The organism is Rhodococcus sp. ACPA1 (genome assembly GCF_002300195.1).
In the GTDB taxonomy this organism is placed as follows: Bacteria; Actinomycetota; Actinomycetes; order Mycobacteriales; family Mycobacteriaceae; genus Rhodococcus_F; species Rhodococcus_F opacus.
Map to the genome: position 1 here is coordinate 230,687 of NZ_NSDX01000004.1, position 112,348 is coordinate 343,034.

110 protein-coding genes, 5 tRNA genes, 1 other RNA gene and 2 pseudogenes (2 of these 118 cut by a window edge) are annotated in these 112,348 nt (G+C 68.1%); 62 read left to right on the top strand and 56 right to left on the bottom strand.

The window, feature by feature from the left end:
* Together CJ177_RS18900 and CJ177_RS18905 are read right to left on the bottom strand one after the other, a co-directional pair.
* Positions 1-191 carry the 5' portion of a YbaB/EbfC family nucleoid-associated protein gene (locus tag CJ177_RS18900; RefSeq protein ID WP_005248645.1) on the bottom strand. The gene continues 151 nt to the left of window position 1, outside the view, so 191 of the gene's 342 nt are visible here — the first part of the coding sequence; its start codon is at positions 189-191; its stop codon lies beyond the left edge, outside the window.
* Positions 192-308: 117 nt separating this feature from the next.
* Positions 309-743 (bottom strand): SRPBCC family protein, encoded by a 435-nt coding sequence (locus CJ177_RS18905; protein WP_005248646.1) that lies wholly within the window; start codon positions 741-743, stop codon positions 309-311.
* A 248-nt stretch (positions 744-991) separates the two neighbouring features.
* Between CJ177_RS18905 and CJ177_RS18910 the strand changes: the two genes are divergently transcribed.
* A complete protein-coding gene (locus tag CJ177_RS18910) occupies positions 992-2,443 on the top strand; it encodes an FAD-binding oxidoreductase (RefSeq protein WP_005248648.1) in 1,452 nt (483 codons plus the stop codon).
* On the top strand, positions 2,440-3,741 hold the full coding sequence (locus CJ177_RS18915) for a class I SAM-dependent methyltransferase (protein ID WP_005248649.1): 1,302 nt from the start codon (positions 2,440-2,442) through the stop codon (positions 3,739-3,741). Before CJ177_RS18910 ends, CJ177_RS18915 begins: the two co-directional genes overlap by 4 nt.
* A 23-nt stretch (positions 3,742-3,764) precedes the next feature.
* Here the strand turns inward: CJ177_RS18915 and CJ177_RS18920 are convergent.
* From CJ177_RS18920 to CJ177_RS18930, 3 genes and pseudogenes are all read right to left on the bottom strand, one after another.
* A pseudogene (locus tag CJ177_RS18920) lies at positions 3,765-4,815 on the bottom strand (type IV toxin-antitoxin system AbiEi family antitoxin domain-containing protein).
* 157 nt (positions 4,816-4,972) lie between these two features.
* Entirely contained in the window at positions 4,973-7,111 is a 2,139-nt protein-coding gene (locus CJ177_RS18925; protein WP_061041142.1) for a 3-hydroxyacyl-CoA dehydrogenase NAD-binding domain-containing protein, read from the bottom strand.
* Positions 7,112-7,140: 29 nt separating this feature from the next.
* Positions 7,141-8,355: an acetyl-CoA C-acetyltransferase gene (locus tag CJ177_RS18930; RefSeq protein WP_025431690.1), complete on the bottom strand. Its 1,215-nt coding sequence runs from the start codon at positions 8,353-8,355 to the stop codon at positions 7,141-7,143.
* Positions 8,356-8,590: 235 nt separating this feature from the next.
* On the opposite strand from CJ177_RS18930, the pseudogene CJ177_RS18935 reads away from it, so the two are divergent.
* Positions 8,591-10,237, top strand: a pseudogene (locus tag CJ177_RS18935) (amidase).
* Between the two features lie 10 nt (positions 10,238-10,247).
* Here the strand turns inward: CJ177_RS18935 and CJ177_RS18940 are convergent.
* From CJ177_RS18940 to CJ177_RS18955, 4 genes are all read right to left on the bottom strand, one after another.
* Positions 10,248-10,922: a response regulator transcription factor gene (locus tag CJ177_RS18940; protein ID WP_095868352.1), complete on the bottom strand. Its 675-nt coding sequence runs from the start codon at positions 10,920-10,922 to the stop codon at positions 10,248-10,250.
* Positions 10,919-12,862 (bottom strand): sensor histidine kinase, encoded by a 1,944-nt coding sequence (locus CJ177_RS18945; protein ID WP_095868804.1) that lies wholly within the window; start codon positions 12,860-12,862, stop codon positions 10,919-10,921. Before CJ177_RS18945 ends, CJ177_RS18940 begins: the two co-directional genes overlap by 4 nt.
* A gap of 44 nt (positions 12,863-12,906) precedes the next feature.
* A complete protein-coding gene (locus tag CJ177_RS18950; protein WP_179443254.1) occupies positions 12,907-13,605 on the bottom strand; it encodes a hypothetical protein in 699 nt (232 codons plus the stop codon).
* An 85-nt stretch (positions 13,606-13,690) separates the two neighbouring features.
* Complete coding sequence (locus CJ177_RS18955) at positions 13,691-15,967, bottom strand: DNA polymerase III subunit gamma and tau (RefSeq protein ID WP_095868354.1); 2,277 nt, start codon at positions 15,965-15,967, stop codon at positions 13,691-13,693.
* A 210-nt stretch (positions 15,968-16,177) separates the two neighbouring features.
* On the opposite strand from CJ177_RS18955, the gene CJ177_RS18960 reads away from it, so the two are divergent.
* Positions 16,178-17,524, top strand: coding sequence for an ammonium transporter (locus CJ177_RS18960; RefSeq protein ID WP_005248686.1), 1,347 nt, complete (start codon positions 16,178-16,180; stop codon positions 17,522-17,524).
* Between the two features lie 3 nt (positions 17,525-17,527).
* Here CJ177_RS18960 and CJ177_RS18965 read toward each other — a convergent pair whose 3' ends face one another.
* Positions 17,528-18,121, bottom strand: coding sequence for an HhH-GPD-type base excision DNA repair protein (locus tag CJ177_RS18965; protein WP_025431689.1), 594 nt, complete (start codon positions 18,119-18,121; stop codon positions 17,528-17,530).
* 86 nt (positions 18,122-18,207) lie between these two features.
* Positions 18,208-19,431: an enterochelin esterase gene (gene fes / locus CJ177_RS18970; RefSeq protein WP_095868805.1), complete on the bottom strand. Its 1,224-nt coding sequence runs from the start codon at positions 19,429-19,431 to the stop codon at positions 18,208-18,210.
* A gap of 73 nt (positions 19,432-19,504) precedes the next feature.
* On the opposite strand from fes, the gene fepB reads away from it, so the two are divergent.
* Both fepB and CJ177_RS18980 read left to right on the top strand, forming a co-directional pair.
* Positions 19,505-20,512, top strand: coding sequence for a Fe2+-enterobactin ABC transporter substrate-binding protein (gene fepB / locus CJ177_RS18975; RefSeq protein WP_095868355.1), 1,008 nt, complete (start codon positions 19,505-19,507; stop codon positions 20,510-20,512).
* A gap of 86 nt (positions 20,513-20,598) precedes the next feature.
* Positions 20,599-21,435 (top strand): DUF1206 domain-containing protein, encoded by an 837-nt coding sequence (locus CJ177_RS18980; protein ID WP_095868356.1) that lies wholly within the window; start codon positions 20,599-20,601, stop codon positions 21,433-21,435.
* A 51-nt stretch (positions 21,436-21,486) separates the two neighbouring features.
* On the opposite strand, the gene CJ177_RS18985 is transcribed toward CJ177_RS18980, so the two are convergent.
* Positions 21,487-22,785, bottom strand: coding sequence for an aminotransferase class I/II-fold pyridoxal phosphate-dependent enzyme (locus tag CJ177_RS18985; protein ID WP_095868357.1), 1,299 nt, complete (start codon positions 22,783-22,785; stop codon positions 21,487-21,489).
* Positions 22,786-22,828: 43 nt separating this feature from the next.
* Positions 22,829-22,923: signal recognition particle sRNA small type (ffs, locus tag CJ177_RS18990), an RNA gene on the bottom strand.
* A 125-nt stretch (positions 22,924-23,048) separates the two neighbouring features.
* On the opposite strand from ffs, the gene CJ177_RS18995 reads away from it, so the two are divergent.
* From CJ177_RS18995 to CJ177_RS19010, 4 genes are all read left to right on the top strand, one after another.
* Positions 23,049-23,543: a DUF3558 family protein gene (locus CJ177_RS18995; protein WP_005248694.1), complete on the top strand. Its 495-nt coding sequence runs from the start codon at positions 23,049-23,051 to the stop codon at positions 23,541-23,543.
* A gap of 59 nt (positions 23,544-23,602) precedes the next feature.
* A tRNA-Ser gene (locus CJ177_RS19000) sits at positions 23,603-23,690 on the top strand.
* Positions 23,691-23,879: 189 nt separating this feature from the next.
* Entirely contained in the window at positions 23,880-24,839 is a 960-nt protein-coding gene (locus tag CJ177_RS19005; RefSeq protein ID WP_061699954.1) for an alpha/beta hydrolase family protein, read from the top strand.
* Between the two features lie 84 nt (positions 24,840-24,923).
* Positions 24,924-25,607, top strand: coding sequence for a YoaK family protein (locus CJ177_RS19010; RefSeq protein WP_061041132.1), 684 nt, complete (start codon positions 24,924-24,926; stop codon positions 25,605-25,607).
* On the opposite strand, the gene CJ177_RS19015 is transcribed toward CJ177_RS19010, so the two are convergent.
* Positions 25,582-26,097: a hypothetical protein gene (locus CJ177_RS19015; RefSeq protein ID WP_005248698.1), complete on the bottom strand. Its 516-nt coding sequence runs from the start codon at positions 26,095-26,097 to the stop codon at positions 25,582-25,584. The genes CJ177_RS19010 and CJ177_RS19015 overlap by 26 nt on opposite strands.
* Before the next feature lie 155 nt (positions 26,098-26,252).
* Here CJ177_RS19015 and CJ177_RS19020 point away from each other — a divergent pair, with 155 nt between their 5' ends.
* Genes CJ177_RS19020 through CJ177_RS19030 form a run of 3 tightly spaced genes read left to right on the top strand, consistent with a single transcriptional unit; the run spans position 26,253 to position 29,196 of the window.
* Positions 26,253-27,062, top strand: a complete 810-nt coding sequence (locus CJ177_RS19020; RefSeq protein WP_025431685.1) for a helix-turn-helix domain-containing protein — start codon at positions 26,253-26,255, stop codon at positions 27,060-27,062.
* Entirely contained in the window at positions 27,059-27,619 is a 561-nt protein-coding gene (locus tag CJ177_RS19025; RefSeq protein ID WP_061041131.1) for a TIGR03086 family metal-binding protein, read from the top strand. Before CJ177_RS19020 ends, CJ177_RS19025 begins: the two co-directional genes overlap by 4 nt.
* Before the next feature lie 38 nt (positions 27,620-27,657).
* Positions 27,658-29,196 (top strand): metallophosphoesterase, encoded by a 1,539-nt coding sequence (locus CJ177_RS19030; protein ID WP_095868358.1) that lies wholly within the window; start codon positions 27,658-27,660, stop codon positions 29,194-29,196.
* On the opposite strand, the gene CJ177_RS19035 is transcribed toward CJ177_RS19030, so the two are convergent.
* Positions 29,186-29,767 (bottom strand): TetR/AcrR family transcriptional regulator, encoded by a 582-nt coding sequence (locus CJ177_RS19035; protein WP_095868359.1) that lies wholly within the window; start codon positions 29,765-29,767, stop codon positions 29,186-29,188. The genes CJ177_RS19030 and CJ177_RS19035 overlap by 11 nt on opposite strands.
* A gap of 53 nt (positions 29,768-29,820) precedes the next feature.
* On the opposite strand from CJ177_RS19035, the gene CJ177_RS19040 reads away from it, so the two are divergent.
* Positions 29,821-30,489, top strand: coding sequence for a 1-acyl-sn-glycerol-3-phosphate acyltransferase (locus CJ177_RS19040; protein ID WP_095868360.1), 669 nt, complete (start codon positions 29,821-29,823; stop codon positions 30,487-30,489).
* Here the strand turns inward: CJ177_RS19040 and CJ177_RS19045 are convergent.
* Entirely contained in the window at positions 30,431-31,054 is a 624-nt protein-coding gene (locus CJ177_RS19045; RefSeq protein WP_095868361.1) for a TetR/AcrR family transcriptional regulator, read from the bottom strand. The two genes, CJ177_RS19040 and CJ177_RS19045, sit on opposite strands and share 59 nt — an antisense overlap.
* Before the next feature lie 84 nt (positions 31,055-31,138).
* Between CJ177_RS19045 and CJ177_RS19050 the strand changes: the two genes are divergently transcribed.
* The 3 genes from CJ177_RS19050 (at position 31,139) to gluQRS (ending at position 33,376) form a co-directional block, all read left to right on the top strand.
* Positions 31,139-31,717 carry a dihydrofolate reductase family protein gene (locus CJ177_RS19050; RefSeq protein WP_005248710.1) on the top strand — a complete coding sequence of 193 codons (579 nt, stop codon included), beginning with the start codon at positions 31,139-31,141 and terminating at the stop codon, positions 31,715-31,717.
* Positions 31,718-31,796: 79 nt separating this feature from the next.
* Positions 31,797-32,408, top strand: coding sequence for a TetR/AcrR family transcriptional regulator (locus CJ177_RS19055; protein WP_005248711.1), 612 nt, complete (start codon positions 31,797-31,799; stop codon positions 32,406-32,408).
* Between the two features lie 11 nt (positions 32,409-32,419).
* Entirely contained in the window at positions 32,420-33,376 is a 957-nt protein-coding gene (gene gluQRS / locus CJ177_RS19060; protein ID WP_095868362.1) for a tRNA glutamyl-Q(34) synthetase GluQRS, read from the top strand.
* Here gluQRS and CJ177_RS19065 read toward each other — a convergent pair.
* Positions 33,345-33,914: a DUF4190 domain-containing protein gene (locus tag CJ177_RS19065; protein ID WP_095868363.1), complete on the bottom strand. Its 570-nt coding sequence runs from the start codon at positions 33,912-33,914 to the stop codon at positions 33,345-33,347. The genes gluQRS and CJ177_RS19065 overlap by 32 nt on opposite strands.
* Before the next feature lie 207 nt (positions 33,915-34,121).
* Here CJ177_RS19065 and CJ177_RS19070 point away from each other — a divergent pair, with 207 nt between their 5' ends.
* From CJ177_RS19070 to CJ177_RS19080, 3 genes are all read left to right on the top strand, one after another.
* A complete protein-coding gene (locus CJ177_RS19070; protein ID WP_231914259.1) occupies positions 34,122-35,117 on the top strand; it encodes a hypothetical protein in 996 nt (331 codons plus the stop codon).
* A 159-nt stretch (positions 35,118-35,276) separates the two neighbouring features.
* Entirely contained in the window at positions 35,277-35,912 is a 636-nt protein-coding gene (locus CJ177_RS19075; protein ID WP_061041124.1) for an RDD family protein, read from the top strand.
* A gap of 118 nt (positions 35,913-36,030) precedes the next feature.
* Positions 36,031-36,759, top strand: coding sequence for a queuosine precursor transporter (locus tag CJ177_RS19080; protein WP_005248717.1), 729 nt, complete (start codon positions 36,031-36,033; stop codon positions 36,757-36,759).
* A gap of 43 nt (positions 36,760-36,802) precedes the next feature.
* Here CJ177_RS19080 and tgt read toward each other — a convergent pair whose 3' ends face one another.
* Positions 36,803-38,047 (bottom strand): tRNA guanosine(34) transglycosylase Tgt, encoded by a 1,245-nt coding sequence (gene tgt, locus CJ177_RS19085; protein ID WP_061699959.1) that lies wholly within the window; start codon positions 38,045-38,047, stop codon positions 36,803-36,805.
* A gap of 106 nt (positions 38,048-38,153) precedes the next feature.
* Between tgt and CJ177_RS19090 the strand changes: the two genes are divergently transcribed.
* Both CJ177_RS19090 and CJ177_RS19095 read left to right on the top strand, forming a co-directional pair.
* Entirely contained in the window at positions 38,154-40,037 is a 1,884-nt protein-coding gene (locus tag CJ177_RS19090) for a sulfatase-like hydrolase/transferase (protein ID WP_061699960.1), read from the top strand.
* 5 nt (positions 40,038-40,042) lie between these two features.
* The gene (locus CJ177_RS19095; RefSeq protein ID WP_095868364.1) at positions 40,043-41,284 is read left to right on the top strand and encodes a hypothetical protein; all 1,242 of its coding nucleotides are present in this window, start codon (positions 40,043-40,045) and stop codon (positions 41,282-41,284) included.
* Positions 41,285-41,326: 42 nt separating this feature from the next.
* On the opposite strand, the gene CJ177_RS19100 is transcribed toward CJ177_RS19095, so the two are convergent.
* The 4 genes from CJ177_RS19100 to CJ177_RS19115 all read right to left on the bottom strand — a co-directional run bounded on the left by CJ177_RS19100 (position 41,327) and on the right by CJ177_RS19115 (position 48,181).
* Positions 41,327-43,303, bottom strand: a complete 1,977-nt coding sequence (locus CJ177_RS19100) for an ABC transporter ATP-binding protein (RefSeq protein WP_095868365.1) — start codon at positions 43,301-43,303, stop codon at positions 41,327-41,329.
* Positions 43,300-45,033 (bottom strand): ABC transporter ATP-binding protein, encoded by a 1,734-nt coding sequence (locus CJ177_RS19105; protein ID WP_005248728.1) that lies wholly within the window; start codon positions 45,031-45,033, stop codon positions 43,300-43,302. Before CJ177_RS19105 ends, CJ177_RS19100 begins: the two co-directional genes overlap by 4 nt.
* A 146-nt stretch (positions 45,034-45,179) precedes the next feature.
* Positions 45,180-47,528, bottom strand: a complete 2,349-nt coding sequence (locus tag CJ177_RS19110) for an MMPL family transporter (RefSeq protein ID WP_095868366.1) — start codon at positions 47,526-47,528, stop codon at positions 45,180-45,182.
* Positions 47,529-47,578: 50 nt separating this feature from the next.
* A complete protein-coding gene (locus tag CJ177_RS19115; RefSeq protein ID WP_005253325.1) occupies positions 47,579-48,181 on the bottom strand; it encodes a TetR/AcrR family transcriptional regulator in 603 nt (200 codons plus the stop codon).
* Positions 48,182-48,302: 121 nt separating this feature from the next.
* On the opposite strand from CJ177_RS19115, the gene CJ177_RS19120 reads away from it, so the two are divergent.
* The 5 genes from CJ177_RS19120 to CJ177_RS19140 all read left to right on the top strand — a co-directional run bounded on the left by CJ177_RS19120 (position 48,303) and on the right by CJ177_RS19140 (position 52,306).
* Positions 48,303-49,118: a class I SAM-dependent methyltransferase gene (locus CJ177_RS19120; protein WP_095868367.1), complete on the top strand. Its 816-nt coding sequence runs from the start codon at positions 48,303-48,305 to the stop codon at positions 49,116-49,118.
* A gap of 136 nt (positions 49,119-49,254) precedes the next feature.
* On the top strand, positions 49,255-50,328 hold the full coding sequence (locus tag CJ177_RS19125) for an aromatic ring-hydroxylating dioxygenase subunit alpha (RefSeq protein ID WP_095868368.1): 1,074 nt from the start codon (positions 49,255-49,257) through the stop codon (positions 50,326-50,328).
* Between the two features lie 18 nt (positions 50,329-50,346).
* Complete coding sequence (locus CJ177_RS19130; protein ID WP_061041118.1) at positions 50,347-50,562, top strand: hypothetical protein; 216 nt, start codon at positions 50,347-50,349, stop codon at positions 50,560-50,562.
* Positions 50,563-50,578: 16 nt separating this feature from the next.
* Positions 50,579-51,538, top strand: a complete 960-nt coding sequence (locus tag CJ177_RS19135) for a PDR/VanB family oxidoreductase (protein WP_095868369.1) — start codon at positions 50,579-50,581, stop codon at positions 51,536-51,538.
* A gap of 15 nt (positions 51,539-51,553) precedes the next feature.
* Positions 51,554-52,306 carry an IclR family transcriptional regulator gene (locus CJ177_RS19140; protein ID WP_005248741.1) on the top strand — a complete coding sequence of 251 codons (753 nt, stop codon included), beginning with the start codon at positions 51,554-51,556 and terminating at the stop codon, positions 52,304-52,306.
* Here the strand turns inward: CJ177_RS19140 and CJ177_RS19145 are convergent.
* Together CJ177_RS19145 and CJ177_RS19150 are read right to left on the bottom strand one after the other, a co-directional pair.
* Positions 52,272-52,769: an Rrf2 family transcriptional regulator gene (locus tag CJ177_RS19145; protein ID WP_005248742.1), complete on the bottom strand. Its 498-nt coding sequence runs from the start codon at positions 52,767-52,769 to the stop codon at positions 52,272-52,274. The two genes, CJ177_RS19140 and CJ177_RS19145, sit on opposite strands and share 35 nt — an antisense overlap.
* Positions 52,770-52,806: 37 nt before the next feature.
* The gene (locus CJ177_RS19150) at positions 52,807-53,223 is read right to left on the bottom strand and encodes a VOC family protein (RefSeq protein WP_005248743.1); all 417 of its coding nucleotides are present in this window, start codon (positions 53,221-53,223) and stop codon (positions 52,807-52,809) included.
* Between the two features lie 165 nt (positions 53,224-53,388).
* On the opposite strand from CJ177_RS19150, the gene CJ177_RS19155 reads away from it, so the two are divergent.
* Positions 53,389-54,357 carry a sterol desaturase family protein gene (locus CJ177_RS19155; protein WP_061041116.1) on the top strand — a complete coding sequence of 323 codons (969 nt, stop codon included), beginning with the start codon at positions 53,389-53,391 and terminating at the stop codon, positions 54,355-54,357.
* Here the strand turns inward: CJ177_RS19155 and CJ177_RS19160 are convergent.
* The 6 genes from CJ177_RS19160 to CJ177_RS19185 form a co-directional block, all read right to left on the bottom strand.
* Positions 54,289-54,972: a YceI family protein gene (locus CJ177_RS19160; RefSeq protein WP_005248745.1), complete on the bottom strand. Its 684-nt coding sequence runs from the start codon at positions 54,970-54,972 to the stop codon at positions 54,289-54,291. The two genes, CJ177_RS19155 and CJ177_RS19160, sit on opposite strands and share 69 nt — an antisense overlap.
* Positions 54,973-55,041: 69 nt before the next feature.
* Positions 55,042-55,836 (bottom strand): SDR family NAD(P)-dependent oxidoreductase, encoded by a 795-nt coding sequence (locus CJ177_RS19165; RefSeq protein ID WP_061041115.1) that lies wholly within the window; start codon positions 55,834-55,836, stop codon positions 55,042-55,044.
* Between the two features lie 94 nt (positions 55,837-55,930).
* Positions 55,931-56,021: transfer RNA gene (locus tag CJ177_RS19170), tRNA-Ser, on the bottom strand.
* 55 nt (positions 56,022-56,076) lie between these two features.
* Positions 56,077-56,268 (bottom strand): CsbD family protein, encoded by a 192-nt coding sequence (locus tag CJ177_RS19175; RefSeq protein ID WP_005561211.1) that lies wholly within the window; start codon positions 56,266-56,268, stop codon positions 56,077-56,079.
* Between the two features lie 138 nt (positions 56,269-56,406).
* Complete coding sequence (locus CJ177_RS19180) at positions 56,407-56,865, bottom strand: nucleoside deaminase (RefSeq protein WP_005561213.1); 459 nt, start codon at positions 56,863-56,865, stop codon at positions 56,407-56,409.
* Positions 56,866-56,876: 11 nt separating this feature from the next.
* Positions 56,877-57,416, bottom strand: a complete 540-nt coding sequence (locus tag CJ177_RS19185; RefSeq protein WP_005248749.1) for a tRNA adenosine deaminase-associated protein — start codon at positions 57,414-57,416, stop codon at positions 56,877-56,879.
* A 49-nt stretch (positions 57,417-57,465) separates the two neighbouring features.
* Here CJ177_RS19185 and CJ177_RS19190 point away from each other — a divergent pair, with 49 nt between their 5' ends.
* Positions 57,466-58,434: a prephenate dehydrogenase gene (locus CJ177_RS19190; RefSeq protein WP_095868370.1), complete on the top strand. Its 969-nt coding sequence runs from the start codon at positions 57,466-57,468 to the stop codon at positions 58,432-58,434.
* 49 nt (positions 58,435-58,483) lie between these two features.
* Here the strand turns inward: CJ177_RS19190 and CJ177_RS19195 are convergent, their stop codons facing one another.
* From CJ177_RS19195 to CJ177_RS19205, 3 genes are read right to left on the bottom strand one after another with little or no spacing between them, the layout of a single operon-like run.
* The gene (locus tag CJ177_RS19195; protein WP_005248751.1) at positions 58,484-59,071 is read right to left on the bottom strand and encodes a putative glycolipid-binding domain-containing protein; all 588 of its coding nucleotides are present in this window, start codon (positions 59,069-59,071) and stop codon (positions 58,484-58,486) included.
* Entirely contained in the window at positions 59,068-60,165 is a 1,098-nt protein-coding gene (locus CJ177_RS19200; protein ID WP_025431679.1) for a hypothetical protein, read from the bottom strand. The genes CJ177_RS19195 and CJ177_RS19200 overlap by 4 nt, the downstream gene beginning before the upstream one ends.
* A gap of 41 nt (positions 60,166-60,206) precedes the next feature.
* Complete coding sequence (locus CJ177_RS19205; RefSeq protein WP_025431678.1) at positions 60,207-61,787, bottom strand: sodium:proton antiporter; 1,581 nt, start codon at positions 61,785-61,787, stop codon at positions 60,207-60,209.
* A 210-nt stretch (positions 61,788-61,997) separates the two neighbouring features.
* On the opposite strand from CJ177_RS19205, the gene CJ177_RS19210 reads away from it, so the two are divergent.
* The 5 genes from CJ177_RS19210 to CJ177_RS19230 all read left to right on the top strand — a co-directional run bounded on the left by CJ177_RS19210 (position 61,998) and on the right by CJ177_RS19230 (position 65,160).
* Positions 61,998-63,143, top strand: a complete 1,146-nt coding sequence (locus CJ177_RS19210) for a DNA cytosine methyltransferase (protein ID WP_061699966.1) — start codon at positions 61,998-62,000, stop codon at positions 63,141-63,143.
* Positions 63,144-63,157: 14 nt separating this feature from the next.
* Complete coding sequence (locus CJ177_RS19215; RefSeq protein WP_095868371.1) at positions 63,158-63,562, top strand: very short patch repair endonuclease; 405 nt, start codon at positions 63,158-63,160, stop codon at positions 63,560-63,562.
* 125 nt (positions 63,563-63,687) lie between these two features.
* Positions 63,688-63,957, top strand: coding sequence for a hypothetical protein (locus tag CJ177_RS19220; protein ID WP_005248756.1), 270 nt, complete (start codon positions 63,688-63,690; stop codon positions 63,955-63,957).
* Positions 63,958-64,018: 61 nt separating this feature from the next.
* Positions 64,019-64,675: a bifunctional 2-polyprenyl-6-hydroxyphenol methylase/3-demethylubiquinol 3-O-methyltransferase UbiG gene (locus tag CJ177_RS19225; RefSeq protein WP_095868372.1), complete on the top strand. Its 657-nt coding sequence runs from the start codon at positions 64,019-64,021 to the stop codon at positions 64,673-64,675.
* 53 nt (positions 64,676-64,728) lie between these two features.
* Entirely contained in the window at positions 64,729-65,160 is a 432-nt protein-coding gene (locus CJ177_RS19230) for a nitroreductase family deazaflavin-dependent oxidoreductase (protein ID WP_095868806.1), read from the top strand.
* Positions 65,161-65,177: 17 nt separating this feature from the next.
* On the opposite strand, the gene CJ177_RS19235 is transcribed toward CJ177_RS19230, so the two are convergent.
* From CJ177_RS19235 to CJ177_RS19255, 5 genes are all read right to left on the bottom strand, one after another.
* Positions 65,178-65,981 carry an NAD(P)H-binding protein gene (locus tag CJ177_RS19235; RefSeq protein WP_061041111.1) on the bottom strand — a complete coding sequence of 268 codons (804 nt, stop codon included), beginning with the start codon at positions 65,979-65,981 and terminating at the stop codon, positions 65,178-65,180.
* Positions 65,982-66,057: 76 nt separating this feature from the next.
* Positions 66,058-67,371 carry a serine hydrolase gene (locus CJ177_RS19240; RefSeq protein WP_005248760.1) on the bottom strand — a complete coding sequence of 438 codons (1,314 nt, stop codon included), beginning with the start codon at positions 67,369-67,371 and terminating at the stop codon, positions 66,058-66,060.
* Positions 67,372-67,474: 103 nt separating this feature from the next.
* Complete coding sequence (locus CJ177_RS19245) at positions 67,475-69,043, bottom strand: MFS transporter (protein ID WP_095868373.1); 1,569 nt, start codon at positions 69,041-69,043, stop codon at positions 67,475-67,477.
* A complete protein-coding gene (locus CJ177_RS19250) occupies positions 69,040-70,278 on the bottom strand; it encodes a cation:proton antiporter (RefSeq protein ID WP_095868374.1) in 1,239 nt (412 codons plus the stop codon). The genes CJ177_RS19245 and CJ177_RS19250 overlap by 4 nt, the downstream gene beginning before the upstream one ends.
* Before the next feature lie 126 nt (positions 70,279-70,404).
* Positions 70,405-71,478 carry a D-2-hydroxyacid dehydrogenase gene (locus CJ177_RS19255; protein ID WP_061699973.1) on the bottom strand — a complete coding sequence of 358 codons (1,074 nt, stop codon included), beginning with the start codon at positions 71,476-71,478 and terminating at the stop codon, positions 70,405-70,407.
* 207 nt (positions 71,479-71,685) lie between these two features.
* On the opposite strand from CJ177_RS19255, the gene CJ177_RS19260 reads away from it, so the two are divergent.
* From CJ177_RS19260 to CJ177_RS19270, 3 genes are read left to right on the top strand one after another with little or no spacing between them, the layout of a single operon-like run.
* Positions 71,686-73,134, top strand: a complete 1,449-nt coding sequence (locus tag CJ177_RS19260; RefSeq protein ID WP_373560053.1) for an MFS transporter — start codon at positions 71,686-71,688, stop codon at positions 73,132-73,134.
* Entirely contained in the window at positions 73,131-73,871 is a 741-nt protein-coding gene (locus CJ177_RS19265) for a fumarylacetoacetate hydrolase family protein (RefSeq protein WP_095868376.1), read from the top strand. Before CJ177_RS19260 ends, CJ177_RS19265 begins: the two co-directional genes overlap by 4 nt.
* Positions 73,868-74,635, top strand: coding sequence for an SDR family oxidoreductase (locus CJ177_RS19270; RefSeq protein WP_005248766.1), 768 nt, complete (start codon positions 73,868-73,870; stop codon positions 74,633-74,635). Before CJ177_RS19265 ends, CJ177_RS19270 begins: the two co-directional genes overlap by 4 nt.
* A gap of 4 nt (positions 74,636-74,639) precedes the next feature.
* Here CJ177_RS19270 and CJ177_RS19275 read toward each other — a convergent pair whose 3' ends face one another.
* Positions 74,640-75,548 carry a LysR family transcriptional regulator gene (locus CJ177_RS19275; protein ID WP_095868377.1) on the bottom strand — a complete coding sequence of 303 codons (909 nt, stop codon included), beginning with the start codon at positions 75,546-75,548 and terminating at the stop codon, positions 74,640-74,642.
* A 101-nt stretch (positions 75,549-75,649) separates the two neighbouring features.
* Here CJ177_RS19275 and CJ177_RS19280 point away from each other — a divergent pair, with 101 nt between their 5' ends.
* Together CJ177_RS19280 and CJ177_RS19285 are read left to right on the top strand one after the other, a co-directional pair.
* Positions 75,650-76,015: a nuclear transport factor 2 family protein gene (locus tag CJ177_RS19280; RefSeq protein WP_095868378.1), complete on the top strand. Its 366-nt coding sequence runs from the start codon at positions 75,650-75,652 to the stop codon at positions 76,013-76,015.
* 86 nt (positions 76,016-76,101) lie between these two features.
* Complete coding sequence (locus tag CJ177_RS19285) at positions 76,102-76,575, top strand: hypothetical protein (protein ID WP_005248769.1); 474 nt, start codon at positions 76,102-76,104, stop codon at positions 76,573-76,575.
* A 16-nt stretch (positions 76,576-76,591) separates the two neighbouring features.
* Here CJ177_RS19285 and CJ177_RS19290 read toward each other — a convergent pair whose 3' ends face one another.
* Entirely contained in the window at positions 76,592-76,951 is a 360-nt protein-coding gene (locus CJ177_RS19290; protein WP_095868379.1) for an Rv2640c family ArsR-like transcriptional regulator, read from the bottom strand.
* Between the two features lie 93 nt (positions 76,952-77,044).
* Here CJ177_RS19290 and CJ177_RS19295 point away from each other — a divergent pair, with 93 nt between their 5' ends.
* Positions 77,045-77,518 carry an ArsI/CadI family heavy metal resistance metalloenzyme gene (locus tag CJ177_RS19295; protein WP_095868380.1) on the top strand — a complete coding sequence of 158 codons (474 nt, stop codon included), beginning with the start codon at positions 77,045-77,047 and terminating at the stop codon, positions 77,516-77,518.
* A gap of 59 nt (positions 77,519-77,577) precedes the next feature.
* Here the strand turns inward: CJ177_RS19295 and CJ177_RS19300 are convergent.
* From CJ177_RS19300 to CJ177_RS19310, 3 genes are all read right to left on the bottom strand, one after another.
* A tRNA-Arg gene (locus CJ177_RS19300) sits at positions 77,578-77,650 on the bottom strand.
* A gap of 45 nt (positions 77,651-77,695) precedes the next feature.
* A tRNA-Ser gene (locus CJ177_RS19305) sits at positions 77,696-77,787 on the bottom strand.
* Positions 77,788-77,886: 99 nt separating this feature from the next.
* Entirely contained in the window at positions 77,887-78,612 is a 726-nt protein-coding gene (locus CJ177_RS19310) for a dienelactone hydrolase family protein (RefSeq protein WP_005248772.1), read from the bottom strand.
* 61 nt (positions 78,613-78,673) lie between these two features.
* Here CJ177_RS19310 and hisC point away from each other — a divergent pair, with 61 nt between their 5' ends.
* Both hisC and CJ177_RS19320 read left to right on the top strand, forming a co-directional pair.
* A complete protein-coding gene (gene hisC / locus CJ177_RS19315) occupies positions 78,674-79,750 on the top strand; it encodes a histidinol-phosphate transaminase (protein WP_025431674.1) in 1,077 nt (358 codons plus the stop codon).
* Between the two features lie 88 nt (positions 79,751-79,838).
* Positions 79,839-81,539, top strand: coding sequence for a bifunctional UDP-sugar hydrolase/5'-nucleotidase (locus CJ177_RS19320; protein WP_095868382.1), 1,701 nt, complete (start codon positions 79,839-79,841; stop codon positions 81,537-81,539).
* Positions 81,540-81,548: 9 nt separating this feature from the next.
* Here the strand turns inward: CJ177_RS19320 and CJ177_RS19325 are convergent, their stop codons facing one another.
* Positions 81,549-82,550, bottom strand: coding sequence for an alpha/beta hydrolase family protein (locus tag CJ177_RS19325; RefSeq protein ID WP_061041046.1), 1,002 nt, complete (start codon positions 82,548-82,550; stop codon positions 81,549-81,551).
* 309 nt (positions 82,551-82,859) lie between these two features.
* Positions 82,860-83,492 carry a maleylpyruvate isomerase family mycothiol-dependent enzyme gene (locus CJ177_RS19330; protein ID WP_095868383.1) on the bottom strand — a complete coding sequence of 211 codons (633 nt, stop codon included), beginning with the start codon at positions 83,490-83,492 and terminating at the stop codon, positions 82,860-82,862.
* A 142-nt stretch (positions 83,493-83,634) separates the two neighbouring features.
* Here CJ177_RS19330 and CJ177_RS19335 point away from each other — a divergent pair, with 142 nt between their 5' ends.
* Genes CJ177_RS19335 through CJ177_RS19350 form a run of 4 tightly spaced genes read left to right on the top strand, consistent with a single transcriptional unit; the run spans position 83,635 to position 86,066 of the window.
* A complete protein-coding gene (locus CJ177_RS19335) occupies positions 83,635-83,901 on the top strand; it encodes a helix-turn-helix transcriptional regulator (RefSeq protein ID WP_231914261.1) in 267 nt (88 codons plus the stop codon).
* Complete coding sequence (locus CJ177_RS19340; protein WP_095868384.1) at positions 83,901-84,884, top strand: TIGR03086 family metal-binding protein; 984 nt, start codon at positions 83,901-83,903, stop codon at positions 84,882-84,884. The genes CJ177_RS19335 and CJ177_RS19340 overlap by 1 nt, the downstream gene beginning before the upstream one ends.
* Positions 84,885-84,908: 24 nt before the next feature.
* Positions 84,909-85,700 (top strand): VOC family protein, encoded by a 792-nt coding sequence (locus CJ177_RS19345; RefSeq protein ID WP_005253264.1) that lies wholly within the window; start codon positions 84,909-84,911, stop codon positions 85,698-85,700.
* 3 nt (positions 85,701-85,703) lie between these two features.
* A complete protein-coding gene (locus tag CJ177_RS19350) occupies positions 85,704-86,066 on the top strand; it encodes a TfoX/Sxy family protein (RefSeq protein ID WP_095868385.1) in 363 nt (120 codons plus the stop codon).
* 54 nt (positions 86,067-86,120) lie between these two features.
* On the opposite strand, the gene CJ177_RS19355 is transcribed toward CJ177_RS19350, so the two are convergent.
* A tRNA-Ser gene (locus CJ177_RS19355) sits at positions 86,121-86,208 on the bottom strand.
* Between the two features lie 42 nt (positions 86,209-86,250).
* Positions 86,251-86,733, bottom strand: a complete 483-nt coding sequence (locus CJ177_RS19360; protein ID WP_005248780.1) for a MarR family winged helix-turn-helix transcriptional regulator — start codon at positions 86,731-86,733, stop codon at positions 86,251-86,253.
* A 122-nt stretch (positions 86,734-86,855) separates the two neighbouring features.
* On the opposite strand from CJ177_RS19360, the gene CJ177_RS19365 reads away from it, so the two are divergent.
* Entirely contained in the window at positions 86,856-87,851 is a 996-nt protein-coding gene (locus tag CJ177_RS19365; RefSeq protein ID WP_095868386.1) for an NAD(P)H-quinone oxidoreductase, read from the top strand.
* Between the two features lie 101 nt (positions 87,852-87,952).
* Here CJ177_RS19365 and CJ177_RS19370 read toward each other — a convergent pair whose 3' ends face one another.
* Complete coding sequence (locus tag CJ177_RS19370) at positions 87,953-89,155, bottom strand: cysteine desulfurase-like protein (RefSeq protein WP_025431672.1); 1,203 nt, start codon at positions 89,153-89,155, stop codon at positions 87,953-87,955.
* Positions 89,156-89,288: 133 nt separating this feature from the next.
* On the opposite strand from CJ177_RS19370, the gene CJ177_RS19375 reads away from it, so the two are divergent.
* From CJ177_RS19375 to CJ177_RS19400, 6 genes are all read left to right on the top strand, one after another.
* On the top strand, positions 89,289-89,873 hold the full coding sequence (locus CJ177_RS19375) for a bacterial proteasome activator family protein (protein WP_005248783.1): 585 nt from the start codon (positions 89,289-89,291) through the stop codon (positions 89,871-89,873).
* 48 nt (positions 89,874-89,921) lie between these two features.
* Positions 89,922-90,794: an ABC transporter permease gene (locus CJ177_RS19380; protein WP_012691162.1), complete on the top strand. Its 873-nt coding sequence runs from the start codon at positions 89,922-89,924 to the stop codon at positions 90,792-90,794.
* A 12-nt stretch (positions 90,795-90,806) separates the two neighbouring features.
* Positions 90,807-91,703 carry an ABC transporter ATP-binding protein gene (locus tag CJ177_RS19385; RefSeq protein ID WP_011596606.1) on the top strand — a complete coding sequence of 299 codons (897 nt, stop codon included), beginning with the start codon at positions 90,807-90,809 and terminating at the stop codon, positions 91,701-91,703.
* Positions 91,700-92,611, top strand: a complete 912-nt coding sequence (locus tag CJ177_RS19390) for a glycosyltransferase (RefSeq protein ID WP_095868387.1) — start codon at positions 91,700-91,702, stop codon at positions 92,609-92,611. The genes CJ177_RS19385 and CJ177_RS19390 overlap by 4 nt, the downstream gene beginning before the upstream one ends.
* Positions 92,612-92,768: 157 nt before the next feature.
* A complete protein-coding gene (rsgA, locus tag CJ177_RS19395) occupies positions 92,769-93,851 on the top strand; it encodes a ribosome small subunit-dependent GTPase A (protein WP_095868388.1) in 1,083 nt (360 codons plus the stop codon).
* A gap of 66 nt (positions 93,852-93,917) precedes the next feature.
* The gene (locus tag CJ177_RS19400; RefSeq protein WP_095868389.1) at positions 93,918-94,793 is read left to right on the top strand and encodes a class I SAM-dependent methyltransferase; all 876 of its coding nucleotides are present in this window, start codon (positions 93,918-93,920) and stop codon (positions 94,791-94,793) included.
* On the opposite strand, the gene CJ177_RS19405 is transcribed toward CJ177_RS19400, so the two are convergent.
* From CJ177_RS19405 to CJ177_RS19415, 3 genes are all read right to left on the bottom strand, one after another.
* Positions 94,765-96,288: a glycosyltransferase family 39 protein gene (locus tag CJ177_RS19405; RefSeq protein WP_095868390.1), complete on the bottom strand. Its 1,524-nt coding sequence runs from the start codon at positions 96,286-96,288 to the stop codon at positions 94,765-94,767. The genes CJ177_RS19400 and CJ177_RS19405 overlap by 29 nt on opposite strands.
* Positions 96,285-98,174 (bottom strand): glycosyltransferase, encoded by a 1,890-nt coding sequence (locus tag CJ177_RS19410; protein WP_061699982.1) that lies wholly within the window; start codon positions 98,172-98,174, stop codon positions 96,285-96,287. The genes CJ177_RS19405 and CJ177_RS19410 overlap by 4 nt, the downstream gene beginning before the upstream one ends.
* A gap of 81 nt (positions 98,175-98,255) precedes the next feature.
* On the bottom strand, positions 98,256-99,059 hold the full coding sequence (locus tag CJ177_RS19415; protein ID WP_061699983.1) for a glycosyltransferase: 804 nt from the start codon (positions 99,057-99,059) through the stop codon (positions 98,256-98,258).
* Positions 99,060-99,141: 82 nt separating this feature from the next.
* Here CJ177_RS19415 and CJ177_RS19420 point away from each other — a divergent pair, with 82 nt between their 5' ends.
* Positions 99,142-101,325 (top strand): hypothetical protein, encoded by a 2,184-nt coding sequence (locus tag CJ177_RS19420; RefSeq protein WP_095868391.1) that lies wholly within the window; start codon positions 99,142-99,144, stop codon positions 101,323-101,325.
* Here CJ177_RS19420 and CJ177_RS19425 read toward each other — a convergent pair.
* Complete coding sequence (locus tag CJ177_RS19425; protein WP_095868392.1) at positions 101,297-102,154, bottom strand: SGNH/GDSL hydrolase family protein; 858 nt, start codon at positions 102,152-102,154, stop codon at positions 101,297-101,299. The two genes, CJ177_RS19420 and CJ177_RS19425, sit on opposite strands and share 29 nt — an antisense overlap.
* 61 nt (positions 102,155-102,215) lie before the next feature.
* Positions 102,216-102,839 (bottom strand): helix-turn-helix domain-containing protein, encoded by a 624-nt coding sequence (locus CJ177_RS19430; RefSeq protein WP_061699986.1) that lies wholly within the window; start codon positions 102,837-102,839, stop codon positions 102,216-102,218.
* Positions 102,840-102,925: 86 nt separating this feature from the next.
* Here CJ177_RS19430 and CJ177_RS19435 point away from each other — a divergent pair, with 86 nt between their 5' ends.
* Positions 102,926-103,882, top strand: a complete 957-nt coding sequence (locus CJ177_RS19435; RefSeq protein ID WP_095868393.1) for an NAD(P)/FAD-dependent oxidoreductase — start codon at positions 102,926-102,928, stop codon at positions 103,880-103,882.
* Here the strand turns inward: CJ177_RS19435 and CJ177_RS19440 are convergent.
* Both CJ177_RS19440 and CJ177_RS19445 read right to left on the bottom strand, forming a co-directional pair.
* On the bottom strand, positions 103,872-104,837 hold the full coding sequence (locus CJ177_RS19440) for a Gfo/Idh/MocA family protein (protein WP_095868394.1): 966 nt from the start codon (positions 104,835-104,837) through the stop codon (positions 103,872-103,874). The genes CJ177_RS19435 and CJ177_RS19440 overlap by 11 nt on opposite strands.
* Positions 104,837-105,937: a DegT/DnrJ/EryC1/StrS aminotransferase family protein gene (locus CJ177_RS19445; protein WP_061699988.1), complete on the bottom strand. Its 1,101-nt coding sequence runs from the start codon at positions 105,935-105,937 to the stop codon at positions 104,837-104,839. The genes CJ177_RS19440 and CJ177_RS19445 overlap by 1 nt, the downstream gene beginning before the upstream one ends.
* Before the next feature lie 104 nt (positions 105,938-106,041).
* On the opposite strand from CJ177_RS19445, the gene CJ177_RS19450 reads away from it, so the two are divergent.
* The 3 genes from CJ177_RS19450 to CJ177_RS19460 all read left to right on the top strand — a co-directional run bounded on the left by CJ177_RS19450 (position 106,042) and on the right by CJ177_RS19460 (position 108,625).
* Positions 106,042-106,761: a DapH/DapD/GlmU-related protein gene (locus tag CJ177_RS19450; RefSeq protein ID WP_025431667.1), complete on the top strand. Its 720-nt coding sequence runs from the start codon at positions 106,042-106,044 to the stop codon at positions 106,759-106,761.
* A gap of 69 nt (positions 106,762-106,830) precedes the next feature.
* Positions 106,831-107,823: a lysylphosphatidylglycerol synthase transmembrane domain-containing protein gene (locus CJ177_RS19455; RefSeq protein ID WP_061041974.1), complete on the top strand. Its 993-nt coding sequence runs from the start codon at positions 106,831-106,833 to the stop codon at positions 107,821-107,823.
* Positions 107,824-107,833: 10 nt separating this feature from the next.
* Positions 107,834-108,625 carry a class I SAM-dependent methyltransferase gene (locus CJ177_RS19460; RefSeq protein ID WP_061041973.1) on the top strand — a complete coding sequence of 264 codons (792 nt, stop codon included), beginning with the start codon at positions 107,834-107,836 and terminating at the stop codon, positions 108,623-108,625.
* Here the strand turns inward: CJ177_RS19460 and rfbB are convergent.
* Positions 108,615-109,619: a dTDP-glucose 4,6-dehydratase gene (rfbB, locus tag CJ177_RS19465; RefSeq protein ID WP_061041972.1), complete on the bottom strand. Its 1,005-nt coding sequence runs from the start codon at positions 109,617-109,619 to the stop codon at positions 108,615-108,617. The two genes, CJ177_RS19460 and rfbB, sit on opposite strands and share 11 nt — an antisense overlap.
* A gap of 63 nt (positions 109,620-109,682) precedes the next feature.
* On the opposite strand from rfbB, the gene rfbA reads away from it, so the two are divergent.
* The 4 genes in view from rfbA to CJ177_RS19485 are tightly spaced (at most 57 nt apart) and all read left to right on the top strand, a layout consistent with a single transcriptional unit that may run on beyond the window.
* The gene (gene rfbA / locus CJ177_RS19470) at positions 109,683-110,558 is read left to right on the top strand and encodes a glucose-1-phosphate thymidylyltransferase RfbA (RefSeq protein WP_005248802.1); all 876 of its coding nucleotides are present in this window, start codon (positions 109,683-109,685) and stop codon (positions 110,556-110,558) included.
* Position 110,559: 1 nt separating this feature from the next.
* Positions 110,560-111,147: a dTDP-4-dehydrorhamnose 3,5-epimerase family protein gene (locus CJ177_RS19475; RefSeq protein ID WP_005565990.1), complete on the top strand. Its 588-nt coding sequence runs from the start codon at positions 110,560-110,562 to the stop codon at positions 111,145-111,147.
* Between the two features lie 57 nt (positions 111,148-111,204).
* Complete coding sequence (locus CJ177_RS19480) at positions 111,205-111,711, top strand: polyketide cyclase (RefSeq protein ID WP_005248804.1); 507 nt, start codon at positions 111,205-111,207, stop codon at positions 111,709-111,711.
* A 22-nt stretch (positions 111,712-111,733) separates the two neighbouring features.
* Positions 111,734-112,348, top strand: partial view of an enoyl-CoA hydratase gene (locus CJ177_RS19485; RefSeq protein ID WP_005248805.1) — the 5' portion only. It continues 195 nt past the right edge of the window; the window shows 615 of its 810 coding nt (coding positions 1-615); its start codon is at positions 111,734-111,736; its stop codon lies off the right edge, out of view.

Here is a 112,348-nt window from a genome sequence, read left to right on the forward strand (position 1 = left end):
ACGACCTTCGGATCGATCTTCAGACCGACCACTTCACCTGTCCCCTTGACCGTCGCGGTCACGAGTCCGCCACCGGCCTGCCCGGTGACCTCGGCCTCGGCCATCTCCTGCTGAGCGGCCATCAGCTGCTGCTGCATCTGCTGTGCCTGCGCGAGGAGCTGCGACATGTCGGGTTGTCCACCTGGTTGCACTGACGTGGTCCTTTCTGCTGTTTCCCCTGCCAGAGTAGACCGTGACCGTCAGCGCGGTCCGGCGCCGACGCCGTCGTGGGACTCACCACGACGGCGCCGGAGCGAACCGGCGTCGCGTCAGGCGAGTTCGCGCTCCAGGTTCGCCAGCACCTGCCCCTGAATCTTCTTCAGACCCAGCGGGGCGAACGTCTTCTCGAAGAAGCCCCCGATGCCGCCCGCGCCCTTCCACTCGGTGGTCGTGGTGACCGTCGAACCGCTGCCGCTCGGGGCGACGACCCAGGTGGTGACGAGCGACGAGTTCGCGTCCGTCTCGGTGATCGTGTTGCCCGCCACGGTGACCGTGGCCTTGATGTCACGGGACCGCTTCTCGGTGGCCTTCAACGTCCACTGCGCGACGGTGCCGCCGCCCTGCCCGCCCTCGAGGACGCGGTAGTCCAGGTACTGCTCCGAGAGGATGCGCGGACGCACCGTCTCGTAGTCCGTCAAAGCCGCGAGCGCCTTCTCCGGTGTGGCTGCGACGGTGATCGAACTGCTCGCGCTGACCTGGCCCACTGTTCTGACTCCTCTTGTACGATTTGTACGAAACTGCTTCCTCCTCTCATCCTGCCTTCCGTCCGCGAGTCCGGGCGATGACGTGGCAATCTATTGTGAGGTAGCTCACTTCGACGTGGTCACGACCCGCACATTGATGAGACATTTGTGTGAATCTTCGGTCGACCGCGCCGATATGCGTGGCCTGAACCCGCGGAGAGGGATAGCGTCAGGGTGTGGCTGCCTCTTCGGTTGAACTACTGAAAAGCATGCGGGAGGGTGGACGCCCCTTCCGTGCGCATCGCACTCTGCCCGTCACCGGGATCGACGCTCACCGCGCCGGCGTCGAACGGCTTCTCGCGTCCTACCGCGCGATTCCCACGGACGCCACCGTGCGACTCGCGAAGAAGACGTCCAACCTGTTCCGGGCGCGGGCCCAGACCAGCGCACCCGGCCTCGACGTCTCCGGCCTCGGCGGAGTCATCTCGGTCGACGAGCAGACCCGGACCGCGGATGTCGCCGGAATGTGCACGTACGAAGACCTGGTGGACGCCACCCTGCCGTACGGGCTGGTGCCGCTGGTGGTTCCGCAGCTCAAGACCATCACACTCGGCGGCGCGGTCACCGGCCTCGGCATCGAGTCGACGTCGTTCCGCAACGGGCTCCCCCACGAATCGGTCCTCGAGATCGACGTCCTGACCGGAAGCGGCGACATCGTCACCGCGACACCGGAAGGCGAGAACTCCGACCTGTTCTGGGGATTCCCCAACTCCTACGGAACCCTCGGCTACTCCACACGACTGCGCATCCAGCTCGAGCCCGTCAAACGGTATGTGGCACTGCGCCATCTGCGTTTCGACTCCCTGGACGAGCTGCAGTCGGCGATGGATCGCATCGTCACCGAGCGCGTCCACGACGGCATCCCCGTCGACTACCTGGACGGCGTCGTGTTCACCGCGTCCGAGAGTTACCTGACGCTGGGCCATCAGACCGACGAGGGCGGCCCCGTCAGCGACTACACCGGGCAGAGCATCTTCTACCGGTCCATCCGGCACAGTTCCGTGAACCACCCCAAAACGGACAAACTCACCATCCGAGACTACCTGTGGCGCTGGGACACCGACTGGTTCTGGTGCTCGCGCGCCTTCGGCGCCCAGAACCCCACCATCCGCCGGCTGTGGCCGAAGAACCTCCTCCGCAGCAGCTTCTACTGGAAGCTCATCGCCCTCGACCACAAGTACGACATCGGCGACCGCCTCGAGAAGCGCAAGGGCAACCCGCCGCGCGAACGCGTCGTGCAGGACGTCGAAGTGCCCATCGAGCGCACCGCGGACTTCGTCCGCTGGTTCCTCGACGAGATCCCCATCGAACCGCTGTGGCTGTGCCCGTTGCGGTTGCGGGAACCCGCCCCCGCCGGCGCGTCCTCGCAACGCCCCTGGCCCCTGTACCCCCTCGAACCGAAACGCACGTACGTGAACATCGGATTCTGGTCATCGGTGCCCATCGTTCCGGGCCGACCCGAGGGGGCCGCGAATCGGCTGATCGAAGACAAGGTCAGTGACTTCGACGGACACAAGTCCCTCTACTCCGATTCGTACTATTCACGAGAAGATTTCGAACGCCTCTACTACGGCGGCGATCGATACACGGAACTGAAAAAACGCTACGACCCGAAATCACGATTACTGGACCTTTTCTCCAAGGCGGTGCAACGTCGATGACAACTCTGAAAGCTTCACACTCCCAAGACCACAAGCTGACCATCGCAGAGATTCTCGAAACTCTGTCCGACGGCATGCTCCCCCTGCGGTTCTCCGCCTACGACGGCAGCGCCGCCGGCCCGGAGGACGCCCCCTACGGTCTCCACCTCAAGACCACCCGGGGCACCACCTACCTGGCGACCGCCCCCGGCGACCTCGGCATGGCCCGGGCCTACGTGTCCGGCGACCTCGAGGCCCGCGGCGTCCACCCCGGCGACCCGTACGAGATCCTCCGCGTGATGGGCGACGAACTGCACTTCCGTCGTCCGTCCGCGCTCACTCTCGCCGCCATCACCCGCTCGCTCGGCTGGGATCTGCTGCGCCCCATCGCCCCTCCCCCGCAGGAGCATCTCCCGCGGTGGCGTCGAGTCGCGGAAGGGTTGCGGCACTCCAAGTCCCGCGACGCCGAGGTCATCCACCACCACTACGACGTCTCGAACACCTTCTACGAGTATGTCCTCGGCCCGTCCATGACGTACACGTGCGCCTGCTACGAGAACGCCGAGCAGACCCTCGAAGAGGCGCAGGACAACAAGTACCGCCTCGTGTTCGAGAAGCTCGGCCTCCAGCCCGGCGACCGACTGCTCGACATCGGTTGCGGCTGGGGATCGATGGTCCGGTACGCCGCCCGCCGCGGCGTCAAGGTCATCGGCGCCACCCTGTCCCGCGAACAGGCCGAATGGGCACAGAAGGCCATCGCCGAAGAAGGACTGTCCGACCTCGCCGAGGTCCGGTTCTCCGACTACCGCGACGTCCCCGAGACCGGATTCGACGCCATCTCGTCGATCGGCCTGACCGAGCACATCGGCGTCGGCAACTACCCCGCCTACTTCGGGCTGCTGCAGAGCAAGCTCCGCGAGGGCGGCCGGCTGCTGAACCACTGCATCACCCGGCCCGACAACCAGAGTCAGGCACGCGCAGGCGGCTTCATCGACAGGTACGTCTTCCCCGACGGCGAACTCACCGGCTCCGGACGCATCATCTCCGAAATCCAGAACGTCGGACTCGAGGTGCGGCACGAGGAGAATCTGCGCGAGCACTACGCACTCACCCTCGCCGGATGGTGCCAGAACCTCGTCGACAACTGGGATGCCTGCGTCGCCGAGGTCGGTGAAGGCACCGCACGTGTCTGGGGTCTCTACATGGCCGGGTCGCGACTGGGCTTCGAACGCAACGTCGTTCAGCTGCACCAGGTCCTCGCCGTCAAGCTCGGCCCCAAGGGCGAGGCGCATGTGCCGCTGCGTCCCTGGTGGAAGTAGGCGGCTCCGCCGCCCGTGAGTGGTTAAGGAGTCTCTGCACTCCTTGACCACTCACAAGCCGGGCACGGCCTCTCGCCGGGCCTGATCCACCCCTCCCGCACGAGCACGGTCGCCACTTCACGGGCCACTACACACGGATTCTTCGTCACCTCGTCGAACCCGTAGACGAGCCGTGGGCGCCCCTGCAGCTCCGCGGCGTTGTCGCGTCGACGGTCCCGGAACGCGACCTCTGCCATGGCATGCGCGCGGCGACCGTCGAGTCGCACGATGAGCGGCACACCGTGGTCGGAGTAGTCGCAGTCCTCGAAGAGGGTTCGCCCGTCCACGATCACGGGTGACTGCCGCCGCGCCCGTGGGAGCCCGTGCGCGTCCTCGACGTCGGTGGCGTAGCGGTATTCGAGCACCGACTGCACTCCGTCGGCGAGCAGTCGTACCGCATCCACGAGCGCCTTGCCGTACCGACGCGGTCGTCGCTCCCCCATGCGTCGCCGGATGTCGCGCAGTGGGATCCGGGCATTGGTCACGAGAGCGACGAGCCGGGTGTAGGCGTCCCCGTGCCGTGGGCTCGGCGATCGCGAGGTCGAGCGCAGTGTCGGCTCGCATCGTCCGAGGCGGATCCGTGTCGACGGCGATGTAATCGTGCGCCCTCGACCGGTGCACGACGACTCCCGGATGCACGACAGTTCCTTCCCGGTGGCACAGACTGACCGACGCGAGGCCCGCACCGACACCGGTCGGAGGCTGGGTGATAGCCGATCTTCCGTAAGGAACAGTGATGTGCACGGGGCGTGCCGGATCGACACGAATCATGTGCCATTCCTCGGCGGCCGTGCGGTGGCTGAGGACTGCGCCCTTGCCTCCGAAGAGCAGCGCGGCTTCCAGCGACATCTCACGAGTGACCGGTCCGTTGCTCACCGAATAGACACCGTGGAGCACAGCTTGCCATCGACCGGATTCGACGCGGTGCCGGACCCTGCTGCGGGGAAACCCGAGGGCGTGGAGTTGCGTGTGGGTGATCAGGCCGAACTGCGCGTCGGCGACATCTTTCAGGGCGGCGAATTGTGTAGAGGTCATACCGGGCACGGTCACCGAGACCCCCGACGGGTCTCGGTGTCGCACCTGGGGAAATGGATTGCCCTGTGGATAACCCACAGGTTGGGGATAACTCAGCCCGTGCGTGGTTAACGAGTCCAGAGACTCCCTAACCACGCACGGGCGGCGGAGCCGCCTGCTACTTCAGCGAGGCCGGCGGGGTGAAGCGCTCACCGTACTTGGCAGCGAGTTCTTCAGCGCGCTTGACGAAGCCGGCCTGGCCGCCTTCGTAGCCCTGGATGTACTGCGACACACCGCCGGTCCAGGCGGGGAAGCCGATACCCATGATGGAGCCGATGTTGGCGTCGGCGGTGGTGAGGAGCACGCCTTCGTCGAAGCACTTCTGCGTCTCGATGGCCTCGATGAACAGCATGCGCTCGATGAGGTCCTGGAACGGCACCTCGAGTTCCTTGGAACCGAAGTTCTCCCGGAGACCGGACCACAGGCCGGTGCGCTTGCCGTCGGCGTAGTCGTAGAAGCCGGCGCCGCCGAGCTTGCCCTTGCGGTCGAACTTGTCGACCATCGTGTTGATGACGTCGCCTGCCGGATCGGCGGGCAGTTCCTTGCCTTCGGCCTTCGCAGCTTCCGCGGTTTCCTTGCGGATTTTCTGCATCAGCGTGAGGTTCAGCTCGTCGGACAGCTGCAGCGGTGCCGCCGGGTAGCCGGCCTGCATGCCTGCCTGCTCGATGGTGGCGGGCTCGATGCCCTCCGCCAGCATGGCGATGGCCTCGTTGATGAACGTGCCGATGACGCGCGAGGTGAAGAAGCCACGCGAGTCGTTGACGACGATCGGCGTCTTGCGGATGGCCTGCACGTAGTCGAAGACGCGCGCGAGGGCTTCGTCGGACGTCTTCTCGCCGCGGATGATCTCGACGAGCGGCATCTTGTCGACGGGGGAGAAGAAGTGGATTCCGATGAAGTCCTCTTGACGCTTCACACCCGTCGCCAGCCCGGTGATCGGCAGGGTCGACGTGTTCGAGCCGAGCAGGGCCGTCGGCTCGACGATGTCCTCGATCTCCTGGAACACCTTGTGCTTCAGGTCCTGCGACTCGAACACGGCCTCGATGACGAAGTCGACACCGGCGAAGTCGGCGGGGTCGGCGGTCGGCGTGATGCGGTCGAGCAGCGTCTTCGACTTCTCCTCGGTGGTCTTGCCACGCGAGAGGGCCTTGGCCTCGATGCCCTCGGAGTACGCCTTGCCCTTGTTGGCGGCCTCGATGGTGACGTCCTTGAGGACGACGTCGAAGCCGGCCTTCGCGGACACATAGGCGATGCCCGCGCCCATCATTCCGGCACCGAGCACACCGACCTTGGTGATCGAGGTCTTCTCGATGCCCTCGGGGCGGGAGGCGCCGGAGTTGATGGCCTGCAGGTCGAAGAAGAACGCCTGGATCATGTTCTTCGCGACCTGGCCGGTGACCAGCGACGTGAAGTAGCGGGCCTCGATGAGGAGCGCGTTGTCGATGTCGACCTGCGAACCCTCGACGGCGGCGGCCATGATGGCGCGCGGTGCCGGCATGGGAGCACCCTTGAGCTGCTTGCGCAGGTTCGCGGGGAACGCGGGCAGGTTGGCTGCGAACGCCGGGGTGGACGGGGTGCCGCCGGGGATCCGGTAGCCCTTCTTGTCCCACGGCTGGACGCCGCCCTCGGGGTTGGCCTTGATCCACGCCTTCGCGGCGGGCACCAGCTCCTCGACCGAGGACACGACCTCGTCGACGAGTCCGACCTCCTTGGCCTGCACCGGTCCACGCTGCTGACCCTGGAGCAGCACCTGCATGAGCGCGTTCTGCAGGCCGAGCATGCGGACGGTGCGCACGACGCCACCGCCGCCGGGCAGCAGACCGAGGGTGACCTCGGGCAGGCCGATCTTGACGCCCTTCACGTCCGCGGCGACGCGGTGATGCGTGGCAAGCGCGATCTCGAGTCCGCCGCCGAGCGCGGCACCGTTGATGGCGGCGACGACGGGCTTGCCGAGCGTCTCGAGGCGGCGCAGGTCCGACTTGATGGCGACGCTGTGGCTGTAGATCTCGTCGGCGTTCTCAGGGCCGACCTTGATCATGTTCTTCAGGTCGCCGCCGGCGAAGAACGTCTTCTTGCCGGACGTGATGACGACACCGGTGATGGAGTCCTTCTCGTCGACGAGGCGGTCGACGGTCGCCTTCATCGAGGAGATGTAGGCGTCGTTCATGGTGTTCGCGCCCTGGTTGGGATCGTCGATGGTGAGCACGACGATGCCGTCGGCGTCCTGCTCCCAGTTGATGATGTTCTGCTCGCTCACTGCTTCAAGTCTCCTGATGGTCCGGGCGGTCAGACGCGCTCGATGATGGTGGCGACGCCCATACCGCCGCCGATGCACAAGGTGATGAGGGCGTACCGGGCGTTGCGACGCTCGAGCTCGTCGATCATGGTGCCGGTGATCATGGCGCCGGTGGCTCCGAGCGGGTGACCCATCGCGATGGCACCGCCGTTGACGTTGAGCTTCTCGTCGGGGATGTTCAGGTCCTTCTGGAACTTGAGCACGACGGACGCGAATGCCTCGTTGATCTCGAAGAGGTCGATGTCGTCGACGGTCAGACCGGCGGCGGCGAGCACCTTCTTCGAGGCCGGGGTCGGGCCGGTGAGCATGATCGTGGAGTCGGCACCGCTGGTGGCCGTCGCGACGACGCGGGCGCGCGGGGTCAGGCTCATGTCCTTGCCCGCCTGCTCGGATCCGACGAGGACCAGTGCGGCACCGTCGACGATGCCGGAGCTGTTGCCGCCGTGGTGGACGTGGTTGATCTTCTCGACCCAGTGGTACTTCTGCAGCGACACGGCGTCGAAGCCGCCCATCTCGCCGACGCCGGCGAAGGACGGGTTGAGTCCCGCGAGGTTCGCGAGCGTGGTGCCGGGACGCATGTGCTCGTCCTGGTCGAGGACGGTGAGGCCGTTGATGTCCTTGACCGGGACGACGGACTTGGCGAAGTAACCGCCGGTCCACGCCTTCGCAGCGAGGTCCTGCGAGCGGACGGCGTACGCGTCGACGTCCTCGCGAGAGAAGCCCTCGATGGTGGCGATCAGGTCGGCGCCCACACCCTGGGGAACGAAGTAGTTGTCGTAGTTGGTGGCCGGGTCGAGCGCCCACGGTCCACCGTCGGAGCCCATCGGCACGCGGGACATCGACTCGACGCCACCGGCGATGACCAGTTCGTCCCAGCCGGAGCGCACCTTCTGTGCGGCGGTGTTGACGGCCTCGAGTCCGGACGCGCAGAACCGGTTCAGCTGGACGCCACCGACGGTGTCGGGAAGTCCGGCGTCGTTGACCGCGACGCGGGCGATGTCCATGCCCTGGTCGCCGACGGGGGTGACGACGCCGAGGATCAGGTCCGAGATGCGATCCTCGTCAAGGTCGGGGAAACGGGCGCGGAGCTCGTCGATCAGGCCGGTGACCAGCGAGATCGGCTTGACCGAGTGCAGCGAACCGGTCTTCTTTCCGCGGCCACGCGGGGTGCGGATGGCTTCATAAATGAATGCCTCTGTGGTCACTGTGGAATGTTCCTTCCTTATTTGCGTCGACGCCGACCGTGCACACGGCGCTCTGCACGGGGCATACCCCGGCACGTCCACCTTAGAACGTGTTGCAAAACGGAAGGAAGGACCGAAGCGATCCTGGATCGTGACCCAGGCGATCACGATCGGCCGATCTCCGCCATGCCCGGCCCGACCTTTCGTGCTGTAATGACGCGGCGCTCGACCCGACCCGAGCGGAGGAGAACACGCTGTGACCACCCGACTGTCCCGCCGGCAACTGTTCGGCGCCGCGACCGCGGGTGCGGTGACCGTTGCCGGGCTGGGGCGTGCCGGAGCGTCGGCGAACCCGGCTCTCCGACTGCCGTCTCCTGGCACGATCACCGCGTCCGATCCGGCTCTCCTCAGCGCGGTCGAGGCCGCGTCGCTGTTGCAGTCCCGGGCGCTGCATCCGCGCGAACTTCTGGATGCGTGCCTGTCGCGCAGCGCCGCGCACGACGGCGGCATCGGGGCGTGGATCCGGATCTACCCCGAGCAGGCGTACGAGGCCGCGGAGTCGGCCGCGCAGCGGCTGGCGGCAGGGTCCGCGCCGCTGGTGTGCGGATTGCCGATCGCACTGAAAGACCTGTACGCGGTGGCCGGGCTGCCCGTGACGGCGTCGAGCGGCGTCCTCGAGGGCAACATCGCCGCCGGCGATTCCGGGGTGTGGCGGCAACTGCGCGACGCGGGCATGGTGCTGATGGGCCACGCGCACACCCACGAGTTCGCCGTCGGAACCGCCACACCGCAGGTGGGGAACCCGTGGGACGTCGAGTACTCGCCGGGCGGCTCGTCCGGTGGCAGCGCCGCCGCCCTCGCCGCACGATTCGCGCCTTGTGCGGTGGGAACCGACACCGGCGGGTCGCTGCGCATTCCCGCGAGCGCGTGCGGGATCACGTCGATCAAACCGACGTTCGGCCGGTGCAGCACCAGCGGGGTGATTCCGCTGACCTGGACGCGCGATCACACCGGTCCGATGGGACGCAGTGTCGCCGACGCGTCGCTGCTCCTGAGCCACATGGCGGGCGTCGACGTCGACGATCCCAGCACGTCGGTGGGTCCGGACGTTCCCGCGGAGGGTTACCCGCTGACCGCCGCGGGCGGGTCACGCCCACTGTCCGGCACGCGCTTCGGGTTGCCGCGCGGTGTCGCCGCCGAGCTGCCAGGCCCGATCGGGTCTCTGTTCTCCGCGTTCCTCGACCTGGTCCGCGCTGGGCGGCGAGGTCGTCGACGTGACCGTGCCCGACGTCCCGAAGGGGCTGCTGAGCGGAGATTATGCCGAGTTCGGCTCGTATCACCGGCAGTTCGCGGACCGGCTCCCGGCGTACGGTCCGGAGTCGGCGCTCGCCGCGACCGCGGCGATGGCGAGCCTCGCCCTGCCTGTCGCGGACTACTTCGCTCTCGAACGCGCACGGCTGCGCTTCCAGCACGACTACAACCGGATGTTCGCCGAGCACCGGCTGGATGCGATTCTGCGTCCCGGCTCCCTCACCGACGGGGTGCGGCGCGACGCGTTCTCCGATTCGAGCGTGTTCGCCGGTGCACGGGAGAACTACTTCTGGGCCAACTACGCGGGGCACCGGTCGTCTGCACCCCGGTGGGCCGGTCCGCGGCCACCGGCATTCCGTTCGGGGTGCAACTGGGCGGGGTTCCGTGGTCCGAGGCGTCGCTGATCTCCATCGTCCTGGAACTGCAGGAGGCGCAGCCGGTGTGGCGGGACACGCCGCCGATCGGTCCGTCGCCGCGGCGGATCCCCGAGGTGCGGGTGGCGGCCCCCGGCGCCGGACCGACTGCGACCAACACGGACGACACGGGCCCCGGCATCCGGTTCGTCCCGACGACGTCGACCGCGGGCGTGTGACCCCGCGCGGTCAGGCTTCGAGGCCGAGACCCGCGTCCCGTGCCCGGACGATCGCGGTGGGACGGTCGGGCACACCGAGTTTGGCCAGCACGTTCGACACGTGGTTGCGCACCGTCTTGGGGCTCAGCACGAGCCGCCGCGAAATGCTCGCGTTGTCGTAGCCGCGGGCGACGAGGTCGAGGACCTCACGCTCCCGGTCGGTCAGCTCGGGAAACACCGTGGGACCCACCCGTCGCGAGGCGGCCATGAAGCTCATCGCACGGGCCGCCACCGCGGCGCCGAGGATCACCTCACCGTTGGCGACCGCTCGGACCGCCCGTTCCACCTCTCCCGGATCTGCCCCCTTCACCAGGTAGCCGCGAGCCCCGGCGCGCACCGACGCGACCAGCGATTCGTCGTCCTCGTGCATGGTCACCACGAGCACCCGCAGTGCGGGATGCCGCTCGACGAGCCGCCGGGTGGCGTCCACCCCCGAACCGTCCCCGAGTTCGAGGTCCATCAGCACCACGTCGACGTCGCCGTCGACGACGTCGAGCGCCTCTGCGACCGAACTGGCCTGCGCGGCCACCTCCATGCCGTCCAGGGTCGACAGCAACGCGACCATCCCCAGCCGGAACACCGGGTGGTCGTCGACGACAGCTACCCGGATGGACGACGTGGTGGAATTCGTGGTGCCTGCGCTCATGATGCGGTCAACGGTAACCGGGCCGTGACCACCGTGCCTGTCGGACGGCCGGATTCGATGTGGAGCGTGCCGCCGAGTTCGTGGGCCCGCTCGCGCATCGACCGGGTTCCGACGCCGCCGCCCCCGGCCGGATCGAACCCGCACCCGTCGTCGTGGATGACGACCGTGAGCATCTCCCGTGCGAACGTGGCGTCGACCCGGCAGCCGTCGGCGCCGCTGTGCCTGCGCGCGTTGGTGACGGCCTCGACGACGATCCCGTACGCGGCGGCGCTGATCTCCGCACCCAGCCCCGGCGGCGGATCGGCCTGCACCCGCAGCTGGAATCCGCTGCGCGACTGGTTGGCTGCCAGTTCGTGCAGCGCCGGGACCAGTCCGAGCTCGTCGAGCACCGGCGGGAACATGCTGCGGGACAGCTGCCGGACGCCCTCCACCTGATGGTCGAGTTGCTCCTGCAGCGCGTCGATGAGTTCCGCGGCGGCGGCCGGGTCCGAGCCGAGCAGGTTCCGGGCGCCCTGAAGGCCGAGTCGGATACCCGCCAGCGACGGACCCAGTCCGTCGTGCAGTTCGCGGCGAATCATCTGCCGCTCCTCCAGTCGCACGGACGCCAGCCGGCGTCGCGCCTCCTGCAGGTTCTCCGCCGACTGCAGCACGACGAGGCCGGCAGTCACCACCGCCGACAGTTCGGTGAGCGATCGGCGGGTGCGCGTCCCCAGCGACTCCCCCGGTGGCGCCGTGACGACCATCGTCCCCAGTACCGCACCGCGGTGGACCAGCTCCACCGACTCGGCGTGCCCCGTCGCCGAACCCCACACCGCGGCAACCCCGCTGGTGTGCCGCACGGACACGGACTCGAGCCGCAATGCGACGCCCACGCCGGCAGCGAGGCCCTCCAGGAGTTGTTCCGGGGTTTCGGCGCTGCCGAATTGCCGGCCCAGGGTGCGGACGGCGCGAGCCGGATCCGCGCCCTCGCCGTAGACGAGGTGGTGCACCCGCCGCTGCAGCCACAGCCGGACCGGCTGCACCGCGACGGCGACGACACCCGCCGCGACCACCTGCGCCCCCACCGAATCACCCTCGGGCAGCAGCGCCGTCACGGCCGTGGCCACCACCACGTAGAGCGCCAGCAGCAGGACGGTGAGGGTGCCGGCTACCGTCGCGCGGCTGACGGCGAGGTTCAGCCCCCACATGCGCTGGCGCAGGATGCACACCAGGATCGCGACCGGATAGAACGCCTGAACAGCCAAGTGCACCAACGGGTTGAGCACCCACAGACCCGGCAGTGACGCGGGCAGTGCCAACGGAACGTATGCGGCCGTCATCAGCGCCGTGCCGAGGCACATCCATCCGAGCCCGACACGCTCGTCGGGTGGGCCGTGCCGCCACCGCCACCCGCAGTCCGCTGCCGCCGCGGAGCCGACGACGAGAACGGGCGCGATCACCCAGATCGCGGGGATGTCCGTGAACGTGCGGGACCAGAAGTACCAGGCCGTCGCGGCGATACCCGCGAGGACGCCGAGTTTCGCGCCGACGCCCAGCGGGTGGTCGCGGATCAGCCACGGCACGATCAGGAACAGGCTGAGCGTCCCGGGAATCCACGCCGTGTTCTGCAGCGGGGACAGCACGTCGACCCACGGCAGCCCGGGATGCACGACCGCGAGTTGCGAATAGCTGTAGCTCAGCGCGGCGACACCCACGCCGATCGCGGTGAGCCCCATGATGATCGGCACGGGGTGCACCCGCCGCGCGAGGACGACGCCCGCCACGGTCCCGTAGACCGCCGCCCCGACGACGTCCACCAGGAAGAACAACTGGTTCGAATCGATGCCCGGATCGGCCCGGACGAACGCCACCACGGACAGGACGACCAGGATCCACGCGGACACCGCCATGACAGCGGCTGGTATGGGCGCACCGCCCGTACCTGCCGACCCCTCGGTCATTCGAGTGTCCTTCTGCTTCACCATGATGCGAACGAGTATCTCCCCTACTCGCGCACGGTGTCGGCGAAAGCGAAGCCGATCGCGCTCACCAGCACCCACAGCGGTCCGGTGAACCCGGCGAGGTACTGCAGCGGCGAGACGCCGATGACGGCCGTCACCAGGCCAAGGACCAGGCTGACCCAGCCGATCCACCGCGGGCCCGCCTGTCCGCGCAGCAGTGCGACGGCCACCGCCAGCGCGCTGACCCCGGCGCCCTCCCACAGCCACGGGATTGTGCCCATCCAGTGGCCGCCGACCACCGCGAACTCCGGCACCACCTGGTCCGTGTCACCGAGACCGAACACCAGCTCGGTGGTCAGGCCGGTCCCCAGCAGGCACGCCGCCGACGTCAGGACCAGACCGAACGCCGCGACCGACGGCAGGATGCTCTCGGCGGGCAATGCGGCTCGCAGCCGCTGGGACAGCCCGGCGGCGAACACGAGGATCAGCAGCGCCGCGGTCATGATCGACACGTGCATGACGAGGATCCCGGTGCGCTGTCCGGCGAGGCCGTTCATGATGGCGACCGGGTCACCGGCCGACGCCTCCGCGTAGACCGCGTCGATCGACATGCTCGCCTGGATACCGACGATTCCGGCTACGCCGGCGAGGACCCCGAGGTAGGCCCACCACCGGCCGCTTCGCGGTCGCGCAGTCGCCGGGACCTCGTTCTGCACGCCGTCTGGAACATTCACTGTGCTCATGGGACGAGAATCGGCCACCCGGCGTCCCGGGCACCAGGGGCGGATGTCCCGATGTGGCGGGACCGCCGACGACGGCCCCGTCGGGTCAGCCCTCGAGCTTCTTGGCCCCGAGCATGTCCTTCAGCAGTTCGAACGCCACGTCTTCCGGGTCGCGGCGAGTCGCGGGGTCGACGGGTTCCGCCGCCTCCGCGAACATCTCTTCCTCGTCCTCGGGTGTGGAGACGGGCGGCGTGGTCGCCGAAGTTTCGTAGTCGATCGGCCCGGGATCATCGGGGTAGTCGGGTGCCTCCGGCGGCGGAATGTCGTCGTCCGGCTCGGACGACGGACGTGCCTGGCCCGCACCCGGACCCGAGTCGGAGCGCTGTGTGTCGGACTGCTGCTGCGGCGGACGCTGCGCGGTCTTCTCCTGACTGGGCCGGGAGAATCGCGGTGCGCCTGCCGGCTTCGTCGGCGCTGCAGCGGCCTTCGCGACCGGTGGTGGCGGCGCCGTCGGAGCACCGGCCTGATACTCCACTTCCCAGGTGCCGCCGAACATCTCGGCGAGCACCTCGGTGATCACCTGAGCGTTGTGCGGTGACGCGATGCGAGCGCCCAGGTTGGGGACGGGGTGCGCCAGGATCAGGCGGTTGCCCTGAACGTCGTGCACCGTCGCGGCCGACAACATGGCGGGCAGAATCTTGTTCCGCTGACTCACCTTCTCGCGCAGCGAGTTCCAGGACTCGCGCAGCGCGGCAGCATCCGGACCGGCCGATGCGGCGGGCTCCGCCTCCACCTCGGGGGTGAGCGACGGCTCCGGTTCCGGTTCGGGAGTCGGTTCCAGCACGGGAGTCGGTTCCGGTGCAGGAGTCGGCTCGGGTTCCGGGACGGGAGCGGACGCCGGCGCGGGGGTCGGCTCGGGTGCGGGAACAGGGGCCGGCTCGGGTGCGGGAACAGGGGCCGGCTCGGGCGCGGGCGTCGGTTCGGGGACCGGCGTCGGCTCGGGCTGCGGCTCCGGTTCGGGAACGGGTGTCGGCGCGGGTTCCGGAACCGGCCGCGGCATCGGTTCGGGTTCCGGCTCGGGCGGCGGGGGCACGGTGGCTGCCGCGGCCTGCCGCATGGACGGTCGCTGGAACTTCGGTTCCGGTTCCGGCTCGGCAGGCGGCTGCGGCGCACGCGCAGGAGCCGCCGCGGGCCGCTCGGCTGCGTCGACGGCCGGCGCCGACCCGGCGGGCGGAAGTCCGCGTTCGACGCGTTCGAGTCGCTGCAGCACGGCGGACTCCGCATCGGACGCCGAGGGCAGCAGCATTCGGGCGCACATCACTTCGAGCAGCAGGCGGGGGGCCGTGGCGCCGCGCATCTCACCGAGGCCTGCGTGCATCACCTCGGCGTAGCGGGCGAGCGTGGCGGGACCGATCCGCTGGACCTGCGCGCGCATGTGCTCGAGCACGTCGCCGGGCGCGTCGACCAGGCCGCGTTCGGCGGCGTCGGGCACCGCCTGCATCAGGATGAGATCGCGCAGGCGCTCGAGCAGGTCGACGGCGAACCGGCGCGGATCGTGCCCGGCGTCCATCACGCGGTCGACCGTCCCGAACAGCGCTGCACCGTCGCCGGTGGCGAGCGCGTCCACGGCGTCGTCGATGAGCGCGACGTCGGTGACGCCGAGCAGCGCGAGCGCGCGCGGGTAGGTGACGCCCTCGTCGCCCGCTCCGGCGAGCAGCTGATCGAGGATGCTCAGCGAGTCACGCGGCGAACCGCCACCCGCGCGGATGACCAGCGGATACACCGGGTCGGCGACCGGCACACTCTCCTGGTGGCAGATCTTCTCCAGCAACCCGCGCATCGTCGCCGGAGCGAGCAACCGGAACGGGTAGTGGTGGGTGCGCGAACGGATGGTCGGCAGCACCTTCTCGGGTTCGGTGGTGGCGAAGATGAAGATGAGGTGCTCCGGCGGCTCCTCGACGATCTTGAGGAGCGCGTTGAAACCGGCCGTGGTGACCATGTGGGCCTCGTCCACGATGAACACCCGGTACCGCGACTCGGCGGGCGCGTAGAACGCGCGGTCACGCAGCTCACGGGTGTCGTCGACGCCACCGTGGCTGGCCGCGTCGAGTTCGGTGACGTCGAGGTTGCCCGATCCCCCGGGGCCGAGCGCCACGCACGAGGGGCACTGGCCGCACGGCGTCGAGGTCGGACCCTCGACGCAGTTCAGCGATCGGGCCAGGATGCGGGCAGACGACGTCTTGCCACAGCCGCGGGGACCGGAGAACAGATACGCGTGGTTGATCCGTCCGGCGTCGAGAGCGGTGCTCAGTGGTTCGGTGACGTGCTCCTGCCCCACCACCTCGGCGAAGGATGCGGGTCGGTACTTCCGGTACAGGGCCACGCGGAAAGACTACCGGCGGTCCCCGACAGTCCGGGCCGGGTGGTCGAAGCGCCCGCTCAGCACCCGCTCGGGGCGCTACTCACAAGCAAAAGTCCGAACCTGACCGCATTGCGTAACACGTTCGCAACGCAGCGGCAGCACAGTCGAAACCGCTCGCGGTCATCGTGACTTTCCGCGCCGGGTTTCGTCTCGGGGTGTGAGGAGAATGTCGTGCCTGCAATCGACGCCGGAGCAACCGCCTGGCTTCTGATCAGTACCGCGCTGGTCCTTCTGATGACGCCGGGGCTCGCCCTGTTCTACGGCGGAATGGTCCGTTCCACCGGCGTACTGAACATGATCATGATGAGCTTCGTGTCGATCGCGCTGGTCACGGTCGCGTGGCTGGTGGCCGGATACTCCCTCATCTTCGGCGACGACATCGGCGGCGGACTGATCGGCGGGCTCGAGCACCTGGGGATGGTGGGCATCGACCCGACCACCGTCCACGGACAGGTCCCCGAGATCCTGTTCGCCACGTTCCAGCTGACTTTCGCGATCATCACCGCCGCGCTGATCAGCGGCGCGATCGCCGACCGGGCCAAGTTCTCGGCCTGGATGATCTTCGTGCCCGTCTGGGCCCTCGTCGTCTACGCACCCGTCGCGCACTGGGTGTGGAACCCGCAAGGCTGGATCGCGCAGTTCGGCGCCCTCGACTACGCGGGCGGACTGGTCGTCGAGATCGTGTCCGGCGCGTCGGGCCTGGCGCTGGCGCTGGTCCTGGGCCCGCGCCTCGGTTTCCGGTCCGAGTCGATGCGCCCCCACAACCTTCCGCTGGTGCTGCTGGGCGTCGGCCTGCTCTGGTTCGGCTGGTTCGGTTTCAACGCCGGTTCGGCGCTGGCCGCCGACGGCACGGCCGCCGCGATCTTCTTGAACACCCTCGTCGCCGGGTGCACGGGCCTGCTCGGCTGGCTCCTCGTCGAGCAGAAGCGGGACGGCCACCCCACCACGTTCGGTGCGGCGTCCGGTGTCGTCGCCGGCCTGGTCGCGATCACCCCGTCCTGCGGCACCGTGAGCATGGTCGGGGCGCTGGTCGTCGGCGCCGTCGCCGGTGTGGTCTGCTCGTTCGCCGTCGGCTGGAAGTTCCGCCTCGGGTACGACGACTCGCTCGACGTCGTGGGAGTCCACCTGATGGGCGGCATCGTCGGCACCATCCTGATCGGACTGCTGGCCACCGAGGTCATGACCGGCGGACCGGAAGGCCTCTTCTACGGGGGCGGGTTCACGCAACTCGGCAAGCAGGTGTTGGCCGTGGTGGTCGTCGCCCTGTACGCGTTCGGCGTGACGTACGCGCTGGGCAAACTGATCGACCGGATCTTCGGGTTCCGGGTGAGCGCGGAGGACGAGTCGTCCGGCATCGACCTCGCGTTGCACGCCGAATCGGCGTACGAACACGGTGTGCTCGGACACGGTCCGAGCGGCGGCGGTCAGGGCAACAGCGTCTTCCCGTGGATGCACGAGGCCGAACGCCGGCGGCACCTGGACGCCGAACGGAAGCAGAACCCCTCCGATACCGAGTAGCGGCTACTTCTTCTTCGCCGCCGCGGCCTTCTTCGCATCGGCCTTCGCGGCCTTCTTGAACTCGCGGACCTCGTGGAGGCTCTTGTCGTCCACGACGTCCGCGATCGACCGCCGGGATCCCTCGGTGCCGTAGTCGCCCGCGGCCTCCCGCCAGCCCTTCGGTTCCACACCGATCTGCTTGCCGAGCAGTGCCAGGAAGATGCGGGCCTTCTGATCGCCGTAACCCGGCAGCGCCTTCAGCCGTTTCAGGACCTCTTTGCCGTCGGGGTCGCCGCTGGTCCACAACGCCTCGACGCTGCCGTCGTAGTTCTCGACGAGGAACGCGCACAGCGACTGGATGCGGGTGGCCATCGATCCGGGAAACCGGTGGACCGCCGGTGTCTGTGAGCAGACGGCCGCGAACTCCTCCGGATCCATCTCCGCGATGCGGTGCACCTCGAGGCCGCCGAGCCGGTCGTCCAGCTTCTTCGGACCCGCGAACGCCGTCTCCATCGGAACCTGCTGATCGAGCAACATCCCGATGAGCAACGCCAGCGGATCACTCGCCAGAAGTGCGTCGGCGTCCGGATCCCCTACCAGATTCAGCGTGCGTGCCATGCTCTGATCCTGCCATCCCACGATCCGGCGGGTGCGCCCTTCACCTCGACGCGCGGTTTATTCACAGAGTTATCCACATCACTGCATTACCGGTCGGTACGCTCCAGCATCGAGGCCACGCCGGCGATCAGACCGTCGCGCCAGTGCAGGACGTCGTGGCCCCCACAGAACTCGCGGTACCGCACGTCGTGGCCTGTGCCCGCCAACAGGTCGCGCACCTCGCGGTTGGGTTCGACGAGCATCCATTCGAGTGTTCCGACCTCCACGCTGAACCGACTGTCCGACGGCGGCGTGGCGCGCACGCGGTCCTGGAACGGGACTCCCGGCCCGGAGCCGGGCCACCAGAACGATCCGGACAGGCTGACGGCGCACCCGAACACCTGCGGGGCGGTCAGTGCGAGGTGGCACGCCGTCAGTCCGCCCAGGCTGCAGCCGGCCACGATCGTCGACGCGGGATCGTCGGTGGCATCCCATTCCCGCCGCAGCCACGGAAGCAGTTCGCCGGCGAGACCGGACGCGAACGCGGCACTGCAGCCCAGCTCCTCGGATCGCAGTTCGGGTCCGACACTGTCGACCATCACGACGAGCGGAACCCGGTGCCCCGTATGTCCGAGCGCGTCGACGGCGCCCGCGATACGCAGGTCGACCGCCCACGTCCGGCCGTCCAGCACCACCACGACGGGACGATTCCGAGCGGTGAGGCCGGCCGGTTCATAGACCCACACCGACCGTCGCGTGCCCGACAGCGTGAACGTCGTCTCGTGGAGCGCGCCGCGGCCGGGCCGGGCCGTCCACCAGAGCTGCGCGGGTGCCGCCGGCATCACCGCCTCGGAGCTGTCGCCGGTGTCCACCACCCGCGTCGGCAATGGGTTGAACGGGTCGGACTGCGCGTCGGCGAGCACGCTCCGCCACCACTGCCAGCCCGGGGTGTTGCCGGGAACCGTCAACGATTCCGCGCGGGGGATGAAATGGTAAGCACCGCGCCACGTCTCGGGGACCTCGATCGACAGGGACCAGAGGTCGGTGCCGGGTAGCCGCGACAGCGCGGCCCGTTCCAGTCGGGAGCGGTCGGTGATTCCGTTGGCGTCGAGGTAGACGTGCCGCGTGCGCGACGTGCGCTCGGCGCCGTCCGGATCCCGCCAGCAGAACGTCGCGATCACACAGCCGGGGTCTGCCCCGTCCGGCTCGATCAGGGGACTGCCCGCGGCCGCGAGACGGTCCCAGAACGCGGGGACGCCGTCACGTGTCAGGTCGTCGATCGACCGTGCGCGTACGACGCGACGCTCGGGTCCCGGCACTCGTTGCAGCATCCACTTCTCCATTCGAATGTAGGTAACGCTAGCCTAAATCAGCTTCCTTACCCGTGCGAAAGAGAGTCTTACCGTGAAACTTCGTCGCTCACTGGCAGCCGTCGCTGTCCTCGCCGTCGGGATCGGCGCTGCCGCGTGCTCGTCCGATCCCGATTCCGACGCCGCGACCACCGACAGCACCGCCGCATCCCAGAGCTGGCCGCGCACCGTCACCGACGAGACCGGCAGCGTCACGCTCGAACAGAAGCCCGAGCGGATCGTGTCCACCAGCGTCACCCTCACCGGTTCACTGCTCGCCCTCGACGCCCCTCTGATCGGCACCGGCGCGCAGAGATCCAGCGACGTGACCGACGAGAACGGCCTGTTCACGCAGTGGGCGGACATCGCCGCCGGGCGCGGCGTCGAGACGCTGTACCAGGGGGAACCCAACGTCGAGAAGATCACCGCCGCCGATCCGGACCTCATCTTCGTGTCCGCCACCGGCGGTGATTCGGCGATCGACCAGGTGGACACGTTGAAGCAGATCGCGCCCGTCGTGGTGCTGCGATACGACGACAAGTCGTGGCAGGACCTCAGCGGACAGATCGCCGCGGCCATCGGGGCCGAGGCACAGGCCGACGCCCTCGTCGCGAAGTTCGACCAGCAGCTCGACGACGCCAAGTCGGCGCTGGGCGACAAGGTCGCGGCGGCGAACCCGGTGAATGTGCTCGCGTACAACTCACCGGAGGAGTCGCGGATCTTCACCGCCGAATCGGCGCAGGGCATCCTGTTGGAACGCCTCGGATTCTCGCTTGCCGAGCTGCCGTCCGACCTCACCGCCGCCGACAAGGGCATCATGGCCGGCCGCAAGGACGTCGTGCCGGCCGGGCAGGAGAACCTGCCGCGAGCCGTGCCCGGCAACACCACGTTCATCGTGATCGGTGAAGCAGCGGACGCCGACAGGTTCCTTACCGATCCGACGCTGCGGGAGACGCCGTCCGTGGAGAAGGAGCAGGTGATCGGGCTCGGGAAGGACAGCTTCCGCCTCGACTACTACAGCGCGTCCAACCTGATCGACCGGGTCACGAACGCAGTGCGATAGCGCTCACCCCGTGTCGGCGCGGCCCATATCGGGTACCTCTACGTCACAGGGACTCCGGTCCGTTCGCACAACCCGAAGGACACCCGATGGCCCAGAACGAAACGAATCGAGCCAACGGGATGAGCCGCGCCGTCGACAGGGCAACCGACAGCAACACTTTCGAGCGGGTCGCGCGCGCCGGCCACGTGATGAGCGGTTTCGTCCACCTGCTGATCGCGTACATCATCGTTCAGCTGGCGTTCGGCACCGGCGGCAACGCCGATCAGTCCGGGGCCCTCGGCGCCCTGGCCGCCAAACCCGGTGGCCGGTTCGTGCTGTGGGTGGCGATGGTCGCGTTCATCGCGATGGCGCTGTGGCGGCTCGCCGAAACAGTTCTCGGCCCCCACGTCACCGAGAACTCCGGGGGCGACGGCGACGACACGTCCCTGCTGGACCGCGCGAAGGCGTTCGGCCTGGCCGTCGTCTACTTCGCGTTCGCCTTCTCGGCATACCAGTTCGCGAGCGGCGGTGGTAAATCGAGCGGTCAGCAGAACGCCGGAATGAGTGCACGCCTCATGGAGTCCGGGGGAGGCAAGATCCTTCTCGTGGTGGTGGGTCTCATCGCCATCGCGATCGGCGGCTACCACATCTACAAGGGGGCGTCGAAGAACTTCCTGGACGACCTGAAGGGCACCCCGTCGAAGCTCGTCGAGCCCCTCGGAGTGGTCGGCTACGTGGCCAAGGGCCTCGTCATCGCGGGCGCGGGCGTGCTGGTGATCGTGGCGGTCGTCAACGCCGACCCGTCCAAGGCCACCGGCCTCGACGGCGCAGTGAAGACCCTGGGCTCGGCGCCGTTCGGGCAGTTCCTCCTGGTCCTCGCCGGACTGGGCATCGCCGCGTACGGGCTGTACAGCTTCGTGATGGCGCGCTACGCCAGGATGTAGAGACACGTCCGGCCGCTCACCCGGCAAGGGTGAGCGGCCGGACGTCGTCTACTAGGACTTCGGCAGGTCCAGGCGTGATTCGGTGGCCGCGAGCAGCACGCATGTCGCGACACCGTTCATCGACTTGTCCAGATCCTCCATCGAGGGGAAGCTCGGCGCGAGCCGGATGTTCTTGTCCTCGGGGTCGACGCCGTACGGGAACGCCGATCCGGCGGCGGTGAGCGCGATCCCCGCGTCCTTCGCCAGAGCGATGACGCGCTTCGCGGTGCCCTCGACGACGTCCAGGCTGATGAAGTATCCGCCCTTGGGCTCCGTCCACGACGCCACCTTCGACGCCCCGAGACGATCCTCGAGGATCTTCAGGACGAGCGCGAATTTCGGCGCCAGGATCTCGCGGTGCTTCTCCATGTGGGCGCGCACGCCCTCGGCGTCACCGAAGAACCGAAGGTGCCGCAGCTGGTTCAGCTTGTCGGGACCGATACTCTTCTTACCGAGGTATTTCTGATACCAGGCCAGGTTCGCGGTCGAGGAACCGAAGAAGCTGACGCCCGCACCGGCGAACGTGATCTTCGACGTCGACGCGAACACGAGCGGCCGGTTGGGGTTACCCGCCTCCGCGGCCATCCCGAGGACGTCCAGCGACGGCGCCGTCTCGCCGACGAGCGGGTGGACGGCGTAGGCGTTGTCCCAGAACAACCGGAAGTCGGGGGCGGCGGTCGGCATCGACGCCAGCGTCCGCGTGACCTCTTCCGAGTACACCGCGCCCGTGGGGTTGGAGTAGTTGGGAACGGCCCACAGACCCTTGATCTGCGGATCGTTCGCCACCAGCTCGGAGATGACGCCGACGTCGGGGCCGTCCGGGCGCATCGGCACCGGGATCATCTCGATGCCGTAGGTCTCGGTGATCCCGAAGTGGCGGTCGTAACCGGGCGCCGGGCACAGGAACTTGACCTTCTCCTCCTGCGACCACGGGCGCGGGGAGTCGGGGGTGCCGTGCAGCAGGGCGAACACGACGTTGTCGTGCATGATCTCGAGGCTGGCGTTGTTGCCGGCGAGCAGGTTCTCGACAGGGATGCCGAGCAGTTCACCGAAGATGGCGCGCAGCTCCGGCAGTCCGGTGAGCCCGCCGTAGTTGCGGGTGTCGGTGCCGTTGCCGTCGCGGAAGTCGCCGTCACCGGGCAGTGTCAGCAGCGCCGCCGACAGATCCAGCTGCTCGGGCGAGGGCTTGCCGCGAGTGAGGTCGAGCGTGAGCTTCTCGGTCTTCAGCTGCGCGTAACTCGCAGTCTGGCGCTCGTGCTCCGAAAGTAGTTCCTCATGGCTCATCAACCCGATCTGGGTCTGGTTGGTCATCAGGAGCGGCCTCTCACCGACGTCGTGGGTCGGGTATGCGAAAGATAGGGGACCCCGCGCACCCGGCAGAGCCCGTTGACCCTTGCTGCCTTCCGGCCCTGGGGGAGTTCACAGGATGCGCGCCGCGCGGGATCCACCACAGAGTGTAGACGGCCCCGAGCCGTGGTCGGGATCCACCCCGGCCCGGACCCGATGCCGCACCTCTGACCACGGCCAGTGCTACCGTCGCCCCCGCATTCGGCCACCGTCGGCAAAGGATCGGGATGAAACTCAGAAGGACAGCACACGCGGTGACACTCGCCGCCGCCGTGGCAGCACTGTCGGCGTGCGGCGGAGGCAGCGACGACGCAGCCACCTCGGACGCGGTGAGCTGGGACGCGGCCGAGCCGTGCACGCTCGCGGACGATGCGACGCTCGCACCGCTTCTCACGGCAGGCGCCGGCGAGGGCACCGCCACCGACAGTCCCGAACGTCGCGCCTGCACGTGGGGCAAGCCCGAGGCGCTGAACACCGTGACGATCACCACTACGAGCGCGCCGGAACCGGTCGACCCACTGCGCACCATCGACGTCGGCGGACTCGAGGGGCGCGCGCTCGCCGAGAGCAAGTACCAGTGCATCCTCGAGGTCACGACCGATGCGGGCACCCTGTCGATCGAGACCAAATTCGGTCTCGACGCCACCGCGAACCCGGACACGTCCTGCGACCGGTCCGTCCCCCTCGCCGAGCATGCCCTCACCCAGCTGAAGTGGGCCTAGAACGGGCGGCTACCTGGTCGTTTAACGGTGAGCCGCCGTCGTTGGGTATGCTCCTCCACGGAGGATTCGCCTAGTGGCCTATGGCGCTCGCCTGGAACGCGGGTTGGGTTAACGCCCTCAGGGGTTCAAATCCCCTATCCTCCGCCACAGGAACCCCTGTGAACTGCTGAGAAGCGGTTCGTAGGGGTTCCTTTTTTCTGTCTCCGAGCGACGACCGACCGGCTGTCCGAGCCGAAAGTCCTGGCCACAGCAGGCGCAACCCGTTATCTTCCTGTTATCGTCTGCGGTGCAGCGTTCGCTGTGCTGTGTGTCGATTCGAGATAAAAGGACATTCGTATGGCGATTCGTCGCACCCGCGCACTGATCGTGGGCCTGGTCGCAGTGTTGGCATCGGGCCTCGTGTCCGTATTGGCCGGAACCGGCGTCGCCCACGCCGACTCGGCCCTGATCTCGGTGTATTCACCGTCGATGGACAAGGACATTCCCGTCAAGGTGCTCAAGGCCGCGGGCGGTGGTCCCGCGCCCACCCTGTACCTGCTCGACGGTCTGCGGGCACCGGACGACAACAACGGCTGGCTGATCGAGACCGACGTGGAGAGTTTCTTCGCCGGCAAGCACGTCAACGTGGTCATCCCGTTCGGCGGCGGCGGCACCTTCTACTCCGACTGGCAGCGCGACGACCCGAAGCTCGGCCGCGTCAAGTGGGAGACGTTCCTGACCAATGAGCTGCCCCCGGTGATGGCTTCTCAATTCGGCAGCGACGGGGTGAACAACGCGGTCGCGGGTCTGTCGATGAGCGGCACCTCCGCGTTGAACCTCGCCACGCACCGCCCCGACTTCTACAAGGCGGTCGCGTCCTACAGCGGATACCCGACGGCCAGCTCGCCCGGCTTCGCGCAGGGCATCCAGGTCTCCGTCGCCCAGATGGGCGGCAACGCGCTGAACATGTGGGGCTTCTGGCCGTCGGCTGGGTGGCTTCGCAACGACCCGCTGCTCAACGTCGGCGCGCTGCGCGGCAAGTCCGTCTACATCTCGTCCGGCGCAGGCTCGACGGCGAGCGATCCGACCGTCGACCCGGACAGCGCTTCGTTCGACCCGGTGAAGTTCTCGCAGACGGTCCCCCTCGAGACCGCCTCCGGTCTGAGCAGCAAGGTTTTCGTGCCCGCGGTGCAGCGCGCCGGCGCCAAGCTGCAGACCCACATCACCGACGACGGTCTCCACACGTGGAACTACTGGCAGGACCGCTTGCACGAGTCCTGGGCCAACACGCTGGCGCCCGCCCTCGGGACGTCCTGAGCCAGGCGTCGTGATCGCCTGACCTACGCCACAGTGGCCCCCGATCTCCGGATCGGGGGCCACTGTCGTCGGCTGCGGTGTTTGATGTGGGGTGTGCCGATCGACGACAGCAAGCGGATGCTCGCGCTGGCGGTGGTGCTGTCCACGCTGGCCGGTTACGTCGACGCGCTGGGATTCATCACGCTCGGCGGGTTCTTCGTCGCGTTCATGAGCGGCAATCTCACCCGGTTCAGTGTCGGGTTCGCGGACGCCGCGTGGGCGCACGCGGCGACTGCTGCCGCGGTGATCGGGATGTTCGTCCTCGGCTGCGCCCTGGGTGCCGTGGTCGTGCACCTGTCCGAGCGACGGCGCCTGCCCGTCCGGACGACGGTGCTCGCGGTCGTGTCGGGACTGCTCATCGCGGGCGCGGTGGCCGCGACCGTCGGGGCGAGCACGGTGGCCGTCGGCGCGATGCTGCTCGCGATGGGCGCCGAGAACTCCTTCTTCCAGCGCGACGGCGAGGTGACCATCGGTCTCACCTACATGACGGGCGCGCTCGTGAAGATGGGGCATCGACTGGCCGGGGCACTGTTCGGTGGGCCGCGGTGGGCGTGGCTACGACATTTCGCGTTGTGGGCCGGCCTGGTGGTGGGCGCGGTGACGGGCGCCCTCGCGCACCACTGGATCGGGCTGGACGCCCTGTGGTTCGCTGCCGTCCTGTCGGCAGCGCTGACCGTCACCGTCCACCTGAGGATCGACCGCGCTACTCGCCGCCCGCAGTTGTCGTGACCGGGTTGCCTGCGGAGTCGAGGGTCCACCACACGCTGCCGACTGCCTGCCCGAATGCGTCCCCGGGTTCGTTGTCGTCCTTGTAGCGGTACACGGGGCGGCCGTTCACGGTGAGCTGATGGGTGCCGTCCGGCGCCGGGATCGTGTCGATGACCACTTCCTGCAGCCCCTGAACCGTCGGGTTCTCGGTGACCGACGTGACCGGTGGCCACGACTGCAGGCAGGTGTCCCGGCACGAACTGGCGCCGGAGCCGACCTCGTCGTTGTCGTACACGTAGACCGTCATGCCACCGTCGTCGACCATCACCTCGCCGAGCGTCGTCGGTCCCATCTTCAGGACTGGTGTGCCGGGCGCGGCGGGCGGGGACGTCGGCGTCGGAGACACCGGGGCGTTGCCGCCCGTATCGCCGGAATCGGTGCTGTCGTAGGCGCAACTCGAGAAGGTCAGGCTGACGGCGGCGATCGCTGCCAGCGCCCATGTTCGTCTCATGGAGTCCTCGTTCTCTGTGACGGCGAAGTGGCGGGCCTCCGGGGAACCTCTGCGGACCCGTGCATACAGTTCACCTCGAGTTGCGTGCCGGTGCGGGCACTTCGGGCGATGTGACCGGCCCGCACGTGTCGGTCTCCGTGATTAGGCTCCTGTGCATGGGCTGGTACACGCCGACCTCACCGTCGCCCGACCTCACCGACACCCTGGTGTGCGGGTGGTCCGCGCGGACACAGGGCGAGCATCTGCTGGTGCCGGACGCGTGCATGGACATCCTGTGGATCCGGGGTGTGGGAATCCGCGTGTGCGGTCCCGAAACCACGGCGTGGTCTTTCGCGCTGCCGCCGGGCACCGAATCCGTCGGCGTCCGCTTCCGCCCCGGCGCCGCCTCGCATCTGCTGCGGACGTCGGCGGCCGAGGTCCGCAACATCCGGGTCGGTCTCGGGGACGTGCTCGGGTCCACGTGGGAACGGAAACTGACCGACCGGCTCGACAACGCTCCCGGCTACGCGGAACGAATCGCCCTGTTCGAGAACGCCGTGCGCGCGTGGCGAACCCGCGGACCGGAAGCCGACCCGCTGATCGGCACCGTCCGGCAGGCCCTCGCCCGGCACTCGTGGAACGTGGGCGCGCTCGCCGACGCCGCCTCGGTCACCGAGCGGCAACTGCAGCGGCGATGCAACGACGCGTTCGGATACGGGCCCGCGACCCTCCGCGGAATCCTGCGGCTGCAACGGTTCATGGCGCTGGCGCAGTCGGGCACGCGGACCGGACTCGCCGAACTCGCCGCCACCGCCGGCTACAGCGACCAGGCGCACCTGTCGCGGGAATGCCGGCGAATCTCCTCGCTCACCCCGTCCGACCTCCTCGCCAGTGAGGCCCCCGACTGGCACGGAACGGAATCTGTGGTCGATGTCGGAAATGTTCAAGCCCTCGGACGCCGGACGGGAGAAGAATCGGCAGCATGACCTCGACAACCGAAACCCCCGCAGCCCACTACCGCGATCTCGCCGCGAAGTTCACGAAGCGAGTCGAATCCGTGCCCGCCGAACGCTGGGACGACGCGTCCCCGTGTGACGGCTGGACGGCCCGCGACGTCGTGCGGCACGTGATCGACACGCAGCGCTACATCGTCACCGTCGTCGATCTGGAACTGCCGGAGCCGCCGTCCGTCGACGAAGACCCGGTTGCCGCGTGGGCGGCCACGCGCGATGGCATGCAGGAGATCCTGAACGACCCGGCTCTCGTGAGCCGCGAGTACGACGGGCACTTCGGCCGCACCGACCTCGGCAAGACCATCGACAGCTTCTACTGCTTCGACCTGGTAGTCCACGGCTGGGATCTGGCCCGGGCCACCGGCCTCGACGAGACCATCCCCGCCGGCGACCTGACCTGGGTGGGCGGCGTGGCGGAGCAGATGGGCGAAAGCATCCGCACGGCCGGAGTGTGCGGCCCCGCCGTGGACGTCCCCGCGGACGTCGACGAGCAGACCAGGGTCCTGGCCTTCCTCGGCCGCAAGGCCTGACCCGAGCGCCTGCCCGGTCACGCTTGTAACCTCGGGTCATGAGCGTGCCGGGCAGGATCGCCGCGCTGACGGCAGTGTCACTCGCCGCGGCGCTGCTCGGCGGTGACGTGGTCGCGGTGGCCGATCCCGAACCCCGGGGCGCGTCCGGTCTGCCGGCCCATGGCCTCGTCACCTCGGCGCCCCTCGCGTCCGCGGTCATGTTCGCCGGGACCACCGGCGACGCCGCTCCCTCACAGCGTGTTCCGGGTAAGGAGTCGGACGGTACGTCGGCCACCAGCCACCGCTTCGACGAGTACCCGTACATGCGGTACGAGGTCCGGTTCGGTCCGGAGTCCGCAGGCACCGACGTGACCTGGCACGGGCGTTCGGTGAATCTCGACGACCTCGCGATGCACGTGTGGGACGAGGAGGGGCAGAGCTGGGGTGAGCCGGTCGCGACGGCGCAGCCGTCCGAACCGGGCGGTCCGGTCACCCTGACCGCTCGGATCGAGGGCGAGGACTCCGCTCAGATCCTCGTCATCGACGGCCCTCGACAGGATCGGAGTTTCCGCGAGGCCAACGCGACAGCCGATCAGCAGTTCGCCGACCCGAACGCGTACGACTTCGCGCTGCAGCACATCAGCGACACCCAGTACGTGTCCCGGGACCGGCCGGAGGTGTACTTCGACATGACCCGCTGGACCGCCGAGAACGCCGCCGAACGCAAGATCGCCTATTCCATGCACACCGGCGACCTCGTCCAGAGTTGGATTCGTCCGGGAGCACCCGAGTCCCGCGCCCGGCCCGAGTTCGAGGTGGCGGACAAGGCGATGGCGACGCTCGAAGAGGCCGGCATTCCCTACGGCGTCCTGCCCGGCAACCACGACAACCTGTGGAACGTCGGCGGACGACTCATTCCCGGCGAGCACGAGAAGAACCACGCCCTCTACAACGAGTTCTTCGGGCCGTGGCGGTACCGCGACCAGCCGTACTGGGGTGAATCCGTCACCCACACGGACAATTCGGCGCACTACGACCTGCTCGACATCGCCGGCGCGAAATTCCTGATGCTCTACATCGGCTACAACCCGCCCGAACACGTGCTGCAGTGGGCCGAGGACGTGCTCGCCGACCACCCGGACCGCAACGTGGTGATCGGCAGCCACTACTACCTGGACGAGGACGGCTCGCTGCGGATGAGCGGGTTCGGCGACATCGGTAGCAGTGCGGGACAGCAGATCTGGAACAGGCTCGTCGTTCCCTTCGAGACGGTGTTCCTGGTCCTCGCGGGACACGTCGACGGGCAGACGACGGTCACCGACCGGAAGGTGGGCGACACGGACCGGAAGGTCGTGGAGTTGCTCGCCGACTACCAGTACTTCACGGTGGACAGCCGCCGCGAGACCGGGTTCCAGCGACTCCTGCAGTTCGATCTCGACGGCGGAACCCTCGCCGTCACGACGCACTCCCCCACGCTGGACAGCTTCCGGGTGGAGGACTTCGATCCGCAGCGTCGCTACCAGCCGGATGACGGGGACTTCGTCACCGATGTGGAGCTGCGGGCCGACCTGCCGCGCGCCGTCCTGCCTACGCCCTGAGATGTAGGTCGATCAGCTGCGCGACGAAGGCCTCCACATCGACGTCGCCGACGATCACCTCGATGCTGCGGGTGGCGCGGAGGGTCGCCACCCCGTGCAGCTGGGTCCACAGGTTCAACGCGACCACGCGCGGGGTCTCGGCGCCTGCGTCCGCGACGAGTGCGACGACCGTCTCGAACAGGGGTTTCGAGTGTTGCCGCAGGTCCTCTCCCGAACCCTCGAGCAGATCGTGCCGGAACATCAATTCGAACAGGGTGCGGTGGGTGTCGGCGAAGGAGAGGTACTGCCGTGCCGTCCGCCGCACGCGTGCGAGGGGGTCCGCCTCGGACATGATCGTCGACCGGAGCTGTTCGGACAGCTCGGCGAATCCTGATGCGGCGATCGCGGCGAGCAGCGCCTTGTGGGTGGGAAAGTACCGCCGCGGCGCGCCGTGCGAGACACCCGCGCGCCGGGCGACGGCGCGCAGCCCGACGGCGTCGATGCCGTCCTCGTCCAGCAATTCGCGCCCGCAGTCGATCAGCCGCACGCGCAGGGGTTGCACTTCTCCACTCATGTAGACAGTGTCTATCATGACGGGAGTAGACAATGTCTACTCCACTTTGGCGCCCGAGTCAGGAGTTCACCGTGTGGTACTGGATCTTCAAGTACGTGCTGATCGGACCGGTGCTGCGGATCTTCGGGCGGCCCACGATCGACGGCGCGCACCACATCCCGGCGTCGGGTCCGGTGATCCTGGCGAGCAATCACCTCACCGTCGTCGACTCGTTCTTCCTGGTCCTGATGGTGCGCAGGCGCATCACGTTCGTGGCCAAGAGCGAGTACTTCACCGAGGGCGGCGCGAAGGGCCGCGCGAAACGCTGGTTCTTCACCGCGGCCGGCCAGGTGCCGATCGACCGGTCCGGGGCCTCCGCGGCGGAATCCGCACTGAACACCGCGAAGAAGATCCTGGACGACGGCAACGTCTGGGGAATCTACCCCGAGGGCACCCGGTCGCCCGACGGTCGACTCCACAAGGGCAAGACCGGAATCGCCCGGGTCGCGCTCGCGACGGGCGCCCCGGTCGTGCCCGTCGCCATGCACGGCACACGACAGGTCAACCCCGTCGGATCGAGGATGTGGCGGTTCGGCAAGGTGACGGTGACCGTCGGCGAACCACTCGACTTCTCCCGATTCGCCGAACTACGCGACAACCGGCACGTCGTCCGGGCCGCGACGGACGAGCTGATGCACGCCCTCATGACGCTGTCGGGCCAGGAGTACGTGGACGATTACGCACTCGAGCGTCCGGCGTAGCGACGGCACGCGTCACGAGATCGGCGACGAGCCGCTCCGTGTCGACCCCGTCGAGCACGCCGGGCAGCGTCAGGTGCTCGACGATGAGCGCATTCATCGCGAGGTAGAGCATCAGCACGGTGCTGCGATCACCGGGCAGTCCCGATTCGAGGTGAAACCCGATGTCGCGCTCCAGATTCTCGGAGATCGTGCGCGTCAGCGTGGTCCGCAACTCGGGCCGCCGGACCGCTTCGAGTCGCAATTCCTGCAACGCGAGATAGCCCGTCCGATCGCGGGTGATCCTGCCGAACAACCCCTGCATGTACTCGATCGCGAGCTCGAGATTCTGCGGCTTGCGACCGCTTTCCTCGACCACCGAGGGGTCGGGGCCCATGCGTTCGTGAATCCGCTTGCCGACCTGGTCGAACAGGTCGTCGCGGCTGGCGAAGTAGTTGGACGCCGTCCCCTTGGGGACGCTCGCCTCGACGTCGACGGCGCGGAAGGTGAGGCCGCGCGCGCCCTCTCGCGCAAGCACTTCGATCGCCGCGTTCACGAGAGCCGCACGTCGTTCCGGATTCTGCGCCATCGACACTCCTCGAACAAAAGGACTTGCAACCACTGCAGTCATAGTACTACAAATGGAGTAGTTACCGACCACGGGAGGACTCACATGCGAAAGCTCGTCTACTACGCCGCCGCCACCATCGACGGATTCATCGCCGGCGCCGACGGCTCGGACCCCACCGGCACCATCTTCGAGATCGACGGCGATCACATGCCCGTGATGATCGCCGAGTACCCCGAGACGGTTCCCACCCACATGCGGGCACCGCTGGGAATCGACGCCCCCAACAAACATTTCGACACACTGCTCATGGGCCGCGCCAGTTACCAACCCGGCCTCGACCTCGGCGTGACCAGCCCGTACGCGCATCTGCGGCAGTACGTCTTCTCGACCACGATCACCGAGTCGCCCGACCCGGACGTCGAGATCGTCTCGGGCGATCCGATCGAGAAGGTGCGCGAACTCAAGCGGGAGGACGGCAAGGACATCTGGCTGTGCGGCGGCGGCAAGCTCGCCGCCGCCGTGCAGCCCGAGATCGACGAGCTCCGGATCAAGCTCAACCCCGTGGCGATCGGCACCGGCATTCCGCTGTTCGACGGCGAATTCGGCCCTCAGCGGTTCCGGCTGGCCGCGAGCCGCGCGTTCGAGAGCGGGATGATCTTCCTGACGTACGTCCGCCGATAACCGAAGTCACACCCGCCACTCGAGGCAACACGGGCGCCTGACGCAGGTATTGATTCAATACGTCAGTAATGTTCGAGGCATGCGCGAACGCCGATACTCGTCCACCAGCCCCGAACGCCTGGCCGCAGCCCTGTTCGACGTCGCGGCCGAGTCGGGTCTCGAGGGCGCCAGCGTGCGCGAGGTCGCCAAGAGGGCGGGTGTGTCCATCGGAGCCGTCCAGCACCACTTCTCCACGAAGGACGAGATGTTCGCGTTCGCCCTGCGGACCCTCGTCGACACACTGCTCGCCCGACTGTCGGAGGTCGACCGCGGCGGGGATCCCGCCCGGGCCCTGTTCGCCGCGATGTCCCAGTTGCTGCCGCTCGACGAGGCGCGGTCGCGGGAGGCGCACGTCATGGCGGCCTTCGCCGTCCGGGCCGCCACCTCCCCGTCGCTCGCCGAGATCCGGCGCAAGACCCTGTTCACCATCCGCACCGGATTGTCCGCCGTGCTCATCGGGATCGGCACCCCGGAGGCGGAAACCCGTGCGGCGCTTCTCCTCGCCACCGTCGACGGACTCGCCCTCGATGCGATCGGCAGTCCGGCCCTGTACCCGCCCGAGTACCTCGAGCACGCCCTCGACATTCAGATCGGCATGATTCTGCAGGGCGCCGACGTGGTGCCGTCGTCGTCGATCGAATTGGCCAGCTGACCCCTCGGCCGATGTCACATCCATCTCGTCAGAGTGAACCGCTGCCACATCGGGCGGCGGGCGCGGGACGGTTCGCGCCCAGCCCGTCCGGCGACCTGCACCTCGGCAACCTGCGGACGGCCGTGCTGGCGTGGCTGTTCGCCCGGTCCACCGGCCGGCGGTTCCTCATGCGCGTCGAAGACCTCGACCGCGTCCGAGAGGGCGCCCGGGACCGGCAACTGACCGACCTCGCGGAACTCGGCCTCGACTGGGACGGCGACGTCGTGTCGCAGTCGGACCGACTGCCGCGGTACGACGCGGCCATCGCCGAACTCCACGCCGCCGGCCTCACGTACGAGTGCTTCTGCACGAGAAGAGAAATCCAGAAAGCGGCGTCCGCGCCGCACGCACCGCAGGGTGCCTACCCGGGGACGTGCCGCAACCTGACACCGGACGAACGCGCAGACCGGCTCGCCGGCGGACGACCACCCGCGCTGCGCCTGCGCGCCGGCGTCACCTCGTTCACCATCGACGACGTCCTGCACGGAACCTATTCCGGCATGGTGGACGACCTCGTGCTGCGTCGCGGCGACGGCACACCCGCCTACAACCTCGCGGTGGTCGTCGACGACGCCGCCCAGGGAATCGATCAGGTGGTACGCGGCGACGACCTGCTGTCGTCCGCGCCCCGTCAGGCATACCTCGCCGGGCTGCTCGGCTTGACCGCCCCCACCTACGCACACGTCGCGCTCGCACTCAACGAGGACCGCAAACGGCTCGCGAAACGCGACGGCGCCGTCACGCTCACCGACCAGAAAGCGTTGGGACGCACCCCGAGCGACGTCCTCGGAGTGCTGGCGACATCGCTCGGGCTCGCGGAACCGGACGAGGTCGTGGATCTCGGGATACTCCTCGACCGGTTCGACCCGGCCCGCCTGCACCGCGAACCGTGGGTGGTCAGGCTCCCGACGCCGCCGCAATCACCATGATCACGAAGAACAGGATCCAGCCGACGACGTAGGCGCCGCCGATGGCGATTCCGGCGATCGCGAGCCCACGGCCTTCCTGCCCGGACTGCTTGATCTGGCCCAGCGCGATGATGCCCAGGATGATGCCGACGACCGAGCCGACCCCGTAGAAGCATCCGCCGACGATCGACGTGATCAGCGATGCGATCGCGAGACCGTTCGTCCCCAGCGACTGCGGGTAGGGCGCGCCGTACGGGTTCGGTGCGCCGTACTGCGGGGCGGGACCGCCGTATCGGCCCGGCGGCCCGTACTGATCGGGTGCGCCGCCGTACTGGTTGGGTGCGCTGTACTGATTCGGGGCGGCATACGGGTTGGGCGTCCCGTACTGCTGGTTCGGAGCACCGTACTGGTCGCCGCCGTACTGATTCCGATTCGGCGCGGCATACGGATTCGGAGACGTCCCGTAGGCGCCCGGCTGCTGATAGTCGGGGTACTTCTCGGTGGGCGCCGAATAGGTGGGATAACCGGATTCGTCGACCCCGTATCCGTCGCGCGGCAAGCCGGGAACCTCGCCGTAAGTGGGTGGTGTTTGCCCGTTGTACGGATTCGAATCGTCCGATCCCCCAGAATTAGTCACGATAACCAGCGTAAAGCATCAAAACCGCAGGAGAAGAAGCAGACCAAAGGGAGGCGAGTAAAGGATTGTCCACGTAGTGTTTATTCGCACTGTCACGCGCGAGCATTCAACTCTTGCTGAGGGGATCACATGACGACTGGTGGATACGACCCTAACGACAAACCTGAAGGTGGTGACCAGGGCGGATACCCCCCGCAGGGCAATCCTCCACCGCCGCCCGGTGGTTATCCGCCGCCCCCGGGAAATTACCCACCGCCGCCGCAGGGACCGCCGCCCGGCGGATATCCGCCACCGCCGCCCGGCGGAAACTACCCGCCTCCGCCCGGCGGAAACTATCCACCGCCCCCCGGTAATTACCCACCGCCGCCGCCCGGCGGAAATTACCCGCCGCCGCAGGGCAATTACCCGCCACCGCCGCAGGGACCGCCGCCCGGCGGATATCCGCCGCCCCCGCCGATGTCGGATTACGGCACGCCCGGGCAGACGCCGGGGCAGTTCTCCGTGGGCGACGCGATCGGCTACGGCTGGAACAAGTTCAAGGACAACGCGCTCATCTGGATCGGCATCCTGCTGATCGCCGCCGTCATCCAGGTCGTGCTGAACCTCGTCTTCGGCGGCTTCAGCACGTCGTCCGACATGAGCGCGGCGTTCTCGGTATGGCGCATCATCGGCACGATCGTCACGACCATCGTCGGCTACCTGATCAATGCGGCTCTGGTGCGGGGCGCACTGCACGAGGTGGACGGGAACAAGCCGGCGTTCGGTTCGTTCTTCCAGTTCACCAACGTCGGGGCGATCATCATCGCCAGCGTGATCATCGGTGTGGCCGCCACCATCGGTTTCGTCCTGCTCATCATCCCGGGTCTCATCGTGATCTTCCTGACCTGGTGGACGCTGCAGTTCGTCATCGATCAGAACGAGGACGCCATCACCGGCATCAAGTCGAGCTTCCGCGTGATCTCGCAGAACGTCGGCCCGGTGCTGCTGCTGGCCCTGGCCCTCGTCGGCATCAACATCGTCGGTGCAATCCTCTGCGGCGTCGGACTTCTCGTCTCGATCCCGATCACGATCATCGCGTCGACCTATGCGTACCGCGTGCTCACCGGCCGTTACGTCGCTGCCTGACCGACCGCTCCCCACGGGTGAGCGTGCTTCCTGTCCAACGAGGATGGAAGTACGCTCACCCGTTTTGCCACTCACGTCACTCGAGTCACTCCCACCCCTTGCGTAAGGTGCTCAGGCGTCATCCGAGACATTCAGGACTCGAGATTCGAGGGGGAACACATGACTACCGGTGGATTCGATCCAGGCCAGGGACAACAGCCGTTCGGCGGGCAGCAGTACGGGCAACCGCACTACAACGGGGCGGGCCGGCAGCAGCACGGACAGCAGTTCGGCGCACCGCCGCAGTTCGATTCGGCGCAGCAGTTCGGCACCCAGCCGTTCGCGCAGCCGGATTTCGGGTTCGACCCGTCCCGCCCCGGTGAACTTCTTCCCCGCCTGGGCGCACGGGTGATCGACGGCCTGATCGTCGGCATCCCGATGGCCGTGGTCAGCACCGTCCTCGCGCTGGTGCTGGGCAACTTCCTGGGCAGCGTCCTCGGCGCGATCCTCACCGCGGCCGCCGCCGTCGGCTACTTCGTCTTCCTCGAAACGACGAGGGGGCAGACCCTGGGCAAGCAGATTCTGGGCCTGCGCGTCGAGGGCCCGGACGGCGGACTCCCCACCCAGCAGCAGTCGCTGACCAGAAACGGTTTCTACGTCCTGTCCGCGCTCGGCGGGTTCCCGCTCCTCGGGTTCCTGTTCGGACTGCTCGGCGTCGTCGCCGCGATCGTCATCGGGGTGACCATCAACGGCAGCCCCACCAAGCAGGGCAAGCACGACGAACTGGCCGGCGGCACGCGCGTCGTCCAGGGCTAGTCCGGACCTCTCTCTACCGTGCGGGTGAACGTACCTTTCGTCGCGTCAGATCGGACAAAAGGTACGTTCACCCGTTCCTGATTCGCGCCCTTCCGCGTGCAGGTGCTTGGATTGCGGCGTGACAGCCTCAGATCAGCAGACCAAACCAGACGACCACGCGACGTTCGCGCACGTCAGCCGGGGGTACTACCCCACGTTCGTCGCCCTCTTCACCGCGACGCTGCTGATCTCGAATATCTGCGCGACGAAGGGCGTCGCATTCTTCGCCGATTCGTCGCTGACCATCGGACCGCTGCAGATCCTGCCCGTCATCACCGACGGCGGCTTCTTCCTGTTCCCGCTGGCCTACATTCTCGGCGACGTCCTCAGCGAGGTGTACGGGTTCAAGTCGACCCGGCGCGCGATCTACCTGGGCTTCGGCGCCCTGATCCTGGCCGCGTTCTGCTTCTGGCTCCTCATCGAGCTGCCGTCCGCCGACTTCTACGAAAACCAGGAAGCGCTGCGGTCCGTCGTCGGCGTCTACCCGCGACTGCTGCTCGCCGGGCTGGCCGGTTACCTCGTCGGGCAGATGCTGAACTCGGTGACGCTGGTCCTGATCAAGGAGCGCACCAAGGAGAAGCACCTGTGGGCGCGGCTCATCGGTTCCACCATCGTCGGTGAGTTCGCCGACACCCTGATCTTCTGCTCCATCGCCGCAGGCGCGATCGGCATCAGCACGTGGAGCGATTTCGTCAACTACGTGATCGTCGGATTCCTGTGGAAGACCCTCGTCGAGGTGCTGGTCATGCCGATCACATACCGCGTCATCGCCTACGTGAAGAAGCGCGAACCCACCTACCAGCTCTGACCCCCATGTGAGTGGGAAAGTGTGCCCGAGGACGCTTTCCCACTCACGTGCGGTAGAAGCGGCCCAGGGTTTCGGCCTTGAACTCGTCGAAGTAGCCGCCTTCGATGCTGGCGCGGATCTGATCGACCAACCGGACGGTGAAGCGTTCGTTGTGGATGGTGCACAACGTGGACGCCAGCATTTCCTTCGCCTTGAACAAATGGTGAATGTAGGCGCTGGTGTAATTCGCGCAGGTGTAGCAATCGCAGTTCTCGTCGATGGGCGTGAAGTCCCGACGGAAGCGGCTGGTGTTGATGTTGAACCGGCCGTCCGGATGGTAGATCGCGGCGTTGCGCGCCACCCGCGACGGATTCACGCAATCGAACGTGTCGGCGCCGTTCTCGATGGCGACGAAGAAATCGTCCGGCTCGCTGATGCCGAGCATGTGCCGCGGCTTGTGCTCGGGAAGCTCCTCGTTGCACCAGCGGACGATGGTGCCCAGGTTCTGCTTCTCGAGCGCACCGCCGATGCCGTACCCGTCGAAACCGCGGCCGCTCTCCCCCGTGATCGACTCCAGCCCCCGGCACGCCTGCCGCCGCAGGTCCTCGTACTGCGCGCCCTGGACAACCCCGAACAGCGCCTGATACGGGCGATGGGAACGCTCGGCGGTGAGCTTCTCGTGCTCCGCGATGCAGCGCACCGCCCACGCCTGCGTCCGCTCCACCGACCGCTCCTGGTACCCGCGGGTGTTCAGCAGCGTGGTGAGCTCGTCGAACGCGAACATGATGTCGGCGCCGAGCTGGTGCTGGATCTGCATCGACACCTCGGGGGTGAACCGGTGCCGCGACCCGTCCAGGTGCGATTTGAACGTGACACCGTCGTCGTCGACAGTCGCGAGGCGTTCCTTGCCCTTCGCGATGACGTCGTCGGAGCGCACCCCGACGGCTTCCATCGCGAGGACCTTCTTGAACCCGACGCCCAGCGACATGACCTGGAATCCGCCGCTGTCGGTGAACGTCGGGCCGTCCCAGTTCATGAACTTGCCCAGACCGCCGGCCTCGTCGACGATGTCCGGCCCGGGCTGCAGGTACAGGTGGTACGCGTTGGCGAGCAGCGACTGCGCGCCCAACTCCTTCATGCTCTCCGGCAGCACCGCCTTGACGGTGGCCTTGGTGCCGACGGCCACGAACGACGGCGTCGCGATGTCGCCGTGCGGGGTGTGAATGGTTCCGGTGCGGCCCAGCTGCCCGTCGAGTCGGGTGCCGACGGTGAAGAACGGATCGGGCGGGGTCGGGACTACGGCATTCACGGGTGTATCCAATCACGGGCGACATTTCCGCCGACACATCACTACTTCGTTCGAAAGTGGGTACAGAGAGTGAGACGATCCCATCCCTTCGACCGGAGGAACCGCCATGACCGACGAGAAGGCCGGCCATCCGATCGACAGGCGAACGTTTCTCTCGGGTGCGGCGGTCGCCGGCGGGGTGACCGTGATGTCGAGCCTCTTCGACCGTCGGGCGGACGCGTCGGAGAAACCGCTGCACCGTCAGCCCAGCAATTACGTGCAGCCCAACATCGTGTTCATCGTCGTCGACGAGATGCGGTTTCCCCAGGTCTTTCCGGCGGGGATCACCACTGCCGACCAGTTCCTGCAGCGGTTCATGCCCAACCTGTACACGCTGTGGGCGCCCGGGGTGAAATTCACGCAGCACTACACGGCCGGGGTGGCATGCAGCCCCGGCCGTGCCTGTTTCGTCACCGGTCTCTATCCGCTGCAGAACTGGATGCTGCAGACGCGGACCGGCAATCGGGCCTCCCCCGTCCCGTCGCCCGCGATGGGCCGGGACTTTCCGACGTACGGCAAGCTGCTGCGGCAGGCCGGGTACGTCACGCCGTACGTCGGCAAATGGCATCTGTCGCCGTCCCCCGACGAGGACTCCGGGCTCGCCCCCGGCTACCTCGAGGAGTACGGGTTCGACGGACTGACGATGCCCGACATCATCGGAATGAACGGTGAGGGATTCGAATTCGACGGGCACATCGCCGACCAGGCCGCGGCGTGGTTGTCGACGCGGAAACCCGGGGACGGCCCGTTCTGCCTCACGGCGAGCTTCGTCAATCCCCACGACCAGCAGTTCTTCTGGGCCGGAACGGAAGCGGAACGGTATCAGTCGCTGTACGCGAACAACGTTCCCCCGCTCAGCCCCGCCCGGGCCTGGTCGGTGACCACCGCCGAGAGCGACCCTCCGCGGCTGGGTTATCCGTCCGTGCCGCCCAACTGGGAACCCGAGAAGGCATTGCAGTCGAAACCGAGCACCCAGGTGTTCGCCCGGGAGTTCCAGGCCCTGGTCTGGGGCGGCGTAACCGACGACACCCAGAATCTGTCGAACTACTACCTCCAGCCCTACGGTCAGGGCACCGATCCCGACCGACACATCGCGTTCGCGCCGTACACGTACTGGGAGCGGGCCCTGGACAGTTACACCAACGTGCTGTCGATGGTCGATCACCACATCGGCACGGTGATCAACTCGCTGCCGGAAGACGTCGCGGCGAACACCGTCTTCGTCATGACGTCCGATCACGGCGAATACGCCGGGGCGCACGGCTTCGTCGCAGGCAAACTGTCCACCGCCTACGACGAGGCCTTCCACATCCCGCTGATCGTCGCCGACCCGACCGGGCGATTCACCGGCGACACCGACACCCCGCGCGGCCAGCTCACGTCGAGCGTCGACGTGGTGCCGCTGCTCGCGACACTCGGTCACGGCGACCGGAACTGGATGTCCGGGGACCTGTTCGCCACCTATGCCGAACGCGTCGACCTCATGCCGTTGCTGCGGAGCAACGCCGCGGCCGGTCGCGACCACGTCGTCCTCGCCACCAACGAGCACGCACCGCAGGGGGTCAACTGGAACAACTCCCCCACCCACATCTACGTGCTGCGCACCCCCGAGGCGAAGGTCGCGGTGTATTCGAAGTGGCTGGGACCCACCGCCTACGTCGACCCGGCCTCGTTCCAGTACGAGTTCTACGACTACGCCACCGAACGCGGCCGGGCGGAACTCGACAACACCTTCGATCACGACCCGCGCGGTCCGGCCATGGCCGCCCAGCTGATGACCCAGTACCTGCCGACGCAGCTCGCCGCGCCGCTACCCCCGGCGTTCGCACAGCAGGGTGCCGACGCGATGGCGCGCTACCTCGCCTACATCCAGCTGATCAACCGGTACACCCCGGGTGAGATCGACCGCGAGGGCATCGAGAAGCTGACCGCGTTCGGGGAGGTGTTCTGACGGCCATGGCAGGGAAAGTCGTTGCCGCCGTGTGTCTCCTGCTGCTGTGGTCGGGCGCGGCGTCGGTCGCGTCCGCGCAGCCCGCTCCGACGGCGCAGTGCGCGTGGCAGTTCATGTCCGACTCGACCGTGCTCGACGTCGCCTTCCCCGACGCCAACGCGACGTACTGGGTGCTGCCCTACGCGTTGGGGCCGGGTGACACCATCGAACTGAGCGGCACCTACCCGGCTGCCCGCTACTTCTCGCTCAACACGTACGGGACGAACTTCGACACCGTCGACACGTTGCGCGACAACCAGATCGGACCCGACCCCGGCAGCGGAAACCCGTTCGCCGACGCCGCCGCCGGTGCCCTGCCCGCCACGCAGAAGCGCTGGCACGCGACGGTCGTGACCGGTCCGGCCGACCACTCCCGCAATCAGATTCAGGCCCTGCCCGCCGGGGCCGACGCGCAGTCCGTACCCGTCGGTTTCCTCATCATCCGGGTGTACGTGCCCGACGACCCGGCATCTCCGACCGGCGGCGTTCCACTACCCGACGTGACACTGACGTTCGGGGGCCGGACGTCGCCGGTGCCGACCTGCGGATCCGAATTCGATCCCTCCGACTACGACAACGGCCCACTCGGACAGGCCGCGGAGGCCGCATTCGACCAGATCATCGCCGGCGCAGCGCCCGGAGCGTTCCCCGGCAACGTACCCGAGGCGACGTTCGTGAACCCCGCGAGCACGTCGGGCCTGTTCCCCAACGGCGACAACAAATATGTCGGAGCAGGACTGACGTACCAGCCCGGACGCATCGTCGTCGTGCAGGGCCGGGCGCCGACGTTCCCCGACACCCGTGCCGGCCAACCCGTCACGGCGCCCGGCCGGCAGGTGCGGTACTGGTCGATGTGCCAGAACGATCAGGTGACGCCGTACCCGGTCGTCGCGTGCGCCGCCGACTTCCAGACACGCACCGACGGCGACGGGAACTACACGTACGTCGTCGCCGCACCGCAGGACGTCCCCGCCCGCGCCGCGTCCGACCCGACCGTCACCGTCATCCCCTGGGGCTCCACCGACGTCGCGAAGAAGGTGCTGTTCCTGCGGTACATGCTGCCGTCCGACGCCTTCTACCCGCAGTCGGTCCAGGCATCGCAGAACCAGCACACCGACCCCGCCACCACCATGGGTCCGTACTACCCGCGGTCCGCCTACTGCGACACCGCCACGTTCCAGGCCGGGGGTGCCGCCGCCTGCCTGTGAGTACTTGTCAACCGCCCGTGGTTGACAAGTACTCACGGGCGGTCACGCACCAGCGCCGACGAACTGGCTGTTGTAGAGGCGGAAGTACGCGCCGCGGGTGAGGAGCAGGTCGTCGTGGCTGCCCTGCTCGACGATGCGACCGTCCTCCATGACGACGATGAGGTCGGCGTCGCGGATGGTCGACAAGCGGTGCGCGATGACGAAACTCGTGCGATCACTGCGCAGGACCGCAGTCGCGTGCTGCACCAGCAACTCGGTGCGGGTGTCGACGGAACTGGTCGCCTCGTCGAGGATCAGGATCGACGGCTGCGAGATGAACGCGCGGGCAATGGTGATCAGCTGCTTCTCACCGGCACTGATGTTGCTGCCCTCTTCGTCGATGACGGTGTCGTAGCCGTCGGGCAGCGAGTGGACGAACCGGTCGACGTAGCTGATCCGCGCGGCCGCCTGGATCTCCTCCTCGGTGGCGTCGGGACGTCCGTACGCGATGTTGTCGCGGATGGTGCCGCCGAACAGCCACGCATCCTGCAACACCATGCCGATGCGGGACCGCAGGTCGTCGCGCGACATCTCGGCGATGTCGACGCCGTCGAGGAGGATCTTGCCGCCGTCGAGTTCGTAGAACCGCAGGATCAGGTTGACGAGTGTGGTCTTGCCGGCGCCGGTGGGCCCGACGATGGCGACCATCTGACCGGGTTCCGCCACCAGCGACAGGTTCTCGATCAGCGGCTTCTCCGGCGAGTAACTGAACGACACGTCCGAGAACTCCACCCGGCCGAACGTATGGACGCGACCCGCATCACGGGGCTCCGCCGGTGTGGGAGCTTCGGTGAGGTCGGGCTCCTCCTCGTCCTCGTCGAGGATGGCGAACACCCGCTCGGCGGACGCCACACCCGACTGCATGAGGTTGACCATCGCCCCGATCTGGGTGAGGGGCTGGGTGAACTGGCGCGAGTACTGGATGAACGCCTGCACGTCGCCGAGGCTCATCGTGCCGGATGCCACCCGCATGCCGCCGAGCACTGCGATGGCCACGAAGTTGAGGTTTCCGAGGAACATGATCGCGGGCATGATCAGGCCCGAGATGAACTGGGCCCGGTAGCTGGCCTGGTAGAGCGCCTCGTTCTGCTCCTCGAACCGGGCCTCCACCTCACGGCTACGGCCGAACACGGTGACCAGTTCGTGGCCCGTGTACGCCTCCTCCACGTGAGAGTTGAGCGCTCCCGTCGACTTCCACTGCGACACGAAATGGGTCTTGGACCGTTTCGCGATCTGCGCCGTCACCAGGATCGACAGCGGCACCGTCAGCACCGCGATCAACGCGAGCAGCGGCGAGATGACGATCATCATCACGAGGATGCCGATCACCGTCATCGCCGACACGATCAGCTGGCTCATCGTCTGCTGCAACGACTGCGAGACGTTGTCGATGTCGTTGGTGACCCGGCTCAGCAGGTCGCCGCGGGAGTGGGAGTCGAAGTAGCGCAGCGGAAGTCGGTGGATCTTCCGTTCGACCTCGGCGCGCAGGTTCTTCACGACGCCCTGCACGATGATGTTCAGCAGGAAACCCGACAGCCACATGAACACCGACGACCCCAGGTACAGGGCCAGCACGATCGCCAGCACCCGGCCGAGCGCACTGAAGTCGATACCGACACCGGGCACGACGGCCATGCCGGACACCATGTCGGCGAACGTGTTCTGCCCGTCGGCCCGCAGTGCGGCGACGGCCTGATCCTTCGACATCCCGGCGGGCAACTGCGCGCCGATGATGCCGTCGAAGATCAGGTTCGTGCCCTGACCGAGCATGCGCGGCGCGATCGAGGTGAGCACCACCGACACGGCAGCGACCAGGAGAACGATGCCGACGGCGATCCGGTGGGGACGCAGCCGCCTCAGCAGCCGCTTGGTGGACGGCCACAGGTCGTTCGGCTTGGCCCCCGGGGCACCCGGAGCGACCGGTCCCGGAATACGGGGGCCGGCGGGCCTTTCGGCAGTGGTGGTTGCGCGATCGCTCATAGTGCTTCCTGGACCGATCGTTGGGATTCGACGATCTCGACGTAACACGGACACGTCTCGAGCAGTTGGTCGTGCGTGCCGATCCCGACCACCGCGCCGTCCTCGAGGACCACGATCTGCTCGGCCTCCACGATCGTCGAGACACGTTGGGCGACGACGATGACGCACGCGTCCGAAGTCTCGGGTTTGAGCGCCGCACGCAGCCGGGCGTCGGTGGTGAGGTCGAGGGCGGAGAAGGAGTCGTCGAACAGGTAGATCGACGGGCGACGGACCAGTGCCCGCGCAATGGCGAGTCGCTGTCGCTGACCGCCGGATACGGTCGTGCCGCCCTGCGAGATCGGGGTGTCGAGACCCTCGGGCATCGCGCGGACGAAATCGGCGGCCTGCGCGATCTCCAGAGCCCGCCACAGTTCGTCGTCGGTGGCATCGGGCTTGCCGTACCGGAGGTTGGTGGCGACCGTGCCCGAGAACAGGTACGGCCGCTGCGGAACGAGTCCGATTCCGGACCGCAGGACGTCGAGGTCGATGCGACGCACATCCGTGTCGGACACGGTGACCGAACCCGACGTGGCGTCGATGAGGCGCGGGATCAGGGACAGCAGCGTCGTCTTACCGGAGCCGGTGCCGCCGATGATCGCGGTGGTCTTGCCCGGTTCGGCGCGGAAGCTGATGTCGCGCAACACCGGTTCGTCGGCGCCGGGGAACTTGAACTGGGCGTCGCGCAGTTCCACCACACCGGGGTTCTCCAGCACGGTGACCGCATCGACCGGCGGCACGACGGTGGAATCCGTGTCGAGCACCTCGCCGATACGTTCGGCGCAGACCGTGGCGCGGGGGGCCATCATCGCGATGAACGACGCCATCATCACCGACATCAGGATCTGCATGATGTAGCTGAGCATCGCGGTGAGCGAGCCGACCTGCATGGTGCCGCTGTTGATCTCGTGGCCGCCGAACCAGATGACGGCGACACTGGTGATGTTCGCGATGACCATCACCAGGGGGAACATCACCGCCGTCAGCCTGCCGACCCGCAGTGCGGTCTGGGTGAGCTGCTCGTTCGCGTCGCCGAACCGCGCCACCTCGGAGCGCTCACGGACGAACGCCCGCACCACACGGATACCGGTGATCTGCTCACGCAGCACCCGGTTGACCCCGTCGATGCGGGTCTGCATCTCCCGGAACGCGGGCACCATCCGCGAAATCACGAACCCCATCGACAGCGCGAGAACCGGCACGGTGACCGCCAGGATCCAGGCGAGCCCGGCGTCCTCCCGGATCGACATCACGACACCGCCGACGCACATGATCGGCGCCATCACGAGGATCGTGCAGCTCATCACGACGAGCATCTGCACCTGCTGCACGTCGTTGGTGTTGCGGGTGATCAGGGACGGCGCGCCGAAGCGGCCGAATTCGCGGGACGAGAAGCTCCCGACCTGATGCATCACGGCGCGGCGCACGTCGCGCCCGAAACCCATTGCGGCGCGGGCACCGAAGAACACCGAACCGATCGAGCAGATGATCTGCACGACGGTGACGAGCAGCATCATGACACCCGTGGACAGGATGTATCCGGTGTCGCCCTTGGTGACGCCGTTGTCGATGAGATCGGCGTTCAGGCTGGGCAGGTACAGGGCGGCCGCGGTCGCGACCAGCTGGAACAGGACGACCGCCGTCAGTTCCCGCTTGTACGGGCGGAGGTACGTGGTGAGCAGGGCATTCAACATGGGCAGCGATCCTGGCGGGTCATCATTATGTCCGAAGGTTACCAACAGAAACGACCGCAGGCCCGCGGATTTTCGGGGGGCCTACGGCCCCGTGAGTGGTTGACGAGTCCAGAGACTCCTCAACCACTCACGGGCGGCGGAGCCGCCTACCGGACGGGCTGCAGCGGCTCGTCCGCGTCGTGCAGGACCTTCTTCAGCTTCTCGCCCTCGATGTCGACGTTGGGCAGGATCTTGTCCAGCCACTTCGGCAGCCACCACGCCTTGTCGCCGAGCAGTGCCATCACGGACGGGATGATCACCATGCGCACGACGAAGGCGTCGAAGAACACGGCCGCCGCCAGGGCGAAACCGATCGACTTGATGAACGAGTTCGGCTCGGCGATGAAGGCCGCGAACACCGAAATCATGATGACCGCGGCGGCGCTGACCACCCGGGCACCGTGGTTGAAGCCGACGGTGACGGCCTGCTTCGCCGTCGCGCCGTGGACGTATTCCTCCCGCATCCGGGTCACCAGGAACACCTGGTAGTCCATCGCGAGACCGAACACGACGCCGATCAGGAAGATCGGCATGAAGCTGACGATCGGCTGCGGGTTGGAGATGATGCCGCCCCAGCCCTCCTGGAACACCGCGACCGTGGCACCGAACGTGGCCGCGACGCTGAGGAGGAAGCCGAGTGTGGCCGTCAGCGGCACGAGCACCGAGCGGAACACCAGCAGCAGCAGGAGGAAGGCCAGGCCCACGACCACCGCGAGGTACGGGATCAGCGCGTCCTGCAGCGTCTCGGACACGTCGCCTTCGAGCGCGGTCTGCCCGGTCACGCCGTAGTTGACGCCGATCGAGTCGTGCAGATCTGCCTCCGCACCGCGGATGTTGTTCACCAGGTCCATCGTCGCCGGATCGCTGGGGGCGCTGCTCGGCGTCACCAGGATCTGCGCGGTGTCACCGGCCTTGTTCATGCCGACGACCTGCGCGTTGGCCACGTCGTCCTGCGCGGTGATGGTCTTCACGACCTCACCGAACGCCGCCGACGGCGTGCCGGTGGTGACGTCCTTGGCGTCGACGACGACGAGCAGCGGACCGTTCTTGCCGGGGCCGAAGCCTTCGCTCACGAGGTCGTAGGCCTGCCGGGAGCTGGTGGCGGGGTCGCCGGTGCCCTCGCTGGGCAGGGCCAGGCTCAGACCGGTCGCGGGGATCGCGAGCGCCCCGAGCACCACCACTCCGGCGATCAGTGGAATCGCGGGCCGGCGGACCACGGCGCTGATGTACCGCAGCGCCAGGCTCGGCTTGCCCTCGTCGTCCTCGAGGTCACGACTGCTGAGGAACGGGATCTTGCCCGCGAAGGCCTTCTTCCCGAACAGCCCGAGGATCGCGGGCAGGAGCGTCAACGCGATCGAGACGGCGATGAACACCGTGAACGCGGCGGCCGCACCCATGTCGGAGAGGAACGGGATCCCGACGACGCGGAGCGCGATCAGGGCGATGATCACCGTGAGACCGGCGAACACCACGGCGGAACCGGCGGTGCCGACGGCACGCCCGGCCGCTTCCGAGCGGTCGTCCGTGAGGGTGAGTTCGTGCCGGAACCGGGACACGATGAACAGCGAGTAGTCGATGGCGACGGCCAGGCCGATCATGATGGCCAGCGTGGGTGTCATCGAGCTGAGGTCGGTGAAGCCGGTGGCGACGGTGATCCCGAGGCTGCCGATCATGATGCCGATGATCGCGGTGATCAACGGCAGACCCGCGGCGACCAGTGAACCGAATGTCAGCGCGAGCACGACAGCGGCCACGCCGATACCGACGAGTTCGGTGGCGCCGCCGGGCGGTTCGGCTTCGTTGGCGGCGGAACCACTGATCTCGACGGTCAGTCCGGCGTTGCGGCCGGCGTCGGCAGCGGCCGAGATCTGGTCGCGCAGGGCCTGGTCGACGTCGCCCATGCTGCCCTTGAACGGCACCTCGACGTAGCCGACGGTCTTGTCGGCGTCGAGCGGGGACAGCGCCTGCGCGTTCGCGACGGCAGCCTCTTCACCGATTCCCTTGTCGGCCGCGGACGACTTCGCCATCTCGACGAGCTGCTCGTTCGCCGTGACGGGGTTGACCAGCGCCTTCGCGGCGTCGGCGCCCGAGGCGGTGGCGGGATCGACCTTGGCGGCGTCCTGGACCTGGTCGATGCCGCGCACCTTGGCGAGCACCGCGTCCATCGCCTGCTGACTCTGCTCGCTCTCGAGGGTCTGCCCCTCGGGAGCGGCGAACACGTAACGCGCGCTGACGGCGTTCATCGGGTCGCTGCCCGCGGCCTCGGGGAACCGTTCGGCCATCAGGTCCTGCGCCTGCTGCGCGGGGGTGCCCGGGATGGAGAACGAGTCCTTCGTGGGCCCGGACAGCGTTGCCGCCCCGATGCCCATGAGGACCAGGATCACCAACCAGACGCTGAGGACCGCACCTTTTCGCCGGTAGGCGAATCTGCCGATCCGATAGAGATAGGTGGCCACGAGAGGCTCCTTCTGAGTCGGTGGAACGAAGAGTGATTCGGGGCAGCCGGCTACGGCTGCGGGATTCCCTGACGGAGTTGGCGCATGGCGTCGCGGACCAGTTCTTCGGGTCCGCTCGCACCGGACTTGCCGCTCATCCACAGGTCGAGCGACGCCTTGCACGCCGATCCGACCGCCAGGTGCAGCAGGTTGGGGTAGAGGTCGGTGTCGATGTTCGTGCCTGTGCGTTCGGCGATCACTTCACCGACCAGACGGGTGACGCGCAGGTGCACTTCGAGTTTCTTCGCGAGCAGCGCGGGGCTGGTCTCGACGAGTTCCATCATCACCGCGGTCTCTTCGAGCGGTTTCGCCGGATCGGTGACGATCTGGACCACCACGTGCTCGAGGGAATCCCAGATCGGCTCGTCCTCGGGACGGGCGCGGAGCAGGTCCACCCAGTCGTGGACGGACTGCTCGAAGTGCGCGAGTACCGCCTCCTCCTTGCTGGAGAAGTAGTTGTGGAACGTCCGAGTCGAGACTCCCGCCTCGGACGCGATGGCGTCGGCAGTGACGCATTCGATGCCCAGCGCGCGGGCCAGGCGTGCGGCGGCGCCGCTGAGGGCTGCACGCGTGGCGGCCTTCTTGCGGTCCCGCAGTCCGATTTCCGAAATCACTACTCCAACGGTACAGAACTTGCAGAGCTCTGCAAATTTGCGTGACAGTGCAACTTTTATGTTCTTGCCCACAGTCCGCGCAGCACTGTGTCGGGAGTCACCGCGGAGTTACGGTGGATTCATGTCCGATCCGACGGCGCCGCTGTCGTTCCGGGCGGACGAGATCGACCGCGCCGCCCTGAACCAACTCGCCGCCGTCCTCGACCTGCAGGCGGCGCGCCCGGGAATCCGGCGACTGCGCGAGTGGTCGCTTGCCGCCCTGCAGGTGCAGCCGGGTGAGAGCGCCCTCGACATCGGCTCGGGTACGGGATCGGAGACGCGGGCGCTCGCCGCCGCGGTCACCGCGTCGGGTCGTGCGATCGGACTCGATCCCAATCCCGGCATGGCCCTCCTCGCACGGGAGCGGACCGAGGAGGAGGGCTCGACCGCGCAGTTCGTGATCGGTGACGCCTACTCGCTGCCGTTCCCCGACGACCGCCTCGACGTCGTGCGGTGCGAGCGGGTGTTCCAGCACCTGAGCGAGCCGGACCGCGCGGCGGCAGAAGTGGCCCGTGTTCTGCGACCCGGCGGGCGCGGCGTCATCGTCGACAGCGACTGGGGAACGGCGATCATGCACCCCGGAGATCCCGAGATCCTGCAACGGATCATGGACGTGATGCTGTCGCACACCGCGAACCCGCACTCCGGACGGCTGCTCCCGGGGCAGCTCACCGCAGCCGGGCTCGTCGTCGAGGACGTCGGCACAGAGGCGTTGATCCAGGATCCGGGCGATGTGACCGGCCCCCTGGTCCAGATGATGACGGCCGCCGCGATCGCCGAGGGGGCGATCACCGACGCGCAGAGCGCCAAGCTGCTGGACCAACTGAACGCCGCCGCCCGCAGCGGCGACTTCCACATGTCGGTGACGATGTTCGCCTATCTCGTTCACAAGCCCTGACGAAACCCTTCCGACATTCGGAAACCGAGTGTGGTGGATCACCTCCGGTGCCGCACAGTGGTGGAGACGACGCTGACGCCTCACCGAGTCCGGCGTCACGAATAACGCAGCAGCCCAGCATATTCCGGAGGCACTCATGTCCACGATCGCCCGCAACCAGTGGTACGTCGCAGCCTACGGCCGTGAGGTCGGCCGCGAACTGTTCTCGCGCACCATCTGCGAGGAGCCGATCCTGTTCTGGCGGACCGAGGCAGGCGAGGCCGTCGCGATGAGCGACCGGTGCGTGCACCGCCGGTACCCGCTGTCCGAGGCGCCGAGCCGGCTCGACGGCGACAAGGTGGTCTGCGGCTATCACGGTTTCACCTACGGCAGCGACGGCGGCTGCGTGTTCGTGCCCGGCCAGGCGCGCGTTCCCCGCACCGCCCGGCTGCGCTCGTACCAGGTGGTCGAGCAGGACTCGTTCGTGTGGGTCTGGATCGCCGACCCGCAGAACCCCGAGCAGGGCGATCCCACCCGCATCCCCCGCGCACCGTGGATGGACTCCCCCGACTACACCGTGGTCAGCGGCATGGAACCGATCGACTGCAACTACGGCCTGCTCGTCGACAATCTGATGGATCTGTCGCACGAGACGTACCTGCACGGCGGCTACATCGGCACCCCCGAGGTGGCGGAAACCCCGATCACCACGGAGATCGACGAGGACCGGAACGTCATCTACGTGTCCCGGCACATGGACGACGCGGAGTGCCCGCCGTTCTACTCCAAGTCCACCGGCATCGAGGGACGCATCACCCGCTGGCAGGACATCGAGTACACGCCGCCGTGCCTGTACCTGCTGCACAGCCGCATCGCCCCGATCGGCGCACCGCTGCCCGGCGACGACGGCTCCGACCCGCATGCGTTCCACAGCGAGATCGTGTACGCGATCACTCCGTCGACGGAGAATTCCACCCTCGACTTCTGGGCCGTGGCCCGCGACTTCGCGGTCGGCGACGACGACGTCACGACGTTCCTGGCGGAGAACAACCGGACCGTCGTGATGCAGGACGTCGTAGCGCTGAACATTCTGCAGAAGGCGCTCGACACGGAGAAGGACGGCTACCAGGAGCTGTCGATCAACATCGACGCCGGCGGCCTCGGCGCACGCCGGATCCTGAAGAAGCTGGTCGACGCGCCGCAGGCCGTGCCCGCCGCAGCGGTGGGCTGAGCCGTGGAACCGACCAGGATGCTCCGCGGCGCCAACGTGATGCGCATCGTCTGGCTTCCGGGCTCGGACCTGCTCGAGGGCGAGTGCCACTGCGGCGCGCGCCACGTCGCGGAAGAACCCGCCACCCTCTGGGAGTGGTTGCTCGCCCACCCGGAGGGACACCACCCCGTCGATCCGCCGGTGCCCGCCACGCCGCTGCCCGCGGCGCCGGAATCTGCTCCCGTTCCCGTCTGATCCCGGAGAGACCGCCATGCCTACCTCACCCGAACCCGTGCTCGAGCTGGAGCTGACCACCAGGACCACCGGCGCCGACGGCGTCGTCGTCCTGGAGTTCCGCGACCCTTCCGGAGCCGACCTGCCCGCGTGGACGCCGGGTGCGCACATCGATCTGGTGCTGACGCCGGAGCTCACCCGCCAGTACTCGCTGTGCGGCGACCCGGCCGACACCGGGACGTGGCGCGTCGCCGTGCTGCGGGAGGCGATGGGGCGCGGCGGTTCGCAGTTCGTGCACGACAAGCTGAGCGAGGGCGACCGCGTCACGGTCCGGGGACCGCGGAACCATTTCGAGCTCGCGCCGTCACCGCGGTACGTGTTCGTCGCGGGCGGCATCGGGATCACACCGATCCTCACCATGGCGCACGCTGCGGAGAACGCCGGCGCCGACTGGACCCTCGTCTACGGTGGGCGCAGCCGCAGTTCGATGGCGTTCGCCGACGCACTCGCCGAGCGGTTCGGCGACCGGGTGGTGGTGCACCCCGAGGACGAGCACGGCCTCATCGACCTACCGGGGCTGCTCGGCGACGTCCGGGACAACACCCTCGTGTACTGCTGCGGGCCGGCGCCGCTGCTCGACGCCGTCACCGGTCACTGCGACAGCTGGCCGTCCGGCGCGCTGCACATCGAGCGCTTCGCGGCCAAGGATCTCGAGGAGCCGGTCCGCGCCGAGGGGTTCGAGGTGGAGCTGACACTGAGCGGCAAGACCGTCACGGTGGCACCCGAGCAGTCGATCCTGCAGGCCGTCACCGCCGCCGGCGTCCAGGTGCTGTCGTCCTGCGAGGAAGGGACCTGCGGAACCTGCGAGACAGCAGTGCTCGGCGGTACTGTCGATCACCGGGATTCCCTGCTCACAGCGGACGAGCAGGCCGAGGGCGACACCATGATGATCTGTGTCTCGCGTGCGAGCTGTCCACGCCTGACGCTGGAACTGTGAGACGGAGAACGAGCAATGGCGATCACCGGATCGGTGACCATTCGCTCGTTGCGGCTCCTCGAGCTCTTCACCCCTGCGTCGCCGCGGCTGACCCTCAGCGATCTGTCGCGCAAGTCGGGGTATCCGCTGAGCACCGTGCACCGGCTGACCAGCGACCTCATCGAATGGGGCGCCCTCGAACGTGACAGCAGCGGTCGCTTCACGGTCGGGCTCAAGCTGTGGGAGATCGCGTCGCTCGCACCGCGCGGCACGATGCTGCGCGAACTCGCGATGCCGGTGATGGAGGACCTGTCACAGATCACGCGGGAGAACGTCCAGCTCGGCATCGCCGAGGGCACCGAGGTCGTGTTCGTCGAACGCATCGCCGGACAGAAGGCCGTGCCCGTCCAGACCCGCGTCGGCGGCAGGTTCCCTCTGACGGCGTCCGGCATCGGCCTGGCCCTGCTCGCGTACATGCCCGCGGACGTGCAGGACCAGGTGCTGAGCGGGCCGATCGAGAAGTTCACCGACCGGACCGTCACCGACCCCGTCGTCCTGCGGCGGACGCTCGCCGAGATCCGCCGATCCGAGGTCGCGATCAGTGATCGTCAGGTGACCATGGACGCCGTCTCCGTCGCGGCACCGATCTTCGAGCGTCCCGGAACGGCGGTCGCGGCCGTGTCGCTCGTGGTCTCGGCGGAGAATGCGTCGCTGAACGCGCTGGTCCCGCTGGTGCGTGCGGCCGGCCGGACGATCAGCCGCGCGCTGCGCCCTCGTCAGCCGTCGTAGCCGGCCGGGTGCGACGCTCCCAGGCCCCCGGATCGGACGTCAGCGTGGTGAGGAAGCCCGGCAGCTGCTCGTTCGCCACGTCCGCCAGGCTCACGTTCTCGAGCACGGCCCGCAGGTTCACCCGCACCGCGATCCACACGTCCTGCAGTTTGGCGGCCGGCCCGCAGTAGTCGACGTCCTCGGGTCGCTCACCCCGCACCGACGCCAGCGGACCCTCGACGGTCCGGATGACGTCGGCGATCGTGATGTCCTCGGCGGGACGGGCCAGCCAGTAGCCGCCGTCGGGTCCGCGTCGGCTGTTGACCAGTCCCCCGCGCCGAAGGTCGGCGAGGACGGCCTCGAGGAACTTGTGCGGAATGGTCTGCGACTGTGCCAGGAACTCGGCCTTGGACGGGGACGGCCCGGCAGCGGCCAGTTCGATCAGCGTCCGCACGGCGTAGTCCACCTTTGCGGTGATGTGCACACCGAATTCCTACCATCCGAGTATGAAAACGGGCAACTCACGCTTCGCCGCGCGAACCCAGAATGTCCAGGTAATGCGGGTTGTACATGACGCCGAGGATGTTGCCGAACGGGTCCACGACGGACGCGGTGACGAATCCCGACTCGCGTTCGGTGCGTGGCTCGTGCTCTGTCGCGCCCATCGACAGCAGCTTCTCGACGGCGGCGGTCACGTCGTCGACGTGCCAGAACACCACCGCGCCGGACGGGCCGTCCGCGGCGCCGTGCGGGGCGTATCGACGGTCGATGATGCCGAGCTCGTGCTGGTAGTCCCCGATCCGGTATTCGATGTACGCAGGGTTCTCGGAGTCGGGGCGTTCGAAGTAGGGGGTGATGCCGAGCAGGGCGCTGTACCACTCGCGGGCCGCCGGGATGTCGTCGGCAAAGAGGCTGACGGTGGTGAGTCCTCGCAACATGAGGAGTCCTTTCGGCTGATCCGGTTCTTGCTGACGAGATCCATTCTTCGCCGCAAAGTGCGCACCCGATGAGCACTTTGTTTCACTCTTCGAATCGAGGCGGATAGTGATGCGTGTCACTCCGAGGTACATTGAACTGGACGATCGTCTTGTGGAGGAAGCAGCATGTGGGAGACCGTGACGTCGGCGTGGAATTCGGCGCTGCTGACGCCCCTGCACGAGCCGGTGACGCTGGCCATCCCGGCGTTCGTGCTGTTTCTCGCCATCGAATGGTTCGCGGCCCGGCACCTCGAGGACGCGACGTTCGACCCCGACGGACGGTCCCGCCCGGTGCGGGGAGGTTACGAGCGCCGCGACGCGCGGGCGAGCGTGTCGATGGGCGCCGTGTCCATCCTGACGACCACGTTCTGGAAGCTGCTGGCCCTGATCGGGTACTCCGCCATCTGGGTGTACCTCGCGCCGTGGCACCTACCCGCGGACGCCTGGTACACGTGGGTAATCCTCATCGTCGGCGTCGATGCACTGTTCTACGCGTATCACCGGATGGCACACCGCATCCGCCTCATCTGGGCCACCCACCAGGCGCACCATTCGAGTGAGTACTTCAACTTCTCCACCGCGCTCCGCCAGAAGTGGAACAACAGCGCCGAGATCCTGATGTGGATTCCGTTGCCGCTGATCGGCATTCCGCCGTGGATGGTGTTCATCGGATTTTCCGTGAACCTCGTCTACCAGTTCTTCGTCCACACCGAGCGCATCGGCACGCTGCCCCGGCCCATCGAGTTCGTGTTCAACACTCCCTCTCATCACCGCGTCCACCACGGCTGCGACCCCGAATACCTCGACCGCAACTACGCCGGCATCCTCATCGTGTGGGACCGGATGTTCGGCACGTTCCAGCCCGAAACCCACCGCCCCACCTACGGACTCACCACACCGGTGGGCACCTACAACATCTGGAAACTGCAGACCCGCGAATACGCCGCCATCGTCCGGGACTGGCGCCGGGCGTCGTCGTGGCGCGACAAGCTCGGCTACGTGTTCGGGCCGCCCGGCTGGGCGCCGTCAGGAACGCGCGAAGCTGACCAGGAAGTCGACCGTGCCGTTGCCGTCCACGGTCACGAAGCCCAGTGACGGCGGCGTCACCCCGAAGTCCGTCCAGGTGACCGGGATGCTGCCCGAGGCGATGAGGTCGTCGCCGGAACGCAGCACGTCGATGTCGACGGACACCGGCCGCGACTGCCCCTTGAGGGTCAGCGTTCCCTGGGCCGTGACCGTTCCCACGGAACCGTCCGCAGGCAGCCCCGACAGGTCGACCGGGGAATCGACCGTGAACGTGGCGGTCGGGAACGTGCCGGTGTCCATCACGTTGCCGCGGAACTGGTTGTCGCGGCGGGACTGATCGGTCGCGATGGTCGCCACCTGCACGGTCACCTCGCCCGCGGTGAGTTTCTCGCCCTCGACGGTCGCGTTGCCGGTCACGTCGCCGGTCGACCCGACCACCGTGACGCTCGCGCCGTTGAGGATCTCGTGGACGGTGTACCCCGACGCCGTCTGGTTGGAGCCCTGACCCGGCGTGACGGTCCACTGCCCGTCGACCGATCCGGTGGCCGCCTCCGCGCCCTCGGTCGACACCGAGGCCGCCGGTGCGTCGTCCTCCGCGATGAATTGGCCGTAGAACCACGGTCCCACCAGCACCGCGATCACGACGATGACAACTGCGCCGACCAACCACCACAGCTTTTTCATGAGATCAGGCTAGTTGCAGCTTCAATGGATGTCACTCGGTACGACCTGCGAGAGTGCTGTGAACGACGGTCACGGGACGATGGAATCGATGTAGCCGCCGTCGACCCGCACCGCCGCGCCGGTGGTCGCCGACGCCTGCGCCGAACTGAGGTAGACGACCATGTTCGCGATCTCCTCCGGCTCGATGAGCCGCTGCAGCAACGACTGCGGCCGGTACTTCTTCATGAACTCGCGCTGCGCCTCGTCCCACGGCAGGTCCGTGTCGACCAGGCTGTAGACGAAATCCTCCACACCGCCCGTGTGGGTGGGGCCGGCGAGAACCGAATTGACCGTGACACCCGTCCCCGCCACCTCCTTCGCGAAGCCGCGCGAGACCGCCAGCAGTGCCGTCTTCGACATCCCGTAATGGATCATCTCGGCGGGAATGACGATCGCCGAGTCACTGGCGATGTCGAGGACCCGGCCCCACGACCGTTCGACCATGCCGGGTAGGACCAGACGTGTCAGCCGGATCGCGGACAGCACGTTCACCTCGAAGTAGCGGCGCCACTCGTCGTCGTCGATCTCCAGGGCAGGCTGTGAGCCGAAGATCCCCAGATTGTTGACGAGGATGTCGACGCTCGGAACGATCTCCAGGACTCGGCGCGCACCCTCGTCCGTCGTGACGTCGGCGGCCGCCGGAACGAATTCGCCGTCCGGGACCTCGGCCCGCAGTCGTTCGATCGCCGCACCCACGGACTTCTCGGTGCGGCCGTTGATCGCCACCCGTGCGCCGGAGCGGCCGAGACCCGCTGCGATCGCGGCGCCGATGCCCTGCGTCGATCCGGTGACCAGCGCCGTCCTGCCCGTCGAGTCGATGCGCATGTCGCCTGCCCCTTCCCTCCAGGACACGCTAACGAACATCCCCGGCCCGGATACACAAAAAAACTCCCCACCTGCGAGTGCAGGTGGGGAGTTTTGGCGGTGGCGGAGGGATTTGAACCCTCGGACGGGGGTTACCCGTCACACGCTTTCGAGGCGTGCTCCTTAGGCCGCTCGGACACGCCACCGCCGGTGACTTTACCGGATGTGGCGCCCGAGCCCGAAATCGCCAGGTGAAACCGTTTAAGTCAGCTTGTCCTTGACGTTCTTGGCGGCGTCCTTGACCTTCTCGCCGGCATCCTTCACCGCCGAGGACGCCTGGTCGGCCTTGCCCTCGTCGCGCAGGTCCGGATCGCCCGTGGCTTTGCCGGTGGCTTCCTTCGCCTGGCCCTTGAGGTCTTCCGCCTTGTTCGAAGCTTTGTCTGCGATTCCCACGAGATACCTCCGTGAATCCGATTTCGAACCCGGGGACGGGTCCGGCGGCGCCTCGTCGGCGCCTGTCTCCAGAGAAGCACGGGTCATGCGGACCCGGCCACAGTGTGTCGAGTACCCCACGAAAGAGTTTGAAACCGGTCAGCGCCGTTCACGGAAGAAGTCTTCGAGAATGCCGGCGCATTCGTCCTCGAGAACACCGCCCCTGACCTGCGGGCGGTGGGTGAGGCGGCGGTCGCGGACCACATCCCACAGTGAGCCGACGGCACCGGTCTTCGGCTCCCACGCCCCGAACACCACCCGGGAGATCCGGGCCAGCACGAGCGCGCCCGCGCACATCGTGCACGGCTCCAGCGTCACCGCGAGCGTCGCCCCCTCGAGGCGCCACCCGTCGCCGTACACCCGCGCGGCGGCACGCAACGCGATGATCTCCGCGTGGGCCGTCGGATCCGACATCGCCTCCCGCGAGTTCACGGCCCGCGACACCTCGACACCGTCGGCGTCGAACACCACCGCACCCACGGGCACGTCGGCGTCGGTGGCGGCACGGGCCGCCTCGATCGCCGCGCGGATCATCCGCTCGTCGTCCTGAAGAGTCACGGCGCGTGAAACTACCGGGGAAGCTTGTCGAGAACCCCGGCCAGCTCCGTGGTGAATCCGAGCCGCTGCGCGATCATCCCGAGCTGCTCGTCGGGATACAGGTCCGTCTCGGACGTGATGACAGCCAGAACGGGTTCGGGCAGACCGAGGTCGGCGAGCAGCGACAGGTCGCCTTCCTCCCACGGCTCGATGTCGTCGAGTTCGTCCGGGTCGATGTCCGGGACCTCGATGTTGAGCGCCTCGAGGACGTCGGCGGCGATGTCGTAGTCGATGGCCGCGGTGGCGTCGGACAGCAGCAGACGCGTTCCCGACGGCGCAGGCCGGAGCACGACGAAGAATTCGTCGTCCACGTCCAGCAGACCGAAGAACGCGCCCGCGCTACGGAGGGCCCGAAGCTCCTCCTCCGCGACGCTGAGACTGGTCAGAGCAGCCGAAGTGAGGGCCTTGACCTTCCACCGGCCGTCCTCGTGTACTACCGCGACACCGAAGCCCTCCAGATCCTCTGCCCGATCCGAGGAGGCGCTGTTGTTTTCCGCGCGCTGTGCACCCATGAGCGCAACGGTAGCCCGCGGGGTGCCGGTAAATGAAGTCCGCACTCGAATGTGCCAACCTGTTCGGGTGTCTGATACCCCTTCCGCACCTCCGGTGTGCGTGCTCGGCCTGGGCTTGATCGGCGGTTCACTGCTGCGTGCGGCGGTCCGGGCGGGCCGCGAGGCGTGGGGTCACAACCGATCCGCGCCGTCCGTCGACGCCGCCCGGTCGGACGGTTTCGACGCCGACACCGATCTGGTCGCGGTGCTCCAGCGTGCGTCGGCCGAGTCGGCGCTGATCGTGATCGCGGTCCCCGTGCCCGCCGTCGCCGCCACCCTCACCGCGATCGCCCTGTACGCACCGAACTGCTCGATCACCGACGTCGTCAGCGTCAAGGCGGAGGTCGCGGCGACGGCAGCCCGTCAGGGACTGTCCGACCGCTACGTGGGCGGACACCCGATGGCGGGAACGTCGGCGTCCGGGTGGAGCGTCGGCAGCGCCGACCTGTTCCGGGAAGCCGTGTGGGTGGTCGGCACCGACGACGGCGTCGACCCCGCCATCTGGACGCAGGTCGCGCAACTCGCGTTGGACTGCGGTTCCGTCGTCGTGCCCGCCGAGTCCGCCGAACACGACCGGGCGGTCGCGCGCATCTCGCACCTGCCGCACCTACTGGCCGAGACCCTCGCGATCACCGGTGCCCGCGGCGGACCGCTGGCGCTGGGCCTGGCGGCCGGCTCGTTCCGCGACGGCACCCGCGTGGCCGGCAGCGCGCCCGGACTCGTCCGGGCCATGTGCGAGGGCAACCGGGACGCCCTGCTGATCGCCCTGGACGAGGCGCTGGTGCTGCTGCAGGACGCGCGGACCGAACTGGCGGACCTGTCGTCGGCGGCGACACTCGTCGAGGCCGGTCACACCGCTCGCCTCACGTACGACAACCAGGAGACGTGGGAGATCACCGGCATCGTTCCCGGCCGCGAAGGCTGGATCGACGACATGCGTGATGCGGGTCGGCGGGGAGGGCGGCTCCGCCGCCTGTGAGTGCTCGACGAGTCCAGAGACTCGTTAACCGCGCACGGGTGCGGAGCGCCTAGATCCGTTCGGCCAGGCCCGGGTAGTCGATGATGAACCCGTCGCGGTCGACGGTCACCGAGGAACTCGACACCGGCGACAGCACGTGGATGCCGTCCGGACCGCTGCTGTAGGTGAGGATCGCGCCCTCGACCCGCAGGTCCAGGAGGTTCACGTAGACGACGGGGACCTCGACGTCCTCGGATCCGAGATGCAGTCCGTACCGCCGGATGGGCAGGGCGTTGAAGAACGGGCTGAGCACCATGTCGACGTCGAGAGCGCCGTCGAACGTGGACCGCTGGTGGTTGGCGCCGTGCTCCACCATCCACGTGCCCTCTTCGTCCCGGCTGATCGACATCTGCCGTTCACCGGCCGCGACGGACGTCCGCAGCGACAGCCGGCGGGTGACGCCGCTTTCGTCGGTGACGAGGTCGTAGGACGCGCTGAACGCCGGATGCTCGGGGCACTCGCCGCCGATGATCCGGCCTGCTGCCTTGATGCGGTCGCCGTTGAGCTGGACGCGCACCGATTCCATTCGGGGTGCGTTGTCCGCCCGCCACGTCAGTACTGCGGGCCAGGTCGAGGCACCGGAGGCTTGGATGCTCACCTGTCTACGGTAAGCGACGACGGCTCCCGCGGTGGCAACGGGCCGAGTTTCGTTGCAGCAGAGTTGTCGAGACTCAGTGCCCGGGCTCGTTCCGTGACCGCGATACGCGACGAGAAGACGACGAGGGCGCCGAGTCCGACCGCCACGTTCAACAGCGCCCCGAACTCCTGGGCGACGAAGTCGAACACCTCGGTGAGCAGCACCGTGACCAGGGCCGCGGCCCGCAGGAACTGCAACGGCCACAGCTTCCCGTTCCGCAGTCGCACGATGCCCGACCAGCACAGGACGAACGCGATCGCGGACCCGGTGAGCTGGCCGACCGTCGTGATGTCCGTTCCCTCGTCACCGCGGAGGTCGTCGTCGAGCGTGATCACGGCGCTGAGCAGTCCCAGGGTGGAGAACAGGGTGAGGAGCACGGCCGCAGTCCAGAGCATGCCGGGCCCCTTGGCGAAGGCGGGGGTCGCGCGCCGGGCCAGCTCCCGCGCCGTGGGCACGGTCCGGCCGTTCCGGTCCGGGCAGTGGGTGAGCAGATCCCGGACCGACGTCAGCGTCGCCTCGTCCGCGCCGGCGGCGGCCGCCCGGCGCAGCTGCGCCAGCGCCTGCTCCCGGCGTACGCGGTCCAGCCCGCGATCCAGGCCGCCCAGCGCGATGGCGGCGGCGTTGGCGACGTCCTCCGTCGGGGTCGGCGGCCGGACGTCGTGCAGCGACCGGTTGACCAGCAGCAACACGACGATCACCACGTACATGATCGCGACGGACGGCCGGTAGAAGTAGTCGTTGGACTTGGTGACGAACTTGCCGATCTCGTCGAGGAACAACCCGAACCCGATGCCGCCGATCACGACGCCCAGGACGCGCGGTTTCATCCCCAGGAACGAGAACACGGTCACCAGCGCCACGACCATGCCGAGTCCGCCCCACAGGACGTGCGCGATGTGCAGCGAGGAACCCCCGACCTGCGGATAACCGGTGAGGTGAAGGTAGGCGCGGGTGAGCAGGATCGTGACGATCCCGATGATGACGAACGCTTCGACGAGGCCGCTGCCCTGGGCGTCGCGCAGGAGGTGCGGCCGGTTCCGGAAACCCGAGATCATGACGCCTCCCTGTGTTCCCACCTACAGGAAGTCTAGGACTCTCAGTGGTGGAAAGTCTGCGTGTTGCTCGCGGTGGAGAGGCGGTCGAGGCGCTCGAGGACGCGGTCGACGACGTGCGGGTCCTGACCCTTTTCGTTGCGGGCCCGCAGCACTTCGCCCTGCGCCGCTACCAGTGCCCGGTGTTGCAGCGACCGCAGTTCGTCACGGCGAGTCTTGAGTTGTTGGATGCGCTGCCAGTACTCCGGCGAGTGGGTGCCCGGAGCGGAGTCCTCTTCCAGGCGGTCGTAGAGGGCCTTGAGCCGGGCCACCGATTCGGGCGGCAGCGTGGTGGGCGCGGACGTCACGACCTCGAGCGCGGCGTGCCGGGCTCGCTCGACCAGTGCCCGCTCCTCGGCGTCCTCCGCGTCGGCGACGCCGGCGACACCGAGTGCCTTCACCAGCCACGGCAGGGTGAATCCCGGAATGACCATGCTCATCACCAGCACGACCGCCGCGATGACGACGGCTTCGGAACGCCACGGGAAGTCGGCGACCGGGAGGCTCAGCGCCAACGCCAGGGTGACGAGGCCGCGCATCCCGCACCACGTCATGACCAGGGCTTCGGCGGGGGTGCGGGGTGCGGAAGAGGCGTTGTCCTCGTACCCGCGGATGTACAGATACGTGACGCCCATCCAGAGGGCGCGGACCACCACCAGCACCACTCCGATGACGACGCCGTGCAGCACCATCGTCCACAGGTCGCTGCCCGCGTCGTCGACGATCTGCCGGAACTCCAGACCCATCAACCCGAACGCGATGCCGGTGACCAGCAGTTCGGCGACGTGCCAGAACGAGGCACTCGCCAGGCGGTCCTCGGCGTCCACCTCGGAGTCGGCGGCGCTCATCTGCACCGCGGCCACCACCACGGCGATGACCCCGGACGCGTGGATCTCCTCGGCCAGCAGGTACACGACGAACGGGATGACCAGGGTCAGTCCGCTGCGGCCGGGGACGTCCACGATCCGCACGACCAGCCACGAACCCACCCAGCCGGACGCGAGCCCGATCAGCACCGCCGCGACCGCGGTGTACAGGAAGTGCAGCACCTCGAAACCGAAGTGCAGGTCTTCACCGGCGATCGTCGCGGCGAGCGCCGCCTGGAACGCGACCAGCGCGGCGGCGTCGTTGAACAGACCTTCCGTCTGCAGGACGCCGACGAGCCGGCGCGGAATCCCGACCGGTTCGGCGACGGCCTCGACCGCCACCGGGTCGGGTGGGGCCGTCATCGCGCCGATCGCGATGGCCGCCGCCAGGGTGATGCCGGGCACGAGCGCCCAGGCCGTCCACGCGACCGCGGCTGTCGTGACGATGACCAGGCCGACGGAGTGGACGACGATGGTCTTCCAGCGGTCGACGAACATCGCCCACGACGTCCGGCGGGCGAGCGCCCACAGCAGCGGCGGCAGGAACAGCGGCAGGATCAGTTCGGGTTCGAGTTCGACGTGCGGGATGCCGGGGACGAACGCGGCACCGGCGGTGACGATCGTGAGCAGTACCGGCCAGGGTGCGTGGAATCGGTCACCGAGGCCGACGATCAGGACTGTGACGAGCATGAGCCCGATCACCACGATCAGCTGATCCACGCTGGGGACGCCTCCTCGGCTCAATTCTTCTACCCGGTCGTTTGCCCGCGAAGCAGCCTGCCATATGTGGCTTCGCCACCCGTGAGTACTTATTAACCGCCCGCCGTTGACAAGTACTCACGGGTCGTTGGTCAAAGCGGGCACAGATCTCGAGTAACGTTCTCGGGTGACTGGTTCGTGAGGAAGGGTGCCGTGACGTCAACCGGGAGCATGGTGGGCCTGTTCGCCGGTATCGGCGGGCTCGAGTTGGGTCTGAGAGAGCACGGCTGGAACACCGAACTGCTCTGTGAGATCGACCCGGGCGCCCAGGCGGTTCTGCGTACCCGATTCACGGACGTCCCTGTGCATTCCGACGTCACCAAGCTGCGTTCCCTCCCCCAGGACATCGAACTCGTCGCCGCCGGATTCCCTTGCCAGGACCTCTCGCAGGCCGGCCGGACCGCCGGTATCACGGGTTCGCGTTCCGGCCTCGTCGACGAGGTGTTCCGGTTGGTGAAGCGGAAGAAGGGTCCGCGCTGGCTCCTGATCGAGAACGTGCCGTTCATGCTGCAGCTGGGTCGCGGGGCGGCTATGAGGCATATCACGGACGCCCTCGAGGACCTCGGCTACACGTGGGCATACCGGGTGGTCGATGCGCGCGCGTTCGGACTCCCCCAGCGCCGTCAGCGGGTCCTGATGCTCGCCTCGCGCACCGAGGACCCCCGCGCGGTGCTGTTCGGTGAGGACGCCGGGGAACGCCCCGTCGACGACCACGCCGACTTCCCGTGCGGTTTCTATTGGACCGAGGGCACCCGCGGTCTCGGCTGGGCGGTCAACGCGGTCCCCACGCTGAAGGGCGGTTCGTCCGTCGGTATCGCGAGCCCACCCGCCGTGCGACTGCCGTCGGGCGAGATCGTGACCCCCGGACTCGTGGACGCCGAACGCCTGCAGGGCTTCGACCCCGACTGGACGGCGCCCGCCGCGTTGGTCCCCGGGCTTCGGAACAGTCATCGGTGGAAGCTCGTCGGCAACGCGGTGAGTGTGCGGATGGCGTCGTGGGTCGGTCGGCGTCTGCTCGAGCCGGCAGACTACGAGCGGGGCATCGAGACGCCGATGAAGCCCGGCGACGCGTGGCCGGTGGCGGCGTGGGGCAGCAATCGTCAGGCGTTCCGCGTGCACACCTCGACGTGGCCGGTGCAGGAGCCGTACGAGGATCTCAGCGGATTCCTGGACGACACCCGGCTGCTGTCGGCGCGCGCGACCGCCGGCTTCCTGAAGCGGGCGCGGATGGGAAATCTGCGTTTCGTTCCCGGGTTCATCGACGACGTCGAGAGCCACCTCGACCGCATGGGCGGCTTCCCCGAGGCCGCCGCGTAGCGGACGGACCCTCGATGCCCGCCACCGATCCCGCAACCAGCGCCCGGATGCGGGCGCAGCGGCGTCGCGACACCGCACCCGAACTCGCACTGCGCCGGGAACTGCACCGGCGCGGGGTCCGGTACTACGTGGACCGGGCGCCGGTGAAGGGCGTCCGGCGGCGCGCCGACCTGGTGTTTCCGCGACGGAAGGTGGCCGTGTACGTGGACGGGTGCTTCTGGCACAGCTGCCCTCAGCACGCCACGTTCCCGAAGAACAACGCGCAATGGTGGGCCGAGAAACTCGCCGGGAACGTCACCCGCGATCGTGACACCGACGCGAGGCTGACCCACGCCGGGTGGACGGTGGTGCGGATCTGGGAACACGAGAATCCGGTGGTCGCCGCGGACAGGGTCCAGGAAGCTCTGGACGACGCGTGACCCCCACTTCGCCGGCGGTGGCAGGTCGAGGTGTTGAATTTTCCACCCCTAGGGGTATGGTCGCCCGCCACGGATCGGTGCAGGATGGTGTCATCAGCAACCATTCGGACCACCTTCGGAGGAGCATGATGATCCGCCGAATCGTCGCGGCGGCCTCCATTGCGTTTGCAGCAGCGGCCGTCCCACTCGTCGGTCCGGTGCCGTTTGCCGTGGCTGCACCAGGCGACACCTACATCAGCAATCCCCCAGCCAACCCGACGGACCAGAGTTTCTGCGACGACCAGGCCGCCCTCGCCAACAACCTCTCCGCGAAGGGCGATTTTGCGCGTGCCGACGGGGTCGTGTCGGCCGCGAACATGAGCGGTTGCCGCATCTACACGTTCCCCAGCCCGTAGTCGGTTGCCGTTCCGGCAACGGGATTCCCGGTTCTACGGGCCCCGCGGCCACAGTGGGAGCATGACCCACGAGCAGCCACCGGACATGACCGATTTCTTCAGCCAGGAGTTCTGGGACGACCGCTATCGCTCGACCACCGCGGTGTGGAGCGGCAATCCCAACCCGCATCTCGTCGAGCAGGTCGGGGACGTGTCACCGGGCAATGCCCTGGACGTGGGCAGCGGCGAGGGCGCCGACGCGATCTGGCTGGCGGCCCGCGGGTGGAACGTCACCGGAGTGGACGTGTCGACGGTGGCGTTGGAACGCGCCGCCGAACGGGCCGCCGCAGCCGGTGCCGACATCGCGGACCGGACGACGTGGGAGCAGGCGGACATCCTGTCGTGGGAGCCGCCGGCCCGCCGATTCGACCTGGTGTCGGCACATTTCATGCATCTGCCGGGATCTGCCCGCGAGGCCCTGCACCGTCGCCTGGCCGGAGCGGTCCGCCCCGGCGGGCGGCTTCTCGTCGTCGGGCATCACCCGTCCGATCTGGAGACGTCCGTCGGGCGGCCCAATGTTCCCGACATGCTGTTCACACCGGAACAGGTCGCTGCCGTACTGGACGCCGCAGAGTGGGAGATCCTGGTGTCGGCGGCGCCCTCGCACGAGGCGCGCGACCCCGAGGGCCGGCCCGTCACCATTCACGACACCGTTCTGCACGCGGTTCGCCGGGCCTGACGACGGTCTACTGTGTGGGCACGATCTGTTCCGAGTGCCGAGACGAGGACGCCGTGGCCGACTTGTTCGTGAAAGCCCTTCAGCTGCATCAGTTCGTCTACGAACGCAGCGGCGGATGGGTGGGGCATCGGTTGCTGTTCGGGATGCCGACCCTGCTGCTGCACAGTGTCGGCCGCAAGTCGGGGCAGCCGCGCACGTCCGCGTTGACGTACGGCCGCGACGGCGCACGCTTTCTGGTCGTCGCGTCGAAGGGTGGTGCGCCCACGTCGCCCGCGTGGATGCACAACGTGCTGGCCGCGCCGACCTGCGAGATCCAGGTGGGCCGCGACCACATCACCGTGGCGGCGCGGAAGGTTCTGCCGGGCGACCCGGATTACGAGCGGATGTGGGCGACGATGAACGCGATCAACCACGGCCGGTACAGCGACTATCAGAAGAAGACGGACCGGCCGATCCCCGTCATCGCGCTCACCCCGACCCGCTGACTCGGCCGGGTACGACCTCAGCGGAACTCGTCGACGTGCGCCGACGCCCACTGCGCGAAGGTGGTCGCGGGGCGTCCGGTGAGTTGCTCGACGAGTCGGTTCGCCTGCTGGGGAGCGTCGACCAGGCCCGCCATCCCCTCCAGGTACCAGCGTGCGTATTCCCCCATCGCCGGCGTCAGGACGTCGACGGCCTCGTCCAGCGACACCTGCCGGTACTCGATGTTCCGGCCGAGGGCGGCGCCGAGTTCTCGGACGAGGTCGGCGCGGGTGATCGTCTCGGGACCGGTGAGTTCGTACGACGCGCCGACGTGCCCGTCCTCGAGGAGAGCGACGGCCGCGACCTCGGCGATGTCGTTCATGGCGATCGGCGCGTTCGCCGCCGTCGGGTACGGCTCACGCACGGTGTCTCCCGCGGCGATCTGCAGTGCCAGGATTCCCGCGTTCTCCATGAACTCGCCGGGCCACAGGTGCGTCCACTCGATGCCGGACGCTTCGACGGCCCGTGCGACGTCACCCCAGTGGCCGTCGTGGGGGCCGGACAGGTCGACGACGTGCCGGACTCCCGCCTGCTTCGCCAGGGCGAGCGCGTCCGGGGCGGTGTCGGGAGTCGGTGCGAGGTACAGGGAATCGACGCCCTCGAACGCCGCGGGCAGGCTTGCGAGTCTGCGGAGGTATCCCTCGACGACGGTGACCGAGTCCGGAAGTTGCGCCTTGTCAGGATGATTCGTGAGGGCCCGGACGTCCGTCGCACCCCGCGCGAGCAGGTGGTCGACGAGCATTCTGCCGATGTTCCCGGTTGCCCCCGTCACGAGAATCGTCATGCCCTGCACGCTACCGGCGCGGGCGGGCATGTGAGTGGCAAAGTGTGCTCGCGCACGCCTTGCCACTCACATGGGGTCAGCTGGTCGGCGGGGCGGACGTCGAGGACGTTGCCGGGGTCTCCGAGGGCGTCGGCGTGGCCGGGGACGACGCGTCCGGATTCTGCACTCCGGCGCTGAGCTTGTAGACGTGTTCCGGCGAGATGATCTCCGTGACGGCACCCGCCAGCGCCGTGCTGGGTTCGCTGCCCTGATAGGGGACGTCGGTGTTGATCATGATCGCGAGCGTGGTTTCCTGCTCGGGCAGGTAGACGCACACCGTCTGGTACCCGGGGAGGCTGCCGTTGTGCCCGATCCAGCCGGCGACGTCGAAGATGCCCAGGCCGTAGCCCACGTCCGATGCCAGACCCGGTGCGTTCACCGTCTCGAGCCGTTGCGCCTGTGTGGCCGGCTGCAGCAGTGTGCCGGTGGCCAGCGCAGGGGCCCAGATGTGCAGGTCGTCGAGGGTCGAGATCATCGCGCCCGCCGCCCATCCCCAGGACGGATTCCAGTTGGTGGCCACGGCTTCCTTGTCGTCCAAGGTCTGCTCGGTGTAGCCCTGCGCGTGCGGTTCGGGGAACGCGTTGGTGGTCGGGAAGCTCGTGCCCGCCATCTTCAGCGGCTGGACGATCTTCTGCGTCACGTACTCCGGGAGCGGCAGTCCGCTGACCTTTTCGATGACAAGTCCCAGCAGGGTCGTGTTCGTGTTGGAGTACTCGAACCCCTGGCCGGGCGGGAACGTCGCGGGTTGCGCGAACGCGTAACCCAGGAGTTGTTGCGGGGTGAACGCGGCCTGCGGGTCGCTGAGCAACGCCTTCTGGAAGTCCTCGTTGGCCGAGTAGTTGGCCAGCCCGCTCTGCATCCGGGCGAGCTGACGCAGCGTGATCTGATCACCCAGCGGCACGCCCTCCACGTACTTCGAGATCGGGTCGTCGAGCGCTACCTTGTCTTCGTCGACCAGTTGCAGCACACCGGTGACCGTGAACGTCTTTGTCACACTGCCGATTCGGTGGTAGAAATCGGTCTCCATCGGCGCGCCCGTCGTCTTGTCGGCGACACCGAACGCCTTCACGTAGTTGCCGTCGGGGCCCCACACGCCCACTATCGCGCCGGGAATCGCCGCCATCGACATCGTCTTCTCGATCGCCTCGTCGAGTCGGTCCGCGACACCGGGGTCGATCTGCGCGTCCGCCCCGGCGTTGGGTGATCCCGTCTGCGTCGTCGTGGAGGTGGCGGAGGTGTCCGTGGAGGACGAGTCCTCGGAGCACGCCGCAGGCACTACCAGCAGCAATGCCGCTGCGGCCGCCGCGAGGCCTCGTCGCCGATTCGTCCTGGTCACGACCTGAGCTGTCATCGTGCGTCCCGTCGTCGAGGTGCCCCTTTCGGGAACTTACTCCGCGACCGCCGGGCGAATGTACCTTTCGGCGCTTCCGAGGCGACCGGCGGTACATTCGCCCCTACTGCGCTCTCTCGGTCGCGTATTCGGCCAGCAGCCGCTTCTCCTTCTCCCGGTGCGGGTAGAAGAAGAACACCACCACGGCCCCCGCGCACACCACCAGGATCGCGGCGAGGTAGGCCCGATCGTCGCCGTCGAGGAAGGCATTGCGGGCGGCCGCGATGATCTGCTCGGCGTACTGCGGATAGCGTTCCGCGAGCACTTCGGCGCTGGAATACGACTTCGTGAGCGCCGCTTGGGTTTCCGGGGTGATCTGGCTCGAGTCCGGCGACGAGGCGATCGTCGCCGCCAGCGACTTCGCGTAGCCGGCGGTGAGCACCGCCCCGAGAATCGACTGCATGATCGCGCCGCCGAGGTCGCGTTGCAGGTCGGAGGTGCCGGAGGCCATGCCCGCCCGCGACACCGGCACCGAACCGGTGAGCGACCGCGACGCCGGGGTGCCGGCGAACCCGACCCCGATGCCGACGAACGCGTACGCGAGAGCCACCCACCAGAAGGTCGCGTCCTCGTCCCACCACACCAGCGCGACAACCAGTCCGAGGACGACGAACAGGTAGCCGAGCAGCAGTGTGAACCGGGCGCCGTGCGATTCGACGAGTTTCGCGGAGCGGGGTGCGACGACGACCATCGCGACGGCCGCCGGAATGATCGCCGATCCGGCGGCGAGCGTGGAGTACCCGAGCACGTTCTGGAGGAACTGCTGCCCGATGAACATCGCACCCATCAACGCGCCGAACACGATCACCCCGCCGACGGCGGCCACCCAGAACGTCGGGCGGGCGGCGACGTGCAGATCGAACAGCGGGTGCGCCGCCCGCCGTTGCTGCAGGAAGAACGCGGCTCCCGCGGCGAGGGCGATCAACCCGAGACCGACGGCGAGCGCCCCGGCGCCGTCCACAGGTGCGAAATTGATCGCGAGGATGAGGGCGGCGATGAAGACGACGGAGATGATGCCGCCGAGATTGTCGACGGGATCGGTCGTCTCGTTGACGTGGGCGGGCACCCACAGGATGGCGGCCACGAGGGCGAGACCGGCGAGCGGAAGGGTCACGAGGAACACCGAGCCCCAATGGAAGTGCTCGAGCAGCGCGCCCGACACGATCGGCCCGAGCGACGAGATCGCGCCACCGAGGGCCGACCACAGTGCGATCGCCTTGGTCCGGGGCGGCCCCGACCACAGCGCGGTGATGATCGCGAGGGTGGTGGGGAACGCGAGCCCGGCGGAGACTCCGCCGAGAACGCGTGCGAGAAAAAGTATTTCGAAGTTCCCGGCAAATCCCGCGATCGCCGACGCCGGCAGCGACAGCGCCATTCCGAGCACCAGCATCTGCTTGCGCCCGTAGCGGTCGCCGAGCGCCCCGAGATAGAGCACCGACGCGGCGAGCCCGAGGGAGTACGCCACGGCGACGAGGTTCAGCTGCGTCTGACTCGCGTCGAAGGCGCGCCCGATGTCAGGCAGTGCGACGTTCGCGACCGACAGGTTCAGGTTGGCGACGGCGGCGACGAGGATGAGGGTCGAGAGGATCAGCGTCGCTCGGGCCGGCGCCTGCGTCGTTTCGGTTCGAGTCACTGTCTGCTCCCGGGGTTCTCGTCTCCTCGTGGGCCCGCCGTGTCGGCCGCCGGTTCGGGGCTCGGCGCGAGCAGCGACGCAGCGAGGGGGAAGAGGAGGACGGTGATCGCGCCTGCCGCGACGAGCACGGAGGCGTTGGCCGACGTCATGTCACCGGAGTCGACGGCCACTCCGGTGACGGCCACGATCAGCGGCAGACCCGTTCCCGCGTACAGCGCCAGCTGGGTGCGCTCGCGGACGGTGAAGGGCGGATCCGTGCCGTCGGCGCCCCGGTCGAATCTCCCGGCGAAGTAGACCGGGCCTGCCCGCACCAGCAGGATCAGCAGGACGAACGCGATCAGGACGCCGGGTTCCGATGCCACCGCGGCGACGTCGATAGCCATGCCGGACGTCACGAAGAAGATCGGGATCAGGAACCCGAACGCCAGGCCGTCGAGCTTCGTTTCGAGTGTTTCGTCGCCTTCGGGTGTGGCCCGCCGCAGGATGAACCCGGCCGCGAAGGCACCGAGGATCGTGTCGAGACCGAACGACGCCGCGAGCACGGTGAGTGCGACGAGAAGCAGCATGGTCAGCCGGACCGTGGTCTGCGACGTCGTCTCCGATCCCGACCGGATGATCGCGGTGATCCGGGAACCCTCCCGCCGCACGCGGGCGGGGATGAACGCGACCAGTACCGCCGCGGCCGTGAACAGTCCGAGGACGACGATGGACGCCACCGACCCGCGGGAGCCGAGCAGAACAGCCATGGCGACGACGGGTCCGAGTTCGCCGAACGCGCCGTGATTGAGGATCGTCCTGCCCAGCCGGGTGTCGAGTGCGCCCGCGTCCCGGAGGATCGGGAGCAGCGTGCCGAGCGCCGTCGACGTCATGGCAATGGCCACCGCGGTTCCGGCGTCGACCACATGGACGAGGCTCAGCAACGACACCACCGCGAACGCCAGGGCAAGCGAGACCACCCACGTCAGCAGGGCCCGTCTGCCGCCGCGACCGTTGATCTCGGCCGTGTCGATCTCGTACCCGGCCAGCAGGAAGAGCAGACCCAGCCCCAGGTCGCGCAGCAACTCGATCTCGCTGCCCTCGACGGCCAGGTCGAAGACGTGCGGGCCGATGACGATCCCGGCGGCGAGGAGAAGTACCACCTCGGGCACCAGCTTCCGGGGAAACAACCCGGCGAGCAGTGGGGCGATCACGGCGCATGCGACGATCCAGAACAGCGAGGCGCCCACGGAAGGCATGCATCACCCCGTCTCTCGAACACCCGGACACAGCACTGCGTTCGAGCCTCACAGAGCCCGGACGACGAGACATCATCCGTGAGGGATGAACGCCGCCGGCGCGCCGCCGACAAACAGGCGGAAGCGTCAGTAGAACTCTACGGTGTCGACGCGGTTGATCAGCTCCTCCCCGTCGAGGAACCGGGTGGCATTGCGCGCGAACAGTTCCGCGATGAGGCGATCTTCCGCAGGGTTCAACGCTGCGGTGTGCGGGCTGACCAGCACGTTCGGGTGAGTCCACAGCGGACTGCCCGACGCCAGGGGCTCGGATGCGAACACGTCCAGCGCGGCGAATCCGACCCGCCCGTCCTCGATCGCCGCGGTCATGGCGATCTCGTCGACGACGGTGCCCCGGCCCACGCTCACCACCGTCACGCCGGGTTTGACCGCGCCGAATACCTTTGCGCTGACGAGGCCTTCGGTGGCGTCGGTTCCGGGAAGCGTCACGACGATGCCGTCCGCGTCCCCGACCACGTCGGCCAGCCGGTCGGGGTGCACGATTTCGTCGACTCCCTCGATCGCGGTGTCGCGCCTGCTCGTTCCCACGACGGTGGCGCCGAGGGCCTTCAGTTTCAGTGCCGTCGCGCGGCCGATGCTGCCCAGCCCGACGATGACGATGCGCTGCCCGGCCACGGTCCCCATGGCCCAGCGGCCGCTCCACACCTTGTCGCGCTGCTGGGCGAGGAGGCGCGGGAGGGTCTTGGCACCGGCCAGCAGGCCGAATACGGCGAACTCGGCCAACGGCTCCGCGTGCACACCGGCGGAGGTACTGAATGCGATGCGGGCGAGTTGCTCGTCGGTGAGGCCGGCCGCCTTCACCTGGGCCCCGCCGCCGGCGGGCATCGTGTGCACCCAGCGGAGTTGGGGGTTGACGCCCGCCGTCCTGGTCAGCGCCGCGGGAGTCTCGTCGGGCACGCCGTACAGGGCTTGCGCCGAATCGACCAGGTCGTCGAAGGCCTTCTGCTGCTCCGCGGTCCGGGAGAACGACGGATCGCCGGAGTGATCACCCGGGAATCGGGAGGGCGGGAGCAGATCCTGCTCGCGGATGAAGTCGATGCGCGGTTCCGCCCGAATGACGAGACTGATGAGCTCTTCGCTCACGGGGGTCGCGGCGACTACGCGGAGTCGCCCGTCGAGTGGCTTCGAGTCGTGTGCGCTCACTGCAGATTCCTTCGTACGGGCCGATTCTGACCATATGTTCAGAACAAAAACTCTGCACTAATCATGTGATTCAGTCAACAGTTTCAGTTATATATGACAAATGGCCGTCTTCGCGGTATCGTCCTCGGCACGCCAGTGACCTGGGTCACTACACCGAACTGTTTGTGACCGCGCTCGACGTGGTCCCCTCCCACAACGGAGCAGAAGATGTCCCCAGAATCGAAGATTCAAGTAGGCGCGGACTCGAAGATGCCGGAAGGCAGCAGTGAATCCACCCGACCGGTGCGCGCCTCCGACGACCCGGAGTACGCCGCGAACCTCAAACGCGCGACGCTCGCCAGTTCCATCGGCAGCGCGCTCGAGTACTACGACTTCGCCCTGTACGGCCTGGCGTCGGCGCTGATATTCGGCGAGCTGTTCTTCCCCGCCATGGGTGCGTCGGCCGCGCTGATGGCCAGTTTCGGCACGTACGCCGTCGGCTTCCTCGCCCGTCCCGTCGGCGGCGTGTTCTTCGGCGCCCTCGGTGACCGCCTCGGACGCAAGGCCGTCCTGATGATCACGATCGCGATCATGGGCGGTGCGAGCACGCTGATCGGCGTCCTGCCCACCGGCGCACAGGTGGGCATCTGGGCCCCGATCCTGCTGGTCGCGCTGCGACTGCTGCAGGGCTTCGGCGCCGGAGCCGAGCAGGCCGGTGCCACGACGCTGATGGCGGAGTATTCGCCCACCCGGCGCCGCGGATTCTTCTCCGCACTCCCCTTCGTCGGGATCATGGTGGGCACCCTGATGGCGTCCGGGGTCTTCGCGATCCTCGGCCAGATCGACCGTGACCTCCTCCTCGACTGGGTGTGGCGGGTGCCGTTCCTGGCGTCCGTCTTCCTCATCGCGGTCGCCGTGTTCATCCGGCTCCGAATGCAGGAGAGCCCCACGTTCATCAAGCTGGAGAAGCAGGATCAGATCAGCGAGAGCCCGTTCCGGGAGCTGATCGGCAGCTCGATGCCCAGCGTGCTCCGCGGCATCGGCCTCCGGATGGCCGAGAACGGCGGCTCGTACATCTTCCAGACCCTCGGCATCAGCTACGTGACGACGGTGGTGGGTGTCAGCAAGTCGATCGGACCGCTCGCCATCGCCTGCGGCGCCGCCATCGGCATGCTCGTCATCCCGATCTCGGGCGCGCTGTCGGACCGCTTCGGCCGGATGCGGGTGTACCGGTTCGGTGCGGCCCTGCAGCTCGTCCTCGCGGTCCCGTCGTGGTGGCTGCTCTCGCTCGGCAGCCCGGTTCTCGTGGTGGCAACGCTCGCGGTCAGCTACGGGATCGGCGTCAACGTGATGCTCGGTGCGCAGTGCGCGGCCCTGCCCGAGCTGTTCGGAAATCGCCACCGATACATCGGCGTCGCGGTTGCCAGGGAGACGAGCGCCATCCTCGCCGGCGGCATCGCCCCCTTCGTCGGGGCACTGCTGCTGTCGCTGCTGAACAACTCGTGGGTGCCGCTCGCGATCTACGTTCTGGTCCTCAGCGTCATCACGTTCGCCACCACGTTCGTGACACCCGAAACCCGTGGCCGCGACCTCGGGCTCGCCTGGGACGCGATGGCCGACCCGGTCCACGGACCGGATGCCGTTACCACCGAGTCGAAGGATCGGGTCGACGCATGAGACTGGCCCGCATCGCAACCGACTCGGGACCGCGGCCGGTGTGCCTGCGCGACGGTCGCTGGCACGAGGTGGCGGATCCGTACGCCGACACCCTGACGTTCACCGGACCCGCACACGACCTCGACGGCGTACGCCTGCTCGCGCCCGCCGAACCGCGGGTCCTGCTCGGGATGGCCCACAACGGCGCACCCGGAGATCGTGACCTCCCGTTGCAGGCGTTCATGAAGTCGACGCGCACGGTGATCGGCCCCGAGGATCCGATCGTGGTCGACGAAGGGCTCGGGCAGGTGAACGTCGAGGGCGAGCTGGCCGTCGTCGTCCGCCGCACGTGCCGCAGGCTTCGCCCCGAGGACGTGCCGTCCGCGATCCTCGGATACACGATCGGCAACGACGTCACCGCCGTCGAGCAGACAGCGTTGGACGACAAGCTCACCCAGGCCAAGCACGGCGACGGTTTCACCCCGCTGGGACCGTGGATCGAGACGGATCTCGATCCCGGGGACGTGCCGATCGCCGTGCACGTCAACGGCGTGACGGTGGCCGAGGCGTCCACGCGGCAGCTGGCCTGGAACGTGTCCGAGCAACTGGTGCATCTCACCCGGTATCTGACCCTCGGGCCGGGAGACGTCGTGCTCACGGGTTGCCCGTTCACGTTCAGCCCGGTCAAACCGGGTGACCGCGCCGAGATCACGCTCGGCGGAATCGGCACACTGAGCAACCCGGTGCGTGCGCTGTGAACCTCTTCGATCTGTCCGGGCGCATCGCCCTGGTCACCGGTTCGAGCCGGGGAATCGGCTACGCCCTCGCGCGGGGCCTGGCCGAGGCGGGCGCCACGATCGTCCTCAACGGGGTGTCGGCCGACCGCCTCGCACAGGCACGTGATCGCCTCCGCGAGGAGTTCGGCGAGGCACGTGTCCACGCGTACGCGTTCGACGTCACGGACCCCGAGCGGGTGACCGACGCCGTCGAGCGGATCGAGTCGGAGGTCGGGCCGATCGAGATCCTGGTGAACAACGCTGCGCTGCAACACCGTCAGCCGCTGCTCGACGTCACCCTCGAGGACTGGAACAGGGTTCTCACGACCGACCTCACCAGCGCCTTCCTCGTCGGGCGGGCGGTCGCACGGTTCCAGATCGCCCGCGGGAGCGGGAAGATCGTCAACGTCTGCTCGGTGCAGAGCGACCTGGCCCGGCCCACCATCGCGCCGTACACCGCCGCGAAGGGCGGACTGCGGAATCTGACCCGTGCGATGACGGCCGAATGGGCGTCGTCCGGGCTGCAGATCAATGGCCTCGCGCCCGGCTACATCCACACCGAGATGACGCAGGCCCTCGTCGACGACACCGAGTTCGACGCGTGGCTCCGTGGCCGCGCGCCGGCGGGCCGGTGGGGCACCCCGGACGATCTCGTCGGTCCCGCGGTGTGGCTGGCGTCGGACGGATCCCGGTACGTCAACGGTCAGGTGATCTTCATCGACGGGGGGATGACCGCGGTGGTGTGAGGATTCACCCGCCGACCGCGGCCGGTTCGGTCTGCAGCTCCCCGAAGGAGCGGCGGGTGTGCAGGACGAGTTCGCGGAGCGCGGGACCCCCGAGACTCTTCCAGACCAGCGCGAGCACGGCGGGGATGTCCACGTCGTCCAGTGCGACCGCCGTCAACCGCCCTCGGTAGTCCGTCGCCATCGACGCGCTGAGGATCGCGACCCCCAGTCCGCGGATCGCGAGGTCGGCGACGGCGTCGGGCGCGCTCGCCTGCAGGGCGATGTCGGGGCGGAGGCCTGCGGCCGCACACGCCTGGTCGAAGACCGTCCGGATCCCCGTTCCGGTCGGCATACATACGATCGCATGGTTGCCGAGTTCGGCCAGGGTGACGCGCGAACGCCCGGCCAGCGGGTGCCCGGGTGGCACGGCCGCGACCAGCCCCTCACTGATGATCGGGAACGCGTCCAGGCCCTCCGGCGGGGCGGTCGCGGTGCCGACGAGAGCGAGATCGATGGCACCGGCACGGACCCGTTCGACGAGGCGGTCGGAACTGTCCTCGGTCAGCGTGATCTCGATCCCCGGGTGCGCGACATGGAACGCGGACAGCGCGTCGAACAGCGGCTTCACCGTGCAGGCGGTGACCATCCCGACGACGAGCCGGCCCCGGATCAGCTGGTTGACGTCGTCCACGGCCTGCCGCATCGACTCCGCCGACGCGAGCGCCGCGCGGGCGTGCACGAGCGCTGCCTCCCCCGCGGACGTGAGCGTCGCGGTCCGGCTCGACCGGTCGATCAGCGTGGCGCCGAGGTCGTGCTCGAGCTGCCGGATCTGCGCACTGATCCCCGACTGGCTGATGTGGACGCGTTCGGCGGCGCGGGTGAAGTTCGCTTCCTCGGCGACCGCGACGAAGTACTCGAGCTGCCTGAGTTCCATAAGCGTTGATTCTAGTATTCAGCAGAACGATCTGTTGGACTTCCGGTTGTGGGCCCACCATCCTGGGAAGTGGCAGCAGTTCACCCACGAAAGGATTCCCGGTGCCCGACTACGAGAAGGCCCTGAACCCCGAAGATCTCACCCGACTGTTCGTCGAACGCAGCAATGCCGGCGACGCGGCCGGAGTCGCCGCCCTGTACGAGGAAGATGCCGTCATGGCGTATCCGCCCGGCGGCCGGACGGTCGGCCGGGCAGCCATCCAGAAGTTGTGGGAGTCGGTGCTCGCGAACGCGCCGCATTTCGAACCGGAGATCCCGCTCCCCACGCTGATCAGTGACGACATCGCGCTCACATCCACTCCACCGGAGGACGGATCCGGTGCGCGGGCGCAGGTCGTCCGCAGGCAACCGGACGGAACCTGGCTCCGACTGCTCGACCAGCCGGAGTTCGTCCCGCCCACCAGCTGAGGTCGCGGCTGCGCCCGCCCCTACACGGCATGAACTTCGTTGTCCACCATTGCATCTGCATTCGGATCGGTGGGACTATAGGGGTCATGCGCAGACCGCGTTGGCCGGCAGTAGCACCACCCACAACCGGAGGACACCGGGTGCACGGCCCCCTGCTCCTCACGGCCGAAGACCACCTCACGCTCGAGCTGTTCGAGGTGGTGGCGTTCCCGGACGGCCTCCACCTCCGGATGGCGCTGACCGCGACGGGCAGGCCCGCGGAGCTGGCGCAGTACGAGACCCGCTCGCTCTCCGACCCCGACGACCCCTCGACGCGGTGGTCCTATTTGTCGGTGCGGGCGCGGGTCGACGACATCGAGGGCGAGGCCGACCCCTACCATCCGGCGGCGGCGGCGAGGCCGTGCCGGAGCGGGCCACCCGAGTACCGCACCGAACCGCATTACTGGCTGGACGCGATACCCACGTCGGGATTCATCGCGGTCACCGCAGGCTGGCCACGGATCGGTCTCGGTTCGACTACCACCACGATCGGTCTCGAATCGAGCACGCGAACGTCGTGACCGGTCCCGGTCGCCGTCAGGTGCAGCAGTTGGGGTCGAGGACCACCCGCAGTGCGTCGAGGGCGTCCGTCCGCGCACTGTAGAAGACGTTCATGCCGCGACGGACGGGCTGGACCATTCCCGCCTTCTTGAGCTGGCCGAGATGGTGACTGACGGTCGATTCGGACAGCCCCACGCCGGTCGCGAGATCGCACGTGCACACCTCGCCGTCGCTCGCGGTCAGCAGGATCGACATCAGCTTGATGCGGACGGGGTCGGCGAGCGCCTTGAGGCGCAGCGCGAGGTGCAGGGCGGCCTCGTCGGCCATCGGGGCGGCCGAGACGGGCGCGCAGCAGATCGGTGCGGAGACATCTACGACCGGCAACGTCTTGGGCATGATTCCATCCTCCCAGCTTCTTGACATATGTCAAAAAGGTGGGATTCTGTGAAGGTAAGAAATTCGACATATGTCACATAGGTGGAGGTTGCCATGTCCCGCGCCCAGCTCGCCCTCAATGTCGACAATCTGGAGGAAGCAGTCACGTTCTACTCGAAACTGTTCGATACCCAACCGGCAAAACTGAAGCCGGGATACGCGAACTTCGCCATCGCGCAGCCACCCCTCAAGCTGGTGCTGCTGGAAAACCCCGGCAAGGGCGGCACCATCAACCACCTCGGCGTCGAGGTCGAATCGAGCGCCCGGGTGCACGAGGAGATCGCGCGACTGACCGGGGAAGGCCTCTTCACCGACGAGGAGATCGGCACCACCTGTTGCTTCGCGACCCAGGACAAGGTGTGGGTCACCGGCCCCGCCGGCGAGAAGTGGGAGGTCTACACCGTGCTCGCCGACTCCGACACATTCGGGTCGAGCCCCCGGCACCTCGACGCCGACGCCGAGGGAGCCACCTGCTGCGGCACCGCCACGGACGGGGAGAAAGCCACCGCGGGCACGTCCTGCTGCTAGATCGCCCGACCTAGAGAAACCCCGCCACCTGCATCACGGCAGTTGACGGGGTTTCTTTGTGCGCCCGAAGGGATTCGAACCCCTAACCTCTTGATCCGTAGTCAAGTGCTCTATCCGTTGAGCTACGGGCGCATGTTCTTCAGTTGTCTAGCTTGCACCGGCCGACTAGGCCCGGTGTGGCGGAGGCGAGAGGATTTGAACCTCCGGTCCCTCGTAAAAGGGACAACTCATTAGCAGTGAGTCCCATTCGGCCGCTCTGGCACGCCTCCCTGGGGTGGTTCCGATCCCTTCGGACCGCCGGTGCGAAAGATTACACACCTTTCCACCACAAAGGCAAAACGGCTGGTCAGAGCGCAACGATGGTCGCTTTATCGCAGGTGGCTGTCGAACCAGTCGAAGATCCGCCGCTGCGCGTCGACAATGGCCTGGGCCCCCGGGTCGTCGTCCCTGCCGTCGGGTACCTGAGGCGGTTCGTCGGCCCGATGCGCCAGGCCGGCATAACTCACGACGAGCCCCGCGACGTCCGACTTGGCGGTGGCGTCGCGCAGCAGCTCGACCTGATCGGGTGGCGTGGACGGATCGTCCTCCCCGTACAGACCGAGCCACGGGGCCTTCAGGTCGGGTGCGGCGTGCACCAGCGCAGGCGCGTCATCCGACAGGGGCTCGACGATGCCGCGGGCGGCGACACTCACCGCGGCGCCGACGGGACGCGTCGTGGCGACGAGCAGGGCGGCGGTTCCGGCGTCGTCGAAACCCAGCACCCCTACACAGTCGGCGTAGATGCCCCGCGCGATCAGCCAGTCGAAGGTGGCGTCGAAGTCGGCGAACAGGGCGTCGCCGAACACCTCGACATCGCTCGGCGCCGGTTCCCGGTGGAAGAGGTGCGGCGCTACCGTCACCCACCCCTCCATCGCGAGCGAGCGCATCAGATCGAGGAGAGGTTCGCTGAAGGTACGCGACTCGTGCAGGACCACGATCCCGCCCCGCGCCGGACCGTCCGGTTCAACCGCGGTGAGCGGAACACGCATCTGAGGGCTTTCCGGCGCGTCTCCGGACGTCCGCAGGGCTGCACTGTCCCTGAAGAATCCCGACATGCCACTACCTTGGCACGAAGGGGGCGTCGGCGCAGTGAATCGGGAGGCGCATAATCGCCTGGTGACTCCGCGAACCAGGGCAGACCTCGAGACGATTCCGGCCTACATCCCCGGCAAGAACTTTCCGGGCGCGATCAAGCTGGCGAGCAACGAGACCACACTGGGGCCGTTGCCGAGCGTGCGCGACGCCATCGCGGAGGCCGCCGGCAACGCCAACCGTTACCCGGACAACGGCCATGTCGCCCTGATCGCGGCGCTCGCCGGCCACCTCGGGGTGGCCACCGAGAACATCGCCGCAGGTTGCGGTTCGGTGAGCCTGTGCCAGGAGTTGGTCCAGGCCACGTGCAACGACGGTGACGAGGTCATCTTCGCGTGGCGGTCGTTCGAGGCCTACCCCGTGGTCACGCAGGTGGCCGGGGCGAAGCCCGTCAAGGTTCCGCTCACCGCCGACCACGGTCACGACCTCGACGCGATGCTGGCCGCGATCACCGACCGCACCCGGCTGATCTTCGTCTGCAACCCGAACAACCCCACCGGCAACGCGCTGACGAAGGCCGAACTCGAGCGGTTCCTCGACGCCGTCCCCGCCGACGTTCTGGTGGCCCTCGACGAGGCCTACTTCGAGTACAACCGGTCCGACGCCGACGGCATCGAACTGTTCCGCGGACGCCCCAACGTGGTGGTGCTGCGCACGTTCTCCAAGGCCTACGGCCTCGCCGGCATCCGCGTGGGGTACGCGGTCGCCGATCCCGCGGTGGTCACCGCGCTGACCAAGGTGCACATCGCGTTCGCGGTCAATGCCGTCGCGCAGGCCGCCGCCATCGCGTCGCTGGCCGCGTCCGGAGAACTGCTGGCACGCACGGACGGCGTCGTCGCCGAGCGGAACCGGGTGCGCGACTCCCTGCTCGCCGCCGGGTACGAGGTGCCCGAATCGGCCGCCAACTTCGTCTACCTCCCGTTGGGTACCCACTCCGGAGCGTTCGCGGCCGCCAGCGCCGAGGCCGGGGTGCTGCTGCGCCCGTACGGCGACGACGGCGTGCGGATCACGATCGGCGATCCCGCGGAGAACGACGCGTTCCTCGCCTTCGCGACGAGCACCGAGGCGCGCTCGATCGCGAACGTCGCGGTCCGCGCGTAACGCTCGAGACGTAAACGTTACCCACGGGTATAACGCCCGTGACTCCCTGTCGGCAGACTCAGTGAGGTTTGCCGAAGGGAGCCCATACATGCGTCGCCCCGCCGCGCTCCGCACTGCCGTGCTGGCGGCCGGACTGGCGACGACGCTGGCGATCTCGGTGACGTCGGGGCTGTCCGCGGCGCAGGCGCAGGATGCGGCGGTCTCCGTCCGGCTCCTCGCCTTCAACGACCTCCACGGCAGCCTCGAACCGCCGCCCGGCGTCCGCAGTCAGGTGAAGCACGCCGACGGCTCGCTGGTCCCGGCCGGCGGCGCCGCCTACCTGGCCGCGTACGTCGACCAACTGCGCGGCCAGGCGACCCATTCGCTGCTGTATTCGGTCGGTGACAACTGGGGGTCGTCGGCGCTCGAATCCGCGATGTTCCACGACGAACCGACCGTGCAGCTGCTCAACAGGATGGGCGTCGACGCGTCCGCGATCGGCAATCACGAACTCGACGAGGGATACGCGGAGTTCCGGCGGATGCAGACCGGTGGCTGTCATCCCGCCGACGGCTGCCGCTTCGGAAACACGTTCGAGGGCGCGAACTTCCCGCTCCTCGCGGCGAACATGGAGTTCGACGACGGCGCGCCCGCGACCCTGCCGTTCACCGTCAACTACGTCGAGGGAATCCCGGTCGGGGTCATCGCGACCATGCCCGCCGACACCGCGACGATGGTGACCCCGGAGGGGGTGGGAGGGCTGCGCTTCACGGACGAACTCGCCGCCGTCGACCGCACCGCGGATCTCCTCGACTTCTTCGGCGTGCGGGCCATCGCGCTGCTGCTGCACAAGGGGGCCGAACCCGTCGCCGACAACGGCCCCAACTCCTGCGAGGTGACATCCGGACCCGCACGCGACCTCGCGTTGCGGGTGTCCCCGAAGGTCGACGTCATCTTCACGGCCGACAGCCACCAGCAGTACAACTGCTCGTTTCCCGACCCGATGGGAAATCCGCGCGTCATGATGCAGGGCGCGTCGCACGGCCGCATCGTCTCGGTGGTCGACGTGTCGATCGACCGCACCACCCGCGACGTCCTCCGCGACCGCGCGTCGGCATTCAATCAGGTGGTGACCCACGACATCCCGTCGGACCCCGACATCCAGTCGCTCGCCGACGGTGCCGCCGCCCAGGCCTCCGAGATCGGTGCGGCGCGCGTGGCGTCGTTGACGGGCGACCTCACCCGCGACGAGACCGGCAGCGGCGAGTCCACCCTCGGAAACGTCGTCGCCGACGCCCAGCTGGCGGCCGGATCCGGGCACGGCGCCCAGGTGGCACTCACCAACCCCGGTGGACTCCGCGAGGATCTGCTGCGCGGCCCGGACGGCGCCGTCACCTACGGGCAGACCTACGCCGCTCAACCCTTCGGCAACACCCTCGAGGTCCTGACGGTCACCGGCACGACCCTGAAGCGTGCCCTCGAGCAACAGTTCCAGCCGCGGGGAGACGGCACGATCACGGAGCGGATCCTCGCGCCGTCGAGTTCGCTGACGTACACCATGAACCGTTCGGCGACTGTCGGCGAACGCATCTCGGACATCCGGGTGAACGGCGACGCCGTCGTCCCCGAGGGCACCTACCGGGTGGCCGTCAACAAGTTCCTCGCCGACGGCGGCGACGGCTTCGACGCCTTCCGCACCCGCGCCGAGGCCGTGCACGCGGGCTGCGACCTCGACGCGTTCACCGCATATCTGGGGACGACTTCACCGGTGACGCCGCCGAACACCGACCGGATCACCGTGGTCGGATAGGGACGCCGGTCAGACGCCGAGCGCGCTCTTCAGGACGGGCCAGGACGTGCGCAGTTCGTCCTGCCAGTACGGCCACGAATGCGTGCCGACGTTGCGGTAGATGAACGTCGCCGGAATCGCGAGGTGGGTCAGGCGCTGCTGGAACGTCTGCGTGCAGACGTTCGCCGCCGCCTCGAGGGGGCCACCCACCGCGATCGTGGACGCGATGTCTCCGCTGATCTCGTACGGTCCGGGAAGCCCGTTGCCCGTCGAGATGTAGATCTGCTTGCCGCGCAGGGCTTCGGCGTTCACCGAGGGGTCGTGAGCGGTCCAGGCCGGATCGGTGTCGGGACCCCACATGTTGGCCGGGTTGCCGCCCTTGAACGCCACCGTGCCCCGCACCGAGTCCCGCGAGCTGGGCTGGGTGTTGTCGAGGCATCCGCTGTAGGCGGCGAGCCCGCGGTAGAGCTGCGGGTGCCGGGTGACGAGGTTGGCGGCACCCATCGCGCCCATCGACACACCCGCGACGGCGTTCACGCCGTTGCCGCTGAAGTTCTTGTCGATGATCGGCGGGAGTTCGTTGGCCAGGAACGTCTCCCACTTGTTGACACCCAGCGTGGGGTCGGGCTGCTGCCAGTCGGTGTAGTAGCTGGCGGTGCCGCCCACCGGGAGCACCACGTTGACCTTCTTGTCGGCGAAGAACTGGACCACGTCCGTCTTCTGCGTCCAGGTGCTTTCCCGGAAGTCCGACTCGGCGCCTGCGCTGACCCCGTCGAGCAGGTACAGCGACGGCCTCGACCCGCCACCGGCGGGATGCAGCACCTGCACCTGCACGACGCGCCCCATGGCGGGGGAATTGATGAAGACGGCACTACGGGTGTCGGTGAGCGGCACGATCTTGTCGACGCTCGCGACGCCACTTCCCGGAGGCGCGACCGGCGCAGGCGCCGGATCGGCCACAGCAGTGAACGCCGGCCCCATGAGGGTCAGTGACACTGCCAGACCAACGGCAGCCAATGCTTCGCGACGCATAAAGAAATCCCTCTTCCCCGGACTGTGTGGACCCCGATTGCACAGTACAAAATGCGTCCGGTCAACAAGAGCTTAGAGGTTTTGTGACAGCTGTGTGCTCCGGCGTGATCACGTTGTAGTCACCACAGTTGAGGGCCGGGTGGAGGCGCTCGGCCGCTGGGCTCCCCCACCCCTGTGAGCAGGGATTTCCACCGGTAGTCCCGGCTCATCCGCCTCGGCAGCCACACCCGTTTCACGCAGTCGCAACCCCTTCTGGGGCCCGAATACGGGTGCGGCCACGCAGAAGGGGTGGTGGTGGATGCCGGGCCGTTACTTCGGCAGGGCGGACTTCAGCTGGTCGAGACCGTCGCCGCTGAGTTCGTCGAGGGCGGCGCGGCGACCCGTCATCGCCAGCACGAGCGCCAGCATCGGGCCGGAGACCTCGGGCCCCGATCCGGTGGACCAGTCGGTGTCGGTTGCCCGCAGTGTCAGTCCCGCGACCCGGGATTTCGACCCGATCAGCAGGTTCGAGTTCTTGTAGAAGTCGGCGACGCGGACGACCGCCTCCATCGGGTACTCGTGTGCGATGCCGAGCGGTCGGCGGATGTCCTCGGCGTGGACGATCATCTCGCCCAGCATGGCGTCGATCGGGCCGGGCGGATGCGTGGAGTCACCCATGTGCGCCCGGAACTCGTCGAGCGACTCCGCCGGTGTTCCTTCCTCTTCGTGTGCGATGTCCTTCTCGAACATGGTGTTGATCCGGAATCCCGACCCGACGAGCTTTCCGACGAACTTCGGCGGCGTCATCTTCTCCGTCGCCGTCATGTGCGCGAACACGTCCCGCACGGTCCACCGTTCGCAGAGCGACGGCGTCGACCACTGTGTATCGGTCAGCGGTTCGAGGTCGTCCACCAATGCGCGGCGTTCGTCGTGAATCGTGGGCCAGGGGCTTGACGTTGTCATTTCTCACTCCCTCGTCGCTCTGAATTCTCCCACCTCACGACCGCTGCGGCGAGACCCATTGCACAACGCGTTAGTCACGACTAACGTATTGATCGTGCTCGATCAGTTGGAAGTCGCAGCTGAGCCCACCCGGAGACGCCTCATGCAACTGCTGACATCAGGTGAACAGACCGTCAACAACCTCGCCGCACACTTCCCCGCGAGCCGGTCGGCGATCTCGCAACATCTCCGGGTGCTCACCGAGGCCGGGCTGGTCACTGCGCGTAAGGACGGACGCTTCAGGTACTACCGGCTCGACCCGCAGGGGCTCGTTCAACTCCGCACGTTGTTCGACTCCTTCTGGATCGACGAACTCGACCGCCTCGTCGCGGACGCCACCGAGGAAGCAGCATCCGAAGGAGACCGCTGATGCCATTCGACAAGACCGTCGTCGTCCCGCTGGACCCGGACGCCACGTTCGACCTCGTCACCAGACCGGAACGATTGCGGCGATGGCAGACCGTCGCGGCACGCGTCGACCTGCAAGCCGGCGGCGAGTACCGGTGGACCGTCGTTCCCGGACATTCGGCCGCGGGCACGTTCAGCGAGATCGTCCCCGGCAAGCGGGTGGTGTACACGTGGGGATGGGAAGGTGACGACGAACTCCCACCTGGCTCGTCCACCGTGACGGTGACGCTCACCCCCACCGCCGGCGGGACCGAGGTGCGACTCGTGCACGACGGGCTCACCGACGAACAGGCCGTCCGCCACGCGGAGGGCTGGAACCATTACCTCGACCGTCTCGTCGCCGCCGCGCAGAAGAGTGACGCCGGACCCGACGACTGGGCGGCCGTTCCGGATCCACTCGACGAACTGTCCAGTGCCGAGGCGACGTTGGCGGTCGTGCAACGTGTCCTGCGCGACGTCACGGACGAGGACATGTCCAAGCAGACGGCGTGCACCGAGTTCACCGTCTCGCAGCTCGCCGATCATCTCGTCGGTTCGATCACTGCCCTCGGTGGCGCGGCGGGCGCGACGTTCGACGACGACCCGGGCAAACCCGTCGAGGCCAGAATTGCCGACCTCGCCCAACCCGCACTGGAGGCGTGGCGCAGTCGCGGCCTGGACGGCACGGTGACGATCGGGACGAACAACCCTCCCGCCACTGTCGCCGCGGGGATTCTGTCGATCGAATTCCTCGTTCACGCCTGGGATTTCGCGGCAGCGACCGGAGGCGAGGTTGCCGTATCCGAGCCTCTCGCCGAATACGTGCTGTCGCTGACTCACAAGATCATCACGCCCGAAGGCAGGAAGGCCGTCGGGTTCGACGACCCCGTACCCGCCCCGCACACCAGCGACGCGGTCACCCGGCTCATCGCCTACACCGGCCGCCACCCCGCCCCGGCCGTCTGACACCTCACACGGAAAGGTCCAGTCATGCCCATCAAGTCGGAATACGCCCAGGGAACACCGGACTGGGTAGACCTCCAAACCAGCGATCAGGACGCCGCCAAGGAGTTCTATGCGGAACTGCTCGGCTGGGAGTACGACGACCGGCCGATGCCCGAAGGCCCCGTCTACTCGATGGCCACCGTGCGCGGCGAGAACGTCGCCGCCATCGCGCCACTACAACCCGACGCGGCCGCGGCCGGGGCGCCGGCGAACTGGAACACCTACATCGCAGTCGACGACGTCGACGCGACACTCGCGAAGGTCCCCGGCGCAGGCGGCCAGGTTCTGATGCCGGCGTTCGACGTGGGGGAAGCGGGCCGCATGTCCTTCGTCACCGACCCCACCGGGGCGGCAGTCGGATTGTGGCAGGCGAACAAGCACATCGGCGCCACCCTCGTCGGCGACCCGGGCGCCTGCCTGTGGAACGAACTGAACACCGGCGACGTCGACAAGGCGCTCGCGTTCTACAACAGCGTCTTCGGGATCACCTCGTCGAAGATGTCGATGGGGCCGGAGTACACCTACACGCTGTTGGAGGTGGGCGACGACCAGGTCGGTGGATGCGGTGAGCCGATGAAACCCGGCACACCGAACCACTGGCGGGTGTACTTCGCCGTCGAGGACGTCGACGCCAGCGCCGCGAAGGCCGTCGAACTCGGCGGCACGATCGTCGAAGAAGCGATGGACATCCCCACCGTCGGTCGCATGGCCGCCGTCACCGACCCGCAGGGCGCGATCTTCAGCATCATGACGCCCGAGGAACGTCAGGATCAGTAGACCGTGAAGATGCCCAAACCCTCCGAGGAGGACAAACAGTTCTTCCGGTCGCTGATCCCCGACACCCCCGGCGTCGAGGTGAAGCCGATGTTCGGCAACCTGGGTGCGTTCGTCAACGGCAACATGTTCGCCGGACTCCTCGGACCGAAAGTCGGGGTCCGGCTGCTCACCGAGCAGGCGAGGGACGAGCTGGCGTCGTCCGACGGCGCCGGACCGTTCGGTCCGGGCGAAAAGCCGCTGCGCGAGTACCTGGCCCTGCCGGACCGGTGGCGTGGCACCCCGGACCGCGCCGCACCGTGGGTGGAGCGGGCGCTCGCCGAGATCGGCGCACTGCCGCCGAAGCAGCCGAAACTCCGGAAGAAGTAGCGATACGACAGCAGCCCTGACCTGGAGAGAAACCAGATCAGGGCTGCCGGTCGTTGGCGGAAGCGGAGGGATTTGAACCCCCGGTCGCTTTCACGACGCTCGCTTTCAAGGCGAGTGCATTCGGCCGCTCTGCCACGCTTCCGTGGGCGATCTTATCGGTACGCAGGCGCCGGCGGGCAACCGGTCAGCGGTCGCCGATGGCCTTGTCGACGCGTTCGAACACCTCGGCGAGAACCTTCAGCTGAGACTTGGTGAGCAGATCGACGAGGTTGCTCCGCACCCCGGCCACATGGGTGGGGGCCGCTTCGGCCAGGCGGGCGCGACCTTCGTCGGTGATGACGGCGAGCACCCCGCGGCCGTCCTCGAGGCAGGTGTCGCGGGTGACCATGCCCTGCGCTTCCATCCGCCGGATCTGGTGGGTGAGGCGGCTGCGGGAGGAGAGGACGCCGTCCGCGAGGTCGCTCATGCGCAGCGAACCGTCCGGCGACTCGGACAGCAGCACCAGAATGCGGTAATCCGCGAGGGACAGATCGTGTTTCTCCTGCAGATCCCGGTTGAGGACGTCCATCAGCCGCTGGTTGCCGTCCATGTACCCGCGCCAGGCGCGCATCTCGGCCGGGGTCAACCAATTGGTCGCGGCTTCGGCGTCGGAGGTTTCTGCTGTCACAGGTTCACAGTCTAGTAGTGCGACATTACTTTCCAGTAGCCTGCGGTCCCCGGGAACGCCGAGGGACCGCTGTGATCGCTCACATCCACCGGGCGCCGACGCATTTCGCTAGCGTCGTCCCCATGTATGCGATCACGATCGATCAACCGGGCGGCCCCGAAGTCATGAAGTGGGCGGAGCAGCCCGACCCGGAACTTCCACCCGGTCACGTCCTCCTCGACGTGGCCGCGACGGCCGTCAACCGCGCCGACCTGTTGCAGCGTCAGGGGTTCTATCCCCCGCCGCCCGGAGCCAGCGACGTCCTCGGGCTCGAATGTTCCGGCACGATCGCCGAACTCGGCGAGGGAGTGTCGGGGTGGTCCGTCGGCGACCAGGTGTGCGCACTGCTGGCCGGCGGCGGATACGCGGAGAAGGTGGCCGTCCCTGCATCGCAGCTTCTCCCGCTGCCCGAGGGGGTGGACCTGCTCGTCGCCGCGTCACTGCCGGAGGTCGCGTGCACGGTGTGGTCGAACGTCGTGATGGGCGCCGGACTGTCCCGCGGCGACGTGCTGCTGGTGCACGGCGGTGGCGGCGGCATCGGCACGCATGCCATCCAGGTGGGCGTCGCACTGGGGGCCCGCGTGGCCGTCACCGCCGGCTCCGAGGAGAAACTGGCGCGCTGCCGCGAACTCGGCGCCGACATCCTCGTCAACTACCGCGAAGCCGATTTCGTCGACGAGATCCGCAAGGCGACCGACGGACACGGCGCCGACGTGATCCTCGACAACATGGGCGGCTCGTACCTCGACCGCAACGTCGACGTGCTCGCCGCCGACGGCCGGCTCGTCGTCATCGGCATGCAGGGTGGCCGCAAGGGCGAACTGGACCTCGGCAAGTTGCTGTCCAAGCGCGGCCACGTGACGGCGGCCGGTCTGCGGGGGCGGGCCGAGTCGGGGCACGAGGGCAAGGCCGACATCGTCGCCGACGTCCGCAAGCGGCTGTGGCCGCTGATCGCGGAGGGCGCGGTCCATCCCATCGTCTCGGCCGAACTGCCCATCACCGAGGCGCCGCGCGGGCACGAACTGCTGGACTCGGCGGACACCGTCGGCAAGGTGATCCTGACGATCCCGCGGAACTGACGGTCTGGCTGCTGCCGTCGCCCGATGTGACATTCGTCCACTCCAACGAAACGGATGTCACATTGGGCAGCGGGCACAGCGGGCAAAACCGGGCGGCGGGCTCAGCCCAGGGTGGCGAGCTCGTTCACGAGCTGGTCGATCTCGTAGCGGGTGGTGTACGGCGCGAGACCGATGGTGACGGCACCGCCCTCGTCGTTGACGCCGAGTGCGTCGAGCAGCCGGGAGCCGCCGTGGACGCCGCTGACGGTGGCAATGCGCTTGTCGGCGAGATGCGACGCCACCTTGTCGGCCGAGACTCCGGCGACGGTGAAGCTGAGCGTCGGAACCCGGCTCGGCGAGCGCCCGATGACCATCACCTGCGGTAGCCGCTTCAGCGAGGACATGAGGTGGTCGAACAGGGTGTCCTGGTAGTTCTGCAGCGAGCTGATGGACGCTTCGAGCTTCTGGCGCCGGGAACCGGTGGCCGACTCGTCGAGGTTCGCGAGGAAGTCGATGGACGTGGTGAGGCCGGCGAGGAGCGCGAACTGGTGCACGCCCACCTCGAGACGTTCGACACCCCGCGCATACGGGTTGAGCGACACGGCGGGGATGCGGTCGAGGAGGGTGGGGTCGCGGAAGACGAGTGCCCCGACCTGCGGTCCGCCCCAGGAGGTGGCGCCGACGGCGACGACGTCCGCTCCGAGTTCGTTGATGTCGACGTGCGCGTAGGGGGCTGCGCCGATCGCGTCGACGACCATCAGGCCACCGACTTCGTGGACGCGGTCCGAGGCGACACGGACGTCGGGCGCCGAGCCGACGATCGGGGATGCGGCGGTGAGTGCGACGAGACGCGTCGTGGTGGTGATGAGGTCCTGGAACTGCCAGCTGGGGAGTTCGCACGTCTCGATCTCGACCTCCGCCCAACGCACCTGGGCGCCGTAGCGGCTGGCGACTCTGAGCCAGGGCGCGACGTTCGCTTCCTCGTCGAGGCGGGAGAGCACCAGGCCGGTTCCGAGGCCGAGTCGCGTGCTCAGCGACTCCGCCAGCCAGGCGAGGAGAACGGATCGGTCGGGTCCGAGCACGACCCCGGCGGGATCGCCTCCGACCAGGTCGGCGACGGCTGCTCGGGCCGCATCGAGTACCGCCGCACTGCGCCGGCTGGACACATGTCGCCCGGTCGACGAAGAGGCAGACGCCCGGAAGGCCGTGGAGACAGTGCGCGACACCGCGTCCGGAATCTGCATGCCGGCCTGCGGATCGAGATGGATCCAACCGTCGCCGAGTGAGGGGATGAGTCCCCGAACGCGGGCAACGTCGTAAGCCATGCCCGACACTCTAAGACCCCAAGTCAATACGGTCGAAGCCAGCCATCGATTGTTGTGGAGTGCAACAAAGATGGGAAGGGCCCAAATCGGACGCACCTTCGCACTGCCGGGCGGGAACAGACAAGATGGAGGCATGACGAACTCGGAGAATGAACACGTCGTCGTGATCGGCCCCGACGGTCAGCCCATGGCTATCCCCGTCGCCGATGCCGCGAGCAAGCCCGAGGGCTCCGACGCCGCCGCGGACGCGAACGGGAACGGCGCGGAGTCGGTGGCCGACATGGTGGAGCAGCCGGCCAAGGTCATGCGCATCGGCACGATGATCAAGCAGCTCCTCGAGGAAGTGCGCGCGGCACCGCTCGACGATGCCAGCCGCAACCGGTTGAAGGAGATCCACAAGTCGTCGATCCACGAGCTCGAGCAGGGCCTCGCCCCCGAGCTGCGCGACGAACTCGAACGCCTCACCCTGCCCTTCACCGACGACACCGTCCCCACCGACGCCGAACTCCGTATCGCGCAGGCACAGCTGGTGGGGTGGCTCGAAGGACTGTTCCACGGCATCCAGACGGCCCTGTTCGCCCAGCAGATGGCGGCCCGCTCCCAGCTCGAGCAGATGCGTCAGGGAGCCCTGCCTCCGGGCATCAGCATGGGCAACCCGCACGGGGCGCACAATCACGATCCGGGGTCGCAGTCGAGCGGTACCGGCCAGTACCTGTAGCAACGGGCGAAACAGCATGGAACTCGACTCCCGGTAGGCTCGGTGCCCGTGTCAGCATCCGCTATCGAAACCGAGGCCGCAGGCGGCCCGCTCCCGGCGTCCGATTCGCAGACCTTCCGTCGCGCGTTCAAGGACCTCAGGGACGGCTTCGCTCAGCGCGAGCTGTGGCTGAGCCTCGGCTGGCAGGACATCAAGCAGCGTTACCGCCGGTCGGTGATCGGCCCGTTCTGGATCACGATCGCGACCGGCGTGCAGGCCGCGGCGATGGGCATCCTGTACTCCGCCCTGCTCGACATCCCGCTGGACGAGTTCCTGCCGTACGTCACCGTGGGTCTGATCGTCTGGAACCTGATCAGCGCGAGCATCCTCGAGGGCTCCGAGGTGTTCATCGCCAACGAGGGGCTGATCAAACAGCTGCCGTCGGCGCTGAGCGTCCACGTCTACCGGCTGGTGTGGCGGCAACTGCTGCTGTTCGCCCACAACCTGGTGATCTACGTGATCATGCTGTTCGCGTTCGGGGTGTGGCGGCACCTGACCTGGATGTCGCTGGCCGCGATCCCGGCGATCGCGCTGATCGTCGTCAACGCGGCGTGGGTGTCGATCATGTTCGGCATCTTCTCCACCCGGTACCGGGACATCGCGCCGATCCTCGGCAGCATGACGCTGCTGCTGTTCGTGCTGACACCGATCATGTGGACGACGCAGAGCCTCGAGGCGCAGGGCGGGCAGGCCGCCGAGCGCGTCAAACTCGCCGAGTTGAACCCACTGTTCCACTACCTCGACATCGTGCGCGCGCCCATGATCGGTCAGGATCAGCAGGCGTACCACTGGTACATCGTGCTGGCCATCACCGTCGTCGGGTGGGCCGCCGCCATCCTCGCGCTTCGCAAGTACCGGGCCCGTGTGCCCTACTGGGTTTAGGGGTCTGAAGTAATGACAGAGCATGTGAGTATCGAGACGCGGGACGCCTGCGTCGACTTCCCGATCTTCGACGCCAAGTCCCGGTCGCTGAAGAAGGCGTTCCTCGGCAAGGCCGGCGGGTCGATCGGGCGCAACAACTCGGACGTCGTGGTGGTCGAGGCCCTGCGCGACATCAACCTGTCGCTGAAGGAAGGCGACCGGATCGGCCTGGTCGGCCACAACGGCGCCGGCAAGTCGACGCTGCTGCGGCTGCTGTCCGGCATCTACGAACCCACCCGTGGCAGCGCGAGCATCCGCGGCCGCGTCGCCCCGGTCTTCGACCTCGGTGTGGGCATGGACCCCGAGATCTCCGGCTACGAGAACATCATCATCCGCGGACTGTTCCTCGGGCAGACCCGCAAGCAGATGCTCGCGAAGATGGACGAGATCGCCGAGTTCACCGAGCTGGGCGAGTACCTGTCGATGCCGCTGCGCACGTACTCCACCGGTATGCGGGTGCGCGTCGCGATGGGTGTGGTCACCAGCATCGACCCGGAGATCCTGCTGCTCGACGAGGGCATCGGCGCCGTCGACGCGGAGTTCATGAAGAAGGCGCGCGTGCGTCTGCAGGCGCTGGTGGAGCGGTCCGGCATCCTGGTGTTCGCCAGCCACTCCAACGAGTTCCTCGCCCAGCTCTGCGACACGGCCATGTGGATCGACCACGGTCGGATCCGGCAGCAGGGCGGCATCGAGGACGTCGTCCGCGCGTACGAGGGTGACGACGCCGCCGACCACGTCCGCCACGTCATCTACGAGTTGGACCGGGAGAAGTCCGGGGTCACCGCTTCGGCCGAACGGGATGCCCGTAGCGACAGATCGAACGAGCGTCCCGTTCGCACGGCCGCGGAAGCCGAGGCGGAGTCCGCGTGAGCGCTGCTGCCGAGCGGATCGTCGGTGTCGTCGTCACCCACAAGCGCCGCGAACTGCTGGCGGAGTCGCTGAAGGTTCTCGGCTCGCAGACGCGTCCGCTGGACCATCTGGTGGTCGTGGACAACGCCGCCGAGGACGACGTGCGTGCGCTCGTCGAATCGTCCGGGATTCCCGTCAGCTACCTCGGTTCGCAGCACAATCTGGGTGGGGCGGGCGGCTTCGCGCTGGGAATTCTGTACGCCCTCTCGCTCGGCGCCGACTGGGTGTGGCTCGCCGACGACGACGGCCGCCCCGAGGGTCCGAAGGTCCTGGAGACGCTGCTCGACTGCGCGCAGCGGCACGGGCTGGCCGAGGTCTCCCCCGTGGTCTGCGACATCGACGACCCCGACCGTCTCGCGTTCCCGCTGCGCCGCGGTGTGGAGTGGCGACGGCTGCGCTCGGAACTGTTCGCGGACGGCGACGACTCGGCCGACCTGCTGCCGGGCATCGCGTCGCTGTTCAACGGCGCCCTGTTCCGCGCGTCGGCGATCGACACGGTCGGCGTTCCCGACCTGCGTCTGTTCGTCCGCGGCGACGAGGTGGAGGTGCACCGCCGGCTGGTGCGGTCGGGGCTGCCGTTCGGCACCTGCCTGCAGACGGCGTACGTGCACCCGAACGGCGCGGAGGAGTTCAAGCCGATCCTCGGGGGCCGGATGCACACGCAGTACCCGGACAACGAGACGAAACGGTTCTTCACGTACCGCAACCGCGGCTATCTGCTGTCGCAGCCGGGCATGCGGAAGCTGCTGCCGCAGGAGTGGGTGCGGTTCGGGTGGTATTTCCTCGTCACGAGGCGTGATCCGCAGGGTCTGCGTGAGTGGATGCGGTTGCGGAAGCTGGGCCGTCAGGAGCGGTTCGAGCGCCCGTAATTCGGTTGCGTCCGGGTTCCGCCGGGTGGGAGCATCGTGGGGTTCCGGTCTGAGAATCTCGATGTGTCGCGAAGGAGTGAGTGTCCGATGACTGTCTCGTCGGTCGACGCCGTGTGCGTCCACTCCCCCTTCCCCCTCGCCTGACCGAACCCGTGCAGTGGTCCGGTCGGCACTCATCGACCCGAGGATCACACCCACCATGTTCGACCCTGGACAACTCCTGCCCTACGGCTGGAACGACACACTTTCCGACACCTTCGACAACTACCCGGCCGACGGTCGCGAGCGCGGGCGGGTGATCCGCGTGGACCGCGGGCGCTGCGACGTCGCCGCGCCCGCGGGTGTCGTCCGCGCGCTCGCCGGCGAGCACACCCTCTGCACCGGCGACTGGGTGACGCTCCACCGTCACGGCGACGAGATCGCCGTCGCCGACCTGCTCCCGCGGCGCAGCGCGATCGTCCGGTCGTCCGCGTCCGGGAGGTCGGAGGGCCAGCTCCTCGCGGCCAACGTCGACACGGTGGTGATCGCCGCCGGACTCGACACCACCCTCGATCTCGGACGCATCGAACGCCTGCTGGCCCTGGCGTGGGCGAGCGGCGCCCATCCGGTGGTCGCGCTCACCAAATCCGATACCGTGCAGGATGTTTCCCTCGCGACCGCCGAGGTGGCTGCGGTAGCGCCGGGTGCGACCGTGCTGGCGGTGAGTGCCGACACCGGCGACGGCATCGACGTCCTCACCGCCGTCATCGACGGGACGGTCGCGCTCATCGGACCGTCCGGCGCGGGCAAGTCGACGCTCGCGAACGCGTTGCTCGGCGAGGACGTGCTCGCGACCGGACGTGTCCGCGAGGGCGATCACAAGGGACGTCACACGACGGCGCACCGTGAACTCCTGCCGCTGCCCAACGGGGGCGCCCTGATCGACACGCCGGGACTGCGGGGTGTCGGCATGTGGGACGCCGCCGACGGCATCGACAAGACGTTTCCCGAGATCGAGGAGTTCGCGGCGCGGTGCCGGTTCGCGGACTGCTCGCACGGGACGGAACCCGGCTGCGCGGTGCAGGGCGCGGTGGAGCGCGGCGAATTGCCCGAGCGCAGGCTTGCCAGCTACCGCAAGCTGATTCGCGAGAACGGCTGGATCGCGTCACGCACCGACGCGAGGCTCCGGGCCGAGCGCGAACGCGAGTGGAAGAGCATCGCCCGCTGGCAACGGCAGATGTACCGCAGTCGCGGTCACTGACACGGGCGTGCGACCCGCATCCCGGTTCGAGCGGTGAGCCGGGATGCGGACTGGCAACATGGGTATATGTTCGATCTTCGGAGAAAGGCCCGTCTCAAGCTTCAACGTGCCATGTCCGAGGTGGTGGCCGAATCGGATCGGCGGTCCCGCGAGCTCACCGAGAACCAGCACGACCAGACCCTGGCCGAGCTGAGCGCGACCAACCAGGAACTCGCCCGGGTGCTGTCCGAGCTGTCCGATGCCCGCATGGAGATCTCCGACGTCCAGCAGCGGCTCGGCGAACTCGAGCAGCAGGCCCGCCGCGACATCACGCAGGCGCTGGACGTGCGGGCCACGAACGAAGCGGCGGCGTTCGTGCTCGAGCACATGCCGAAGGCGCCCGTGTTCTGGAATCCGCAGGACACGCTGCGCTACGGCCTGTCGCAGGTGGAGGTCGAGGGGCTGGCCCTCGAGTTCGGGGTGGCGTCGGGCACCACGCTCCGGATCATCGTCGAACAGTTGAAGGACGCCGAGCACGAGGTGTTCGGGTTCGACGTGTTCTCCGGCCTGCCGCAGACGTGGCGCACCGGATTCCCGGCCGGGGAGTTCGCGCAGGAGAAACTGCCGCACGTGCGGGGCGCGCAGCTGGTGCCCGGACTGTTCGAGGACACGCTGTCGGGTTTCCTCGAAGAACACCCGGGACCGGTGTCGTTCGTGCATCTCGACGCCGACCTGTACTCGTCGACGAAGTCGGTGCTCGACCGGCTCGAACGGCGGCTGGTCGCGGGCACCGTGATCGTGTTCGACGAGTTCTTCAACTTCCCGGGCTGGCAGGAGCACGAGTACCGGGCGTGGACCGAGTTCGTCGACCGCACCGGCGTCCGCTTCGAGTACCTGAGCTACACCGCGAACCACGAGCAGGTGGTCGCGCGGATCACCGCACCAGCTTCACCGCCTGCGTGACGTTGAACGTCGCACGTTCGTCGATCCGCAGTCCGGACCGCGCGAGCGCGGCGAACGCCTCGGTGTCCTCGAAGTGGTACGGCGGCAGCGTCCACACCTCGTTGGACGTGTGCCGAATGATGCGCTGGGTGTCGCGTTCGTAGTCGGTGAAGAACCAGACCACGGAGCACGAGTCGAGCGCGCCCGCGAGGTCGGGGACGGCGAGTTCGTCGTCCCACAGCGACCCCCGGCTCGCGGCCGTGATCCCGAGCCCGATGTCGCGGGTGCCGTCGAATGCCTCCGGTCGCACGTTCTTCACGAGCCGCAGCGACGTGGGGTTCCAGGCCGGCTTGTCGAACAGCACGCAGTCGCCGGGGCGGAGGTGTTCCCCGGCGAAACCGTTGACGGTGCTGAAGTCCATGCCGCTGGGTTTCGCCCACTGCTCGCGCTGTTCGAGGTAACTCGGCGATGCGGCCACCGCGAACACCGCCAGCACCGCGGCGGGCTGCCACCACTTCCCGGTCAGCGCGGCGAGGCAGAGTCCGCCGACGAGGGCCACGGCGGGCGTCGTGAACGTGAAGTACCGCGGGAGATACACCGGGCTGCGCAGGAGCGAGTACGCGAGCAGCGCAGCCATCGGCACCGCGATCCACGGCAACGCTACGGACAGCGCCGGGGGCAGACGGCGACCGCGCACCAGCGCCACCGACCCGGCCACCGCCAGCACGGCGAACAGCACCGCGAACCATGGTGCGCCGACGAACCACTGGTACTCGGCGACGGCCCGGGGCAGGTGGTCGTCGAGCGGCGGGATCCACGCCACCTGGACCGATTCACGGCGCACCAGTGCCACGAACGGCGCCGCGACCACCGCCCCCGCCGCCGTGGCCGACGTCCAACCGAGCCAGGACCGCCGGGCCTCGCGCAGCAGCAGGATCGTCAGCAGGTGCGCGGGAACGAGGGTGATCAGGTAGACGAACAACACGATCGACACCGCCAGGCCGGCGGCGTACAGCGCCCACAGCCACCAGCGCCGGAATCTCAGTGCCGCAAGGAGAATCACCGTCAGCCAGACCGCGGCCGCCGCCGTGGCCGCGTACCCGCGGGCCTCCGCGGCCGCCCACGTGACGCTGGGCAGGATCACGAACAGGATCCCGGACAGCACCGCCACCCGCCTGGTCGAGATCAGCGCACCGAGCACCACCACGCCTGCGCCCGCCGCGCCAGTGGCCAGGGCGCTCGGGAACCGCGCCGAGAACTCGGAGGCACCGAACGCCGCGAACCAGTAGTGCATCCCGACGTAGTACAACCCGTGCACGGCATCGATGTGGCCGAGCAGATTCGACAGGTCGGGCCGGGATCGCTGACTCGAATACAGCGTCGCGACCTCGTCGTACCAGAACGACGGACGCCAACTCCACGCCGCGCCGAGCACCACACCGACAGCGAAGACGAGGAACGAATCCCGGAGCAGCCCACGCACGTCGCGGGCCTGCAACGGTCCGGCCGACGTCACTGACCGTAGAGGCGAGCCCAGTTCTCCCGGCTGGTGAGCTGCGGCAACGCGTCCCGGTACTGGCGCTGCGCCGACGCCGCATCCTCACGGAACCGCTTCATCAGCTTCGCGGTCCGGGCCGTGAGCTCACGGGCCGTCTCCTTGTCGCGGCGGCGCACCCGCACCCCGGACTGGGAGGCGTCCGTGATGACGGCGGTGTCGAACAGCGACACGTGCCACCAGTGCGCCTCGGCCACAGGGATACTCGCGACACCGTGCTGGGTGCGGCCGAGCCACTGGTACGCGGCCCGCTTGGCGAGGACGAGGTCGAGCTTGCTCTTGTCCGGCTCGAAACCGGCGTACCGGGTGACGAGGTCGGAGTTGCGGACACCGGGAATGTTCGACGCGGGGTGCTTGACGGTTTCGGGGAACCGCTTGCGCTCCTCACGGATCGACGCCAGCACGGCCTGACCGCCGTCCTCGAGCACCTTCGGGCCCTCGAGGAAGTCCTCGATGCCGCGAATCATGGTGTACGCCAACCCGTACTGCATCGACACGAGGTACTGGGTGATCTCCCGCGTCATCATCTTGCTCAGCGACTTGGCGTCGAAGTCACTGTGCAGCGCGGCGGCGATCAGCGAGTTGCGGATGCTGAAGTACTTGGCCCAGTCGTCGCGATCCTTCCAGTGGAAATCCGCGTGCCACACACCGGCGTTGGGCAGTGTGACCGTGACGAATCCGGCGGCGCGGGCGCGGATGCCGTACTCGATGTCGTCCCACTGGAAGAACATCGGCAGCGGGAGCCCGATCTGCGCGACCACCTCGGCGGGGATCAGACACGACCACCACGCGTTGTAGCCGGCGTCGACGCGCTTGTTCTGCTTCTTCTTGACCAGGTTGATGTCGTGCCGCGACCCGGCCGCCCAGCGGCCCGCCTTCAGCTTCGACAGGTCCGCTTCCTCCGCGCTGACGTGCAGGTGTTCCGGGTTCATCAGGTACAGCATCTGCGCGCCGACGAGCGTCGGCTCCGTGGTGACGTTGGCGAATGCGTTCATCCGCAGGATCGACTCCGGCTCGCACAGGATGTCGTCGTCCATCAGGATCAGGTTGGCGTGCTCGTTGATGCCCGACACCTCGTACATGCCGCGGGTGAATCCGCCGGCCCCACCGAGGTTCGGCTGCCGCAGGTAGACGAGCTTGTCGCCCAGGATCTCGGCGACCTCGGTGAACTTCTCCCGGTCCGACACGTGGTCACTGCCCTGGTCGACCACGTACACGGCGTCGATGCCGGACGCCATCGTCGAGTCGTTCGCGATGGCGGCGACGGTCTCGGCGCAGTCGTCGGCGCGGTTGAACGTGCAGATCGCGATCGCGGCGGGCCGGATCACCGACGGCGCGGCGACGGTCCACTCCAGTTCGCTCACCGCGAGGGGGCCGTCGACGGCGGTGAACTCCACCCACAGGGACCCGCCGTCGAGGTAGGCGTCCAGCTTCGCCGACAGCGTCGCCGTGCCCGAGCCGTCGATCTCCGTCGTCGCGAGGATGCGCGAGTTTCCGCCCGAATCGGAGCCGCGCAGCGCCACCACGGCGCGACCGTCGGCCTGGTGGTGGAACCCGACGGTCACGTCGGTGACCGTGGTCCAGCGCTGGTAGTAGCTGGCCGCGAACCGGCCGAAGTACGTGTCGGTGTCGACCGTCGCGCCCTTCTCGAGGTGCACGACGTAACGCTCGCGGTGGGCGCGGCCCTTGACGATCCTGGCGTACAGGTCGTCCTTGACCCGGGTGGTCGGTCCGGTGAAGAGACCTCGCGCCACCACGAGGCGGTCGGGTGCGCGATGCTCGGTGAGAGCACTCCGTACCGCGGCCGTGCTCCCGTCCACAGGTGCTACCGACGCAGACTCGTTCATAGTGCTCCTACTGTTCCCCGCGAGAGGTGGGCTGGACCGTGCCACGGCGACGGCACGATCCTCTTCTCGGTTCGCAGGGTATCAACCTCGCGACGCGCTCCCCGACCATGCGAGGCGACCTCCGTCCCGGTGACGGGCCCGCAGCCGGAACAGCCCCACCCCCATCGCGAGCACATCTGCCCTGGATATGCGGGTTTCGTGGCTGTCGTGATCGTCGCTCAGACGCACCGGGACCTCGACCGGCACGATGCCCGCCCGCTCCACGAGGTAGACGAGTTCGGTGGTGAACAGGAACCCGGATTCGACGAGGTCGGGAACCAGTCCCCGCATCAGGTCGCCGTCCATCAGGACGGTGCCCTGGGGGTCGCCGGTGCGCATCCCGAGGACCACCCGCCGCAGCGCCGCGAAACCCCACGTCAGGGTGCCCCGGAGGGCGCCGCGCCGCACCTGCGAGTCGGGGTGGGCCTTGGAACCGATCACGACTGCGGGCAGCCGGCCGTCGTGGCCGGCGACGAGTTTCTCCGCGCCGTCGAGGTCGTCGAACCCGAACGGCAGGTCGTCGGCGGTCAGCAGCACGTGCGCGCCGCGACTCGCCTCCGCTCCCGTCCGCAACGCGTTGCCCATGCCCTTGTCGCTCCGCAGGACGATGAGCGACACGGGTCCGGGCGTCCAGTCGGCGGCGAGGCGGGTGCAGATGGCCACGGTGTCGTCGGTGGATCCGTTCTCCACCACGATGATCTCGACGTCGTGGCCGGCCAGTCGTTCGGCCACCCGGTGGACGGTCTGCTCGATGACGGCGGCGGAATTGTAGGCCGGGACGACGATCGACAGCGCCTTCGGCGCACGTGCGCCTTTCTGGTCGTGGGAACAACCGAAAAGGCGCACGGGCGCAGCCTAACTCGTAGGCTCGGAGTCCGTGGCACCCTCCGCGTCCGTGTCTTCGACGTTCACCCGATCGATACACCGCATGCCCGAGTGGATGGTGGCACTGGCGGTCGCAGTGGCTGCCGCGGCCGTCGCGACGATTCCCCGGATCGTGTACGACCGCTTCTACTACGGCGGCGACATGCTGGAATCGTTCGTGCCGTCCTGGCATCGGATCGGCACGGAACTCCTGGCCGGGCGGTGGCTCACCGTCAATCCCGACGCCTGGATCGGCGGAAACTACGCGGGCGAGGCCGCCTACGGTCTGTACAACCCGGTCAATCTGGCCAACTACATCCTGGCCGCAACTTTCGAGAACCTGTCCGTCGCGGCGTTCGTGATCATGGCCGAGTTCCTCGCGCTGTTCGCCCTCGCGACGTATCTGCTGTGCCGCGAACACGGCGCCCGCCGCGGTCCCGCGATCCTCGCCGGACTGACGATTCCGTTCAGCGGTTTCACCCTGTTCTACGAGGCGGCGGGCTGGCCGTCCGGGATGATGGCCGTCGCGTGGGTGACGCTGTTCTGGTGGTCGGCGCTCCGCCTCTCCCACGGTCGCACGAATCCGCTGGTCACCTTCGTGATCGGCGCGCTGACGGTGAGCATGGGCAACCCGTACGCCGCGCTCGGTGCCGTCGTCGTTCTCCTCGGCATCGGGATCGGCCTACTGGCCCAGCGGCAGTTCTTCCGGTTGCTCGTGCTGGTGATCACCGGCGCGTGCGCGGGCACCGCCGCGCTGGTGACGTACCTGCCGCTGTTCCTCAGCGTCGACGTCACCACCCGCGCCGGCAGCACCGGCATCTTCAACGACACGTTCCTGCAACCGCAGATCGGCGGCCTCGCGGGAATGAGCAGCCCGTCATATCTCCCCGTGATCATGACGTTCGGGGGTCCCGTCGAGGTGATCCCGTCGCTGTACCTCGCCTGGTTCGTGCTGCCGCTGCTGCCGTGGCTGCCGTGGGGCCGGATCCGCGCACTGTTCGGGTCCGCGGAGTTCCGTCGCGCGCACGGCCGACCACTGATCAGCCTGGCCGTGATCGCGGTCGTCTACTTCCTCTTCACGTTCGGACCCTCGAACGTCGGGATGTTCCGGTGGCCGATCCGGCTCGTCGAATACCTGTACCTGTGCGTCGTGATCGGCCTGGCGCTCGCGCTGTCGCTGGGGATCGCGCGCGACCGGGTGTGTCCCCGGGCGACGGCGTCGGCGGTGCTGATCGCGCTGGGCTTCTATCTGGCGTTCTCGTCCTCGCCGGCCCTGACGCTGCGGCACACGCTGTTCGCGCTGCTCGTCGCGGCGCTGTGCGTGCTCGCGTACGCCGCCTGGCGCACTCGGGGCCCGAATGCTCTCGTCGCTGCCCTGGTTCTGGGAACCGTGGTGGTGGCGGCCGCGCAGGTCTGGTCCCTCACCCGCGACGTCGAGCGCGGCAGCCGCGTCGACCCGGCGAGTACGTCGGTGCTGTCCGAGCAGACGGACCGCTACCAGGGCACCGTGCTGCAACTCGCCGACCTGGACGACACGTCCCACGAGGACGTCACCGCCGGGCGGATCCTGTTCGGCAACGAGATCATGGCGTCGTCCGTCGAGGGCAGCATCAACGCCTACACCGGCATCGGGTTCACCGAGTTCCAGGAAGCCCTGTGCATGGACTACCGCGGCGCCGTCTGCCCCGGGGTGTACGGGGCGCTCTGGCAGCCGGTGAACGCGGACATCCCGATTCCGCTGATCGACTACCTCCGGGTGTCGACGCTCGTCGTGGAGCACGGGCTCGTGCCCGAGGTCGCGACGGCACCGCCCCCACCCGGCTGGCACGTCACCGAGCGCAGCGACTCCCGGACGGTGTTGCAGCGGGACCGGCCGCTGCCCCTGCCCGGACGCGTGTCGTTCGCGTCCGACGGCGTCCGGGTCCTCTCGTCCGACACGAGCGCGGCGACGGAGACCGTGCGGGTGGCGGGCAGCGGCGGCACCGTCTCGTTCGCGCGCCTCGCGTGGCCCGGCTACTCGGCCACCGTCGACGGCGAACCGGTGGACGCGACCGCCGGGTGGCACGGTCTGCTCGAGGTGTCGGTGCCGCCGGGCGACCACGAACTGGTCGTGACGTTCCGCCCGCCGCGGCAGAGCCTCTCCGTAGCGGCATTCGGCGCCGCGACGGTCGTGGTGCTGATCCTGTCCGTCGTCGATGCGGTGGTACGCCGGCGCAAGCTCAGCGCGGCGACCACCCGGACGACCTGAACGCCGACACGTCGGCGGACCCGGATCCCGCGACCGCCGCGGACGACAACGCGTCGGCGATCAGCTGGTGCCCGATCTGGTTCGGGTGGTCGCCGTCGTCGGCCAGCAGTCCGGTGGGGTCGCCGTCGCCCCACGTCCCCTTGAACGTGCTGAACAGGTCGACGTACGTGGCGCCCTCGGCACCCGCGACCTCCGAGATGACGTCGTTGGCACGCAACGTCAGCACGGCGCTGTCCCGGAGGAACTGCGGACCGAACAACTCGCGGGCCACGTCGCCGTCCGGGAAGACGTCCCAGTACCCGGTGACCAGCACCGCGGTCGGCTGACCGGCCCGCAGTTCGGCGATGCGGTCGAGCACGGACGTCAGCGTGGTCTGCAGCTGCGGCAGCACCGGTTGGAAGCAACCGAGACCGTCGTCGCCACCGCAGTCGCCGTCGAGATAGTCGTCGAGTTCGGCGTAGAAGTCGTTGGCGCCGATGGTGACGGTGACGACGTCGGCGTCGCGGACGGCGTCGGCGTCGTATTCGCCGGGATCGAGGGCGTCGAGCAGGTCGGTGCTGGTCCAGCCCCCGACACCCAGGTTGGCCACCTGCACGGGCAGCGCGTCGTCGCCGGACAGCTGATCACCGAACAGTTCCACGAACGGCGTGCAGCCGGGGCATCCGTCACCGGCCGGGATCGAATCCCCCAGGCCGACCAGCGTCGCGACCGCGGGCTGTGACTCCGGCTCGGGCTGCGGCTGCGCCGCGGGCGACGTCGACGTGGTGGAGCAGCCGGCGAGGACCGGAATCACGACCGCTACGGGAACACCGAGAATCCAGCGTCGCACGGGGCCTCCCCATCACGTCCTGCGCCTCGGAGGGAGCGCTCGTCACCGGTCCGGACGAATTCTACCGACGGTCGCGCTCGGCTGCCGTTCCCCGCGGGACCGTGCGGACGTGCGCCCGCTCGCCCTGGGGACCGAACAGGCTGAGGATCTCCGCCGGTTGCGGTCCGGGGTTGCCGAACCAGTGCGGGACGTGGGTGTCGAACTCGGCGACCTCCCCCGGCGTCAGGATCACGTCGTGTTCGCCGAGCAGCAGTCGCAGCCGGCCGGACAGGACGTACAGCCATTCGTAGCCCTCGTGGACCTGCAGGTTCGGGATGCCGTTCGGGTCGCCCGGCGGGATCACGTGCTTGAACGCCTGGATCCCGCCCGGCCTGCGCGTCAGCGGGATGATCGTCGAGCCGTTCCGCTCGAGGGGTCGCAGATGGACGCGAGGGTCGCCGGTGGCGGGTGCGTCGACGAGCTCGTCCAGGGGCAGCTGGTGAGCGCGGGCCAGTAGGAGCATCAGCTCGAGGGTGGGTTTCCGCTGGCCGGACTCGAGCCGCGACAGGGTGCTCACCGAGATCCCGGTGGACTCGGAGAGCTGGGCGAGGGTCGCGCCGCGCTGCTGACGGAGTGCTTTCAGCCGCGGTCCCACGGCGTCGAGGACGCCGTCCAGATCGGGTACGTCGTCGTTCACACCCACCATGTTGCCACAGCGGCAAACTTGCTTGCCAGTTTTGCGGCCTCCCCGGACAGTGGACGTCACGAGGTCGACGAACGAAGGAGAACGCGATGGAAGACAGTTACGACGTAGTGGTCGTCGGTGGCGGCGCGGCCGGACTCGGCGGGGCACTGGCCCTGTCGCGGGCACGCCGCTCGGTGCTCGTGATCGACGCGGGCGCCCCGCGCAACGCACCGGCCGGGCACATTCACAACTATCTCGGCCGAGAGGGCACCCCTCCCGGCGAGCTACTGGCCATCGGACGCGAGGAGGTCGCCGGGTACGGCGGTGAGATCGTGACCGGCACCGTCACGTCCGCCGACAAGGTCGATGACGGACAGTTCCGGGTGACGCTCGCGGACGGCGCGACCGTGCGGGCGCGGAGACTGCTCGTGACCACCGGCCTCGTCGACGTGCTCCCCGACATCCCCGGGGTGGCCGCGCGATGGGGACGCGACGTCCTGCACTGCCCGTACTGCCACGGCTGGGAGGTCCGAGACCAGCCGGTCGGCGTCCTCGCCGGCAGTCCGCTGGCGGTGCACCAGGCGCTGATGTGGCGGCAGTGGACCGAGAACGTGACGCTGTTCCTGAACGACGCGGACGAACCCACCGGCGAGGAGTACGAGCAGCTCGCCGCACGCGGCATCGCCGTGATCGACGGCGGCGTGGCCGGGCTCGAGGTGCAGGGCGACCGGCTGACCGGTGTCCGGCTGCGCACGGGTCAGGTCATCCCCCTCACCGCCGTGGTGGTCCCGCCCCTGTTCAGGGCCCGCGCCGAGTTCCTCACGAGCCTCGGCCTGGACACCACCGAGATGGAGATGGCCGGCCACGTGATCGGCACCGCCGTCGCCTCCGACGCGACCGGCGCCACCGCGGTTCCGGGGGTGTGGGTGGCAGGCAACGTCGCAGACCCGAAGGCGCAGGTGATCGTCGCCGCCGGAGCAGGCCTGAGCGCCGCGGCAGCGATCAACGCCGACCTCATCATGGAAGACACCCGCCTGGCGGTCGCCGGGGCGCTCAGCCGGTAGCCGACACCGTCGCCTCGTGGACCACCCGATGCGCGGGCAGGATCGAGTCGCGCTCCGCGTCGGCATCCCCCTCGCCGCCGATCAGCCCGACGTAATGCGCGAGCTGGGCGGCGAGGGGTTCGTCGCTGTAGCGGAGGGTGGGGATCTCGATCACCGTCTGCTGCTTGTAGCCGTCGCGGTCGGCGGGCAGGTCGTCGTCGATGTGCCGGTAGATGGTGATGTCGCGGCGCAGGAGGTCGATCTCGATCAGGCGGTCCGGCTCCAGCAGCGACAGCTGCCGGACCTTCCGCTGACTCACCCGGCTGGCCGAGATGGTGGCCACCGCACCGGATTCGAAACGCAGCACCGCCTCCGCACAGTCCTCGGCCTCGTTCCGCCGCGAACGGTCGTGGAAGTACCCGAACTCGGCCTTCACGCCGACGGGCGGTGATCCGACGAAACCGATTGCGAGGTCGACGTCGTGGATCAGCAGGTCGGTCGCGACGCCGGTGGGGATGCGGGAGACGAACGGCGAGTGCCGGATTCCGTTGACCTGCCACACGTCGCCGGCGAATTCGCGTGCCGTCCGGACCGCCGGATTGAATCGCTCGAGCAGGCCGCACATCAGCGGGACACCCGTCGCGGCGGCGCGTTTCACCAGATCCGTGCTCTCCTCGTACGTTGCGGCGAGCGGCTTTTCGACGAGCACCGGCTTGCCGAGGTCGAGGACGCGGCCCGCCAACTCGTAGTGGGCGGGTGTCGCCGCCGCGACGACGGCGGCGTCGATGCCGTCCAGCTCGTCGAAATCCGCAGCCCATGCGGTGTCGAACCGTGCGGCGACCTCCCGCCCGTGTTCCTCACGCGGTTCCACGAGCAGGGCGAGGTCACACAGCGAGGACTGCGCGAGCACGCGGGCGTGCAGCGAACCCATCCTGCCGGATCCGATGAGCGCGATCCGTGGTCGCGTGGACGTCATCACACCTCCATCGCCTCGCGCACCGCGGCGACGATCCGGTCGACCTCGTCGGCGGAGAGCGCGGCGTGGACGGGGATGCTCAGGCACCGGCGGGCCACGGACGTCGCGACCGGCGTGGGCGAGGCGATCACCCGGGGATGCTCGCGGTAGCAGTCGTAGTCGTAGACGGTTCTCGGGTAGTAGACACCGCTGCCGACTCCCCGATCTCCCAGACGCTGCGCGAGGATGTCGCGGTCGATCGGCGCATCGGGTGCGAGGATCACGGTGAACTGGTGCCACACGTGTCCGCGGCCCGCGAGTTCCGAAGGCAGAACGAGACCTTCGACGTCCTTCAGACCGGTCCGCAGTGCCTCGGCATTACGCCGGCGCGACTCCACCTGCTGCAGATAGGAACCCAGCTGCGGCAACCCGAGACTGGCCTGCAGATCCGTCATCCGGAAGTTCTGGCCCGCCATCTCGTACTCGTAGCGGCGTCGCATGCCCTGATTCCGCAGCACCCGTAACCGGTCGGCCACCGCGTCGTCGTCCGTCGTGACCATGCCGCCCTCGGCGGTGGTGAGATTCTTCGTGGCGTAGAACGAGAAGCAGCCGAGCCCGAAACTGCCCGCACCCTTGCCGTCGAACGTGGCACCGTGCGCCTGCGCGGCGTCCTCGACGACGGCGAGTCCCCGGGTCTCCGCCAGCGGCATCAGCGCCCCCATGTCCGCGGTCTGCCCGTACAGATGCACCGGCATCAGCACCCGGGTGCGCTCGTTCACGCACTGCGCCACGGCGTCGGGGTCGAGCGCGAAATCAGCCTCCCCGATGTCCGCGAACCGGGCCGTCGCGCCGGAGTCGAGAATCGCGTTGAGCGTGGCCACGAACGTGAACGGGGTGGTGAGCACCTCGTCGCCCGGTTGGAGATCCAGCACCCGCAGTGCCGCGATCAGCGCGGTGGTGCCGCTGTTGACGGCCACGGCGTGCCGGGTGCCGACGAGTGCGGCGAACCCCTCCTCGAACCTCGCGACCTTCGGTCCCTGCACGACCATCCCTGATCGCAGGGTGTCGAGAACCTCGCGCTCGACGTCCTCTCCGAAAGAGATACTCGAGATCGCGATCACGGTTCCTCCGATAGATTGACGTGCGTTCACACCGTCTTCACAGATTGCACCCTCTTGAAGGTTCCCACGGTCTGCACGGCTCCTGGAAGGAATCGCCAACTTTCATGACCATCGGTGAAAACTGCGAGATCCACCCGACCGTCGTGATAGGCGACGGCGTCACGATCGGGGACCGCGTGAGCATCGGACCATATGCCGTCCTCACCGGCCCGCTCGACATCGGCGACGACTGCTGGATCGGCGCGCACGCGACGCTCGGGGCGCCGCCGGAGTGGATCGGGAAGACGCATCCGCGCACGTGGACGGAGATCAGTCCGCATCAGGGTGTCGTGATCGGCGCGGGCACCGTGATCCGGGAGATGAGCGCCGTCCAGCAGGGAGCCGAGCGGCCGACGACCATCGGGCGCGGCGGATTCGTCATGAACCACACGTCCGTCGAGCACGACGTCCGGATCGGCGACGACTGCGTCCTCTCGCCGTCCAGCACCCTCGGCGGTCACGTGACTCTCGGCGACGGCGTCAATCTCGGTATGAGCGCGGTGGTGCATCAGCGGCGGGTGATCGGTGCGCGGGCGATGGTCGGAATGGGATCGGTCGTCGCCAAGGACATTCCGCCGTTCGCCACGGTGTTCGGCAACCCCGCCGCCCTGCGCGGCACCAACCGGGTGGGCATGAGCCGCGCCGGGATCGCCGACCGGGACATCGCGGCGGTGGCGAAGGTGTATGCCTCGGGGCGGCTCGACGCCGACGCGGAACTCCCGAACTCGCTCGCCGACGCGTTCGCCTGGTGGCGGGAGCTGGCGGTGAAACCGCTCGTTTCCTGATCCGGCGCCCTCCGATTGCTATCGTCGGAAACGAACGCTGCGCTGCCGCAGCGCACTGCCGGTGAGGGGGTGGTTCTCGTGGACACCGATCCCGAGATCGTCCCGGACCGCGGCGGTCGCGCCGTCCTGATGAACGCGCTGCGGATCCTCGTCACCCTCGCGATCGTCGTCGCCGTCGTGTTCGCCGTGAAATCGCAGTGGGCCGAGGTCAGGGACACGATCACCCAGCTGGACTGGTGGGCGCTCGCCGTCTCCGCGGTGTTCGTCTTCCTCGGCATGGGCGCGGCGGTGCGCGCGTGGCAGCACGCGCTCGGCGCCCTCGAACACCCGATCCCCGCCTTCGACGCCGCCCGCTGCTACCTGGTCGGTCAGCTCGGCAAGTATCTGCCGGGCAGCGTGTGGGCGTTCGTCCTCCAGACCGAGCTCGTGCGCCGGGCCGGGGTGTCGCGGGCCAACGGATTCGTCGCCGTCCTCGTCACCGTCGGGCTGAGCATCACGTCGGCGCTGGTCGTCGGGCTGCTGGCGCTGCCCGCCCTGTTCCACATCAGCACCGTCGCGGCGGTCGCGGTGATCGTTCTCGTCCCGATCGCGCTCGTCTGCTGCTACCCACCGGTCCTCACCCGGCTCGTGAACCTGGCCCTGCGGATCCTGCGGCGCGCCCCGCTGCAGCGGCAGCTGACCATGCACAAGATCGGGCTGGCCCTCGGCTGGTGCGCCGTCAGCTGGGTCCTCTACGGGGTGCATCTGTGGTTCCTCGCGTCGAGTTCGGCGGGATTCGAGGCGGGCACCCTGGTGCAGTGCATCGGCGCGATCGCCCTCGGCATGTGCGCCGGCGTGCTGGTGGTCGTCGCGCCGTCCGGCATCGGGGTCCGCGAGGCCGTCGTCGTCGCGGCTCTGTCCCCGTTCATGGACAGCGGGGTCGCGCTCGGGCTGGCCCTCGCGTCACGCCTGGTGTTCACGCTGTGCGAGGTGCTCGCCGGCTTCGTCGCCGCGATCGCCGGTTCGCGTTCGCTGCGCAACGCCCTCGTCCACGAGGATTCCCGGGTACCGCAGCCGTCCTGAGGAGATCGCGATGACGGACGCCTGGGAGATCGATCCCGCGTACGAGCGCTACATCGGCCGCTGGAGCCGGCCGGTCGCGACGCAGTTCCTGCGGTGGCTGGCCACCGGCCCGGGCGGTGCATGGTGCGACGTGGGTTGCGGGACGGGCGCCCTCGCACACGCCGTTCTCCGCACGGCGGATCCGGCCCGGGTGGTCGGCGTCGAACCGTCGCAGCCCTTCGCGGCGGCGGCTCGGGCCGGCACGGACGATCCCCGCTTCGACGTCCGGTCGGGCACCGCCGAATCCATCCCCGCCGAGGACGGCGAGTTCGACCGCGTGGTGTCCGGGCTCGTCCTCAATTTCGTTCCCCATCCGATCGACGGGCTCGCCGAGATGCGCCGAGTCACGCGAACCGGCGGGACGGTCGCCGGGTACGTGTGGGACTACGCCGAGGGAATGCAGATGATTCGCGCGTTCTGGGACGCCGCCCGCGAACTCGACGAGGCGGCCGCGGACCTCGACGAGGGCGTCCGCTTCCCGCTCTGCCGGCCGCAGCCTCTCCGCGACGCACTGTCCACCGCGGGGCTGGCCGCGGCGGAGGTGCACCCACTCGACGTGCCCACCGTGTTCGCCGACTTCGACGATTTCTGGCGGCCGTTTCTGGGCGGGCAGGGACCGGCACCCGGATACTGCGCGTCCCTGCCCGCCGTGCGTCGAGACGAGCTTCGCGACCTGCTCGATGCCCGCTCGCGGCGCGACGAGGCCGGCCGCATCGCACTGACGGCGAGAGCGTGGGCGTTTCGCGGAACCGTCAGCCGATGACGGATTCCGTGGCCGCGTACGCCTTCTCCGCGGATTCCTTCTGCGCCCGCCACCACGACTCGTTGTCGCGGTACCAGCGCACGGTGGCCTCGAGTCCGCTACGGAAATCCTTGTACTGCGGCGTCCAGCCCAGTTCGGTGCGCAGCCGCGTCGAATCGATCGCGTAGCGCAGGTCGTGGCCCGGGCGGTCGGTGACGAAGTCGAGGTCGTCGGCGTCGCGGCCGAACAGTTCGAGCAGCGTTCCGACGACGGTCCGGTTGTCGACCTCGCCGTCCGCGCCGATCAGATACGTCTGACCGAGACTCCCCTTCTCCAGGACCGTCCAGACGGCCGCGTTGTGGTCGTCGACGTGGATCCAGTCGCGCACGTTCTTCCCGCTGCCGTACAGACGGGGACGCACCCCGTCGATCAGGTTGGTGATCTGGCGCGGAATGAACTTCTCGACGTGCTGGTACGGGCCGTAGTTGTTGGAACAGTTCGACAGGGTGGCCCGCACCCCGAACGACCGCGCCCAGGCCCGCACCAGCAGGTCGCTGGACGCCTTGGTGGCCGAGTACGGGCTCGACGGGTTGTACGGGGTCGACTCGGTGAAGCGCTCGGGATCGTCCAGTTCGAGGTCGCCGTACACCTCGTCGGTGGAGATGTGGTGATACCGGACGTCGTGGGCGCGGACGGCCTGCAACAGCGAGAACGTGCCCATCACGTTCGTCTGCACGAACGGCGTCGGATCGGCCAGCGAATTGTCGTTGTGCGATTCCGCGGCGAAGTGGACCACCGCGTCCGAGCCCGCGACCAGACGGTCCACCAGCGCGAAATCCGCCACGTCGCCGTGCACGAACTCGATGCGGTCGGCCACCGGGTCGAGCGACTGCCGGTTGCCGGCGTACGTCAGCGCGTCGAGCACCGTCACCTGCACGTCCGGGCGCTCGGCGACCGTCTGGTGCACGAAGTTCGCACCGATGAACCCGGCGCCGCCTGTCACGAGAAGCCTCATGTGCACCCACCCTAGTGGCGCGCCCGAGTTTCTATCCGACGCGAACACTGGAACACTGCGCACATGCGCGGAATCATCCTGGCAGGGGGCACCGGGTCCCGATTGCACCCGATCACTCTCGGAGTGAGCAAGCAACTGGTCCCGGTCTACGACAAGCCGATGATCTACTACCCGCTCTCCACCCTGATGCTGGCCAACATCCGGGACATCCTCGTCATCACCACCCCGCACGACGCCGAGCAGTTCCGCCGGCTCCTCGGCGACGGCTCCCAGTTCGGGGTGAACCTCACGTACAAGGTGCAGGAGGAACCGAACGGCCTGGCGCAGGCGTTCGTGCTCGGTGCCGACCACATCGGCAACGAGTCCGTGTCCCTCGTGCTCGGCGACAACATCTTCTACGGCCCCGGTCTCGGTTCCCGGCTGAACCGGTTCGAGAACATCGACGGCGGCGCCGTGTTCGCCTACTGGGTGTCCGATCCCAGTTCGTACGGTGTGGTCGAATTCGACGACACGGGCCGGGCGATGTCCATCGAGGAGAAGCCCGCCACCCCGAAGTCGAACTTCTCGATCCCCGGCCTGTACTTCTACGACAACGACGTCGTCTCGATCGCGCGCGATCTGAAGCCGTCGGACCGCGGCGAGTACGAGATCACCGACGTCAACCAGGCGTACCTGCAGGCCGGACGGCTGCAGGTCGAGGTGCTTCCCCGCGGAACCGCGTGGCTCGACACCGGCACCGTCGATTCACTGCTCGAGGCGTCGAACTTCGTGCGCACGCTCGAACACCGGCAGGGGCTGAAGATCGGCGTCCCGGAAGAGGTCGCGTGGCGCCGCGGGTTCATCACCGACGCCGAATTGTGTGCCCGCGCCGAGACTCTCGGCAAGTCGGGATACGGCGACTATCTCCTCGAACTTCTCGAACGCGGCAAGGACTGGTGACGTGGAGTATCGGGAACTGAAGGTTCCGGGCGCCTGGGAGATCACCCCGAGGCAGTTCGGCGACGACCGCGGCGTGTTCCTCGAATGGTTCAAGGGCTCGGAGTTCGAGGCCGCCGTCGGGCACAGCCTCGAACTCGCGCAGGCCAACTGCTCGGTGTCCGCCGCCGGTGTCCTGCGCGGCATCCACTTCACCGACAACCCGCCCGGGCAGGCGAAATACGTCACGTGCGTCAAGGGCGCGTTCCTCGACGTGATCGTCGACCTGCGCGTCGGGTCGCCGATGTTCGGGCAGTGGGATTCGGTGCTCATCGACGACGCCGACCGCCGCGCCGTCTACCTTCCGGCCGGTGTCGGCCACGCGATCCTGTCCCTCGAGGACGCGTCGACCGTGATGTACCTGTGCTCGATCGAGTACACCCCGGCCCTCGACCACGACCTCCATCCACTCGATCCCGAACTGGGAATCGACTGGCCCACGGTGGGCCGGGACGGCAACCCGCTGACGTTCCAGCTGTCCGAGAAGGATTCGGCCGCACCGTCTCTGAAACAGGCCATGGACGCCGGAGTGCTGCCCACCTTCCCCATGTGAGTGTTTTTGCGTGCCCGAGCACTCGATGGCACTCACATGGGGTGGCAGGATGCGGACATGACAACTGACACCGGCGAGCGGTTGGAGGTCCGGCGGGCTGTCGCCGCGGACCCGGCGACGATCTTCGGCCTGCTCTGCGATCCCGAGGGACATGTGGCGATCGACAGTTCCGGGATGCTGATGTCCGCGGAAGGGGACCGCGTCACGGCGGCGGGCGACACGTTCGTCGTGCACATGGACCGCGACGCGTTGAACGACTTCGACCTCGGCCTCTACGACGTGACGGTGACGATCGAGACGTTCGTGCCCGACCGGGAGATCTCCTGGAAGGTCCTCGGGCAGATCCGGCCGCAGATCGGGCACGTGTACGGCTACCGACTCGAGCCGATCGACGAGGGAACGATGGTGACGTCGTTCTACGACTGGTCGTCCATCGACCCGGTGTGGCGCGAGTCCGGGATCTTCCCGGTGATTTCCGAAACCGCCCTGCGCGCGACACTGGGCATCCTCGCGCGCACGGTCGCCCCCGGGCGTCCACGACCGCAAATCGATCCAGAGAATTGAAACGTGTTCTAGTATCGAGTGCGTGAACTTCGTCGTCGTCGACCATCCCCGGCCGGGCATCGCCCTGGTGACGCTCAACCGCCCGGAACGCATGAATGCGATGGCGTTCGACGTGATGATCCCGTTCCGCGACGCACTCGAGGAGATCAGCAACGACAACGCGGTGCGCGCGGTGGTGATCACCGGCGCGGGCCGCGGCTTCTGCTCCGGCGCCGACCAGAGGTCCGCGGGCACGCTCCCCCACGTGGACGGCCTCACCCCGCCGACCGTCGCCCTGCGGGCCATGGAGATGCTCGACAACGTGGTGCTCTCGCTCCGCCGGATGCACCAGCCGGTGATCAGCGCGGTCAACGGCGCGGCCATCGGCGGCGGCCTGTGCCTGGCGCTCGCCTCCGACATCCGGATCGCGGCGGAAGACGCCTACTTCCGGGCGGCGGGCATCAACAACGGCCTGACCGCGAGCGAACTGGGCCTGAGCTACCTGCTGCCGCGGGCGATCGGTTCGTCCCGGGCGTTCGAGATCATGCTGTCCGGACGGGACGTGCACGCCGACGAGGCCGAGCGGATCGGACTCGTGTCGCGGTGCGTGCCCGGCGAGGACCTCCTGGACGAATGCTTCGACCTCGCCGAGCGCATG

Coding starts and splice junctions, on each gene's coding strand:
- CJ177_RS19345 (WP_005253264.1), top strand. CDS start 84,909: ATGCCCATCAAGTCGGAATACGCCCAGGGAACACCGGACTGGGTAGAC.
- CJ177_RS19370 (WP_025431672.1), bottom strand. CDS start 89,155: ATGGCTTACGACGTTGCCCGCGTTCGGGGACTCATCCCCTCACTCGGC.
- CJ177_RS19330 (WP_095868383.1), bottom strand. CDS start 83,492: ATGACAACGTCAAGCCCCTGGCCCACGATTCACGACGAACGCCGCGCA.
- CJ177_RS19190 (WP_095868370.1), top strand. CDS start 57,466: ATGTGCCAACCTGTTCGGGTGTCTGATACCCCTTCCGCACCTCCGGTG.
- CJ177_RS19045 (WP_095868361.1), bottom strand. CDS start 31,054: ATGGCGCAGAATCCGGAACGACGTGCGGCTCTCGTGAACGCGGCGATC.
- CJ177_RS18915 (WP_005248649.1), top strand. CDS start 2,440: ATGACAACTCTGAAAGCTTCACACTCCCAAGACCACAAGCTGACCATC.
- CJ177_RS19095 (WP_095868364.1), top strand. CDS start 40,043: ATGGCAGGGAAAGTCGTTGCCGCCGTGTGTCTCCTGCTGCTGTGGTCG.
- CJ177_RS18945 (WP_095868804.1), bottom strand. CDS start 12,862: ATGACCGAGGGGTCGGCAGGTACGGGCGGTGCGCCCATACCAGCCGCT.
- CJ177_RS19090 (WP_061699960.1), top strand. CDS start 38,154: ATGACCGACGAGAAGGCCGGCCATCCGATCGACAGGCGAACGTTTCTC.
- CJ177_RS19385 (WP_011596606.1), top strand. CDS start 90,807: ATGACAGAGCATGTGAGTATCGAGACGCGGGACGCCTGCGTCGACTTC.
- CJ177_RS19320 (WP_095868382.1), top strand. CDS start 79,839: ATGCGTCGCCCCGCCGCGCTCCGCACTGCCGTGCTGGCGGCCGGACTG.
- CJ177_RS19310 (WP_005248772.1), bottom strand. CDS start 78,612: ATGTCGGGATTCTTCAGGGACAGTGCAGCCCTGCGGACGTCCGGAGAC.
- CJ177_RS19260 (WP_373560053.1), top strand. CDS start 71,686: ATGTCCCCAGAATCGAAGATTCAAGTAGGCGCGGACTCGAAGATGCCG.
- CJ177_RS19035 (WP_095868359.1), bottom strand. CDS start 29,767: ATGATAGACACTGTCTACATGAGTGGAGAAGTGCAACCCCTGCGCGTG.
- CJ177_RS19155 (WP_061041116.1), top strand. CDS start 53,389: ATGTGGGAGACCGTGACGTCGGCGTGGAATTCGGCGCTGCTGACGCCC.
- CJ177_RS19435 (WP_095868393.1), top strand. CDS start 102,926: ATGGAAGACAGTTACGACGTAGTGGTCGTCGGTGGCGGCGCGGCCGGA.
- CJ177_RS19125 (WP_095868368.1), top strand. CDS start 49,255: ATGTCCACGATCGCCCGCAACCAGTGGTACGTCGCAGCCTACGGCCGT.
- CJ177_RS19375 (WP_005248783.1), top strand. CDS start 89,289: ATGACGAACTCGGAGAATGAACACGTCGTCGTGATCGGCCCCGACGGT.
- fes (WP_095868805.1), bottom strand. CDS start 19,431: ATGCTGCAACGAGTGCCGGGACCCGAGCGTCGCGTCGTACGCGCACGG.
- CJ177_RS19010 (WP_061041132.1), top strand. CDS start 24,924: ATGTGGGGTGTGCCGATCGACGACAGCAAGCGGATGCTCGCGCTGGCG.
- CJ177_RS19220 (WP_005248756.1), top strand. CDS start 63,688: ATGATGATCCGCCGAATCGTCGCGGCGGCCTCCATTGCGTTTGCAGCA.
- CJ177_RS18985 (WP_095868357.1), bottom strand. CDS start 22,785: ATGACCAACCAGACCCAGATCGGGTTGATGAGCCATGAGGAACTACTT.
- CJ177_RS19015 (WP_005248698.1), bottom strand. CDS start 26,097: ATGAGACGAACATGGGCGCTGGCAGCGATCGCCGCCGTCAGCCTGACC.
- CJ177_RS19020 (WP_025431685.1), top strand. CDS start 26,253: ATGGGCTGGTACACGCCGACCTCACCGTCGCCCGACCTCACCGACACC.
- CJ177_RS19430 (WP_061699986.1), bottom strand. CDS start 102,839: ATGGTGGGTGTGAACGACGACGTACCCGATCTGGACGGCGTCCTCGAC.
- CJ177_RS19100 (WP_095868365.1), bottom strand. CDS start 43,303: ATGAGCGATCGCGCAACCACCACTGCCGAAAGGCCCGCCGGCCCCCGT.
- CJ177_RS18980 (WP_095868356.1), top strand. CDS start 20,599: ATGGCCCAGAACGAAACGAATCGAGCCAACGGGATGAGCCGCGCCGTC.
- CJ177_RS19225 (WP_095868372.1), top strand. CDS start 64,019: ATGACCCACGAGCAGCCACCGGACATGACCGATTTCTTCAGCCAGGAG.
- CJ177_RS18995 (WP_005248694.1), top strand. CDS start 23,049: ATGAAACTCAGAAGGACAGCACACGCGGTGACACTCGCCGCCGCCGTG.
- CJ177_RS19450 (WP_025431667.1), top strand. CDS start 106,042: ATGACCATCGGTGAAAACTGCGAGATCCACCCGACCGTCGTGATAGGC.
- CJ177_RS19365 (WP_095868386.1), top strand. CDS start 86,856: ATGTATGCGATCACGATCGATCAACCGGGCGGCCCCGAAGTCATGAAG.
- CJ177_RS19265 (WP_095868376.1), top strand. CDS start 73,131: ATGAGACTGGCCCGCATCGCAACCGACTCGGGACCGCGGCCGGTGTGC.
- CJ177_RS18940 (WP_095868352.1), bottom strand. CDS start 10,922: ATGAGCGCAGGCACCACGAATTCCACCACGTCGTCCATCCGGGTAGCT.
- CJ177_RS19005 (WP_061699954.1), top strand. CDS start 23,880: ATGGCGATTCGTCGCACCCGCGCACTGATCGTGGGCCTGGTCGCAGTG.
- CJ177_RS18950 (WP_179443254.1), bottom strand. CDS start 13,605: ATGAGCACAGTGAATGTTCCAGACGGCGTGCAGAACGAGGTCCCGGCG.
- CJ177_RS19335 (WP_231914261.1), top strand. CDS start 83,635: ATGCAACTGCTGACATCAGGTGAACAGACCGTCAACAACCTCGCCGCA.
- CJ177_RS19105 (WP_005248728.1), bottom strand. CDS start 45,033: ATGTTGAATGCCCTGCTCACCACGTACCTCCGCCCGTACAAGCGGGAA.
- CJ177_RS19295 (WP_095868380.1), top strand. CDS start 77,045: ATGTCCCGCGCCCAGCTCGCCCTCAATGTCGACAATCTGGAGGAAGCA.
- CJ177_RS19185 (WP_005248749.1), bottom strand. CDS start 57,416: ATGGGTGCACAGCGCGCGGAAAACAACAGCGCCTCCTCGGATCGGGCA.
- CJ177_RS19120 (WP_095868367.1), top strand. CDS start 48,303: ATGTCCGATCCGACGGCGCCGCTGTCGTTCCGGGCGGACGAGATCGAC.
- rfbB (WP_061041972.1), bottom strand. CDS start 109,619: ATGAGGCTTCTCGTGACAGGCGGCGCCGGGTTCATCGGTGCGAACTTC.
- CJ177_RS19340 (WP_095868384.1), top strand. CDS start 83,901: ATGCCATTCGACAAGACCGTCGTCGTCCCGCTGGACCCGGACGCCACG.
- CJ177_RS19250 (WP_095868374.1), bottom strand. CDS start 70,278: ATGCCTTCCGTGGGCGCCTCGCTGTTCTGGATCGTCGCATGCGCCGTG.
- CJ177_RS19030 (WP_095868358.1), top strand. CDS start 27,658: ATGAGCGTGCCGGGCAGGATCGCCGCGCTGACGGCAGTGTCACTCGCC.
- CJ177_RS19275 (WP_095868377.1), bottom strand. CDS start 75,548: ATGGAACTCAGGCAGCTCGAGTACTTCGTCGCGGTCGCCGAGGAAGCG.
- CJ177_RS19400 (WP_095868389.1), top strand. CDS start 93,918: ATGTTCGATCTTCGGAGAAAGGCCCGTCTCAAGCTTCAACGTGCCATG.
- CJ177_RS19440 (WP_095868394.1), bottom strand. CDS start 104,837: ATGACGTCCACGCGACCACGGATCGCGCTCATCGGATCCGGCAGGATG.
- CJ177_RS19070 (WP_231914259.1), top strand. CDS start 34,122: ATGACGACTGGTGGATACGACCCTAACGACAAACCTGAAGGTGGTGAC.
- CJ177_RS19025 (WP_061041131.1), top strand. CDS start 27,059: ATGACCTCGACAACCGAAACCCCCGCAGCCCACTACCGCGATCTCGCC.
- CJ177_RS19160 (WP_005248745.1), bottom strand. CDS start 54,972: ATGAAAAAGCTGTGGTGGTTGGTCGGCGCAGTTGTCATCGTCGTGATC.
- CJ177_RS19290 (WP_095868379.1), bottom strand. CDS start 76,951: ATGCCCAAGACGTTGCCGGTCGTAGATGTCTCCGCACCGATCTGCTGC.
- CJ177_RS19410 (WP_061699982.1), bottom strand. CDS start 98,174: ATGAACGAGTCTGCGTCGGTAGCACCTGTGGACGGGAGCACGGCCGCG.
- CJ177_RS19215 (WP_095868371.1), top strand. CDS start 63,158: ATGCCCGCCACCGATCCCGCAACCAGCGCCCGGATGCGGGCGCAGCGG.
- CJ177_RS19420 (WP_095868391.1), top strand. CDS start 99,142: ATGCCCGAGTGGATGGTGGCACTGGCGGTCGCAGTGGCTGCCGCGGCC.
- CJ177_RS19050 (WP_005248710.1), top strand. CDS start 31,139: ATGCGAAAGCTCGTCTACTACGCCGCCGCCACCATCGACGGATTCATC.
- CJ177_RS19140 (WP_005248741.1), top strand. CDS start 51,554: ATGGCGATCACCGGATCGGTGACCATTCGCTCGTTGCGGCTCCTCGAG.
- CJ177_RS18910 (WP_005248648.1), top strand. CDS start 992: ATGCGGGAGGGTGGACGCCCCTTCCGTGCGCATCGCACTCTGCCCGTC.
- CJ177_RS19055 (WP_005248711.1), top strand. CDS start 31,797: ATGCGCGAACGCCGATACTCGTCCACCAGCCCCGAACGCCTGGCCGCA.
- CJ177_RS19460 (WP_061041973.1), top strand. CDS start 107,834: ATGACGGACGCCTGGGAGATCGATCCCGCGTACGAGCGCTACATCGGC.
- CJ177_RS19325 (WP_061041046.1), bottom strand. CDS start 82,550: ATGCGTCGCGAAGCATTGGCTGCCGTTGGTCTGGCAGTGTCACTGACC.
- CJ177_RS19075 (WP_061041124.1), top strand. CDS start 35,277: ATGACTACCGGTGGATTCGATCCAGGCCAGGGACAACAGCCGTTCGGC.
- CJ177_RS18965 (WP_025431689.1), bottom strand. CDS start 18,121: ATGGCACGCACGCTGAATCTGGTAGGGGATCCGGACGCCGACGCACTT.
- CJ177_RS19130 (WP_061041118.1), top strand. CDS start 50,347: ATGCTCCGCGGCGCCAACGTGATGCGCATCGTCTGGCTTCCGGGCTCG.
- CJ177_RS19200 (WP_025431679.1), bottom strand. CDS start 60,165: ATGATCTCGGGTTTCCGGAACCGGCCGCACCTCCTGCGCGACGCCCAG.
- gluQRS (WP_095868362.1), top strand. CDS start 32,420: ATGTCACATCCATCTCGTCAGAGTGAACCGCTGCCACATCGGGCGGCG.
- CJ177_RS19240 (WP_005248760.1), bottom strand. CDS start 67,371: ATGACAGCTCAGGTCGTGACCAGGACGAATCGGCGACGAGGCCTCGCG.
- CJ177_RS19150 (WP_005248743.1), bottom strand. CDS start 53,223: ATGTTGCGAGGACTCACCACCGTCAGCCTCTTTGCCGACGACATCCCG.
- rfbA (WP_005248802.1), top strand. CDS start 109,683: ATGCGCGGAATCATCCTGGCAGGGGGCACCGGGTCCCGATTGCACCCG.
- CJ177_RS19210 (WP_061699966.1), top strand. CDS start 61,998: ATGGTGGGCCTGTTCGCCGGTATCGGCGGGCTCGAGTTGGGTCTGAGA.
- CJ177_RS19285 (WP_005248769.1), top strand. CDS start 76,102: ATGCGCAGACCGCGTTGGCCGGCAGTAGCACCACCCACAACCGGAGGA.
- CJ177_RS19480 (WP_005248804.1), top strand. CDS start 111,205: ATGACAACTGACACCGGCGAGCGGTTGGAGGTCCGGCGGGCTGTCGCC.
- CJ177_RS19235 (WP_061041111.1), bottom strand. CDS start 65,981: ATGACGATTCTCGTGACGGGGGCAACCGGGAACATCGGCAGAATGCTC.
- CJ177_RS19165 (WP_061041115.1), bottom strand. CDS start 55,836: ATGCGCATCGACTCGACGGGCAGGACGGCGCTGGTCACCGGATCGACG.
- CJ177_RS19135 (WP_095868369.1), top strand. CDS start 50,579: ATGCCTACCTCACCCGAACCCGTGCTCGAGCTGGAGCTGACCACCAGG.